At 69.6% G+C, this 98,399-nt stretch carries 86 protein-coding genes, 1 tRNA gene, 1 other RNA gene and 2 pseudogenes (1 of these 90 running past the window's edge); 26 read left to right on the top strand and 64 right to left on the bottom strand.

Features of this window, described 5'->3' with window-relative positions:
- The 3 genes from QZ607_RS07280 to QZ607_RS07270 form a co-directional block, all read right to left on the bottom strand.
- Positions 1–1,072: hypothetical protein (locus QZ607_RS07280; protein WP_295881309.1), on the bottom strand; the 1,072-nt coding region annotated here is incomplete at its 3' end.
- 98 nt (positions 1,073–1,170) lie between these two features.
- The gene (locus QZ607_RS07275; protein ID WP_295881306.1) at positions 1,171–2,526 is read right to left on the bottom strand and encodes a hypothetical protein; all 1,356 of its coding nucleotides are present in this window, start codon (positions 2,524–2,526) and stop codon (positions 1,171–1,173) included.
- A gap of 262 nt (positions 2,527–2,788) precedes the next feature.
- A complete protein-coding gene (locus QZ607_RS07270; RefSeq protein WP_295881304.1) occupies positions 2,789–5,473 on the bottom strand; it encodes a hypothetical protein in 2,685 nt (894 codons plus the stop codon).
- Positions 5,474–6,085: 612 nt separating this feature from the next.
- Between QZ607_RS07270 and QZ607_RS07265 the strand changes: the two genes are divergently transcribed.
- From QZ607_RS07265 to ilvD, 3 genes are all read left to right on the top strand, one after another.
- A complete protein-coding gene (locus QZ607_RS07265) occupies positions 6,086–6,736 on the top strand; it encodes a helix-turn-helix domain-containing protein (protein ID WP_295881303.1) in 651 nt (216 codons plus the stop codon).
- A 161-nt stretch (positions 6,737–6,897) separates the two neighbouring features.
- Positions 6,898–7,368: a DUF29 domain-containing protein gene (locus QZ607_RS07260; protein ID WP_295881300.1), complete on the top strand. Its 471-nt coding sequence runs from the start codon at positions 6,898–6,900 to the stop codon at positions 7,366–7,368.
- A gap of 221 nt (positions 7,369–7,589) precedes the next feature.
- Complete coding sequence (gene ilvD, locus QZ607_RS07255) at positions 7,590–9,494, top strand: dihydroxy-acid dehydratase (RefSeq protein ID WP_295881298.1); 1,905 nt, start codon at positions 7,590–7,592, stop codon at positions 9,492–9,494.
- Here ilvD and QZ607_RS25830 read toward each other — a convergent pair.
- From QZ607_RS25830 to QZ607_RS07230, 6 genes and pseudogenes are all read right to left on the bottom strand, one after another.
- Positions 9,431–9,802, bottom strand: coding sequence for a DUF433 domain-containing protein (locus tag QZ607_RS25830; RefSeq protein WP_367268164.1), 372 nt, complete (start codon positions 9,800–9,802; stop codon positions 9,431–9,433). The two genes, ilvD and QZ607_RS25830, sit on opposite strands and share 64 nt — an antisense overlap.
- A 66-nt stretch (positions 9,803–9,868) precedes the next feature.
- The gene (locus tag QZ607_RS07250; RefSeq protein WP_295881297.1) at positions 9,869–10,210 is read right to left on the bottom strand and encodes a hypothetical protein; all 342 of its coding nucleotides are present in this window, start codon (positions 10,208–10,210) and stop codon (positions 9,869–9,871) included.
- A gap of 3 nt (positions 10,211–10,213) precedes the next feature.
- Complete coding sequence (locus tag QZ607_RS07245) at positions 10,214–10,357, bottom strand: hypothetical protein (RefSeq protein ID WP_295881294.1); 144 nt, start codon at positions 10,355–10,357, stop codon at positions 10,214–10,216.
- A 78-nt stretch (positions 10,358–10,435) separates the two neighbouring features.
- Positions 10,436–10,663: a DUF5615 family PIN-like protein gene (locus QZ607_RS07240; RefSeq protein ID WP_295881292.1), complete on the bottom strand. Its 228-nt coding sequence runs from the start codon at positions 10,661–10,663 to the stop codon at positions 10,436–10,438.
- Between the two features lie 114 nt (positions 10,664–10,777).
- Positions 10,778–11,107, bottom strand: a complete 330-nt coding sequence (locus QZ607_RS07235) for a DUF433 domain-containing protein (protein ID WP_295881290.1) — start codon at positions 11,105–11,107, stop codon at positions 10,778–10,780.
- A 189-nt stretch (positions 11,108–11,296) separates the two neighbouring features.
- Positions 11,297–11,998 (bottom strand): annotated as a pseudogene (locus QZ607_RS07230) (FAD-dependent oxidoreductase); the annotation flags it as partial.
- 375 nt (positions 11,999–12,373) lie between these two features.
- Between QZ607_RS07230 and QZ607_RS07225 the strand changes: the two are divergent.
- From QZ607_RS07225 to QZ607_RS07215, 3 genes and pseudogenes are all read left to right on the top strand, one after another.
- Positions 12,374–12,583 (top strand): hypothetical protein, encoded by a 210-nt coding sequence (locus tag QZ607_RS07225; RefSeq protein ID WP_295881287.1) that lies wholly within the window; start codon positions 12,374–12,376, stop codon positions 12,581–12,583.
- Between the two features lie 65 nt (positions 12,584–12,648).
- Positions 12,649–13,449: pseudogene (locus QZ607_RS07220) on the top strand (IS481 family transposase); the annotation flags it as partial.
- Positions 13,450–13,576: 127 nt separating this feature from the next.
- On the top strand, positions 13,577–14,527 hold the full coding sequence (locus QZ607_RS07215) for a DNA-primase RepB domain-containing protein (RefSeq protein WP_295881284.1): 951 nt from the start codon (positions 13,577–13,579) through the stop codon (positions 14,525–14,527).
- On the opposite strand, the gene QZ607_RS07210 is transcribed toward QZ607_RS07215, so the two are convergent.
- From QZ607_RS07210 to QZ607_RS07160, 11 genes are all read right to left on the bottom strand, one after another.
- Positions 14,472–14,759: an XRE family transcriptional regulator gene (locus QZ607_RS07210; RefSeq protein WP_295881281.1), complete on the bottom strand. Its 288-nt coding sequence runs from the start codon at positions 14,757–14,759 to the stop codon at positions 14,472–14,474. The two genes, QZ607_RS07215 and QZ607_RS07210, sit on opposite strands and share 56 nt — an antisense overlap.
- Positions 14,756–15,082: a type II toxin-antitoxin system RelE/ParE family toxin gene (locus QZ607_RS07205; RefSeq protein WP_295881280.1), complete on the bottom strand. Its 327-nt coding sequence runs from the start codon at positions 15,080–15,082 to the stop codon at positions 14,756–14,758. Before QZ607_RS07205 ends, QZ607_RS07210 begins: the two co-directional genes overlap by 4 nt.
- Before the next feature lie 294 nt (positions 15,083–15,376).
- The gene (locus QZ607_RS07200; RefSeq protein ID WP_295881279.1) at positions 15,377–16,843 is read right to left on the bottom strand and encodes a glutamate synthase subunit beta; all 1,467 of its coding nucleotides are present in this window, start codon (positions 16,841–16,843) and stop codon (positions 15,377–15,379) included.
- A 15-nt stretch (positions 16,844–16,858) separates the two neighbouring features.
- Positions 16,859–21,526 carry a glutamate synthase large subunit gene (gltB, locus tag QZ607_RS07195; RefSeq protein WP_295881278.1) on the bottom strand — a complete coding sequence of 1,556 codons (4,668 nt, stop codon included), beginning with the start codon at positions 21,524–21,526 and terminating at the stop codon, positions 16,859–16,861.
- A gap of 481 nt (positions 21,527–22,007) precedes the next feature.
- Positions 22,008–23,081, bottom strand: a complete 1,074-nt coding sequence (aroB, locus tag QZ607_RS07190) for a 3-dehydroquinate synthase (RefSeq protein ID WP_295881323.1) — start codon at positions 23,079–23,081, stop codon at positions 22,008–22,010.
- 88 nt (positions 23,082–23,169) lie between these two features.
- Positions 23,170–23,694, bottom strand: a complete 525-nt coding sequence (gene aroK / locus QZ607_RS07185) for a shikimate kinase AroK (RefSeq protein ID WP_295881276.1) — start codon at positions 23,692–23,694, stop codon at positions 23,170–23,172.
- Between the two features lie 130 nt (positions 23,695–23,824).
- Positions 23,825–25,978: a type IV pilus secretin PilQ gene (gene pilQ, locus QZ607_RS07180; protein WP_295881274.1), complete on the bottom strand. Its 2,154-nt coding sequence runs from the start codon at positions 25,976–25,978 to the stop codon at positions 23,825–23,827.
- Between the two features lie 129 nt (positions 25,979–26,107).
- Positions 26,108–26,644, bottom strand: coding sequence for a pilus assembly protein PilP (locus tag QZ607_RS07175; protein WP_295881272.1), 537 nt, complete (start codon positions 26,642–26,644; stop codon positions 26,108–26,110).
- Positions 26,641–27,252, bottom strand: a complete 612-nt coding sequence (locus QZ607_RS07170; RefSeq protein ID WP_295881270.1) for a type 4a pilus biogenesis protein PilO — start codon at positions 27,250–27,252, stop codon at positions 26,641–26,643. The genes QZ607_RS07175 and QZ607_RS07170 overlap by 4 nt, the downstream gene beginning before the upstream one ends.
- 33 nt (positions 27,253–27,285) lie before the next feature.
- Positions 27,286–27,909: a PilN domain-containing protein gene (locus QZ607_RS07165; RefSeq protein ID WP_295881268.1), complete on the bottom strand. Its 624-nt coding sequence runs from the start codon at positions 27,907–27,909 to the stop codon at positions 27,286–27,288.
- Positions 27,910–27,926: 17 nt separating this feature from the next.
- Complete coding sequence (locus QZ607_RS07160; protein ID WP_295881267.1) at positions 27,927–29,000, bottom strand: pilus assembly protein PilM; 1,074 nt, start codon at positions 28,998–29,000, stop codon at positions 27,927–27,929.
- Between the two features lie 213 nt (positions 29,001–29,213).
- Between QZ607_RS07160 and QZ607_RS07155 the strand changes: the two genes are divergently transcribed.
- On the top strand, positions 29,214–29,930 hold the full coding sequence (locus QZ607_RS07155) for a hypothetical protein (RefSeq protein WP_295881266.1): 717 nt from the start codon (positions 29,214–29,216) through the stop codon (positions 29,928–29,930).
- 93 nt (positions 29,931–30,023) lie between these two features.
- Here the strand turns inward: QZ607_RS07155 and QZ607_RS07150 are convergent, their stop codons facing one another.
- The 9 genes from QZ607_RS07150 to uvrD all read right to left on the bottom strand — a co-directional run bounded on the left by QZ607_RS07150 (position 30,024) and on the right by uvrD (position 40,162).
- On the bottom strand, positions 30,024–31,319 hold the full coding sequence (locus tag QZ607_RS07150; RefSeq protein WP_295881262.1) for a citrate synthase: 1,296 nt from the start codon (positions 31,317–31,319) through the stop codon (positions 30,024–30,026).
- 289 nt (positions 31,320–31,608) lie between these two features.
- Positions 31,609–32,556, bottom strand: a complete 948-nt coding sequence (gene mdh / locus QZ607_RS07145) for a malate dehydrogenase (RefSeq protein ID WP_295881260.1) — start codon at positions 32,554–32,556, stop codon at positions 31,609–31,611.
- A 111-nt stretch (positions 32,557–32,667) separates the two neighbouring features.
- A complete protein-coding gene (locus tag QZ607_RS07140) occupies positions 32,668–33,942 on the bottom strand; it encodes a malic enzyme-like NAD(P)-binding protein (protein WP_295881258.1) in 1,275 nt (424 codons plus the stop codon).
- Between the two features lie 534 nt (positions 33,943–34,476).
- Positions 34,477–34,677 carry a 50S ribosomal protein L31 gene (gene rpmE, locus QZ607_RS07135; RefSeq protein WP_295881256.1) on the bottom strand — a complete coding sequence of 67 codons (201 nt, stop codon included), beginning with the start codon at positions 34,675–34,677 and terminating at the stop codon, positions 34,477–34,479.
- Between the two features lie 173 nt (positions 34,678–34,850).
- Positions 34,851–36,017 carry a radical SAM family heme chaperone HemW gene (gene hemW / locus QZ607_RS07130; protein ID WP_295881253.1) on the bottom strand — a complete coding sequence of 389 codons (1,167 nt, stop codon included), beginning with the start codon at positions 36,015–36,017 and terminating at the stop codon, positions 34,851–34,853.
- A 59-nt stretch (positions 36,018–36,076) separates the two neighbouring features.
- Positions 36,077–37,156: a TRAP transporter substrate-binding protein gene (locus QZ607_RS07125; RefSeq protein WP_295881251.1), complete on the bottom strand. Its 1,080-nt coding sequence runs from the start codon at positions 37,154–37,156 to the stop codon at positions 36,077–36,079.
- A gap of 78 nt (positions 37,157–37,234) precedes the next feature.
- Positions 37,235–37,546 carry a hypothetical protein gene (locus QZ607_RS07120; protein ID WP_295881248.1) on the bottom strand — a complete coding sequence of 104 codons (312 nt, stop codon included), beginning with the start codon at positions 37,544–37,546 and terminating at the stop codon, positions 37,235–37,237.
- A gap of 46 nt (positions 37,547–37,592) precedes the next feature.
- Positions 37,593–37,946: a hypothetical protein gene (locus QZ607_RS07115; protein WP_295881245.1), complete on the bottom strand. Its 354-nt coding sequence runs from the start codon at positions 37,944–37,946 to the stop codon at positions 37,593–37,595.
- Positions 37,947–37,996: 50 nt separating this feature from the next.
- Positions 37,997–40,162 (bottom strand): DNA helicase II, encoded by a 2,166-nt coding sequence (gene uvrD / locus QZ607_RS07110; protein ID WP_295881243.1) that lies wholly within the window; start codon positions 40,160–40,162, stop codon positions 37,997–37,999.
- A 284-nt stretch (positions 40,163–40,446) separates the two neighbouring features.
- On the opposite strand from uvrD, the gene hemE reads away from it, so the two are divergent.
- Positions 40,447–41,517, top strand: a complete 1,071-nt coding sequence (hemE, locus tag QZ607_RS07105; RefSeq protein WP_295881241.1) for a uroporphyrinogen decarboxylase — start codon at positions 40,447–40,449, stop codon at positions 41,515–41,517.
- Between the two features lie 167 nt (positions 41,518–41,684).
- The gene (locus QZ607_RS07100; protein ID WP_295881239.1) at positions 41,685–43,715 is read left to right on the top strand and encodes a hypothetical protein; all 2,031 of its coding nucleotides are present in this window, start codon (positions 41,685–41,687) and stop codon (positions 43,713–43,715) included.
- Between the two features lie 50 nt (positions 43,716–43,765).
- On the opposite strand, the gene ptsP is transcribed toward QZ607_RS07100, so the two are convergent.
- A complete protein-coding gene (gene ptsP, locus QZ607_RS07095; protein WP_295881236.1) occupies positions 43,766–46,030 on the bottom strand; it encodes a phosphoenolpyruvate--protein phosphotransferase in 2,265 nt (754 codons plus the stop codon).
- Positions 46,031–46,081: 51 nt separating this feature from the next.
- Positions 46,082–46,723: an RNA pyrophosphohydrolase gene (locus tag QZ607_RS07090; protein ID WP_295881232.1), complete on the bottom strand. Its 642-nt coding sequence runs from the start codon at positions 46,721–46,723 to the stop codon at positions 46,082–46,084.
- Positions 46,724–46,860: 137 nt separating this feature from the next.
- Between QZ607_RS07090 and QZ607_RS07085 the strand changes: the two genes are divergently transcribed.
- The 4 genes from QZ607_RS07085 (at position 46,861) to QZ607_RS07070 (ending at position 50,521) form a co-directional block, all read left to right on the top strand.
- The gene (locus QZ607_RS07085) at positions 46,861–47,526 is read left to right on the top strand and encodes an HAD family phosphatase (protein ID WP_295881229.1); all 666 of its coding nucleotides are present in this window, start codon (positions 46,861–46,863) and stop codon (positions 47,524–47,526) included.
- A gap of 158 nt (positions 47,527–47,684) precedes the next feature.
- The gene (locus QZ607_RS07080; RefSeq protein WP_295881227.1) at positions 47,685–48,452 is read left to right on the top strand and encodes a GNAT family N-acyltransferase; all 768 of its coding nucleotides are present in this window, start codon (positions 47,685–47,687) and stop codon (positions 48,450–48,452) included.
- Between the two features lie 11 nt (positions 48,453–48,463).
- Positions 48,464–49,261, top strand: a complete 798-nt coding sequence (locus tag QZ607_RS07075) for a lysophospholipid acyltransferase family protein (RefSeq protein WP_295881225.1) — start codon at positions 48,464–48,466, stop codon at positions 49,259–49,261.
- A gap of 72 nt (positions 49,262–49,333) precedes the next feature.
- Positions 49,334–50,521, top strand: a complete 1,188-nt coding sequence (locus QZ607_RS07070; RefSeq protein ID WP_295881222.1) for a glycosyltransferase family 1 protein — start codon at positions 49,334–49,336, stop codon at positions 50,519–50,521.
- A gap of 359 nt (positions 50,522–50,880) precedes the next feature.
- Here the strand turns inward: QZ607_RS07070 and QZ607_RS07065 are convergent, their stop codons facing one another.
- From QZ607_RS07065 to QZ607_RS07055, 3 genes are all read right to left on the bottom strand, one after another.
- Positions 50,881–51,261 (bottom strand): sulfur globule family protein, encoded by a 381-nt coding sequence (locus tag QZ607_RS07065; RefSeq protein ID WP_295881220.1) that lies wholly within the window; start codon positions 51,259–51,261, stop codon positions 50,881–50,883.
- Between the two features lie 121 nt (positions 51,262–51,382).
- Positions 51,383–52,219 carry a carboxylating nicotinate-nucleotide diphosphorylase gene (nadC, locus tag QZ607_RS07060; RefSeq protein ID WP_295881219.1) on the bottom strand — a complete coding sequence of 279 codons (837 nt, stop codon included), beginning with the start codon at positions 52,217–52,219 and terminating at the stop codon, positions 51,383–51,385.
- Between the two features lie 119 nt (positions 52,220–52,338).
- Positions 52,339–54,669: a DUF1631 family protein gene (locus QZ607_RS07055; RefSeq protein ID WP_295881217.1), complete on the bottom strand. Its 2,331-nt coding sequence runs from the start codon at positions 54,667–54,669 to the stop codon at positions 52,339–52,341.
- A gap of 167 nt (positions 54,670–54,836) precedes the next feature.
- Between QZ607_RS07055 and QZ607_RS07050 the strand changes: the two genes are divergently transcribed.
- The 3 genes from QZ607_RS07050 (at position 54,837) to ampD (ending at position 56,528) form a co-directional block, all read left to right on the top strand.
- On the top strand, positions 54,837–55,583 hold the full coding sequence (locus QZ607_RS07050; protein ID WP_295881215.1) for a DUF1538 domain-containing protein: 747 nt from the start codon (positions 54,837–54,839) through the stop codon (positions 55,581–55,583).
- A 221-nt stretch (positions 55,584–55,804) separates the two neighbouring features.
- On the top strand, positions 55,805–55,942 hold the full coding sequence (locus QZ607_RS07045) for a CBS domain-containing protein (RefSeq protein WP_295881213.1): 138 nt from the start codon (positions 55,805–55,807) through the stop codon (positions 55,940–55,942).
- A 7-nt stretch (positions 55,943–55,949) separates the two neighbouring features.
- Positions 55,950–56,528, top strand: coding sequence for a 1,6-anhydro-N-acetylmuramyl-L-alanine amidase AmpD (ampD, locus tag QZ607_RS07040; RefSeq protein WP_295881211.1), 579 nt, complete (start codon positions 55,950–55,952; stop codon positions 56,526–56,528).
- An 85-nt stretch (positions 56,529–56,613) separates the two neighbouring features.
- Here the strand turns inward: ampD and QZ607_RS07035 are convergent, their stop codons facing one another.
- From QZ607_RS07035 to QZ607_RS07015, 5 genes are all read right to left on the bottom strand, one after another.
- Positions 56,614–57,459 carry a UDP-2,3-diacylglucosamine diphosphatase gene (locus tag QZ607_RS07035; RefSeq protein ID WP_295881209.1) on the bottom strand — a complete coding sequence of 282 codons (846 nt, stop codon included), beginning with the start codon at positions 57,457–57,459 and terminating at the stop codon, positions 56,614–56,616.
- Between the two features lie 324 nt (positions 57,460–57,783).
- Positions 57,784–58,776 carry a Nudix family hydrolase gene (locus QZ607_RS07030; RefSeq protein WP_295881206.1) on the bottom strand — a complete coding sequence of 331 codons (993 nt, stop codon included), beginning with the start codon at positions 58,774–58,776 and terminating at the stop codon, positions 57,784–57,786.
- Entirely contained in the window at positions 58,745–59,965 is a 1,221-nt protein-coding gene (argJ, locus tag QZ607_RS07025; RefSeq protein ID WP_295881203.1) for a bifunctional glutamate N-acetyltransferase/amino-acid acetyltransferase ArgJ, read from the bottom strand. Before argJ ends, QZ607_RS07030 begins: the two co-directional genes overlap by 32 nt.
- Positions 59,944–62,808 (bottom strand): preprotein translocase subunit SecA, encoded by a 2,865-nt coding sequence (gene secA / locus QZ607_RS07020; protein ID WP_295881200.1) that lies wholly within the window; start codon positions 62,806–62,808, stop codon positions 59,944–59,946. The genes argJ and secA overlap by 22 nt, the downstream gene beginning before the upstream one ends.
- Positions 62,809–63,029: 221 nt before the next feature.
- Positions 63,030–63,938, bottom strand: a complete 909-nt coding sequence (locus tag QZ607_RS07015; RefSeq protein WP_295881198.1) for a M23 family metallopeptidase — start codon at positions 63,936–63,938, stop codon at positions 63,030–63,032.
- 119 nt (positions 63,939–64,057) lie between these two features.
- On the opposite strand from QZ607_RS07015, the gene QZ607_RS07010 reads away from it, so the two are divergent.
- Positions 64,058–64,540, top strand: a complete 483-nt coding sequence (locus QZ607_RS07010) for a DUF721 domain-containing protein (protein ID WP_295881195.1) — start codon at positions 64,058–64,060, stop codon at positions 64,538–64,540.
- A gap of 19 nt (positions 64,541–64,559) precedes the next feature.
- Here QZ607_RS07010 and lpxC read toward each other — a convergent pair whose 3' ends face one another.
- From lpxC to rsmI, 19 genes are all read right to left on the bottom strand, one after another.
- The gene (gene lpxC, locus QZ607_RS07005; protein WP_295881194.1) at positions 64,560–65,471 is read right to left on the bottom strand and encodes a UDP-3-O-acyl-N-acetylglucosamine deacetylase; all 912 of its coding nucleotides are present in this window, start codon (positions 65,469–65,471) and stop codon (positions 64,560–64,562) included.
- A 314-nt stretch (positions 65,472–65,785) separates the two neighbouring features.
- The gene (gene ftsZ / locus QZ607_RS07000) at positions 65,786–66,943 is read right to left on the bottom strand and encodes a cell division protein FtsZ (RefSeq protein ID WP_295881193.1); all 1,158 of its coding nucleotides are present in this window, start codon (positions 66,941–66,943) and stop codon (positions 65,786–65,788) included.
- A 236-nt stretch (positions 66,944–67,179) separates the two neighbouring features.
- On the bottom strand, positions 67,180–68,397 hold the full coding sequence (gene ftsA, locus QZ607_RS06995) for a cell division protein FtsA (protein WP_295881191.1): 1,218 nt from the start codon (positions 68,395–68,397) through the stop codon (positions 67,180–67,182).
- Between the two features lie 4 nt (positions 68,398–68,401).
- Entirely contained in the window at positions 68,402–69,208 is an 807-nt protein-coding gene (locus tag QZ607_RS06990; protein ID WP_295881188.1) for a cell division protein FtsQ/DivIB, read from the bottom strand.
- On the bottom strand, positions 69,205–70,134 hold the full coding sequence (locus QZ607_RS06985) for a D-alanine--D-alanine ligase (RefSeq protein ID WP_295881187.1): 930 nt from the start codon (positions 70,132–70,134) through the stop codon (positions 69,205–69,207). The genes QZ607_RS06990 and QZ607_RS06985 overlap by 4 nt, the downstream gene beginning before the upstream one ends.
- Positions 70,131–71,042 carry a UDP-N-acetylmuramate dehydrogenase gene (murB, locus tag QZ607_RS06980; protein ID WP_295881186.1) on the bottom strand — a complete coding sequence of 304 codons (912 nt, stop codon included), beginning with the start codon at positions 71,040–71,042 and terminating at the stop codon, positions 70,131–70,133. The genes QZ607_RS06985 and murB overlap by 4 nt, the downstream gene beginning before the upstream one ends.
- Entirely contained in the window at positions 71,039–71,218 is a 180-nt protein-coding gene (locus QZ607_RS06975) for a hypothetical protein (RefSeq protein WP_295881184.1), read from the bottom strand. The genes murB and QZ607_RS06975 overlap by 4 nt, the downstream gene beginning before the upstream one ends.
- Entirely contained in the window at positions 71,208–72,644 is a 1,437-nt protein-coding gene (gene murC, locus QZ607_RS06970) for a UDP-N-acetylmuramate--L-alanine ligase (protein WP_295881182.1), read from the bottom strand. Before murC ends, QZ607_RS06975 begins: the two co-directional genes overlap by 11 nt.
- Positions 72,641–73,714: an undecaprenyldiphospho-muramoylpentapeptide beta-N-acetylglucosaminyltransferase gene (murG, locus tag QZ607_RS06965; RefSeq protein ID WP_295881322.1), complete on the bottom strand. Its 1,074-nt coding sequence runs from the start codon at positions 73,712–73,714 to the stop codon at positions 72,641–72,643. The genes murC and murG overlap by 4 nt, the downstream gene beginning before the upstream one ends.
- Before the next feature lie 95 nt (positions 73,715–73,809).
- Entirely contained in the window at positions 73,810–75,099 is a 1,290-nt protein-coding gene (ftsW, locus tag QZ607_RS06960; protein WP_367268163.1) for a putative lipid II flippase FtsW, read from the bottom strand.
- Positions 75,096–76,484, bottom strand: a complete 1,389-nt coding sequence (gene murD, locus QZ607_RS06955) for a UDP-N-acetylmuramoyl-L-alanine--D-glutamate ligase (protein WP_295881180.1) — start codon at positions 76,482–76,484, stop codon at positions 75,096–75,098. The genes ftsW and murD overlap by 4 nt, the downstream gene beginning before the upstream one ends.
- Complete coding sequence (mraY, locus tag QZ607_RS06950; RefSeq protein WP_295881178.1) at positions 76,481–77,563, bottom strand: phospho-N-acetylmuramoyl-pentapeptide-transferase; 1,083 nt, start codon at positions 77,561–77,563, stop codon at positions 76,481–76,483. The genes murD and mraY overlap by 4 nt, the downstream gene beginning before the upstream one ends.
- Positions 77,564–77,891: 328 nt before the next feature.
- Positions 77,892–79,469, bottom strand: a complete 1,578-nt coding sequence (locus tag QZ607_RS06945; protein ID WP_295881176.1) for a Mur ligase family protein — start codon at positions 79,467–79,469, stop codon at positions 77,892–77,894.
- Entirely contained in the window at positions 79,466–81,256 is a 1,791-nt protein-coding gene (locus QZ607_RS06940; protein ID WP_295881175.1) for a penicillin-binding protein 2, read from the bottom strand. Before QZ607_RS06940 ends, QZ607_RS06945 begins: the two co-directional genes overlap by 4 nt.
- The gene (gene ftsL, locus QZ607_RS06935) at positions 81,246–81,569 is read right to left on the bottom strand and encodes a cell division protein FtsL (RefSeq protein WP_295881173.1); all 324 of its coding nucleotides are present in this window, start codon (positions 81,567–81,569) and stop codon (positions 81,246–81,248) included. The genes QZ607_RS06940 and ftsL overlap by 11 nt, the downstream gene beginning before the upstream one ends.
- The gene (gene rsmH, locus QZ607_RS06930) at positions 81,566–82,498 is read right to left on the bottom strand and encodes a 16S rRNA (cytosine(1402)-N(4))-methyltransferase RsmH (protein WP_295881171.1); all 933 of its coding nucleotides are present in this window, start codon (positions 82,496–82,498) and stop codon (positions 81,566–81,568) included. Before rsmH ends, ftsL begins: the two co-directional genes overlap by 4 nt.
- A 105-nt stretch (positions 82,499–82,603) precedes the next feature.
- Positions 82,604–83,059, bottom strand: a complete 456-nt coding sequence (mraZ, locus tag QZ607_RS06925; RefSeq protein ID WP_295881169.1) for a division/cell wall cluster transcriptional repressor MraZ — start codon at positions 83,057–83,059, stop codon at positions 82,604–82,606.
- Between the two features lie 595 nt (positions 83,060–83,654).
- Positions 83,655–84,064, bottom strand: an RNA gene (rnpB, locus tag QZ607_RS06920) — RNase P RNA component class A.
- 38 nt (positions 84,065–84,102) lie between these two features.
- Entirely contained in the window at positions 84,103–84,948 is an 846-nt protein-coding gene (gene rsmI / locus QZ607_RS06915; protein WP_295881167.1) for a 16S rRNA (cytidine(1402)-2'-O)-methyltransferase, read from the bottom strand.
- Positions 84,949–85,149: 201 nt separating this feature from the next.
- Here rsmI and QZ607_RS06910 point away from each other — a divergent pair, with 201 nt between their 5' ends.
- The 7 genes from QZ607_RS06910 to lspA all read left to right on the top strand — a co-directional run bounded on the left by QZ607_RS06910 (position 85,150) and on the right by lspA (position 91,170).
- Positions 85,150–85,554, top strand: coding sequence for a YraN family protein (locus QZ607_RS06910; protein ID WP_295881165.1), 405 nt, complete (start codon positions 85,150–85,152; stop codon positions 85,552–85,554).
- A gap of 68 nt (positions 85,555–85,622) precedes the next feature.
- Positions 85,623–86,225, top strand: a complete 603-nt coding sequence (locus QZ607_RS06905) for a BON domain-containing protein (RefSeq protein ID WP_295881163.1) — start codon at positions 85,623–85,625, stop codon at positions 86,223–86,225.
- Positions 86,218–87,597, top strand: coding sequence for an FAD-linked oxidase C-terminal domain-containing protein (locus QZ607_RS06900; RefSeq protein ID WP_295881318.1), 1,380 nt, complete (start codon positions 86,218–86,220; stop codon positions 87,595–87,597). Before QZ607_RS06905 ends, QZ607_RS06900 begins: the two co-directional genes overlap by 8 nt.
- 174 nt (positions 87,598–87,771) lie before the next feature.
- On the top strand, positions 87,772–88,890 hold the full coding sequence (locus QZ607_RS06895; protein ID WP_295881162.1) for a PHB depolymerase family esterase: 1,119 nt from the start codon (positions 87,772–87,774) through the stop codon (positions 88,888–88,890).
- 228 nt (positions 88,891–89,118) lie between these two features.
- Positions 89,119–89,406, top strand: a complete 288-nt coding sequence (locus QZ607_RS06890) for a hypothetical protein (protein ID WP_295881161.1) — start codon at positions 89,119–89,121, stop codon at positions 89,404–89,406.
- Between the two features lie 180 nt (positions 89,407–89,586).
- Positions 89,587–90,453 (top strand): sirohydrochlorin chelatase, encoded by an 867-nt coding sequence (locus QZ607_RS06885; RefSeq protein WP_295881159.1) that lies wholly within the window; start codon positions 89,587–89,589, stop codon positions 90,451–90,453.
- A gap of 213 nt (positions 90,454–90,666) precedes the next feature.
- The gene (gene lspA / locus QZ607_RS06880; protein WP_295881156.1) at positions 90,667–91,170 is read left to right on the top strand and encodes a signal peptidase II; all 504 of its coding nucleotides are present in this window, start codon (positions 90,667–90,669) and stop codon (positions 91,168–91,170) included.
- A gap of 49 nt (positions 91,171–91,219) precedes the next feature.
- Here the strand turns inward: lspA and QZ607_RS06875 are convergent, their stop codons facing one another.
- From QZ607_RS06875 to QZ607_RS06850, 6 genes are all read right to left on the bottom strand, one after another.
- The gene (locus tag QZ607_RS06875; RefSeq protein WP_295881153.1) at positions 91,220–91,498 is read right to left on the bottom strand and encodes an oxidative damage protection protein; all 279 of its coding nucleotides are present in this window, start codon (positions 91,496–91,498) and stop codon (positions 91,220–91,222) included.
- A complete protein-coding gene (mutY, locus tag QZ607_RS06870; RefSeq protein WP_295881152.1) occupies positions 91,495–92,667 on the bottom strand; it encodes an A/G-specific adenine glycosylase in 1,173 nt (390 codons plus the stop codon). The genes QZ607_RS06875 and mutY overlap by 4 nt, the downstream gene beginning before the upstream one ends.
- A gap of 18 nt (positions 92,668–92,685) precedes the next feature.
- Positions 92,686–94,836 (bottom strand): AsmA-like C-terminal region-containing protein, encoded by a 2,151-nt coding sequence (locus tag QZ607_RS06865; protein ID WP_295881151.1) that lies wholly within the window; start codon positions 94,834–94,836, stop codon positions 92,686–92,688.
- Positions 94,833–95,144 (bottom strand): DUF2007 domain-containing protein, encoded by a 312-nt coding sequence (locus QZ607_RS06860; protein WP_295881150.1) that lies wholly within the window; start codon positions 95,142–95,144, stop codon positions 94,833–94,835. Before QZ607_RS06860 ends, QZ607_RS06865 begins: the two co-directional genes overlap by 4 nt.
- A gap of 14 nt (positions 95,145–95,158) precedes the next feature.
- A tRNA-Gly gene (locus QZ607_RS06855) sits at positions 95,159–95,232 on the bottom strand.
- Positions 95,233–95,527: 295 nt separating this feature from the next.
- Complete coding sequence (locus QZ607_RS06850) at positions 95,528–97,363, bottom strand: long-chain fatty acid--CoA ligase (protein ID WP_295881148.1); 1,836 nt, start codon at positions 97,361–97,363, stop codon at positions 95,528–95,530.
- Positions 97,364–97,502: 139 nt separating this feature from the next.
- On the opposite strand from QZ607_RS06850, the gene thiS reads away from it, so the two are divergent.
- Both thiS and QZ607_RS06840 read left to right on the top strand, forming a co-directional pair.
- Complete coding sequence (gene thiS, locus QZ607_RS06845; RefSeq protein ID WP_295881146.1) at positions 97,503–97,703, top strand: sulfur carrier protein ThiS; 201 nt, start codon at positions 97,503–97,505, stop codon at positions 97,701–97,703.
- 198 nt (positions 97,704–97,901) lie between these two features.
- Positions 97,902–98,399, top strand: partial view of a thiazole synthase gene (locus QZ607_RS06840; protein WP_295881144.1) — the 5' portion only. The gene runs 315 nt beyond the window's last position; 498 of the gene's 813 nt are visible here — the first part of the coding sequence; its start codon is at positions 97,902–97,904; its stop codon lies beyond the right edge, outside the window.

Genomic DNA, 98,399 nt, shown 5'->3' with positions numbered 1-98,399 from the left:
CGCCGGTGTAATCGCTAAAGCTCATCAGCGTCATGGCAAGGGTGCCGGTGCCGGTCTGGGTGAAGTCGCCGCTGATGCCGGACTGGCTGCTCTGCAGGTCGATGTCGCCGCTGTTGGTCACATCGATACCGCCGCCCGCGCCGTCGCTGCCGAAGATCTGCAGAGGGCCGGTGAGGCTGCCGCTGTTGGTGATGCCGCCCGTGACCTGCGCCGGGGTGCTGATGGAAATGCTGCCGGTCCAGGCAAAGCCGTCCTCGTCGTCGCCCTGGATGCTGCCGCTGTTGGTGATGCCGCCAGTGATCACCGCGCTCCCATAGACACCCAAACCGCCGTATACGACTTCGCCGGAGTCCAAATCTTCCCCGCCCTGGATGCTGCCGGTGTTGGTGATGCCGCCGTTGATCTCCGCGCTGGAGATGTATATCGCGTCCATAAACCCCCCGGTGATGCTGCCGGCATTGCTGATGCCGTTGGACACCGAACTGAGGTATAGATCGATGCCGGAGAAGCCGAAGGCGTCGATGCTCTCGATGCTCCCGCCGGCCTCGTTCTGGATGGCACCCGCAATGGCGGACCACCAGGCGGAGATACCGTAGAACTCGCCCTCGAGGCTGCCGCTGTTGGCGATGTTGCCGTTGACGGTTGCGCTGGCGAGGCTGATGGCCTCAATGGCGACGATGCTGCCGCTGTTGGTGATGTCGCCCTCGACGGTGGCCTCAACGACGCCGATGCCGGCACCGTCGGTGTCGTAACCGGCCTCGATGCTGCCGGCGTTGCTGATGCTGCCGATGCTGGCGCCGCGCGTGGACTCGCGCACGCCGTCGTTGCCGAGGCCCGGCGCGCTGATGCTGCCGTCGGCGGTGATGACCAGGTCATCGCCGCCGCCGATGAACTGGGTGCCGTTCACGGCGGTGTTGATGGTGACGGTGGCGGCCGGCGCGGGCGCGGCGATGGCGCCGAGCGCCACGGCGCCGCCGACGGCGGCGGCGCGCAATTGCCGCGCGCGCAGGCGCAGCTCGGCCCGGGCGCGGCGGGCTTGATGCTGACGATGGATCAGGTGCTGGTGCGTCATGGGTTGTCCTCCGCGTCGGGTCGTTGGGTTGTTTGGCAGGCGCCGGCTTCGGCCGCGCCTGTGGTGATGCGCCGGTCGCGTCGGCGCAGGGGCGCCGCTCAGCCGCGCGCCCGCCGCGCGCGCGCCCCGGCCCAGGCGAAGAGCCCGAGCCCGATCAGCAGCGGCGTGCCGGGGATGGGTGTGGTGTACAGGTCCACGCCGTCGGCGGTGTAGTCCAGATACATGCGCCGGCGGCTGTCGAAGGCGTACACCAGGTCGCCGTCGGCGTAGTTGCTGAAGGTGCCGGTGCGGGTGCCGCCGGCGCCGATGAGCGTCAGGCGGTCGAGCGCGGAAAAGGCAAAGCCCGGGTCCAGGTCCAGCAGCAGGTCGCCGTCGATGCTCGCATCGCCGACGATGCCGAGCGGCGCGGCGGTGTAGTCGCCGAAGGCGAGCAGCGTGATGGCAAGGGTGCCGGTGCCGGTCTGGGTGAAGTCGCCGCTGATGTTGGATTCGCTGTCCAGCAGGTCGATGTCGCCGCTGTTGGTCACATCGATACCGCCGCCCGCGCCGTCGCTACCGAAGATCTGCAGAAGGCCGGTGAGGCTGCCGGTGTTGCTGATGCCGCCCGTCACTTGCGCCGGGCTGGAGATGAAAATGCTGCCGTCCTCCGAGACTCGGTTGTCGCCCTCGATGCTGCCGCTGTTGGTGATGCCGCCAGTGATCACCGCGCTCGAATAAACCCCCAAGCCGCCGCCGATGATTCTGTCAGTGATGTACCCGCCCTGGATGCTGCCGGTGTTGGTGATGCCGCCGTTGATCTCCGCGCTGAAGATGCTTATCGCGTCGAAACCCGTGATGCTGCCGGCGTTGCTGATGCCGTTGGACACCGAGCCGCCGGAGACCTGAATCCCGGAGAAGAACGAGCCGCTGACGGTGCCGCCGGCCTGATTCTGGATGGCGCCGTCGATGGTGGACGACCCGGCGGCACTGATGCCGACGAAGAAGCCCTCGATGCTGCCGCTGTTGGTGATGTTGCCGTTCGCCGTTGCGGCGAAGAGGCCGATGCCGAGGCCGGCGCTGATGCTGCCGCTGTTGCTGATGTCGCCGACGGTGGCGCCGGTGGAGGCGCCGATGCCGGAATCGGTCGCGGTGATGCTGCCGGCGTTGTTGATGCTGCCGATGCTGGCGCCGGGCGCGGACTCGCGCACGCCGTCGTCGCCGCTGCCGCTGCCCGGCGCGGTGATGCTGCCGCCGGCGGTGATCTCCAGGTCATTGCCGCCGCCGATGAACTGGGTGCCGTTGACGGCGGTGTTGATGGTGACGGTGGCCGCTTGCGTCGGCCCGGGCACGGCAATGGCGCCGAGCGCCACGGCGCCGCCGACGGTGGCGGCGCGCAATTGCCGCGCGCGCAGCCGCAGCGCCGTTTTGGCGCGGCGGGACTGATGGCAGCGGTGAAGCAGATGGCTTGGCGTCATGGGGTGTGCCTCTTGGTGGTGTGGGGCGGGACTGCGGATATTCACCGATGAAAGGCTAAGGGACTCCCTCAGCACGTTCAGCTTCTAAAGACTTCTAAAAGGGCCTGGGGCCGGGCGATGAGGCCCGCGACTCGGCCAGGGGCCACCGGCGTGGGGGGTGGGGGGCGCCGTCCGGCCCGCGCGCAGGGCGCCCCAGTCGCGCGGCCGGCGGTCTCTGCTGCCGGCGGCACGCGCGCGGGCCATGGGCCGGCAGCGCCTTGCCTCAGGACCTGCGCCGGCGCAGCAAACGCAGGCTGCCGAGGCCCGCGAGGAGCAGCGGCAGGCTGCCGGGCAGCGGCAGGCTGCCGGGCAGCGGCAGGGCGGGCAGGTCGCTCTCGGAGAGGTGTTGGCCGTCGATGGTGAACACCTCGAAGCCGGCGTAGACCAGCGTGCTCGGGGAGCTGTCGCCGTTGCGGAAGGTCAGGCCGTAAACGCCCTCGTCTGCCCAGGTGCCGAGCCACTGCCGCGAGACCAGGCCCGCAACGCTGACGCCGGCGTCGAAGGCGATGGTGTCGGTGCCCGCGCCGCCGTAGAACAGCGGCAGGCCGACGGCAACCGCCTCGGCCATCGAGAGGCCGGTGTAGTCGGCCAGTGTGCTGCTGCTGCCGACGAGCTCCGCCATGATCCCGTCGAAGGTCAGCAGATCGTCGTTGGCGCCGAAGTCCACGAGGCCTTCGAGAATGCCGGTGGTGGTGAGGGTCAGGCGCTCGCTGCCGGTGGAGAAGTCCACGCCGGCGATGGTGCCGGCATTGGTGATACGCGCCCCGGCGCCCGTCACCACGCCCGCGCCGGCATCGGCCCCGATGTCGCCGCCCATGGCGTTGGTGAGCACCAGGTCCGCGTCGGCCAGCACGCCGTTGGCGCCGCCCGAGATGCTGCCTTGGTTGGCGATGGTCACGCCATCCGGGGCACGGATGCCGGCGCCGGACGCGCCGCGCACATCCCCGGTGACGGTGACAGTCCTGGAAGCCGCGTTGGGGGCAGCATCGATCATGATGCCGTTGGCGCCGGCGGTGATGTCCGCGCTCTGGATGTCGAGCGCGCCGCCGCCGCCGAAGTATGCGTAGAGCCCGTCGTCGTGCGCGCTCACCGGACCGGCGCTGTGCACCGACAGGTCCGCATCCGCTCCGAAGCGTGCGTAGGCGAAGATGCCGCGACCGGCGGTGCTCGTGACGCCCGCGGCGGACACCGCCACCGAGCCGCCGCCAAAGTTGAGGCCCTGGATACCGGTGCCGGTGGCGCTCACCGGCCCCGTCGCGTTGACAGCAAGGTCGCCGCCGAGGCCGTTCTGGCTTGCGTACACGCCGAAGCTGCCGCCGGTGACCGCCGCCTGCATCGTCACCGACAGGTTGCTGGCCGAGCCGCTGTTGTTCGCGCTGATGCCCCAATCAGTGCCGCTCACCGTGCCGGCCGCGTTGATGACGGCATCGCCGCTGCCGCGGTGATCGACGAGGATGCCGTAGTTGCCGCCGCTCACCGCGTCCGTGGTGGCGAGGTTGAAGGTCGAGGAGCCGAAGTCGGACCTGGCCTCGATGCCGTGCTCCGCCGTACCGGTGACCGCAGCGGCGCTGATGCTGAGCCCCCCGGTGCCGGTGTTGTTGACCTGGATGCCGTAGTCCGAGCCGGTGACCGGGGCGCTTGCCGTGACGGTGACATCGCCGCTGCCCGCGTGCGCGGCCGAGATCCCTGCCTGTGCGCCCGCGATGGCCCCGGTGGAGTTGATGGACAGCGCAGTCGTGTCCGCGCCGCCCTCAGCCGAGATACCGAACCCTGTTGCGCCCTGCACGGCATCGGTGGAGATGGCCATGGCGCCTTGCCCGTCGTTCTCGGCAAGCAGGCCGGTGGTGCCGCCGCTCACCGGGCAGCCGGTGGTGATGGTCGCGTCCTGCTCGCCCCAATGCACTGCGTCGAGCCCAATATCGCCGCCCTCGAGGGTGCCGGTGATGTTGACGTCCAGTGTTGTCGAGGATTGGTTCGTCAGTGCGTACACGCCCTTCTCGCCGCCGGTGACGTCCGCAGCGGACAAAGCCAGCCCACCCTCATAGGGCTTGTAGACGAAGATGCCGTCCGTGCCCCCGCTCACCGGACCCGTGGCGGTGATGGTTGCGGCGGCGCCTCCCTGGTGCCAGATATTCATGCCGCTCGCCGCGGCGCTGTCGACGGTGCCGGTGGTCTCCAGGGTCAGCGTCGTACTTGACGTCCCGGTATAAACGCTGATCGCATCGCCCTGGCTGCTTACGTCCCGGGCGCTGAGTGACATCGCGCCATCGCCGAGGTGTGACGCGGCGATGCCGGCGTCGCCCGCCGTCACCGTACCGGTGGCGCTGATCGACATGTCTCCACCGCCCCACCAGTTCATGGCGTCGATGCCGCTGCCGGTGGTGCCCGTCACATCGGTTACCGACAGGCTCACGGCACCGCCGGCAGTGTCGCGATCGCGCAGGTACACCCCTGTGGTATCGCCACTGATGGCGCCCTCGCTGACGATGACCAGATCGCCGCCTGCGGCGCTCTCGGTGGAATTGACATCGAGGCCGCGCTGGCTGCCGCTGACGCTCGAGGCCGGGTTCAGGATCGACAGGCTGCGGCCTTGTGGTCCGACCGTGCCCGACAACGAAACGCCGACGCAGCCACCGGATACGGTGACCGGGTTGGCCGCACCGCCGACGACGATGCTGAGATCCTCCACCGCGCCTTCGATGGGGCCGGTCACGTTGGGCGCGAGGCAAGTGACCGTGTCGCCCGCCTGTGCTTCGGCAGGGTTGGTGCCGTCGCTGGTGCACCCTGCCGGCAGCACCTGCGCTCCGGCCGACCCGGCGCCGGCGAGCGCCAGCACACCGACGGCGACCGCGAGCCACAGGCTGCTCGCGTGCCGGCGGATGCCCGCGGGCGGCATGACCGCGTGCATGGGCGCCGCGGGGAGCGGATCTGCGTCGACCCGTCGGGTTTTGGTCCGGGTGCCGGCGCCAATGCCGGTTCGGATACCGGCCCGGATGCCGCCCCGCGGAGCGGGCGACTCGCCTGGACCTGCCCCTGACGAGCGTGCGCGGGGCGCCGACGTTGTGGGTCGAGAGGCCTTAGGGCGCGTGGACAGGCGCGGATGGAGCAGCTGACTGTGCGTCATGGTGTGTGCCTTTTGGTGCTGTGGGGCGGGGCTCTTAGGACATGCACCGGACGCACCCTAGGTGAGTCCCCGAGGCTGCTCATCTTCTAAAGACTTCTAGAAGCCGCGGCATGGCGGCGTTCATGCGGACTGCATCAGCGGCGTGGAGGCACCCCGTGGGCGCCTCGGAGGATGGGCCGGCAGCGGGCGCGGCGCCAAACGCGCCATGGCTGACGGGTCAAGCGCCCGCCGGTCTGCGCGCTTGCAAGACCGTTAGGCGAAGCTACAATGTCAGATCACACAATGAGTTGCGCTTGTCTGTGGCGCCCCGCCCGAGGCGCGTTCGGCCGCTCGTCCGCCACTGCTTCGGGCGCGCGGCAGGCTAGGGCGACCCGAATCGCATAGGCGGAGAGCACCATGATCGGCAGCCTGCTCAGAACCTGGCGGCGCACGGCGCAGCTCACGCAGACCCAGCTCGCGCAGGCGCTGGGCGTGAGTCAAAGCCTGGTGTCGCGCTGGGAGCGCGGGGTGGAGGCGCCGAGCCCCGCACTGAGCCGACGCCTGCATGAGCTGATGACCGGCAGCCGCAACCTGTCCGAGCTGGCGCGCGAAGCCGTGGCCCTGCGCGCGCTGCCCGTCGGCCGGGCGCTCTACGACGTGGACGGCGTACGCCTCCTGGCCTACTCGCAGGGCTTCGCGCGCACCTGGCCGCCGAACCACGGCGGCAAGCCGCTGGAGAGCATCTCCGGGCGCTTTCTGCTGGACCTGCTCGTCGGCGAGGTCGCCTCGCTGCTGCAAAACGACGAGATCCGCTACCAGATCCAGACCCGCGAGATCATCCAGCTCTCCTGCGTCACCGAGCGCAGCACCACGCTGGAGGTCGACCATGGCCTTCGCTACCGCAAGCACGGCAGCTTGCGGAACATCGGCGGCCGGCTCGTCTTCGACGTGTCCTACGAGGTCTGCGACCGCTCCGTGCCGCTCGGCTGCAGCCGCCCGCTGACCGTGGAGGACGTGCTGAGCGGGCGCCTGGACGGTTTGGTGCTGCCGGACGTTGGGGGCCACTGAGCCCGGCACCGCGCCTGCGCGCCGGTCCAACGCGGCGGCGTGCTGGTGGGGGCATGACCTTGCGGACTGCTGGAAGGGGCGGCGGTGTGGCTCTGTCTGAAGTCGCCTCAGCCGTGCGCGGCGCTGGAATGACCGCAAACCCCATGGCAGAGCCCACGCACATGAGCACGCCACTGCACGATTCCGATTTCTACAGCTGGACCCGCCAGCAGGCGGCCCTGCTGAGCGAGCGTCGCCTGGATGAGCTCGACACGGAGCACCTGATCGAGGAGCTGACGGACATGGGCGCAAGTCAGGAGCGCGAGCGCGAGGGCCGCTTGGCCGTGCTCATTGCGCACCGATTGAGATGGCGCCACCAGCCCGAGCGGCAAGGCAAGCGCTGGCACGCGACGATCAAGGAACAGCGCTGCCGCATCGCCCGCCTGCTGCGCAAGAGCTCCGGGCTCAAGTCACAGCTTGATGAGGCATTCGGGGCCAGTTGGTTCAGCGCCGTACAGCAGGCTGTGAAGGAGACGCCGCTGGACGACAACGCCTTGCCGGAGCGATGTCCCTTCACGCAGAGCCAAGTGCTCGCGCCGGAGTGCTGGACCGAGCCCGCCGAGGCCGGTTGCGCAACCGATCCTGACGGCTGACCTGGTTTCGGCGCGCCGCGGCGAGCCGGCATCAGAACCAGGTTCTCGGACTCCGCGCGGACCTTGCGCCTTGTCGATGCTGCCGCGCGGGAGGGCGCCAGCCGAGCGGGCACCCGCGGCGTCGCTTGCGCCGCAGCGCATCCCATCCCCAGACTGGCACACCGCCCCGCTTTCCCGGATCATTCCCGGTCTGATCGACCAGCCAGGCAGCAGAGGCCGCCATGCCCCAGTACCGCTCCCGCACCACCACCCATGGCCGCAACATGGCCGGCGCCCGCGCCCTGTGGCGCGCCACCGGCATGACCGATGGGGACTTCGACAAGCCCATCATCGCGGTGGCCAACTCGTTTACCCAGTTCGTGCCCGGGCATGTGCACCTGAAGGACCTGGGCCAGCTGGTGGCGCGCGAAATCGAGGCCGCCGGCGGCGTGGCCAAGGAATTCAACACCATCGCCGTGGACGACGGCATCGCCATGGGCCACGGCGGCATGCTCTATTCCCTGCCGAGCCGCGAGATCATCGCCGACTCCGTGGAGTACATGGTCAACGCCCACTGCGCCGACGCCCTGGTGTGCATCTCCAACTGCGACAAGATCACCCCCGGCATGCTGATGGCGGCCCTGCGGCTCAACATCCCCGCCGTGTTCGTCTCCGGCGGACCCATGGAGGCGGGCAAGGTGCGGCTCGACTCCAAGGGCGAGCTCAAGCTCGACCTGGTCGACGCCATGGTCACCGCCGCCAACCCCAACGAGAGCGACGCCGACGTCGCCGCCATCGAGCGCTCCGCCTGCCCCACCTGCGGCTCCTGCTCCGGCATGTTCACCGCCAACTCCATGAACTGCCTCACCGAGGCCTTGGGGCTCAGCCTGCCCGGCAACGGCTCCCTGCTCGCCACCCACGCGGGGCGCAAGCAGTTGTTCCTCGAGGCCGGGCGGCTCGCGGTGGAGCTGGCCCGGCGCTGGTACGAGCAGGACGACGCCACCGCCCTGCCGCGCTCCATCGCGAGCTTTGCCGCGTTCGAGAACGCCATGAGCCTCGACATCGCCATGGGCGGCTCCACCAACACGGTGCTGCATCTGCTGGCCGCCGCCCAGGAGGCCGGCGTGCCCTTCACCATGGCGGACATCGACCGCCTCAGCCGCAAGGTGCCGAACCTCTGCAAGGTGGCCCCCGCCACCCAGACCTATCACATGGAGGACGTGCACCGGGCCGGCGGGGTGATCGGCATCCTGGGTGAGCTCGACCGCGGCGGGCTGATCCATCGCGACGTGCCCACGGTGCACTCGGCCAGCCTGGGCGAGGCCCTGGAGCGCTGGGATGTGATGCGCGCCGGCGCCCACCCCGGCGCCCGCGAGCGCTTCCTGGCCGCCCCCGGCGGGGTGCCCACCCAGGAGGCCTTCAGCCAGTCCCGCCAGTGGCCGGCGCTCGACACCGACCGCGCCGCCGGGTGCATCCGCGACATGGCGCACGCCTACTCCCGCGACGGCGGGCTCGCCGTGCTCTACGGCAACATCGCCCCCGAGGGCTGCATCGTGAAGACCGCCGGCATCGATGCGTCCATGTTCGAGGCCGAGGCGCTGCGCTACACCACCAGCGTGCCCACCTCGACGCTGCGGGTCTTCACCGGCCCCGCGCGCATCTGCGAGAGCCAGGAGGCGGCGGTCAGCGCCATCCTCACCGACCAGATCCAGCCCGGGGACGTGGTGCTGATCCGCTACGAGGGCCCCAAGGGCGGCCCCGGGATGCAGGAGATGCTCTACCCCACCAGCTATCTGAAGTCCAAGGGTCTCGGCAAGGCCTGCGCCCTGATCACCGACGGGCGCTTCTCCGGCGGCACCTCGGGGCTGTCCATCGGCCACTGCTCGCCGGAGGCCGCCGAGGGTGGCCCCATCGGCCTGGTGGAGGAAGGCGATCTGATCGAAATCGACATCCCCAACCGGGCCATCAACGTCAAGGTGGACGATGAGGTGCTCACCGCCCGCCGCGCCGCCATGGAGGCTCAGGGCGGGCAGGCCTGGAAGCCGGTGGACCGCGATCGCCCAGTGTCCCAGGCGCTGCGCGCCTATGCCGCCATGACCACCAGCGCCGCCCGCGGCGCGGTGCGGGACATCTCCCAGCTCGGTTGAGGCCCAAAGATGTGATCGCTCGAAGCGGGCCTGCGCCGGCGGGTGACGGGCCTTGGACGCGGGGCCCCTGTCGACTGCTGATGCAGCCGAATGAAGTCCTTGCGATTCAGGGTCAGGACTGCACGCTGTTCTGCCGTTGGGTAGCACCGAAGGATGTCCGCTTCGCTGGTTCCCAACCGACGTGCCTGTTCCAGGACCCACACCGGAATACGTGTACGCAGGATGCGTGCGGCGCCGCCGCAGACGCCGGTTGTCTTCTCGATCCCGGGCGTGGTGGCCCCGCCGAGGTCCTGGGCGAGCCATTGCAAGGAGCTGCGCCTTGTCGCCTGGGGAGAGCTCGGGGAGCAGTGCTTCAATCGTCCGGAGCTCCGGGCTCATGGCGGGTCCTCCCGGAGACTGGCATCGATGATGGTCAACAGCTCGTCCCGCCCGATGTCTGCCTGATCGACCTTGGAGTAGATCGCCACCAGCACGACTTCGCCGGGCGTGCACAAAAAGTCAATGATCCTGTATCCGCCGCGCTTGCCCCGGCTGCTGTCGCTGTTCGGCGCGCGGACCTTGTACAGGACATGCTCGATACCCTGAATTCGCGCCCCCGGCGTGTCACCGGCCGCCAACTGGTCGATGATCGGCTGCACATCCCTCCAAATCCCCCGATAGCGCCGGCTCAGGCGCTTGAGCTGTCGTTTGAAGGCATCCGTGTAACCAACCTTCATTGCTCATTCGGCGTCAATGCCATGCCAAAGGGTGTCGACATCGCGCACGCGACCGGCCTGCGCGTCCTGCCAGCCCTCGCGCAGGGACTCCGCAGCCGTCGGCCAGCGCTCTTCTTCCTCGACGCCCTCGCGAAAAGAGTGCACCAAGCGCAGCAGGTCTCGCGCGGTTCAGTGGACGTACCCTTTCTTGCTCTACGGACGGATTCGTCGTGCCTGTCCGTGGCGTTACCGAGGCCGATTGACGCGCAGGAGCTTGCCCACCAAATCACCAGCGGCTGCTATCGCCTGGTGGATGCGCTCGGCCTGGGCCGGGAAATCCGGGTCGAAGGTGCACACGATGATGCCAGCGTGGATCGGCGACTGCTGATGCAGGCGAATGAAGTCCTTTCGGTTCAGGGTCAGGACGGTGCGGTTTTCTGCCGTCGCGAAGCGCAGAACCTCGGTGTCGGGCAAAGCGCCCCCGCGTTGCCCGTTTCCTGAATCGTTAGGACATCGTGCCCTCGCTTGCGCAGCGCCTGGACAACCGGCAGCGGGAAGTTTCCGTTGCCGTAACGCCGCGCCACTGGGTCAGGCCTCGTTGTCGGCGATATCTCGCTCGATTTCCGTGCGTCGTCTTCTGACGTAGCTCCAGGCGTTAGCGAGATCCTCGGCCGTCAACGTCGGGTAGCACCGAAGGATGTCCGCATCGCTGGTTCCCAATCGACGCGCCTGCTCCAGTATCCACACCGGAATACGTGTGCGCACAATGCGTGCTGCTCCGCCGCAGACAGCGGGCGTTTTCTCGATGCCGGGCGTGGTTCCGCCGAGATCCTGGGCAAGCCATTGCAGCAACTGCGCCTTGTCACCTGGGGAGAGTCCGGGGAGCAACGCTTCGATAGTCCGCAGTTCTGAGCTCATGGCGGGTTCTCTGGGAGATCGGTTCGATGCTGCCTTGCTTGTTCGGACGTTTCGCAACAAGATCTTCCCACTTACCAGGCAGGACGTTCATGTCAAGCGGCTCGACGATCATGGAGAGTGGGCTACACAAACAAAGCGGCCCTCCGGCCGCTTTCTCAGTCGTCCCCGGCCTCCCTGCCGCGCCCCCCGTCACCGCGGCAGGTCACTGCTCCCCATCAACCATTCATCCACCGCCCGCGCACACTGGCGCCCCTCGCGGATGGCCCAGACCACCAGCGACTGGCCGCGGCGCATGTCGCCGGCGGCGAAGACGCCGTCGACGTTGGTGTAGTAGGCCTTGGGGCCTTCGGTGCTGCCCTTGACGTTGCCGCGGGCGTCGAGCTCCAGGCCCTTGGCCTCCTTGAGCTCGGCGAGCATGCCCTCGTGCACGGGATGCACGAAGCCCATGGCGAGCAGCACCAGGTCGGCCTTGAACTGGGCCTCGGAGCCCGGGACCTCGGACATCTGCCAGCGGCCGTCCTCGTCCTTGTCCCAGCGCACGAGGACATAGTTCAGCGCGCTGACGTTGCCCTCGCCGTCGTGCTCGAAGGATTTGGTCAGCACGTTCCAGTGGCGGTCGCAGCCTTCCTCCTGGGAGGAGGAGGTGCGCAGCTTGTTGGGCCAGTTGGGCCAGGTGAGGCCCTTGTCTTCCTTCTCCGGCGGCTTGTCCAGGATCTCGATCTGGGTGATGGACTTGGCGCCGTGGCGGTTGCTGGTGCCGATGCAGTCGGAGCCGGTGTCGCCGCCGCCGATGACGATGACGTGCTTGTCGTGGGCGCTGATGAAGTCCTCGTCCGGCACGCTCACGCCCTGCACGCGCTTGGAGTTGGCGCGCAGAAAGTCCATGGCGAAGGTGAGCGCAGAGGCATCCAGCTCGGCGAGGCGCACATGCTCCTGCTGCTCCTGGAAGAGAAATTCGGCCCAGTTTCGGATGAGGTCCGGACACAAGTTCAAAACGCGGACCCGGATTCACTGCTGCGCTGGTTTCGGCAGAGTTTGAAAGCAGACAACATCGACGAAGTGCTGCGGTAACCGACACCGCCAGCCAAGCCGCCGGTGCCGATCCCGACCCTGCACATCGCCGACGAGGCACTCGGGCAGTGAGAGTGAGCAGACTTTCTGAGGGGATCTGCCGGGATTCTGATCAGATTCGGTGAGGGAGAACGAAAAACCCCCGCAAACAACTTGACGAAAGTCGTGCGAGGGGGCTGTCTCCAAGTTACGCAAATGACGAGAGAGATCGATCCAGTGTGTCACGCCTTTCTCATCGACACCAGTTTCTACCAGTTGTTGACGCGGATCGACGAGTCGCTCGCCGAGGAGGTCCGTGCCCGCGGCTGTGGCTGCGGCGGTCGGCTGCACAGCGCGCTGTTGATCTCCCCGGTCACGACAGCGACCGGCTCGTTGAGGGTGAGCGCCGACCCGCAGAAGATGTGATCGCCCCCGCCCGGGCGGCTCCTTAGGCTTCTGGTCTTGTTGTTCAGCACCAGGGGGAGACGCGAATGCCCGGGGAGAAACGTGACTCGGACCCTGATGGCTGGGCGCGGCTGCGCTTTGCCATCATCGGCCCGTTGTTGGCCGATCCACCGCCGCCGGGAGACTTGGGGGTGCGGCTGAAGGCGCTGGCGGCCAAGGACTGGCGCCATCCGGTGACGGGCCTGCCGCTGCGGTTCGGCTTTGCCACCTCGGAGCGCTGGTACTACCTCGCCCGCGACGCGCAGGATCCGGTGGCGGCGCTGCGCCGGCGGCGGCGGCGTGATGCCGGGCAGCAACGCGGCCTCACCGCGCAGCTGATCGAGGTGGTGTGCGCCCAGTACCGGTAACACCCTGGCTGGACGGTGCAGCTGCACTACGACAACCTCGCCGCCTTGGCGGCCGAGGACGACAGCCTGGGGCCGTTACCCTCCTACGCCACCGTGCGCCGCTTCATGAAGCGCACCGGACTGCACCGGCGTCGTGTCAATCCGCGCCGCACCCGCGGTGCCGAGCAGGCCGCCCGGCGCCTGGAGGCCTGCGAGGTGCGCAGCTACGAGGCCGAGCATGTCCATGCCCTATGGTATCTGGACTTCCACCATGGGTCGCGCAAGGTGCGGACCCGCGCCGGGATCTGGGCCACACCGCTGCTGCTGGCGCTCATCGACGCTCACTCCCGCCTGATCTGCCATCTGCAGTGGTATCTGGATGAAACCGCCGAGACCCTGGTGCATGGCCTCGGGCAGGCGTTGCAGAAGCGTGGGCTGCCCCGGGCAGTGATGAGCGATAACGGCGCGGCGATGCAGACCCAGGAATTCACCGCTGGACTGCATGCTGGAGCACGTGCACGTCGCCTATGCCCGCTGGGACTTGCGCAGCGTGGAGTTGGTCGATCCCCACACCGCCACCATGCTCGACGCCTGACACCAAGCCGGCATCAAGCGGGCCGACCTGGCGGTGCGCACGCTCAACGGGGCGATGCTGTGGACCGCCGACCGCCCCCTCGATCAGCTCCCCCTCGCGTTCGCCAGAGTCCACAACGTTCAACAGGCCGATATCTACGTGCGCCCCGCACGAGACCTTCCCTGGCCAAAGGTGTTTCTCGACGATGTCCCTGTCCCTATGGCGCAACGTATTGCCAGGAAATATGCCACCCTGGTGGTGCACACGTCCGTGCTCGGCGGCTGCCATCAGTGGTTGCACCTGACCTGCGCCCTCGACGAGCAGCAGCGCTGCCACGTCCAGCGCTGGCTCATCCCCCGCATCGGCGCCGCCCCCGGCTCAGGCTCCGGCGAGCACCTCGGACGCCTCGCCGGAATGAAAAATTGGAAGCGCGGCGGCGAGTGGGTCAACGTCCTCCAGCGGCCAAGCCCGCACGCCTGTGCCTGGGACCCGACACCCGTTCTGCAATCCGCCGCTCACGCCAAGCCGACGGCCAACATCGCGTGCGCACCAGCACCCGCACCCGGCGTCGATCGCTCCGAATCCACCCGCGAATGGGGATGGGTCTGCGCTGCACGCGAAACCGGCCTCAACCCGGCGCTCGTCTACCAACGACTGCTTGCGCCTGCCGCCCCGCGCCGCGGACACGATGCCGAGCGCTACGCCAGGCATACCATCGCGCGCGCCATCCGACATACCTCCACACGCCGCCGATCCGCTCCGTCTCTCCCCCCTTGGGGGCGCGCGTGGCTCACAACTTCCCTACCTCCCGCATCCCTGTTCCAGGACTTCGATTCCCAAGAACCCGTCTATTTCCCTCAATCTTCCTGCAAACCGGGGGGGCCTTCAATTACCGTGTTCACGCTCAGTCGCCCGCCATCGCAGATGAAGCGGGTGCAGACCACGGGGATCAAGCAGCATCAAGTTGCACCCGCACTCTGGTCCCGAGTGCGGCAGCGATGTTGACGAGTGCATCGAGGGAGAAGCGGGAGATGCGTCCTCGCAGCAGGTCATTGATCCTCGGCTGAGATACGCCGCAGTGTTCGGCGGCCTCTCGCTGAGTCCAGCCGCGCTCGTCGATGACGGCGCTGATCTGGGTTATCAGGTCGGCGCGCAGTCTCAGATTGGCCGCTTCCGACGGTGTCTGGGAGATGGCATCCCAGACGCTGTCGAAGGTTTCGATCTCGGTGTCGCTCATGATTTCTCTTGCGCTAGGCGTTCGAATCGGCCTCGGGCCAGCTCGATGTCGCTCTTGGCCGTTGTCTGGGTCTTCTTCTGGAACGCATGCAGTACGTAGATGGCGTCGCGCAATCGGGCCGTGTAGATGACCCGAAAGCTGCCTGATCGGTCTCGAATGCGGATCTCTTCGACGCCGCGACCGATACTGGGCATCGGCTTGAAATCGACCGGTTGATCTCCGCGTTGGACCCGCTCGATCTGGTAACCGGCGTCCTGTCGTGCGTCCTTTGGAAATTCGCGCAGGCGTTTGAGGGAGTCGCCGACAAATCTGACGGGCTTCATGGAGGATGAATATATCGGTGTGGATATACTCTGGCAAGCCGTTTCGAACACTCTGGCCCTAGCAACATCAATGGCGGGATGCGCCGTGAGCGTTTCCACCTGGTGGTCTGCACCGGCAAGCATATCGCGCCAAGTGATTGGCCGGGGTAAGCCCGACAAAGGGTTCGCGTCGGGCAGCGCACCGTACCTCTTGTCCGTTGCGAGATTCGACTTGCGCCAGCAACACACCAAAAAAAGCGGCCGTTGGGCCGCTTTCCAGTTTCGTCGCTCAAGGCTCCGTGCCGCTAGCCGCCCTCACCGCGGCAGATCGGTCGTCCCCATCAGCCACTCATCCACCGCCCGCGCACACTGGCGCCCCTCGCGGATGGCCCAGACCACCAGCGACTGGCCGCGGCGCATGTCGCCGGCGGCGAAGACGCCGTCGACGTTGGTGTAGTAGGCCTTGGGGCCTTCGGTGCTGCCCTTGACGTTGCCGCGGGCGTCGAGCTCCAGGCCCTTGGCCTCCTTGAGCTCGGCGAGCATGCCCTCGTGCACGGGATGCACGAAGCCCATGGCGAGCAGCACCAGGTCGGCCTTGAACTGGGCCTCGGAGCCCGGGACCTCGGACATCTGCCAGCGGCCGTCCTCGTCCTTGTCCCAGCGCACGAGGACATAGTTCAGCGCGCTGACGTTGCCCTCGCCGTCGTGCTCGAAGGATTTGGTCAGCACGTTCCAGTGGCGGTCGCAGCCTTCCTCCTGGGAGGAGGAGGTGCGCAGCTTGTTGGGCCAGTTGGGCCAGGTGAGGCCCTTGTCTTCCTTCTCCGGCGGCTTGTCCAGGATCTCGATCTGGGTGATGGACTTGGCGCCGTGGCGGTTGCTGGTGCCGATGCAGTCGGAGCCGGTGTCGCCGCCGCCGATGACGATGACGTGCTTGTCGTGGGCGCTGATGAAGTCCTCGTCCGGCACGCTCACGCCCTGCACGCGCTTGGAGTTGGCGCGCAAAAAGTCCATGGCGAAGTGGATGCCGGCGTAGCTGCGCCCGGGCACATCCAGGTCGCGGGGCTTCTCGCTGCCACCGGCGAGGACCACGGCGTCGTGATCGTCCATCAGATCGGCCATGGGGATGTCCACGCCGATGTGGCAATGGGTGTGGAACTCCACGCCCTCGGTGCGCATCTGCGCCATGCGCCGGTCGATCATCTTCTTGGCAAGCTTGAAGTCCGGGATGCCGTAGCGCAGCAGGCCGCCGATGCGGTCTTCTTTCTCGTAGAGCGACACGGCATGGCCGGCGCGGGCGAGCTGCTGCGCACAGGCGAGCCCGGCGGGGCCGGAGCCCACCACGGCGATGTGCTTGCCGGTGCGGTGCTCGGGCACCTGCGGGCGCACCCAGCCCTCTTCCCAGGCCTTGTCGGCGATGGCGCGCTCGATGGCCTTGATGGCCACGGGCTTGTCGTCGATGTTGAGCGTGCAGGCGGCCTCGCAGGGCGCCGGGCAGATGCGCCCGGTGAACTCCGGGAAGTTGTTGGTGCTGTGCAGCACCTCGATGGCCGACTCCCAGTCCTGCTGATACACCAGGTCGTTCCAGTCCGGGATGATGTTGTTCACCGGACAGCCCTGATGGCAGTAGGGGATGCCGCAGTCCATGCAGCGCGCGCCCTGCACCGCCATCTCTTCGTCGGACGGCGGCAGCACGAACTCGTTGTAGTGCACGACGCGGTCCGCCGCCGGCTCATAGGCCATCTCGGCGCGGTCGTATTCCATGAATCCGGTTGGCTTACCCATGACTTGCGTCCTCCGTCAGGACCGAAGGGTCGGCTTGGATCGATTCGGCGTGGTGGCGCCCGGCGGGCGGCTCTGCTGGGCCTGCATACTCTCCAGCGCGCGGCGGTAGTCCACGGGCATGACCTTGACGAACTTGGGCCGGTTGGCGTCCCAGTCGTCGAGGATGGCCCGGGCCACGTCCGAATTGGTGTAGTGCTTGTGCTTGAGGATCAACTGCTTCAGGCGGATCTCATCGAAGCGGGTCATGTCGTGGCTCACGTCCACGAAGCCGTGGGACTCCAGGTCGCCGCCCTGGTGGTCGAGGTGCTCCAGCGCGGCGTCCTCCGCGGCGATGGGCTCCAGCTCCACCATGGCCTGGTTGCAGTGATCGGCGAAGCTGCCGTCGGCGTCCAGCACATAGGCGACGCCGCCCGACATGCCGGCGGCGAAGTTGCGCCCGGTGGGGCCTAAGCAGACCATGACGCCGCCGGTCATGTACTCGCAGCCGTGGTCGCCGACGCCTTCCACCACTGCCATGGCACCGGAGTTGCGCACACAGAAGCGCTCGCCGGCGACGCCGCGGAAGTAGACCTCGCCGCTGATGGCGCCGTAGAGCACGGTGTTGCCGACGATGATGTTGTCCTCGGCCTTGTCGATGCCGGAATCCGACGGCGGGTAGATGATGAGCCGCCCGCCGGAGAGGCCCTTGCCGACGTAGTCGTTGGCCTCGCCTTCGAGCTCGATGGTGACGCCGTGGGCGAGCCAGGCGCCGAAGGACTGCCCGCCGATGCCGCGGGCCTTGACGTAGATGGTGTCGTCCGGCAGGCCCGCATGCCCATAGCGCTCGGCGACCCGCCCCGAGAGCATGGTGCCGACGGTGCGGTTGAAGTTCTTGACCTCGGTCTCGATGCGCACAGGCTCACCGCGCTCCAATGCGGGCTCCGCCTGCTGGCTCAGGCTGTGGTCGAGGGCCTTGTCGAGGCCGTGGTCCTGGGTCTCGCTGTTGTACAGCGCCACGGTGTCGGGCACGTCGGGCTTGGTCAGGATGCGCGAGAAGTCGAGCCCCTTGGCCTTCCAGTGCTCGATGGCGCGGCGCATCTCCAGGCGATCCATCTGGCCGACGGCCTCGTTCAGGCTGCGGAAGCCGAGCCTGGCCAGGATCTGGCGGACTTCTTCGGCGATGAAGAAGAAGAAGTTCACCACATGCTCGGGCTGGCCGGTGAATTTCTTGCGCAGCTCCGGGTCCTGCGTGGCCACGCCGACGGGGCAGGTGTTGAGGTGGCACTTGCGCATCATGATGCAGCCCTCGACGATGAGCGGCGCCGTCGCAAAGCCGAACTCGTCGGCACCTAAGAGCGCGCCGATGACCACGTCGCGCCCGGTGCGCATGCCGCCGTCCACCTGCACCGCGATGCGCCCGCGCAGGCGATTCAGCACCAGGGTCTGGTGGGTCTCGGCGAGGCCGATCTCCCACGGCGAGCCCGCGTGCTTGATGGAGGTGAGCGGGCTCGCGCCGGTGCCGCCGTCGTAGCCGGCGATGGTCACGTGGTCCGCATGGGCCTTGGAGACGCCCGCGGCGACGGTGCCGACGCCGACTTCCGAAACCAGCTTCACCGAGATCCGCGCCATGGGGTTGGCGTTCTTCAGGTCGTGGATGAGCTGCGCCAGGTCCTCGATGGAGTAGATGTCATGGTGCGGCGGCGGCGAGATGAGCCCCACGCCGGGCGTGGAGTGCCGCACCCGCGCGATCTGCGCATTGACCTTGTGACCCGGCAGCTGGCCGCCCTCGCCGGGCTTGGCGCCCTGGGCGATCTTGATCTGGATGTCGTCGGCGTTGACGAGATACTCCACGGTCACGCCGAAGCGCCCGGAGGCCACCTGCTTGATGGCGGAGCGCTCCGGGTTGCGGCTGCCGTCCGGCAGCGGCAGGAAGCGCTCCGGCTCCTCGCCGCCCTCGCCGGTGTTGGACTTGCCGCCGATCCGGTTCATGGCTTTGGCCAGCGTCGAGTGCGCCTCATAGCTGATGGAGCCGAAGGACATGGCGCCGGTGGCGAAGCGCTTGACGATGTCCGCCGCGGGCTCGACTTCGTCCAGCGGCACCGGCTCATCCGCCCACTTCAGCTCCATCAGACCGCGGAAGGTGAGCAGCTTCTCGTTCTGCTCGTTGATGAGCTTGGAGTACTCGGCGTAGGTCTTGGCGTCGTTGGCGCGGGTGGCGTGCTGGAGCTTCGAGATGGTCTCCGGCGACCACACGTGATCCTCACCGCGCAGCCGGTACGCATAGTCGCCGCCCACATCCAGGTGCTTGCGCAGGATCTGCTCATTGCCATAGCCGCGCTTGTGCCAGCGTACCGCCTCTTCGGCCACCTCGGCGAGACCGATGCCCTCCACCATGCTGGCGGTGCCGGTGAAGTACTTGGCGACGAATGAGTGGTTCAGGCCTACGGCGTCGAAGATCTGCGCGCCGCAATAGCTCTGGAAGGTGCTGATGCCCATCTTGGACATGACCTTCTTCAGGCCCTTGCCGACGGCCTTGATGTAGCGGGACTGGGCCTCCTCGAAGTCCAGCTTGCCGCCGTCGTGCGGCAGCCTGTCCAGCAGGGAGGCGATGGTGTCGAAGGCCAGATAGGGGTTGATGGCCTCGGCGCCGTAGCCCGCGAGCGTCGCGAAATGGTGCACCTCCAGCGCCGCGCCCGTCTCCACCACGAGCCCCGAGCTGGTGCGCAGGCCGCGGCGGATCAGATGGTGATGCACGGCGGAGGTCGCCAGCAGCGCCGGAATCGGGATGTAGTCGGCGTTGGTGTGGCGGTCCGACAGAATCAGGATGTTGTGCCCCTCCAGCACCGCCTGCTCGGCCTCCTGGCACAGCCGGTCCAGCGCCGGGGCCATGCCTTCGGCGCCTTCCCCGGCCGGATAGACCATGTGCAGGGTCTCGGTGCGGAAGGCGCCACCGGAGTTGTCCTCGATGTGGCGGATGCGCTCCAGGTCCTCATTCGTCAGGATGGGCTGGTTCACCTCCAGGCGCCAGTGCTGGCCGGCCTCGTCCAGGCCCAGCAGATTCGGCCGCGGGCCGATGAGCGACACCAGCGACATCACCAGCTCTTCGCGAATGGGGTCGATGGGCGGGTTCGTGACCTGGGCGAAGTTCTGCTTGAAGTAGGTGGACAGGTGCTTGGAGCGCGAGGACAGCACTGAAGGCGGGTTGTCCGCACCCATGGAGCCCACGGCCTCCTGCCCGGAGACGACCATGGGGGTGAGCAGGAACTTGATGTCCTCCTGGCTGTAGCCGAAGGCCTGCTGGGCATCCAGCAGCACGCTGGCCTCCGGGGCCATTGGGGCGACGTCGGTGGGCAGCGAATCCAGATGGATCTGGGTGCGGCCCAGCCATTCGCGGTACGGCTGGGCATCGGCGAGCTCGGCCTTGACCTCGGCGTCGTCGATGATGCGCCCCTGCTCCAGGTCAATCAGGAACATGCGCCCGGGCTGCAGGCGCCACTTCTTGGCGATGCGCTCGTCGGGGATGTCCAGCACGCCCATCTCTGAGCCCATGACCACCATGTCGTCATGGGTCACCAGATAGCGGGCGGGGCGCAGGCCGTTGCGGTCCAGCGTGGCGCCGATCTGCCGACCGTCGGTGAAGGCCACCGCCGCCGGGCCGTCCCAGGGCTCCATCAGCGCCGCATGGTACTCGTAGAAGGCGCGGCGCTTCTCGTCCATGAGCTTGTTGCCGGACCAGGCCTCCGGAATCAGCAGCATCATGGCGTGGGCCAGTGAATAGCCGCCCATCACCAGCAGCTCCAGCGCATTGTCGAAGCAGGCGGAGTCCGACTGGCCCTCGGGGATCAGCGGCCAGATGCTGTCCAGGTCCTCCCCCAGCACCTCCGAGCGCATGGTGTGCCGGCGTGCAGCCATCCAGTTGACGTTGCCGCGCAGGGTGTTGATCTCGCCGTTGTGGCAGATCATGCGGAACGGCTGCGCAAGGTCCCAGGTGGGGAAGGTGTTGGTGGAGAAGCGCTGGTGCACAAGGGCCAGCGCGGAGGCGAAGCGCTCGTCCTTCAGGTCCAGGTAGTAGTTGCCCACCTGGCCCGCGAGCAGCATGCCCTTGTAGTTGATGGTGCGCGAGGACATGGACGCGACGTAGTAGGCCGTCTTGTCATAGCCGGCGGCGCGGATCTCGTTGTCCATGCGCTTGCGGATGACGAAGAGCTTGCGCTCGAAGGCGTCCTGATCCGGGCAGTTGTCGCCGCAGGCGACGAACACCTGGCGCACCACGGGCTCGGTGGGCAGCACGCTCGCGCCGAGGTCCGCGTTGTCCACCGGCACGTCGCGCCAGCCGAGGATGGTCTGGCCGCCCTCTTCCAGCCGGCGCTGCACTGTCGCTTCCATGTCGGCGCGGGCGGCGGCGTCCTTCGGCAGAAAGACCATGCCGACACCATAGTGGCCGGCCGCCGGCAGATCGAAGTCCACCTTGGCGCGGAAGAAGTCGTCCGGGATCTGCACCAGGATGCCGGCACCGTCACCGGCCTTGGGATCGGCGCCCACGGCACCGCGGTGGGTGAGGCGCTCCAGGATCTCGAGGCCCTGCTGCACGATGCGGTGGCTTTTGCGATTCTTGATGTCGCAGACGAAGCCGACACCGCAGGCGTCGCGCTCGTGGGCGGGGTCGTAGAGCCCCTGCGCCGCTGGATAGGCACGAAGGTTCATGGCTTGGGACCTCGTAGTCGCCTGGTGGTCAGTTACCGGACCGGCTTGGGTGGATTGTGATTCCGTGATCAGTCGCCTTCCACCCCAGGAAGTTCCGATTTCGATTGAGATGCCGTCCGGGAATACATGGTTTCGACGGTCGGCCGCGGTGCGCCGCCGGCACCGCGGGGGCAACCGCCCGGCGCACCGGGCGCATCGGTGGGGCCGGACTCGGGGAGCGGACCACGCGGGGCCTGCGGGTGACGCGGTGGTGCGATGAACCGCACGCCGGGCCGGCCATCATAGCGGCTTAGCAGATGCTGTGCCAGCAAGGAAGCGGCGCAAGGGGCAGTTGCCCGACGCGGAGAGTACCAGACTGGCGCAGCGGATCTGCGGCGTGCACAGCTTTGGTGCCGAGCTTGGCGGACAGGCACAGTGGGGTCCGCGTCCGGCATGCCACCGGGGCCACCACACCAGCGACAACCCGGCGTCGCAGGCGAGCTCAGGCCCCTGCCCCGGCGCCGGCGATGTCCGCCAACAACGCCCGCAGCACGGCCGGGTCGAAATCCGCCGTCACCACCGCCCTTCCGATGCCGTGCAGCAGCACCAGTCGCAGGCGCCCGCCCTGGACCTTCTTGTCCACGGCCATGAGCGCGAGCCAGCGCTCGACGGACAGCGCCGCCGGCGGGTCCACCGGCAGGCCGAAGCCCGCGAGCAGCGCCCGAGCCCGGGACACGTCGGCAGCGTCCAGCCAGCCGAGGCGGGCGGACAGCTCGGCCGCCAGCACCATGCCGGCGGCAACCGCCTCGCCGTGCAGCCAGACGCCGTAGCCCATGCCCGCCTCGATGGCGTGGCCGAAGGTGTGACCCAGATTCAGCAGCGCCCGCTGGCCCGCCTCGCGCTCGTCGGCGGCCACCACCGCCGCCTTGTTGCGGCAGGAGCGCTCGATGGCCTCCGCCAGCGCATCCGCGTCACGGGCGAGCAGGTGCTCGCGGTGCGCCTCCAGCCAGTCGAAGAAGGCCGGGTCGCGGATGAGCCCGTACTTGACCACCTCCGCCAGGCCGGCGGCGAGCTCGCGCTCCGGCAGGGTGCGCAGCGTATCGGTATCGGCGATGACGGCCCGGGGCTGGTGGAAGGCGCCGATCATGTTCTTGCCCAGCGGATGGTTGACGCCCGTCTTGCCGCCCACGGAGGAGTCCACCTGTGCGAGCAGCGTGGTGGGCACCTGGATGAAGGCCACCCCACGCTGGTAGCAGGCGGCGGCGAAGCCCGCCATGTCGCCCACCACGCCGCCGCCCAGGGCCACCAGGATGACGTCCCGGCCGAGGCGGGCTTCGAGCAGCGCGTCGAAGATGCGGTTCAGGGTGTCGAGATCCTTGTACTGCTCGCCGTCCGGCAGGATCACCCGATGCAGATCGAAGCCGGCAAGGGCCGCCTCCACGGCCTCGAGATAGAGCGGCGCGACGGTGTCGTTGCTCACCACCAGCACCTGCCGGCCGCGCACATGGGGTTGCCAGCAAGCGGGCTGCGCAAGGAGTCCGGGGCCGATCAGGATCGGATAGCTGCGCTCGCCCAGATCGACCTCAAGGCGCCGGGCGCCCGTCGGCGCCCGGCCGCTGTCGCTGGGTACAGCCGAGTCAGGGCTTGAGTCTGGAGTCGCCACGTCAGAGGTCTTCCTCTTCCAGGCGCCGGCGAATCTCCTTCACCACCGACGAGGTGCCGCGGCGCTCGGTGGACACCACCATGTCCGCCACCTGCCGATACACGGGCTCGCGCTCGGCCATCAGGTCCCTGAGCTTCTGCTGCGGGTCATCCGTGTCCAGCAGCGGGCGGCTGCGGTCCCGGGCGGTGCGGGCGTACTGCTGCTCCGGGCTGCAATGCAGGTAGATGACCAGGCCCCGGGCGGCAAGCTGCTGGCGGTTCTCCGCCACCATCACGGCGCCGCCGCCGGTGGCCAGCACGATGTTGTCCTGCTGTGCCAGCTCCTCGATGACGGTGCGCTCGCGGTTGCGGAAGCCTTCTTCGCCCTCGAACTCGAAAATGGTGGCGATGTCCACGCCGGTGCGGCGCTGGATCTCCTGGTCGCTGTCCTGGAACTCGTAGCCCAGAGACTGTGCGAGCTGGCGGCCGATGGTGCTTTTGCCGGCCCCCATGGGGCCGACGAGAAAGATGTTCTGCGGTCGTATCATGGCCGGCAGGTATGCCAGATTTGGCGGCCACGGGCAAGGGCAGCGGCCATTGTCCGGCGGCAGCTCCGGGCCGCGGCGGGTGACCCGATGCGTGCCGCGGCGGGCGCGCCGGACACGCCGGCCGGCCGCCTCAGCGCGTGGCGAGGTCGCTCTTCAGGATCTTCGGCGTGACGAAGATCAGGAGCTCGGAGTTGTTGTCCTGGCGCTGCTCGTTCTTGAACAGGCGCCCGAACACGGGCACGTCTCCGAGCCAGGGAACCTGCTCTTTGGAGAAGCTCTTGTCACGCTCGTAAACACCACCGAGGACCACGGTCTCGCCATTGTCCACCAGCACAGAGGTGGTCACGGAGCGCGTGTCCACGGGCGGCACCCCCAGCACCGTGTTGGCGAAATTCGGCTGGTCCTTGTTCACGGCCAGGTCCATGATCACGCGGTCGTCAGGGGTGATGTGCGGCGTCACCTCCAGCTTCAGCACCGCCTCCTTGAAGGCCACCGCCGTGCCGCCGCCGGCGCCGCCGGTCTGCTCCTGGTACGGAATCTCGGTGCCGACTTTGATGACGGCCTCGTTCTGGTCCGAGGTCACCACCCGTGGTGAGGACACCACCTCGCCGCGACCTTCCCGCTGCATGGCCGAGAGCTCCAGCTGGATCAGGTGCGAGCCCACCTTGCCGAGCATGAAGTTGAAGGCGCCCGCGGGGTTGGCGTTGGCGGGCAGGTTCACCATGAGGGCCGGGTAGTTGCTGCCCTCCGGGAACTCGACGATGGAGTTGAAGCGCGGAAAGACGGGATTCCCTTCGGCGTCCGTTTCTTCCTCAATGCTCTGGCCGAAGGGCCCCGCATTGAAATCCGCCGGGGGCTGATAACCCGGCCGTCCACCGCCGATGAGCAGCTCGTTGTCCCGGAACCGCCCCATGGAGGTGGAGAGCCCGAAGCGCACGCCGAGGTCGCGCGCGAAATCGTCGTTGGCGATCACCACCCGCGACTCGATCATGACCTGCCGTACCGGCACGTCGAGGCGGTTCACCAGCCGGCGGACTTCTTCCAGCTTGGCCGCCGTGTCCTGCACCAGCAGGGTGTTGGTGCGCTCGTCCACCGTGACGCTGCCGCGCTCCGCCGTCAGCAGGTTGTTCTCCTCGGACTTGAGCAGGGCCGCGAAGTCCGCCGCCTTGGCATAGTTCACCTGGATGAACTCCGAGCGCAGCGGCGCCAGCTCCTGGATCTGCTGCCGGGACTCGAGCTCCAGCTTCTCTTGGGCTGCGATCTCCTGTGTCGGCGCCACCATGATCACGTTGCCGGTCTGGCGCATGGACAGGCCCTTGGTCTTGAGAATGATGTCGAGCGCCTGATCCCAGGGCACGTTCTTGAGCCTGAGTGTGATGTTGCCGCGCACGGTATCGCTCGCCACCAGGTTCAGCCCGGTGAAGTCCGCCAGCAGCTGCAGCACGGCGCGGACCTCGATGTCCTGGAAGTTGAGCGAGAGCCTGTCGCCGTCGTAGACGATCTTCTCGCGCTCGCGCTGCTCCCGTTCCGCCGGCGTCAGGGCGCGGAATTCCAGCGTAAACAGATTATCTGTCTGGTAGGCGAGATACTCGAACTGATCCGCCGTCTTCACATCCACGCGCACGTCGCCGCTGATGCCGCGCGACTCCACCGCGGTGACCGGTGTGGCGAAGTCCACCACGTCCAGGCGACGGAACAGGCGCTGCGGCAGGTCCGTGTTGGGAATGTCGACGATCACGTCCTGGCCCTCCTGGCGCACGCTCACCTGGGTGTCGGCGGACGGCAGGGTGATGAGCACCCGCCCCTCACCGCCGGCGCCGCGGCGGAAGTCGATGTCCTTAACGCTGCCCCGCTGCGCCTGGCGCTGGACCGGCCGCGCCCCGGCGGTTGCGGCGACGCGCCGCGCCTGGGTGGGCACCGGCGCCGGGCGGTCCGGGTTCAGCGACACCGTCACCCGGTTGCCGCGGGTCTCAAGCTCATAGGGCACCGAGTCGTTCAGGTTGATGACCACCCGGGTGCGGTCGCTGGCCTCCACGGCGACGATGCTGTGAGCAACGCCGAGACCGATGGGGATGGACCCACGATCCAGCCCGCTGTTGGCGCCGGGGAAATCGATGGCGATGCGCGCCGGATTCTCGGTGGCGAAATCCTGGGGCGTCGGCACACTGCCGGAGAAGACCAGGTCGATCTCCACCTGATTGCCGGGCAGGGACGCGAACTCCACGTCCTGGAGCACGGCGCCGCCCGCCGGGGGGAGCCAGCAGGCGCCGACAAGTGCCAGCATGCCGGCGATGCGGCGGCCGGTCGCCCGGCGCACCCGCGGCAGGGGAAACAGGCGTCCAAGCCCGCGGCTGGGCGGAGAAGGGCTGGAGGGAAGTGTCGGACACATGCTGTCTGGGTGCCTCCGCGGCGGTTATTGCTGCCTGAGGGAGATGCTGGCCTCGCGCTCCCGCCAGCTGCCCGGGCCTTCGCCGACGATCTCCGTCAGTGCAATGCCCTCGGGGCTGATCTGGGTGATCTGCCCGTTGTTCTGTCCGAGGTAATTGCCCACGCGCACGCGATGCAGCACCCCGTCCGGTGACATGATGAGCCCCCAGCGGGTGTCGTTCTGCTCCAGCGTGCCCACCATGCGCAGGGCGTCCAATGAATACTGCTCCAGCTCTTCGCGGCGGCGCAGCGGATCGGGGGCGACACCGGTGCTCTGCTGCGGCATGGTGGCCTGGGCGGTGCGGTCGTCCATCACGAAGGGGTCGCGCCGGTTGCCGGGCTCGTAGACGAAGGTGTCCACCTGCGGCACTTCCGGAATGGGCTCCAGGGGCTGCGGCGGACGCGCCTTGACCCGCTCCACGTAACCCTGAAGCTCGTCCAGATTCGGCTGACCGCAGCCGGCGAGCGTCGCCGCCAGCAGCGCTGGAAGCAGCGGGGCGCCGGAGCGGGGCGCGCTGCTCATTGCACCGCCGCCTCCTCGAGGTAACGATAGGTCTTGACGGTGGCCTCCATGCTGAGGCGGGCATCGGCACCGAGATCATCGCCGCGCTGGCCCGGCGACGTGATCCTCACGTCATGGATGGTGACGATGCGCGGCAGTGCCGCGAGCCCGCTGATGAAACGGCCGAACTCGTGGTAGCGGCCGTTGACGCGCATGCGGATGGGCAGCTCCGCATAGAAGTCCTTGTTCTGCTCGCCGGCGGGCTGGAACAGCTCGAACTCCAGCCCCGCCGCGAGCCCCGTCTGCGACACGTCCACCAGGAGCCCGGCCACCTCGGTGCGGTCCGGCAGCTGGCGCACCATGGCGCCGAAGGATTCTTCCATCTCGGCGAGCTGCTGCTCGTAGGCCTCCAGGTTGGCGGCCTTGTCCTGCTTGTCCTCGAAGGTCTCGCGCAGCTTGAGCTCTTCCGCCTCGACGCGCTCCAGCCGCGCGATCTGATCCTTGGTGATGAAGTAGTACCAGGCCCAGCCGATGGCGGCACAGAGCACCAGCACCACGACCACCTTGGCCGGGGTCGGCCACTCGCCGATGGTGCTGAGCTCAAGCTCGCTGAGGTCGCTGAGGTCCACGGTCGGTCTCCGGTGCGTTGCGGCGTTGGACCGTCAGCCGGCGCCCGCGGCGCCCCGGGAGGCACCCCGTGCGGCCGCGGGCGGCAGCCCGGCACGCCGCTCACCCGCTTCCGGCTCCAGGCGCTGCTGCTTGAAGCTGAGCCGGAAGTGACTGAAGCCGGTGCCGGTCTGATCCTTATTCTCGATCACCAGCAGCTCGGCATTGGCAATCCAGGCGCTCGCATTGATGTTGCGCATGAAGGCGGAGACGCGGGCATTGGACTGCGCACGCCCTTCCACCTCGACCCGGTTGCCGCTCTGGTTGATGCCGGTGAGGAACACACCGTCGGGAATGGCTGCCACCAGCTCATCGAACAGGTGCACCACCTCCGGTCGGCTTTCCTGGAGCTGCTGGATGACGTTCATGCGCGCGAGCAGGTCGGCCTTGGTCTCTTCCAGCCGCTCGATCTGCTTGATGCGCTGGTTGAGCCGGCCGATCTCCTGCTCCAACAGCTGGTTGCGGGTCTGTTGCGCATCGATCATGCTCTCGAACTGCATCCGCACGCCCAGGGCCGCCAGCAGGACCACGCCCACGGCGGCGCCGGTGGCGAGGAAAAAATTGCGTTGCCGCCGACGGCGCTCGGCGTCGCGCCAGGGGAGTAGGTTGATGCGTGCCATATCAGTCGAATGCGCGGTCAGTCGAATGCGCGTAGGGCGAGCCCGGTGGCGATCATCATCGACGGCGCGGCCTTGGCCAGGGCCTCCGGGTCCACGCCTGGTCCCACGGCCATGGGCGCGAAGGGGTTGGCCACGGACACCGGAAAGCCGAGCCGCTCCTCCACCAGCTCGTCGAGCTTCTCGATGCGGGCGGCGCCGCCGGCGAGCACGACCTGGTCGGTGCGGTTGAAGGCGCTGGCGGAGTAGAAGAACTGCAGCGCCCGGGCGATCTGCTGCGCCAGCGCCTCTTTGAAGGGGCCCAGCACCTCGGTGGCGAAGTTCTCGGGGAGGCGGTTCTCCTCCAGCCGCTCCAGCGCCTGCGGCCGGGCGAGGCCATAGCGGCGCTCCACCTCGTCAAGCAGCTGGTTGCCGCCGAAGTTCTGCTCGCGCGTGTAGACCGTCTTGCCGTCGTGCAGCACGTGCAGGGTCGTGGTGGTGGCGCCGACGTCGGCCACGGCGACGGTCTGGTCCTGGCGCTCGTCGTCGAAGCGACCGAGGAGGAGCGCACAGGCGTTCTCCATGGCGTAGGCCTCGACATCGACGATCTCGGCGGTGAGGCCCGCCACCTCCAGCACGGCCACCCGGTCATCGACGTTCTCGCGCCGGGACGCCGCCAGCAGCACGTCCACCATGTCCGGGTTGTTCGGCGACGGCCCGATGAGGTCGAAGTCGATGTTGACCTCTTCCAGCGGATAGGGAATGTACTGATCCGCCTCCAGTTGGATCTGGGTCTCCATTTCTGCGTCCGACAGAGCGGCGGCCATGGAAATGACCTTGGTGATCACCGCCGAGCCGGCCACCGCACAGGCGGCGCGCTTGGTCTTGGTGCCGGACTTGGCCACGGCGCGCTGGATGGTCTGACCGACGGCATCCACGTCGGAGATCTTCTTCTCGACCACCGCGTTCACCGGCAGCGGCTCCACGGTGAAGGCGTCCACGCGATAGAGCTCCGCCGCCGTGCCGGCGGTCTGCGACAGCTCGATGAGCTTCACCGCCGTGGAGCTGATATCCACGCCGACGAGCGCGCGTTGCTTACGTCCAAAACCGAACATGCTTGCTGCGGAGACCGGTACCGCCCCGTGGACACCTGATAAAAGGCTTGCGTTTTTCCCGATAACTATATCAGACGAAACCTGTTTTGTACGTTGAAGGCTACCCTGAAGTTGACGCAAGGCGCGCTTCTGCGCAGACCACCCCCACGCCCGACAGCCAGTGCCACAGCGGTTATCATTGACGGGCCAGCTGCAACTGCGAGCGAGACACTCATGCCCAGGCGATCGGGATCCAAGGCCGCCGCCGCGGCCACTACGCGCCGGCCGAAGCGCCGCAGCCCGGCAGCCGAGCCGGCGGGCGGCCGCCACCGCTGCCTGGATCAGCGCCGGCGGCTGGCCTACGAATCCGCCCGCATCCTGGCCGAGCACGGCCCAACGGAGTTCGACCGCGCGCGGCGCAAGGCCGCGGCGCGGCTCGGTATCACCGACAAGCGCTGCTGGCCGGACAACGGCGAGATCAACGACGCCCTCATCGAGCAGCAGCGCCTGTTCGCCCCCGACGAGCATGCCGAGGGCCTCGATGCGCTGCGCCGCCACGCGCTCGAGGCCATGCGGACCTTCGCGGAGTTCCGCCCACGGCTCATCGGGCCTGCGCTGCGCGGCACGGCTACGCGCGAGCACGGCATTGAGCTGCGCCTCTTCGCGGACAGCCCGGAGGAGGTGCTGATGGCACTGATGGAGCGACACATCCCCTGGCGGCAGCGCGAGGCGGCGCAGCGCTACGCCAGCGGCACCGTTCAGAACGCGCCGGTGTTCGAGTTCGTGGCGGGCGGCATCCCGGTGCACCTGCAGGTGCTGCCCTGGCAGGCGCTGCGGCAGCCGCCGCTGGACCCGGTGTCCGAGCGCCCGGAGCGTGGCATCGATGCGGAAGAGCTGAGCGTCCTGCTGGCTGCGGGCGACCCGCCGGACGCCGTGCCGGCGCTGCGCTGATCCTGCACCACATCGCCGGCGCCGTGGGCCGCCGCCGCATCAGCGGCGGTGGATGAACGGCGGCGGGCGGCCGCGCCCGCCGCCGCAGCCAGCTCAGCGCTTGGAGATGGGCACGTATTCGCGCGGCTCGGGGCCGCAGTAGATCTGGCGCGGGCGGCCGATGCGGTTGGCCGGGTCGCTCATCATCTCCATCCAGTGCGAGACCCAGCCCACGGTGCGTGCGAGCGCGAACATGACGGTGAACATGTTGCGCGGGATGCCGAGCGCGCTGTAGATGATGCCGGAGTAGAAGTCCACGTTCGGATAGAGCTTGCGCTCGACGAAGTATTCGTCATTCAGCGCAATGTCCTCCAGCTTCAGCGCCAGCTCGAACAACGGACTGTCCGCACCCGGCATCTCCTCCAGTACCTGGTGACAGACCTCGCGGATGATCTTCGCCCGCGGGTCGTAGTTCTTGTAGACCCGATGGCCGAAGCCCATGAGGCGGAAGGGGTCGTCCTTGTCTTTTGCTTTGTCGATGAATTTGGGCACATTGGCGACGTCGCCGATCTCGGTCAGCATATCCAGCACCGCCTCATTGGCGCCGCCGTGCGCCGGGCCCCACAGGGAGGCGATGCCCGCCGCGATGCACGCGAAGGGGTTGGCACCGGAGCTGCCGGCGAGCCGCACCGTGGAGGTGCTCGCGTTCTGCTCGTGGTCGGCGTGCAGAATGAACAGCAGGTTGAGCGCCTTCTCCGCCAGCAGCTCGGGCTCATAGTCCGAGCAGGGGGTCGCGAACATCATATGCAGGAAGTTCGCGCCATAGCGCAGGTCGTTGCGCGGGTACATGATGGGCTCGCCGACGTTGTGCTTGTAGGCGGCGGCGGCGATGGTGGGAACCTTGGCGATGAGGCGGTGCGCCGAGACCTCGCGGTAGTGCGGGTCGTTGACGTCGATGGACTCGTGGTAGAAGGCCGAGAGTGAGCCGACGACACCACAGAGGATGGCCATCGGGTGCGCGTCGTAGTGGAACCCGTCGAGGAAGTTCTTCAGGTTCTCGTTCAGCATGGTGTGGGTGGTGATCACCCGCTCGAACTCCACCAGATCGTGCTCGTTGGGCAGCTCGGAGTAGAGCAGCAGGTAGGCCACCTCCAGAAAGCTCGCCTTGGTGGCCAGCTGCTCGATGGGATAGCCGCGGTAGAGCAGCACGCCTTTTTCACCGTCGATGTAGGTGATGGCGCTGTGGCAGCTGGCCGTGGCCATGAAGCCCGGGTCGTAGGTGAAAAAGCCGGCATCGCGGTAGAGCGAGGAGATGTCCACCGCCGGCGGCCCCATGGTGCCCTCCCGCAATGCAAACTCGTGGCTTGCGCCATCCTCGTTATTGGTGATGGTGACGGTCTTCTCGCTCATGGACATGACTCCCGGCTTCGGAGTTGTATGCGTGCGCCGCCCAAGCCAGCTCGCAGCCGCCGCACCGCGGGCGCACCGAACTGCACCATCTTGGTGCAGGTAATTGCTGAGACGGGTCGCGAATGCCGCAGCCCGAACCCGCTGTCGCCGCCAGGCCGCATCAATGGCCCCGAGACGTGCCGGGACCAGCGCCTGTGGCGCGCCCGCGGGGTGGCCGCGGACGGCGCCCGACCCGTGGGCCGTTACCGCCCATGCAGAAAGGATGCCGGCTGGGCAGGATGCGTGCCGGTCAGCCGCCTGCACCCATGCCAAGCTCCGCAAGGCGCTGGATGTCCGCACGTACGGCGGCCACAGAGTGCTCGAAATCCTCCTGCTCCTGATCGTTCAGATCCAGCTCCACCACCTGCGCCAGGCCGGTTTCGTCCAGCACGCAGGGCACGCCCATGGCGATGTCGCGCTCGCCGTATTCGCCATCCAGCAGCGCCACGCAGGGCATCAGCCGCCGCCGGTTGTGGCTCATGGCATCCACCATGGCCGCCACTGCCGCAGCCGGCGCATCGTAGGCGCTGGAGTTCTTGCGCAGGGCCAGGATCTCTGCCCCGCCCTTGCGGGTGCGCTCGATGATGGCCTCCAGCCGATCCGGTGCGATGAAGTGGCTCACCGGCACGCCGTTGATGGTGCAGTAGCGCGGCACGGGCACCATGGTGTCGCCGTGGCCGCCCAGCACGATGGTGGTGATGTCGAGCGCCGAGAAGCCCGTCTCCTCGGCGATGAACGCCGCCATGCGCGAGGCGTCCAGCACGCCGGCCTGCCCGAACACCCGCGAGCGCGCCCAGCCGGTGCGCTGGGCGACCCGATAGGTCAGGGTGTCCACCGGGTTCGAGACCACCAGCACCTTGGCATGCGGGGCATGGGCGACGATGTGGTCCGTCACCTCGTCGATGATCTTGACGTTGGCCGCCAGCACGTCGGAGCGCGACATGCCGGGCTTGCGCGGGAAGCCCGCGGTGACGATCACCAGGTCCGAGCCCGCCATCACCGCCGGGTCGTTACTGCCGCAGAGGCGGCAGTCGAATTCGAAGAAGGGCGCGGTCTGGAAGATGTCCAGGGCGACACCCTCCGGCACGTCCTCCCGCACGTCATAGAGCGCGATCTCGCGGCACAGCTCCTCTTCGGCGAGGATCTGCGCGGTGGTCTCGCCGACACGCCCGGCCCCTACGATACTGATCTTCTGCACTTGAGCTCCTCCGGTTTGACGGCCCGGCGGCCCATACGGGCCGGGCCTTGGCTTTGGTGGACCGGGGGTCTGCGCCCCCTTGCATGACTGCCCGCGCTCGGACCGCGCCGCTCAGTTCGTGGGGTGAGCCGGTGCCGCACCGCTCTTGACCGCGGCGGCCGCCACCGCCGGCGCGACCCGCTCGCGCAGGCGCGGATCAAAGGGCTTGGGGATGATGTAGTCCGGGCCGTGTGTCAGGGACTTGAGCCCATAGGCGTCCAGCACGGACTGCGGCACGGGCTCATGCGTCAAGTCCTTGAGCGCGTGCACGGCCGCGATCTGCATCTCTTCGTTGATGCGCGAGGCGCGGGCGTCCAGGGCACCGCGGAAAATGAACGGGAAGCCCAGCACGTTGTTCACCTGGTTCGGATAATCCGAGCGGCCGGTGGCCATGATCAGGTCGTCGCGCACCCTCCAGGCCACCTCGGGCCGGATTTCCGGTACCGGGTTCGACAGCGCAAAGACAATGGGCCGCGGCGCCATGGTCGCAAGCATGTCCGGCGGCAGCAGGTCGGGCCCGGAGACGCCGATGAAGACATCGGCGTCGACCAGCGCGTCGCGCATGGTGCGCTTGTCCGTGTCCGCGGCGATGCCGAACTTGAACGGGTTCAGATCCCTGCGGCCGGTGTGGATCACGCCCTGGCGGTCGATGGCGAAGATGTTGTTGCGATGCGCGCCCAGGGTCATCAAGAGCCGAATGGAGGCGATGCCCGCGGCGCCGGCGCCGAGCACCACGATGCGTACATCCTCCAGGCGCTTTTCCTGCAGCTCCAGCGCATTCAGGAGCCCGGCCGCGATGATGATGGCCGTGCCGTGCTGATCGTCGTGGAACACCGGGATGTCCAACTCGTTCATCAGAATCTGCTCGATCTCGAAGCAGTGCGGCGCGGCGATGTCCTCCAGGTTGATACCGCCGAAGGTGGGTGCGATGCGCCGGACCGTCTCGATGAACTCCTGCGGATGGCGGGCATGGACCTCGATGTCGAACACGTCGATGTCCGCGAAGTGCTTGAACAGCACCGCCTTGCCTTCCATCACGGGCTTGCTGGCGAGCGGCCCGACGCCGCCCAAGCCGAGCACGGCACTGCCGTCGGTGATCACTGCCACCAGGTTGCCCTTGTTGGTGTAGCGATAGGCCGCGGAGGGCTCGGCTGCGATGCGGCGCACCGGCTCGGCGACGCCGGGGGTGTAGGCCAGCGACAGATCGCGCTGGGTTGTGGCGGGCTTCTTGATCTCGACCGCCGTCTTGCCGGGGGTCGGCTCGGCGTGGTAACGCAGCGCCGCCCGGTTCAGGTCGGCATCGTTCAGGTCGGCATCGTTTTTGGCGAAGCTCTCGGCGTTCGACATGACGGACTCTCGATTCGGGCACAGCAGTCGGGGCTTGCGGGGCCGGGGTTGGGGGCGCCGGGCTTAGCGGCGCCGGGCCGCGCCGGGCGCAGGACAGGCAACGGGACAATGTCGGGCTGCCGCGGGCCGCGCGCGGCGGGGCCGGAGGCGAGCAAGCGTCAAGCATGTGCCGATCACCCCGGGATCGCAAGGCGATGCAGGCAATTGGAAGTATTGCGGGGGCCGATAACTTGACCGGCAGCAAGGGGGCGGTGTCCGGCGGGTCGCCGGCGCGCGCTGGAAGCGGGTGCGCTGAGCAGGCGGCCCCTGAGCGGGACAGGTGCAGGGCAGGTGCCGGTTGGCCGCCGGCGCTCACAGCCTGCGGAGGCGGTCGACAGAGGCGACAAGTACTTGAAGTCGGCCGCGCATTGCACGCGGCCGGAGGCGGCAGCGCCGGACGCGCGCTGCCGGGATGGACGGCGTTTGGGATGGACGGCGTCTGGGTTGGACGGCGTCTGGGTTGGACGGCGTCTGGCGCTGCGGGAAAGAGGTCCGTCAGCGGCCGTAGCGGCGGCGGAACTTGTCCACACGACCGCCGGTGTCGAGGATTTTCTGCTTGCCGGTGTAGAACGGGTGGCAGGCGGAGCAGACCTCGACATGCAGCTCCTGGCCGAGTGTCGAGCGGGTCGTGAAGCTGTTGCCGCAGCTGCAGATGACCTTGATGTCCTGGTAATTGGGATGGATGTCGGCTTTCATGGCCTTACGCCCTGGAGGTTGTCTGCCGTGCAGCCCGGCGGGCGGCACGGCCTGGAACTGGAGGAACCGGCGGTCGCGACATATGGCATCGGACCCGTAGTAAACCGGGCAGGATACGCTCCAGATGCCGATCCTGCAACAGCACCAAAGCCGAGCGCAGTCGGGCCAGGGCGTCAATCCGCCGCGAAACCGGCCACGACATCGTTCAGGAAACGCTGCCCGAGCGGCGTCGCCGCCAGACGCTCGGGCGCGGGCGCGAGCAGCCCGGCGCGCGCGAGCCGCCGTCGCGGCGCCGCGAGCCGGGCCGCCGGCAGGCCGGTGTGGGCGCTGAACAGGGCCGTCTCGACGCCGTCTGTCAGGCGCAGGGCGTTCAGCGTGAACTCCAGCACCAGGTCGGCGTCATCCAGCAGCCGGCGATGAGCAAGCTTGTGCTGCGCCGCGAGATACGCCGTCGGCGAGCGCTTTGCACTGCGCCGCTCCACCAGAGCCGTCGCCACATCCGTCAGCTTGCCGTGGGCGCCGGCGCCGATGCCGAGATAATCGCCGAAGCGCCAGTAGTTCAGATTGTGCCGGCAATGCTGCCCGTCCCGGGCGTAAGCCGAGACCTCGTAGCGTGCGAAGCCCGCGGCGGCCAGGCGCGCCATGCCGGCTTCATGCATGGCATCCAGGGTGTCGTGATCCGGCAGCGGCGGCGGGGCATGCGCGAAGGCGGTGTTCGGCTCCAGTGTGAGCTGATAGTAGGAGATGTGCTCGGGCGCGAGGGCAATCAGCGCCTCCAGGTCGGCCGCGGCCTCGGCCAGGGTCTGCTCCGGCAAACCGAACATCAGGTCCAGGTTGATGTTCCCGAAGCCCGCGGCCCGCGCGGCATCCACGGCGGCGCGGGCCTGCGCCGGGTCGTGGATGCGCCCGAGCGCCCGCAGGTGACGCGCCGACAGCGACTGCACGCCGATGGAGAGGCGATTGACCCCCGCCTGCCGGTATGCGCGGAAATGGCCCGCGTCCACGGCGCCGGGGTTGGCTTCCAGGGTGACTTCCGCATCCGCTGCGAGCACGCAGCGCTCGCGCACGCCGTCCAGCAGCCGGGCGACAGCGCCCCCGGAGAACAGGCTCGGGGTACCGCCGCCGATGAAGACCGAGATCAACGGCCGCGCCGCCACCGCTACCGCGCACTGGGCACTGAGGTCCGCCAGCAGGGCATCCACGTAAGCCCGCTCCGGCAGCGCATCGCCCAGCCGGTGCGAGTTGAAGTCGCAGTACGGGCACTTGCGCACGCACCAGGGCAGGTGGACGTAGAGGGCAAGCGGCGGCGGGCCGGCCGGAAACCGCCGCCCCGTCTGCATCGCAGCCCGATCGGCGGCAGCCGAGGCGCTGCCCGCGTCGGCGTCCGCGCCGGCGGCGCTCAGGCCTGATCCCGCGCCTTGAGGTAGGTCAGCTCCGAGATGGCGCTCCATTCCTTCGCCTGTTTCAGAAATTTCTGGTAGGACGCGAAGGTCTTCTGCGAGAAGGCGTCCTGCTCGGCGATCTCCGCCACCACCTCGCCGGACAGCTCGCGGAGCTTCGCGATGACGTCATCCGGATACCTGCGCAGGTCGACCTTGTGCTCCGTGAGCAGGGTCTGAAGCGCGGCGGGATTGCGCGCCGTGTACTCGGCGAGCATGTCCTGGTTCACCACCTTGCAGGCGTTCAGCACGATGGATTGCAGATCCTTCGGCAGCGCGTCGAAGACCTCCTTGTTGATCATCGCCTCCAGCACCGTGCCGGGCTCGTGCCAGCCGGGGTAGTAGTAGTATTTCGCCGCCTTGTAGAGGCCGAAGGCGAGGTCGTTATAGGGCCCCACCCACTCGGTGGCGTCGATGGCGCCGGACTGAAGCGACGTGAAGAGCTCCCCACCCGGCAGGTTCACGGGCGTGCCGCCGGCGCGCTTCAGCACCTCGCCGCCGAGCCCGGGGATGCGCATCTTGAGCCCGTCCAGGTCGGCGACGGAGTTGATCTCCTTGTTGAACCAACCGCCCATCTGCACGCCCGTGTTGCCGGCCGGCGCCGGCACCAGGCCGAAGCCTGCGTACAGCTCGCTCCACAGCTCCAGGCCGCCGCCGTGGTACATCCAGCCGTTCATCTCCTGCGCCGTCAGCCCGAAGGGCACGGTGGAGAAGAACTGCGCCGCCTCGCTCTTGCCCTTCCAGTAATAAGCCGAGCCGTGGCCCATCTCGGCGGTGCCGCGGGAGACGGCGTCGAACACCTCGAACGCCGGCACCAGCTCACCCGCGCCGTAGACTTTCACCTCGATGCGCCCGCCGCTCATCTCGCCGATGAGGGCGGCCAGGTTGTTGGCACCGGTGCCGAGGCCCGGGAAGTTCTTGGGCCAGGTGGTGACCATCTTCCACTTGTGCTCGGGCTTGGCCCAGGCGCTGCGGCTGCCGAGGGCGGCGCCGGCGGCGGTTGCACCGGCGGCCCCGGCGATGAAGGTGCGGCGTTGCATGGTTGCTTGCTCCTCGTCGTTTATCGTTGCCAGGCAGGCGCGGTGCTGCGGCCGGACGCGACCGGGTAAGCGCTTTTCTCAACCGCCGCGCCAGCGACGCATGATCCATCGGACGCCCGCCGTCAGCAACACGGCATTCAGCGCCGTGCCGCCGGTGAAGACCAGCAGATAGCCGAGGTCCCGCAGGACCTGCGCGAGCGGCGACCCGGCGGCACGAAAGAAGCCAAGCGCCGCGAGCGACCAGGGCAGCGAGGTGAGCGTCAGGGTGATGCCGGCGAAGTCGAGCACGGCCGGTGCCGCGTCCAGCGCCGCCCGCAGCTCGCGCTCCAGCAAGGTGTAGCCGAGCAGCAGCGCCAGCAGCAGCAGGAACAGCCGCAGATAGCCGGTCATGGCAGGCTGGACCCGGCGAGGTCGTTTGTCGCGGTCGCGGCGGCTGTCAGCCCCGCCGGCGCCAGGCCGCGGCGACGTTGCGCCGCAGCGCGTGCTCGACCGCGATGCGCCGGGCGGCGCCCGCCAGCAGCGCATTCAGGATGGCGGCGTTGACGGCGATGCCGAGGCCGAGCAGCAGCAGGAACAGGCTGTCGCGCACGGCGGCGCCCACCGCGGAGGTGGTCGGCGCATGGAAGTCCAGCGCCAGCAGCGCCCAGGGCATGGCGGCGGCGATCAGGAAAAACCCCTCCTGCTCGTAGGCCTGCGGCCAAACGCCGAGCCAGCGCGAGAACACCAGCCCGGCCAGAAAGTACCAGAGCACCAGCAACAGCGTGATCTGGAAAATGCGCAGCGCGGACATGGCTCACGCGGCCGGGTCCGCACGGTCCGCCGTCGCCGGGCATGGGCGCATCAGCCGGCAGCATCGAGCCGCGCATAGGCCAGCACCAGCCATTTGGCGCCGACGGATTCGAAGTTGACCTGGATGCGGGCCTGGTTGCCCGTACCCTCGGTACTCAGCACCACGCCGGTGCCGAACTTGGGGTGCACCACCTGCTGGCCGAGCCGGAAGCCGCCGGCGGCGGACCCGGCCGCCGGCGCCGCGGGCTGGGCGACGCCGCCGCCGCGGACCTCCTCCAGCAGCTCCACCGGCACCTCGCGCAGAAAGCGCGAGGGCATGGGGTATTCCTCGCGGCCGTGCAGCCGCCGGCTCTCGGCGTGGGTCAGGTACAGCCGCTGCATGGCGCGGGTCATGCCGACGTAGCAGAGTCGGCGCTCTTCTTCGAGCCGCGCGGGGTCATCCGCGGACATGGCATGCGGGAACAGGCCCTCTTCGACGCCGGTGACGAAGACCACCGGAAACTCGAGCCCCTTGGCACTGTGCAGGGTCATGAGCTGCACCGCGTCCTGCACGTCGTCGGCCTGGGCATCGCCCGCCTCCAGTGCCGCGTGCGCGAGGAAGCTGCCGAGCAGATCCCCTTCGTCATCCGCCGCCTCGGCGGCGAATCGCCGCGTGGCCTCGGCCAGCTGCTCCAGGTTCTCGATGCGGTCCACACCGCGGCCGTCGCGCTCCTTCTTGTAGTGCTCGGGCAGCCCCGCCGCCTCCACCGTCTCCTGGATGAGGGTCGGCAAGTCCGCCGGCGCCCGGTCGGCGTCGGCGCGGGCACGCAGGCCCTCCATCAGGTCCAGGAAGCGGCGGACGGCGCCCAGGGCCCGCGGCGGCAGCGCATTGGCCCGCACCACCTCCTGCGCCGCCGCCCACAGCGAGCCGCCCTGGGCGCGCGCCTGCTCGCGCAGCAGGTCCAGGGTGCGCGGCCCGATGCCGCGCGGCGGCAGGTTCACCACCCGCTCGAAGGCAGCGTCGTCCTGGATGTTCACCAGCAGCCTGAGGTAGGCCAGCGCGTCCTTGATCTCGGCCCGCTCGAAGAAGCGCTGGCCGCCGTAGACGCGGTAGGGAAGACCGGCCTGGAGCAGGGCCTCTTCGAACAGCCGGGACTGGGCCGTGGTGCGGTAGAGGATGGCGCATTCCGAGCGCGCCATGCCCTCGTCCACGCAGTACCTGCGGATGCGCTCGACCACGAAGCGCGCCTCGTCCACCTCGTTGAAGGCGGCATAGCGGCGGATGGGCTCCCCCGCGCCGTCCTCCGTCCAGAGGTTCTTGCCGAGGCGGGTCGGGTTGTTGGCGATGAGCGCGTTGGCGGCGCCCAGGATGTTGCCGGTGGAGCGGTAGTTCTGCTCCAGGCGCACGACCTCGGTGTTCGGATAGTCAGCCTTGAAGCGCTGGATGTGCTCGACTTTCGCGCCGCGCCAGCCATAGATGGACTGGTCGTCGTCACCCACCAGAAACAGGTTGTCCCGATCCCCGGCGAGGAGCCGCAGCCAGGCATACTGGATGGCGTTGGTGTCCTGGAACTCGTCCACCAGGATGTGGCGGAAGCGCTCGCGGTAGTGGTGCAGAATTTCCGGGCGCTCCCGCAGCACCTCGTGCGCGCGCAGCAGCAGCTCGGCGAAATCCACCGTGCCGGCGCCCGCGCAGGCGTCCTGGTAGCGCTTGTAGATGTCGATCATCTGGTGCTGGTAGAAGTCGCCACCACCGTCCACATGCTGCGCGCGACGGCCTTCGTCCTTGTGGCGATTGATGAAGCCCTGCACCTGCCGCGGCGGCCAGCGGGCCTCGTCCAGCTCCATCTCCTTCAGGAGGCGCCGCACCAGACGGTATTGATCGTCGGCGTCCAGGATCTGGAATTGCTGCGGCAGCCCGGCGTCCTGCCAGTGCGCGCGCAGAAAGCGATGCGCCAGACCGTGGAAGGTGCCCACCCACATGCCGCCCACGGGCGCGCCCAGCATCTGCTCGATGCGCTGCTTCATCTCGCGGGCGGCCTTGTTGGTGAAGGTCACCGCCAGCAGCGACCAGGGCGGCACCTGCTCCACCTGGATCAGCCAGGCGATGCGGTGCACCAGCACCCGGGTCTTGCCGGAGCCGGCCCCGGCGAGCACCAGGCGGTTGCCCACGCCCGCGGCAACGGCGGTACGCTGGGCCTCGTTCAGGGTATCGAGAATCGCGGAGACATCATCCATGGGCGCATTGTACCGGCAGCGCGCCGGCACGCAGCCACGATGCATTGACGCAGGCCGCACGCCGTGCGCCCATTGCTCGCGGCAAGGTGCCCTGTAGTATGCTGCGCAGCATCGCCGGCGCAGCCGACGAGAGGGCAGTCTCCGCCGACATCGACACCTGCTCGGCGCCGCCGCTGCCACCGACGCGTTCGACTGGACCGCACGCTGGTCCGCACGACAACGACAGTCCATCGGCGCTCGCCGAGCGCCTCCCTGACCACCGAAGCCGCCGGAAACACCCGCCCGTGACTGAGCTCGCCAACGACACCCTGCTGCGCGCCCTGCTGCGCGAACCCGTCGCCTACACACCCGTCTGGATGATGCGCCAGGCCGGACGCTATCTGCCCGAGTACCGTGACACCCGCGCCCGCGCCGGCAGCTTCATGGATCTGTGCCGCAACCCCGAGCTCGCCTGCGAAGTGACCATCCAGCCGCTGGAGCGCTTCCCGCTGGACGCGGCCATCCTGTTCTCGGACATCCTGACGGTGCCCGACGCCATGGGGCTCGGACTCTATTTCGCTGAAGGCGAAGGCCCGCACTTCGAGCACCCGGTGCGCTCGGCGGCGGACGTGGAGCGCATCCGCGTGCCGGACCCGGAAGACGACCTGGGCTACGTCATGGCCGCCGTGCGCACCATCCGCCGCGAGCTCGCCGGCCGGGTCCCGCTCATCGGCTTCTCGGGCAGCCCCTGGACGCTGGCCACCTACATGATCGAAGGCGGCACCACCAAGCACTTCGCGCAGAGCAAGGCCATGATGTTCGACCGCCCGGACCTCATGCACGCGCTGCTCGCCAAGGTGGCGGAAGCCGTGACGCAGTATCTCAACGCCCAGGTCGCCGCCGGCGCTCAAGTGGCCATGGTGTTCGATACCTGGGGCGGCGTGCTGACACCCGGCGACTTCCGCGAGTTCTCCCTGCGGTACATGGAGCGCATCGTGGAGGGCCTGACCCGCGAGGCCGACGGCCGCCGCGTGCCCGTGGTGCTCTTCTCCAAAGGCGCCGGGCAGTGGCTCGACCGCATGGCGGAGACCGGCTGCGAGGCCCTGGGCGTGGACTGGACCACCGATCTTTCCGACGCACGCCGCCTGGTGCAGGATAAGGTCGCCTTGCAGGGCAACCTGGACCCCTGCACGCTGTATGCTTCGCCGGAGCGCATCCGGCGCGAGGTGGGCCGGGTGCTGGCAAGCTACGGCGCCGGCAACGGTCATGTCTTCAATCTGGGCCACGGCATTCATCCGGACACCAATCCGGAGCATGCTGCGGCCATGGTGGAAGCGGTACACGAGCTGAGCCGTCCCTATCACGCCGCGGCCTGAGGGGACCCCGCAGCGCAGTCCGGTCCGGGGGGGCCGAGAGCCGGGGGAGACCGGGCCGGGAGACGCAGGCCCGGCCCGTTCCGGCCCGTCGCGGCATGGCCGGGCGGCAACCGCACTGATGCGATAAGCCGCTGGTGATCCCATGGTAAGCCCCTCGTGAGCCCCTCGTGAGTCAAGCACAACAGCTGCGCAGCCCGGAGCCGCACACAGCCCTGCCCGGTATGTCGGGCGGCGGCGGGCCGCACATCGAGGTGGTCACCGGAGCGGATGCGCCGGAGGAGACCACCGTGTCGCCGGGCCGCAGCGCGCTGTCGATGCTCCTCTGGTTCCTCGCCGTCTTCGCGGTGGTGGCGGCGCCCCTGACGCTGTGGAATTTCAGCCGCCCGCCGGTGTATCGGGCCACCGCCACCGTGCTCACCACGGTGCCGGCCGAGCGCAACGGCGCCGGGCGCAGCGAGGCCGACCTGCAGCACGTCGCCATCCAGCGACAGCTGCTGCTGGGCCGCCAGCTGCTCACCGACACCATCGCCCAGGTGGAAGCAGCGGGCGCCACGCCGCCGCCGACACCGGACGACCTGCGCCCCCTGCTCACCGTGGACGCCGTGCCCGGCACCAACCTGGTGGAGCTGAGCGCGGAGGGCGGCGCGCCCCTGCTCCTCGCCGACATCGTCAATGCCTGGCTGGACGCCTACGAGGAGCTGCGCCAGCGTGAGATACAGGCTCGGGTCGGCGCCCAGCTGACCCAGCTCGCCGATCAGGGCGACTCCCTGGAAGCCAAGATCGCCGCCAAGCGCGCGGCACTGAGACGCTTTCGCGAGCAGCACGACATCGTCACGCTGGAGCGCGACAGCAATCGCGCGCTGAAGCGCCTGAACAGCCTCCAGGACACCCTGGCCGATGCCGAGGACGCCCAGATCAAGGCCAGGGCGAAGCTCGCCGCCATCGAGGCCGCCGCCGCCCGCGGCGAGCCGGTGCTGGCCAAGGAGCAGGCGGCGACGCTGGCGCGGCTTGAGGAGCAGGAGTCCGAGCTCGTCGTCAAGGTGAATCAGCTGCAAAAGCGCTACACGGAGATGTTCATCCAGAACGACCCGGACAAGCGTGCCCTGCCGGAAGCCCTGCAGCGCCTGCGGGCGCGCATGGACACCGTCAGGCGCCAGGGTGCCGAGGCGGCGCTCACGGCGGCGCAGCGGGAGGTGGAAACGGCCACGGACCGGCTGTTCCGGCTGCAGCGCGAGCTCGCCGAGCAGAAACGCGTCGCCTCAGGCTTCAGCGCCGACTTCGAGACCTACCAGGATCTGGAAACGGACCTCGCGGCGCTGGACGAGCTGCAGCGGCAGAAGGAGCGCGAGCGCGTGGCCGTGGAGACCCGCGCCATCGACGACTATCCGCAGATTGAGATCATCGAGCCCGCGCACCCGCCGCGTGACCCGGTGCGCCCGGACTATCTGCGCGACCTCGGCGTCACCACGGCGCTCGCCGGCGGCGCCGGCCTGCTGACGCTCTTCGGGCTCGCCCTGGTGGATGCGGCGCGCCGCCCGCGCCGGCGGACGCCCATGACCGGGGTGCGCATCTGGGGACCGGGGGGGGCCGAGCAACCCCAGGGCCGGCAGCTGCCGCGCGCCGCGCCCGGCGCGGAGCTCGGCCATGCGCCCCAGGCCCGCGAGCCACAGCCGGCCCTGCCGGATGCCGCACCGCGGCAGCTCATGGGCGGCGAGGTGGAGGCCCTGTGGGAGCTCGCCGACGACGGCGAGCGCCAGCTCATGGGCCTGTTGTTGTGCGGCCTGGACCTGACGGACATCGCGGCCATGACGCCTGCGGACTTCGCGCTCGACAGTCGCGAGGTCACCGCACCCGGCGACGGCCGGCGCATCGCGTTGCCGGCGGCGCTGGCGGATCTGTTCGCGGACGCTGACCCTCTGCCCGCCTGGCAGCGCCCGGAGGAAGCAGAAGAGCTGGCGCGACGCATTCCGCTGCTGGCGCTGGATGCGGGCCTGGCACACGCAGCGGAGGTGACTCCCGAAGTGCTGCGGCACACCTACCTCGCCTACCTGGTGCGCCAGGGTGCGCGCCTGACGGAGCTGCACCGCATCGCGGGCCGCATGGACGCCGCGGCGGTCCAGCGCTATGCGCCGCTCTCGCCCGCCGGCGCCGCGCGGCCGCTGGCGCAGCTCGACCTCGCCTACCCCGTGCTGGCCTGAGCATGCCGGCCGCCGCGTGCCCCGGCTGCGGCGGAGCGACGACGCCGGGCTCAGCGCCCGGGGCGCACCAGCCCGCCGAGGCCGATCTCCTCCAGCGCGTCCATCAGCAGGGCCCGCACGCAGGCCCCGCGCTCACAGAGCAGGGCGCGGGCCAGGAGCTCCCGCGCCCGGGTCCGGCTGATGCTGCGCACCACGCCCTTGACGCGCAACAGGCTGCCGGCCCCCATGCTGAGGCTGTGGACACCGAGCCCGAGCAACAGCGGCGTGGCGCGCGGATCGCCGGCAAGCTCGCCGCAGACAGTGACCTCCCGGCCATGGCCGCGTGCGGCCTCCGCCACCTGCATCAGGGCCCGGAGCACCGCGGGATGGAATTCGTCATAGAGGGCCGCAACCCGGGCGTTGTTGCGGTCCACGGCCAGCAGATACTGCGTCAGGTCGTTGGTCCCCACCGACAGGAAGGACACCCGCCGCGCCAGCACATCCGCCTGGTACACGGCCGCCGGCACCTCGATCATCACCCCCACCGGTGGCAGCCGCACCGCGTGGCCCTCTTCCTGAAGCTCGTCGCAGGCGCGCTGGATGAGCGCCAGGGCGTCGTCCAGCTCGTCCACAGTGGTGATCATCGGCAGCAGCAGCTGCAGGTTGTCGAGCCCCACCGCCGCGCGCAGCATGGCCCGCACCTGGGTCATGAAGATCTCCGGGTGGTCGCGGGTGATGCGGATGCCGCGCCAGCCGAGAAAGGGATTGGACTCGTGCACCGGGAAGTAGGGCAGCGGCTTGTCGCCCCCGACGTCCAGGGTGCGGATGGTCACCGGCCGCGGCGCGAAGGTCGTGAGCACCTGGCGATAGTGCCGCTGCTGCGCCTCCTCGCCCGGAAAGCGGTCGCGCACCATGAAGGGCAGCTCGGTGCGGTAGAGCCCGACGCCGGCGGACTCGTCGATGCCCAGCGGCCGCTGCTCCAGCACCAGGCCGGTGTTCAGATACAGCGGCAGCGCGAAGCCGTCCGTGGTTTCTGAGGGCTGCCCGCGCAGGGCTTCCAGCTCGGCGGAGAAGGCGCGCTCCTCCACGGCGAGCCGCCGATACTCGGCGGCCACCGTGGCGGACGGCTCCACGTACACCCGCCCGCGGTAGCCATCGACGATCATGGCGCGCCCCTCGAGCCGGCTCACCGGCAGCTCCAGCACGCCCACCGCCGCCGGCACCCCCATGCCCCGGGCCAGGATCGCCAGATGCGACGACGCCGAGCCGCGCCGGCTGATGATGCCGGCGAGGGACTCCCGCGGCACCGCGGCGATCTGCATGGCGCTGATCTCGTCCCCCACCAGCAGCGTCTGCGATGGATAGCTCGCCGCCTGCTGCGTGGCACCGTGCTGGAGGCGCACCAACACCTGGCGGCCGAGGTCGCGCACGTCTGAGCCGCGCTCGCGCAGATAGGGATCGTCCACGCGGTCGAACTCCGCCAGCAGCTCCGCGACAGTGGCCCGCAGCGCGCCCTGCGCCCAATTGCCGGCGCGGATGCGCGCGATGGTGTCGGCGACGAGGCTCTCGCTCTCCAGCATCAGCCGCCAGGCATCGAACAACGCCTGGTCCTCGTCGCGCAACGTGCCCCCCATGCGCTCGGCGAGCCGGCCGATGTCCGCGGCGACGCCGGCCACCGCGGCGCGGAAGCGCTTGATCTCCGCATCCGGGTCCGACGCAGGCTTGTCCGGCACCGCATCCAGGTCCGCCGGGGCGTAGACCACGTAGGCCGTGCCGATGCCCACGCCGGGCGCCGCCGCAATGCCCTCCAGAAAGTGATTCGGCAGCCCCGGCTGCTGGAGACGCATCAGCTCGCCGCTGCCGCGCGCGAGCGCGATGGCGGCGGCGAGCTGCATCGCCAGGGTCATGACGAAGGTCACCTCGTCGTCGGCGAAGCGTTGCGCCGCCCGCCGCCGCAGCACCAGCACCCCGAGCACCCGGCGGTGTTGGATGATGGGCACGCCGAGGAAGCCGTGGAAGGGCTCCTCGCCGCTGTCGGTGATGGCGAGATAGCAGGCGTGCGTGTGGGCATCGTCCAGATTGACGATGTCGGCGCGCTCGGCGGCACGGCCGATGAGCCCCCGATGCAGGGGGATGCGTATCCGGCCGACGGACGCCGGCGGCAAACCGTCGGTGGCCATCAGCACATGCTCGCGGCGGGCGGTGTCGGTGAGGTAGACGGAGCAGACATCGGCGCCGATGGCCTGCTTCACGTCACGCACCACCACGGCCAGCGCTGCATCCAGCGCGGGCGCACGGTCAACGGCGTCGATGATGCGTCTTAATGTCGCCAGCATGGCCGAAGAACTGCGCGGCCGGCGCCCGTGGCGCTGTTGCGCGAGCGCCGGTCAGCGACGACGCGGGCGCAGATGCCCGGCAGCGCGGACAGCGGCAGCCTGTTCCCGCGCGCCGTGCCGGGCGGGCGCGACGCGCTGGGCGGAAGGCTGGGCGGAAGAGGGCCCCTCGGCCTCGCCGACGGCAGTCCCGACCGGCGGCAGGTCCGGGCGTGGCGTACCCTCGGGATAGAGCAGCGGCGCCAGCTCTTCCAGCGCCTGGGCGTAGACGTGCCGCTTGAAGTAGACCACTTCCCGCAGCGGGTGCCAGTAGCGCACCCAGCGCCAGGCATCGAATTCCGGCTTGGCGGAGCGGTCCAGGCAGAAGGCACTCTCGCCGCAGTCCACCCGGAGCATGAACCAGACCTGCTTCTGGCCGATGCAGGTGGGTCCGCAACGACGGCGGATGAACCGGCGCGGGAGCCGGTAGCGCAGCCAGCCCTGGGTGCAGCCGAGCACGGTGACCTGCCCGGGGTTGAGGCCCACCTCCTCTTCCAGCTCCCGGTACATGGCCTCCAGCGGGGTCTCGTCGGACTTGATGCCGCCCTGCGGAAACTGCCACGCGTTCTGGCCGACACGCCGGCCCCAGAAGAGTCGGCGCTGCTCGTTGCTCAGAATGATGCCGACGTTGGGGCGAAAACCGTCCGGGTCGATCAAGGTGGCGTACCTCGTTGAGCTCACCTGCATTTTTCCACATCCCCACGCAAGCGGGCAAATCCACAAGCATTTCAGTCTTTGCTGATGCGTCGATATTCCGTTAGCTTTGGAAGTCAGCCCGGTCAGACACCGCTGCCATGCCGCTCGCCATCTTCGATCTGGACAACACGCTGCTCGCCGGCGACTCGGACTACCTCTGGGGCCAGCACCTGGTGGCGCAGGGTGTCGTGGACGGCGCGGAATATGCCGCGGCGAACGCCCGTTTCTATGCCGACTACAAGGCCGGCCGGCTCGACATCGACGCCTTCCTCGCCTTCGCGCTGCGTCCGCTGCGCGACCATCCGGAGCCGGCGCTGCTCGCCTGGCGGCAGGCATTCCTGGACCAGCACATCGCCCCGCTGATCCGGCAGCCGGCGCTGGACCTGGTGGAGCAGCACCGCCGCGCCGGCGACACCCTGCTGGTGATCACGGCCACCAATGCCTTCGTTACCGCGCCCATCGTGGCGCGCTTCGGCATTCCCCACCTCATCGCCACCGAGCCCGAGCACGACGGCAGCGGCTACACCGGCCGTGTGGCCGGCGTACCCGCCTTCCGCGAGGGCAAGGTCACCCGGCTCATGGCCTGGCTCGCCGACCAGAACGAGTGCCTCACGGACAGCCATTTCTACAGCGATTCCATCAACGACCTGCCGCTGCTGGAACGGGTGGACAACCCCGTCGCCGTGGACCCGGACCCGCTGCTGGCAGAGGTGGCGCGCAAGCGCCGGTGGCCCGTGATTTCGCTGCATGGCGATGCCCACTGAACAGGCCGCGGCGGCGCACGATGGCCGCTGGATGGCCGGCAGCCACGCGGACCGGGCCGCGGTCATCTGTCCGTCACCATTCCCTCATCAGCCTGCAACCCTGTTCGGCTACGCTGGGCCATTGGCCGGTGGTTCAGTGTTTCGCCGAGGTGAGCTCGATGGGGGTCAATGCATCTGCGCTTCCGGTGCGTCGGGGGGAGCGGCTCTACGTGGAGCTGGCGGCTGGTCCAGAGGCCATTCGCCAGGCCCAGGCGCTGCGCTATCGGGTCTTCGGCGAAGAGCTCGGCGCGCGCCTGAAGCACGGCCACGCGGGGCTCGATATCGACGCCTTCGACGCGTACTGCCATCATTTGCTGGTGCGCGAGACCAAGTCCGACGCCGTCGTGGGCTGCACGCGGCTGCTGCACGGGGACGTCGCCCGGCGCATCGGCGGCTTCTACTCGGAAAACGAGTTCCACCTGGGCGCCATTGCGGACCTGCCGGGCAGGCTTCTGGAAGTCGGGCGCACCTGTATCTCGCCGGATTGTCGCCAGGGCGCCGCCATCGCGGTGCTCTGGTCGGGCATTGCAGGCTATATTCAGCTGCACGGGATCGACTATCTGTTCGGCTGCGCGTCGGTCCCCCTCGGCGAGGGCGACGTGCAGGCGGCGGCCATCATGAACCGCCTGCGCCGACAGGCCATGGCGCCGGCGGCCCTGCGGGTGACGCCCAAGGCGCCGCTGCTGCGCACCGACGTCCCCGCCGAGGTCCTGGATGCACCCCTGCCGGCCCTGCTCAAGGCCTATGTGCGCCTCGGCGCGCGCGCCTGCGGCGAGGCCTGCCGGGACCCTGACTTCGCGGTGGGCGATGTGTTGATGCTGCTGGACCTTGCGGATCTGAATCCGACCTACGCCCGCCACTTTCTGGAGCGTGTCGGCGAGCATTGAGCACACGGCGATTGCTGATTCCCGCCTGGCGGGCACTGCGTCTGGGCGAGCATCTCTGCACGGGTGCGCTGCTCGGCGGCGGCGTCGCGCTGCTCGGGCATTTGGGCACGCCGCGTCCCTGGCTGCCCGCGCTGGTGGCTTGGTGGCACCGCCGCCTGGCCCGCGCTCTGGGCGTTCGGGTGGTCTGTCGCGGCGGCGCGGCGCCTGGTGCGCTGTTGGCGGTGAACCACGTCTCCTGGCTGGACATCCCCGTGCTCGGCGGCGCCACACCCGTGCACTTCCTGTCCAAGGCGGAGGTGCGCCAATGGCCGTTGGTGGGCTGGCTCGCAGAGCTCGCCGGCACGGTGTTCATGCGCCGCGGCGCCCACGAAGCCCCGCGGGTGGCGCAGGAGATCGCGCGCCGCTTGCGTTCCGGCGCCCGCGTCGCGATCTTCCCGGAGGGCACCACCAGCGACGGCCGCGGGCTGCTGCGCTTCCACGCAAGGCTGTTTTCCGCGGCGGAGGACGGCACAGTGCCGGTGCAGCCCGTGGCGATCCGCTACGGTAACGGCCATATGCCGGACCACATCGCGCCCTTCGTCGGCGAGGACACGCTGCTCGCCCACCTCGGGCGCGTGCTGCGCCACCCGGGTCTGACGGTCACACTGACCTTCCTGCCACCGGTGGCGGCGCAGGCAGCCTCCCGCCGCGAGCTGGCGGAGACCGCGCGCGCTGCGGTCGCGGCCGAGCTGTGCCGCCTCGCGGACGTGAGCGCGGCTGTACCGGCAGATGCGGCTCACATGAGCGCCGCCGATGGCGCAGCCGCCTGAAGCCGGCGAGGGGATGAGTGTCGGCCTGAGCCGGCTGCGGACGACACGAGGCTGAGACCCCGGTAACCAGCAATGCGCATCGCCGTCGTCACCGAAACCTACCCGCCGGAGATCAACGGCGTCGCCAACACCATGCGCCAGCTGGTGGACGGTCTGTCGCGTCGGGGCCACCAGGTGCTGCTGGTGCGCCCGCGCCAGGCGGCGGACCGCCGCGGAGGCACACCGCGCGGGCACTTCCTGGTGCCGGGTCTGCCCATCCCGGGCTATCGCGGCCTGCGCTTCGGGCTGCCGGTGTACTGGCGCCTGCGCCATCTCTGGCTGCGCCTGCGACCGGACGTGCTCTACGTCGCCACCCAGGGCCCCCTCGGGCATGCGGCGCTGAACGCAGCGGTGCGGGCGTCCATCCCGGTGATCACCGGCTTTCACACCCAGTTCCACCAGTACAGCCGGCATTACGGCCTGGGCCTGCTGACCCGGCCCATCGTCAACACGCTGAAGAATTTTCACAATCGCTCGGATGCGACTCTGGTACCCACGGCGGCGCTCCGCAGCCAGCTAAGCGAGGTCGGCTTCCGCAACGTGCAGCTGTTCAGCCGCGGCGTTGACACCGATCTCTTCACACCCACGCGCCGCAGCGACGCCCTGCGGCGGGAATGGGGCTGTGGGCCGGACGACATCGTCGCCCTCTACGTCGGTCGTATTGCCGCGGAGAAGAACATCGACCTGGCGCTCGCCACCATGGAAGCGCTCACGGCGCGGATCGGCCATGTCCAGTGTGTGCTGGTGGGAGACGGACCGGAGCGCGCGCGCCTGGCACGCTCACACCCCGGCTGCCGTTTCGTCGGCGCCCGCGTGGGGGAAGCCTTGGCCACGCACTATGCCAGCGGCGATCTGTTCCTGTTCCCGAGCCTCACCGAGACCTTCGGCAACGTGGTCACCGAGGCGATGGCGAGCGGTCTCGCCGTGAGCGCCTTCGACTATGCCGCCGCCCACGAGCACATCCGCCACGGCAGCAACGGCCTGCTCGCACCTTGCGGAGACCGCCCGGCCTTCATCAACGAAGCAGTGGCTGCCGCCGCAGCGCCCGACCGACTGCGTACCATCGGCACCGCCGCGCGGCGAACCGCGGAGTCCTTGAGCTGGCCACAGGTGATCGCCGGCGTCGAAGACCGGCTCATGGACGTGATCCGACAGCATCAGCGTGCCGGGCGAGCCGCGGTGGAGCAGGCGAGGCCGACACCCTCTGGGAACGGGCTCTGATGGTGCGAGGGCCATCGCGGCTCGGTGCACGGGCCCAAGCCATGCAAGCATTGCAGAGCCTCGGCGGTGATCCGCCGATGCTGTTCATGTAACTGTCTTTGAGCTGGGGTTTTTACGGCACGCCAGACGGCGCGTGTGCAGGACGGCATCGCTCGGGCAACCCTGCATCGGTCGCACACGGATAACGGCCAAAGCGGCACGGACGCGGGGCATCGGTCAGACTGCGGCAGGGCAGCCCATGAAAACCGACGGTGAGCGGAACGGGGGGAAGGTGCGCATCCGTGCGGCGCGTGAGCTCCTGCACCGCCACCGGCCTGCCCGCGGGCAGGACCGGTGCGCGGGCGGTCATTGCAGCGACCTTACTTGGCTTCAGGCTGCGCCGGCTGGGCCGGAGCCGCGGGGGCCGCCGGCATGCCGTAGGGCGCTGCGTAGGGAGCGTAGCCCGGGTAGCCGCCGTACGGATAGCCGTAGCCGCCGTAGTACGGATTGCCGTAACCGTACCCGTAGCCGCGACCATAGCCGTAGCCGCGACCACGACCCCAGCCACGACCGCCGCCGGACATGCTCATGTTGAAGTCGCCGTAGCCGTCACCGAACATGTCGCCGAGCATGTCGCCGACGCCGTCGCCCCAACCGGAGCCATAGCCGGGACCACCCCAGCCCGGGCCCCACCAGGCGCTGGCGGAAGCGGAAACACCGAGCAGAGCGGCGACGGCGGCGGCGGTAGCAAGCTTTTTCATCTGTATTCTCCGAAGATTCTGGGTTAGCAAGCGCTGCGCGTTTTGCGCGTCAGCGGGGTAGATAATATTAGAATTTTCTAAAATTCAAAATCTTTATTCTTGATTAGCTTGATTCTTTCGATTAATTTCCTCTATCGGCGAGCAGACGCATGGAGAGGTCCACCGCCCGCACGCTCTTGGTGAGGTCTCCCACGGAGATGTCATCGACGCCGGTCTCGGCGATGGCCCGCAACTGGTCCAGACCCACGCCGCCGGAGGCCTCGAGGCGCGCGCGCCCCTGGCTCAGCGCCACGGCCCGACGCAGATCGGCGAGCTCGAAGTTGTCCAGCAGCACGCGCTCGACGCCGGCGGCCAAGGCCGCCTCCAGCTGGGCCAGCGACTCCACCTCGATCTCCACGGGGACCCCCGCGGGCACCTGCGTCCGTGCGGCCGCCACCGCGGCGCCGATGGAGCCGGCGGCGGTGATGTGGTTCTCCTTGATCAGCACGGCGTCGTAGAGCCCCATACGGTGGTTGTGGCAGCCGCCGCAACAGACGGCGTACTTCTGCTCGCGTCTCAACCCGGGCAAGGTCTTGCGCGTGTCCAGGATGCGCACCGACAAGCCGGCGACGGCGTCGGCGTAGCGCCGCACGCGGGTGGCCGTCCCGGAGAGCGTCTGCAGGTAGTTGAGCGCCGTGCGCTCGGCGGTGAGCAGGGCGCGCATCGGCCCTTCGATGCGACACAGACAATCGCCCGGCTGGATGCGCTCCCCATCAGCCACCAGCCAGTCCACTGCGACCCGGTCGTCGATGAGGGTGAAGGCGAGCTCGAGCCAGGCCTGCCCACAGAGCACTGCTGACTCGCGCGTCACCACCTCGGCCCGGGCACGCTGATCCGCCGGCAGCAGGGCTGCCGTGAGATCACCGCTGCCGACGTCCTCGTCCAGTGCGCGACGCACGTGGGCGCGAATGTGCTCCATGGGGGGCAGACAGGCGGCAAGCGCCGGCGAAGCTGACGCAGCTGACATGGGAGACCTACCTGGCTTGCGTTTTGGGTTGACTGCGCGCGTGCGGTAAGCTCAACGCGCCGGGGGACAGCTCAGTGCACACTGAGCGACTGGCGGATCGCTTCCATGGCGCGGTCCACCAGCGGCGGGTCGCCGGTGCCGATGACGGTGGCGAGGTCCTGCGCCAGCAGGGCCTCCAGCTCCGGCTTCGGCAGCTCGAAGCCCTTTCGACCCAGGCGGTCCACGAACAGCACCGGATCGCCCGCCTCGCCCCGCCAGGCGAGCTTGAAGCGCTGGATACTGCCATCGTCGCGGGCAACGCCGAGCCAGCATCCGATGGGCAGCGCGTCCGCATCGCCGGTCGGCACGGTAGCGGTGTCTTCACCGACACCGAGCCGGGGCGGCCGCTGTGCGCCGGCGGCGAGACCGCCGTCCGGCTGACCTCTGAGGGCGGCGATATGAACGGTCTGGAGCTCCTTCAGCCACCGCGCCAGCAGTTGCTGATCCGCGATGACAGTGCCGAGGCAGGCACGCAGGTCACGCAGCAGTTCTGGGATACGTCGCAGCAGCTCACGGCGTTCGGCCGCATCACGCTTGGGCTCCACACTCCACAGGAGATCATCCAGCACCCGCTCACCGCTGCGCCACGCCCGACCCTGCTCGCCGCCGTCGGCGTAGGCCTGGACCATGGCCTCGACCCAGCCGTCGTCGAGGACGGTACGCACCACCGGCGGCAGCCGCTCCGGGGCCGGTACGCGGGCGGCGATGCACGCCAATGCCTGGCGCCGGGCATTCTGCCGGCTGCTGCGGGCGACCGCCTGGCGCACCACCCGTTCCTCCGCGCTCGCCACCCGCACGCGCTGGCCTGCAAGGTAGTCGGCGAGCTCCCGATCCAGCGTCTCGAACAGCTGTGGCTCGCTGCGGGGGGCCGTGACCACCCGCTGCACGAGCTGGTCGATGCGCGCATAGAGACCGTCGCCCTGGTCGCGGTCGCCGTCGTTCCAGCCGATGCTCGCCTCGGCGATGCGGTTCAGAAGCCGGCGGGCCGGATGCTCCGGATCATCGAAGAAGCGGCGGTCCACCAGCGCGACCTTGACGTAGGGGATCTGCAGCCGGCTCACAAGCACCTTGATGGCATCCGGCATGTCCGCACCGGCCAGCAACTGCTCGAAGAGCAGGAACACCAGATCCATGGTGTCTTCATCGCTCGGCGCCAGACGACGCGGCGCTGAAGGGTCCATGCTCGCCCGCAGCCGATTGCCGACGGCGTGCCTCAGGGTGCTCGGTGCGAGCGCCCTATCGGCGGCCTGCTGGGTCGCCTCCGGCTGCACCCGCGACAGCACGGCGAGGAGCTCCTGCGTGGCGAGCGTCGCGAGCGACTCCTCCGCAGCACTCGGCTGCCGGGCGCCGGCGAGCATCTGCCGCAGGGCCTCGAACATGCTCGCAGCGCCCGGCTGCTCAGCACACGCCGGTGGCCGGTCACCCCCAGCTCCGGCGCCGACCGCCGGCTGTGCTGCCGCACCCTCCGCGGCATGCTGACCGGCGCCGTCCACGGACTGGGCGGCGGCGCCGGCATAGCCGCTCGCCGGCGGGCGCAGGTCTGACGCCGAGGCGGGGACGGGGTCGAACGGCATCGCCGGCGCCGGTGGCGACGCCGGGCCGCGGCCCGCACTGGGGCTGGACTGAGCCCCGCCGGCCGCCGGCGTGTCTCCGTCTTCGTTCTTGACGATCTCGTGCTTGCGCGCCGGCGGCGACAACCCCTGGGCACGCGCGAAGTCGACACACCCCGAGTAGAAGCCTTCCAAGCGGTCCATCACCTGCTGATCAAAGATCTTGTGCACCACCAGCACCGTGGAGACGTCCAGGTCCTCCAGGGAGCGGACCGCGGCGGCGAAGGCGTTGGCGATGGCCGTGGGACTCACCGGCACATCCCGCTGACGCAGCGCCGGCCGGCCCAGGAGCTGCGCGAAGTGGCGCGTCAGATCCCGCAGCGGGCGCAGGTAGCGGGTATCTGCTTTGGAGATCATGTTGGTGAGGACCAGGGACTCTTCGAGGTCCCGCTCGCCCAGGATCTGGAGCTCGTCGGAATCGAAGCTGTGGTCCACGGCCAGATCGAGGCTCTGCGCCGCGTCCTGGAACAGCGTCACTGTATCTGTCAGATTACGCAGGAAGCGCCGCTTGAGGTTGCCGCGCTGGTGGCGCAGACACCGCTGTGCTTCGAAGTAGCTGGCGTAGCTGCGATCGCTCTCGGCCTTGTCCGCGAGATCGTACAGCGCGTCGTCCACGCGTTGCAGCGCGGCGTCCATCAGCGGCGGCAGCTCCCGTTGCAGCAGCTCGGTGCATTGGCCCAGCATACGCTGCAGGGCCAGGCTGCGGGTGCCGCCACGGCGTGCGTCGGTTAGAGCGGGTCGATCAGGCTCCATGGGACCATCACGGCGGTGGGCGCAGGCGCCGCACGCGCGTTCTCATTATTGGTCCCTAGTTTAGTACCATTTGTCCGCGAAGGCGCAGCCTGAGACCCTGGTTTTTGCAGGTCTTGGGGTCTCTGCCCACCACCGCAACCCGCAGCCGTACACCGCCCCCCCTTTGCATGTCCCAATCCGCGCGTACCATCGTCGCCCAAGCTGCCGGCGCCCGGGCCGGCAGCCTGCGGGACCTGGCGCCCATCGTCACCGTCATTGCGGTGTTCCAACCGCTGCTGCTGCGCGAGCCGTTGGCGAATTTGGGCCAGATCGCAATGGGCGTGGTCCTGGTGGTGCTCGGTTTCACCTTGTTCGTACAGGGGCTGAAGCTCGGACTGTTTCCCCCCGGCGAGGGCATGGCTCTGGGCCTTGCGCGCAGGGGCAGCCTGTTCTGGCTCCTGGCGTTCGCCTTCGGCCTCGGTTTCGGCACCACGGTGGCGGAGCCGGCGCTCATCGCCGTCGCCGCCGAGGCCGCCGCGGTGGCCGCCGCCGACGGCGTCATCGCGGCCGACATGGCTGCCCGGGCAGACTATGCATATGGCCTTCGCATCACGGTGGCCGTCGCCGTCGGCTTCGCGCTGGTGCTGGGCGTGGTGCGCATCCTGCGCGGCTGGCCCATCCAGACGCTCATCATCGGCGGCTATGCGGGTGTGGTGCTGATGACCATGATCGCGCCCGCGGAGATCGTCGGCATTGCCTATGATTCCGGCGGCGTCACCACCTCCACCATCACCGTACCGCTGGTGACGGCGCTCGGGGTCGGCATCGCCACCAGCATCGAGGGCCGTAATCCACTGGTGGACGGCTTCGGCCTCATCGCCTTCGCGTCCCTGACACCCATGATCTTCGTCATGGGCTACGGCATGCTGGTCTGAGCCGCTGCCAACCCCGTGAGCACGCCCTGCGCCCTCGACGCCATCGCGCCCCTCTGCACGACCCCGCGGCGAGGGGGCCGAGCAGCAGAAGACGTTCTTTGGCCTGACGCTGGAGACGCAGCGCGACGTGGTGCTCCTGCTGGTGGAAGAGCACCTGGCACGCAGTATTCTGGAGACCATCGCGGAGGTGGGGCACTTCGAGGAGCGCACCGGCTGCGGACATGGACATCCGCTACTGCGCACGCCTGTTTGCGCGCTTCAACCTGTCACGGGCGCCGGTGGTGGCGGACGCTGAAGTGGTGGGCATCGTGAGCCTCACGGATCTCGTCATCAAAGGCATGGCGGCGCAACACCGCTGAGGCAGGCATGGTGCAACAGCCCGACCAAGCGCACAGCGGCTGGCTCGATGGTGTCCGCCCGCTGCCCTCTCCCCACTGCGGTGCGCGCCCGCCCGGGGTCTGCATCGACCTGCTGGTGATCCACAACATCTCGTTGCCGCCCGGGGAGCTCGGCGGCCCCTGGGTGGAGCAGCTCTTTTGCGGACAGCTGGACCCGGCCGCACACCCCTATTTCGCGACCATCGCCCACAACCCGGTGTCGGCGCACCTCTTCATCCGCCGTGACGGTGAGACCATCCAGTTCGTCGATCTGTGGCAGCGCGCCTGGCATGCCGGCCGCTCCAGCTGGCAGGGCCAGCCGGAATGCAACGACTACAGCATCGGCATCGAGCTTGAGGGCACGGACCACACGCCCTTCAGCGATGCGCAGTACACGCGGCTCGCCCTGGTGACCCGAGAGATCATGCGGCGCTTTCCCGCCATCACCGCCGAGCGCATCGTCGGGCACAGCGATGTGGCGCCCGGGCGCAAGACGGACCCGGGGCCCGCGTTCGATTGGAAGCGCTATCGCTGCCTGCTCGCGGCCCAGGCGCCCTCCGACGCTTGAGCCGGCAGCGATCAGCCGGGTTGGGCAGCGCGGTGGCGCACAACGCCCGGGCGGCGCTGAGCGCGTGGCTGGCCGACCGGTTGGCTCAGCCGGCCTTGGCCATGGCTGCGGCCGGTGTGGTGGTGGACAGGGGCCATTCGGTGGTGAGCACTTTCTGCTCCTCGGTCCAGCGCAGCAGCTCCATGCTGCCGTCGTGGTGCTCCACCAGCGCGGTGCAGCTCTCCACCCAGTCACCGCAATTGCAGTAGGTGACGCCGTCGATGTCGCGGATCTCGGCATGATGGATATGCCCGCAGATCATGCCGTCCACGTCGCGCGCCTTGGCCTCGTCGGCCACCGCCTGCTCGAAATCGCCGATGTAGTTGACGGCATTCTTGACCCGGTGCTTGAGATAGGCCGCCAGCGACCAATAGCCCATGCCGAGCCGCTTGCGCACCCAATTCAGGCGGTGATTCACGGCCAGCAGCAGATCATAGAGCCGCGAGCCGAGCACGGCGAGCCAGCGCTCGTGCTGGACCACGTGATCGAACTTGTCCCCGTGCAGGATCAGAAAGCGGCGCCCGTCCACGGTGGTATGCACGATCTCGTCGCGCACCGCCACGTTGCCGAAGTCGCTGCCGATGTGCGGACGCAGCACCTCGTCATGGTTACCGGGCACATACACCACTTCGGTGCCGCTGCGTGCCTTGTCCAGAATGGCGCGCACCACGTTGTTGTGCGATTGCGGCCAGTGGATGCCGTTCTTCATCGCCCAGACATCGATGATGTCGCCCACCAGGTAGAGCTGCCGGCATTCGGTCGCCTGAAGAAAATCCAGCAGGAAGTCCGCCTGGCAGCCGCGGAAGCCGAGGTGAATGTCCGAGATCCAGATGCTGCGGTATTTGAGGGGATGGAGACGCTCCACCTTGCCGGAGCTGAATGCTGCACGCATAGCAAATACAACCGCCTGTGGTCATTCGCTGTATGGTGACCTGCAATTGTTGCGACGCCGTTGACAGTGTATGAAGATCAGATGAAGGCAACGCATCGTGACAATGCATTGACCTCGCCATGACGAAACCGCGTCTGTTTCGCGTCCACTTCATGTCGGCCTGCTCCGATTCGCCCCACCGCCGTGGACATGGATTGCGCGAGCGGCGCTCCGGGCGGCAAGCAGGCCAAAAGACAGGGTGGCGGTCGCCGGCTGGTCTGGACGCGCAGGAGGTTGGTGCTGCCCGCGGCAGCAACGCTGACCGATGACGCTGTCCCTGCGCCCTCAGGACCCGCGCCAGAAGCCGGAGATGGCGGCGACGCCCTGGGCGCCATGCGCAAAGCTCAGGGTCAGGTGGGCCTCGCCGAGGCCACCCAACGCATACACGGGCACCCGGGCGGGATCGGCGAGCGCGGCGAAACCGGACCAACCGAGGGTCTGGGCGCCGGGATGGGTCGCGGTGGGGAGCACCGGCCCCAGGAGGGCATAGTCGAGGCCAAGCTCGGCAGCTCGCCGGAGGTCCGCGGCGTCATGGCAGGAGGCACCCACCAAGCCCACCCCCGCCGGCCGGGCGGTAAGCTGCCACAGCGTCGCCGCGCGCAGGTGCAGGCCATCCGCGGCGATGCCGGCGCCGGCGGTCGGATCGCGGTTCAGCACCAGGCCCGCACCCGCCGCGCGACACAGCGGCAGCGCGGCACGAGCGAGCCTGGCGTAGGCGGTGTCATCGAGGCCGTGGGCGCGCAGCTGCACCAGCCCGATGCCGGCGCGCAGCGAGTCCCGGAGCCTGCGCAGAAACTGGTCAGGGTCCTGCGGGTCGGCGCCGGTGATCAGGTACCGCGCCGGCAGCCGCAGGGCATCGATGATGGGCTTGTCGGCGGCTGGAAAGCGGGCTGCGTCCATGGCCTGCGGCGCCACCCAGTCGAGCGGCTGGCCCTCAAGACCCTGAGGCGTGCCGGTGAATGCGGTCACCAGGAACACCTCCAGCAGCACATGGCGGTCGCCATAGTCGTGGTGGACGCGGATCAGCGGGCGCGCCGCACGCACCTCGATGCCGAGCTCCTCGCGCAGCTCCCGCGCCAGGGCCCTGTGCGCGGGCTCACCGGGCTCCAGCTTGCCGCCGGGGAACTCCCAGAGCCCGCCCTGGTGCACGCCCGCGGGGCGCTGCGCCACCAGCACCCGGCCCCGGTCGTCCAACAAGGCGCCCGCGGCGACGTGAATGAGACGCTGCTGCGGCTTGGCGGCACCCTCAGGTCCGGTACTCGGCGTTGATCCGGACATAGTCGTAGCTCAAATCGCAGGTGAGCACCCGTGCGCAGTCCCGCCCGCGTCCGAGGGCGACACCGATGCGGAAGGCATCCCGGGCCATGACGGCCCGCCCCGCGGATTCGGTGTAGGCCGGGTCGCGACCGCCGCCGCTGACGATGAGGCAGTCGTCGAGCCAAATGCGCACGCGCTCGATGTCGAGCCCGGGCACACCGGCGCGGCCGACGGCGGCCAGGATGCGGCCCCAGTTGGGGTCTGCAGCGAAGAGCGCCGTCTTCACCAGCGGTGAATGGGCGATGGTGTCGGCGACGGCACGGGCCTCGGTGGCGCTTTGCGCCTCCGTGATCTCGATGCTGACGAGCTTGCTGGCCCCCTCGCCGTCGCTGACGATGTCTGTCGCCAGCGTGTCGCAGACGGCGTGCACCGCCGCGCCCAGGGCGGCCGCAGCGGGGGAGCCCTTCGCCACCGGCGCACCGGGCAGGGTGCCGGCGGCGCAGAGCACGCAGGCATCGTTGGTGGAGGTATCACCATCGATGCTGATGGCGTTGAAGGTGTCGGCCACCGCGTCGCGCAGAATTGACGCCAGCAGGTCACGCGGCACCGCTGCGTCCGTCGCCAGGAAGGCGAGCATGGTGGCCATGTCCGGGCGGATCATGCCGGCACCCTTGGCCATACCGACCACCGTCGCCTCGCGCCCGCCCAGGTCGCAGCGCGCGCTGGCGGTCTTGGGCCGGGTGTCGGTGGTCATGATGGCGCGGGCGGCGGCCTCCCAGCCGTCCTCGCGCAGGCTCGTGACCAGCTGCGGCAGGGCGGCTGCGATACGCTCCACGGGCAGGTATTCGCCGATGACGCCGGTGGAGAAGGGCAGCACCTGCTCCGGTGCACAGTCGCCGGCGGCCGCCAGCGCCGTGCAGGACATCTCGGCGTCGGCGAGACCGCGGTCCCCGGTGCCCGCGTTGGCGTTGCCGGCGTTGATCAGCAGCCAGCGCGGCGCCGTCTGCGCCAGGTGCCGGCGCGCGATCTGCACCGGCGCCGCGCAGAAGGCATTGGTGGTGAAGACCGCCGCGGTCTGCGCGCCCGCCGGCAGCGCCAACAGAACCAGGTCGTCACGCCCCTGGTAGCGGATGCCGGCGGCGCCCGCGGCGAGCCGCACCCCGGCAATGCGCAGCGGCGCCACCTGCGTCAGGCCATCTTGCCGTGGCACTGCTTGTACTTCTTGCCGGAGCCGCAGGGGCAGGGCTCGTTGCGGCCGACTTTGCGCTCGCCGCGCACATAGGGCTGCTGCTCGTCCGCGGCCGCCGCCTGGCGAGCGCCCGCGGGCGCGGGCTGGCGCCGGGCAGCGCCGGACGGCTGCTCGCCGGCGCCGACGGCGGCGGGCTCTGCGGGCGCACCGAGGCCGGTGAAGGATTCGTGCTTGAACTGGAAGTCCTGCTCCCGGGGCGGCGCCGGAGCCACCTCCTCGGGCGAGCGTATCTGCATGCGCGAGAGCGTGCGCACCACCTCCTCCTTGATGGTCGCGAGCATGGCCGAGAACATCTCGAAGGCCTCGCGCTTATACTCCTGCTTGGGGTTCTTCTGCGCGTAACCCCGCAGGTGGATGCCCTGGCGCAGGTAGTCCATCTGCGCCAGATGGTCCTTCCACTGGCTGTCCAGGGTCTGCAGCATCACGGCCTTCTCGATCTGGCGCATGGTGTCGGCGCCGACGAGCTTCTCTTTCTCCGCATAATGCCCGGCGACGGTGTCGATGATGCGCCGGCGCAGGGTCTCCTCGTGCAGGTCATGGTCGGCGTCGAGCCACTGCTGGATCGGCCAGTCACCGCCGAAGAAGTCCGTCAGCGCCTGCGACAGGCCCGGCACGTCCCATTGCTCTTCGAGGCTCTGCGGCGGGATGTAGCCGCTGATGAGGTTGTTCAGCACATCCTCGCGCATGGCGACGACGGTCTGGGAGATGTCCTCGCCGTCCATCAGCTCGCGGCGCTGCTCGTAGATGACCTTGCGCTGGTCGTTGGCGACGTCGTCGTACTCCAGGAGCTGCTTGCGAATGTCGAAGTTGCGCCCCTCCACCTTGCGCTGGGCGTTCTCGATGGCCTTGGTCACCCAGGGGTGCTCGATGGCCTCGCCCTCCTGCATACCGAGCCGTTGCATCATGTTGCCGACCTTGTCGGAGGCAAAGATGCGCATCAGGTTATCCTTCAGCGACAGGTAGAAGCGGGAGCTGCCCGGGTCGCCCTGGCGCCCGGAGCGCCCGCGGAGCTGGTTGTCGATACGCCGGGACTCGTGCCGCTCGGTGCCGATGACGTGCAGGCCGCCGGCGGCGATGACGCGTTGGTGGCGGGCCTGCCAGTCCGTCTTGATGCGCTCGCGCTCCGTGGCGTCGTCCACAGCCTCCAGCTCGGCGTCGAGGTTGCCGCCGAGCACGATGTCGGTGCCGCGGCCGGCCATGTTGGTGGCGATGGTGACGGCAGCCGGCTCGCCGGCGCGGGCGACGATGCCCGCCTCGCGCTCGTGCTGCTTGGCGTTCAGCACCTCGTGCGCGATCTTGTCCGCATTCAGGAGCTTCGACACCAGCTCGGACGTCTCGATGGACGCCGTGCCCACCAGCACGGGCTGCCCGCGCTCGACGCAGTCCTTCACATCCTCGATGATGGCGCGGTACTTCTCCTCCTGGGTGAGATAGACCAGATCGCCGCGGTCCTCCCGCACCATGGGCATGTGCGTGGGGATGACCACCACCTCCAGCCCGTAGATGCTCTGGAACTCGTAGGCCTCGGTGTCCGCCGTGCCGGTCATGCCCGCGAGCTTGGGGTAGAGCCGGAACAGGTTCTGGAAGGTGATGGAGGCCATCGTCTGGTTCTCGGGCTGGATGGGCACGCCCTCCTTGGCCTCCACGGCCTGGTGCAGGCCCTCTGACCAGCGCCGGCCGGGCATGGTGCGGCCGGTGAACTCGTCGACGATGATGATCTGGCCGTCGCGGACGATGTAGTCCACGTTCTTCTGGAACAGCGCGTTGGCGCGCAGCGCCGCATAGACATGGTGCATGAGCACGATGTTGCCGGCGTCGTAGAGGCTCTCGCCCTCGCCGAGCAGCCCCATGTCCGTGAGCATGGCCTCGACCTTCTCGTGGCCCTCCTCGCTCAGGTACACCTGACGGGATTTCTCGTCCACGGAGAAGTCGCCGGGGCCGAAGTCCGGCTGACCCTCTTCGTTCTTGATGGGCTCCTGGCGGGTCAGCGACGGGATGATGGTGTCGATCTGCTTGTACAGATCCGTGCTGCCTTCGGACGGGCCCGAGATGATGAGCGGCGTGCGGGCCTCGTCGATGAGGATGGAGTCCACCTCGTCGACGATGGCGTAGAAGGGATCCCGCTGCACGCGCTGCTCCGGCGTGAAGGCCATGTTGTCGCGCAGGTAGTCGAAGCCGAACTCGTTGTTGGTGCCGTAGGTGATGTCGGCGGCGTAGGCCTCGCGACGGGTGCAGGGGCGCAGGTGGCGGTAGCCGTGCTCACCGGCGGCGGGCTCGAAGCTCGGGTCGTAGCGGTAGGAGGCGGTGTCCGGGCCGCTGCCGCCGGAGCTGTTGATGACACCAACGGTGAGGCCCAGGAAGTCGTAGATCTGCCCCATCCAAGCGGCGTCACGCCGGGCGAGGTAGTCATTGACGGTGACCACGTGCACGCCCTTGGCCGGCAGGGCGTTGAGACAGGCGGCGAGGGTGGCCACCAGCGTCTTGCCCTCACCGGTGCGCATCTCGGCGATCTTGCCGTCGTGCAGGACCATGCCGCCCACGAGCTGCACATCGAAGTGGCGCATGCCGAGCACGCGCTTGCCCGCCTCACGCACCACGGCGAAGGTCTCCGCCAGCAGGTCGTCGAGCGGTGTCTCGGCCGCCGCCTGCTCGCGGAAGCGCTCGATGCGCCCGCGCAGCTCGGCATCGCTCAGGCGCCCGACCTCGTCCTCCAGCGCGTTGATGGTCTCGGCTGTCTTGAGCAGCCGCTTCACCAGGCGGTCGTTGCGGCTGCCGAAGATCTTCTTGAAGACGTTGATACCCATGACTTGCCCGCGACGGGACCTCAGCGGCGTGAAGAAATCTCTACAGGATACCGGAAGGTGCCACCCGGCGCTGCCGGCAACAGGTTACGGAGAAGCAACAACGCCGCACCCGCCGGGTAGGGCGGGGCGGCGTTACGCCGGGCGCGGCGGGTCCTGTCGGAACCGGCCCGCGCCGGGATTCGCTCTGGGGTCAGCGCTGAAGCCAGCGTTTGGGCCGACGATCAGAGCCGTGCGACGCGGGATTTCTTGCTCAGATCCAGATACTGCATCGGGTTGACCGCCTCGCCGTTGCGCCGCACCTCGAAGTGGATGTGCGGGCCCGTGGAGCGACCGGTGGAGCCGAGCTTGGCAATGACCTGCCCCTTGCGCACCATGTCGCCCTCGCTCACGAGGTTGGCGCTGTTGTGGGCGTAGCGGGTCTCGAGCCCATTGGCGTGACGCACCTCGACGATCTTGCCGTAGCCGCCCTTCCAGCCGGAGAAAATGACGATGCCGTCGGCCATGGCAACGATATCGGTGCCGTGCTTGGCAGCGATATCGATGCCCTTGTGCATACTGCGACGACCCGTGATGGGATGGCGGCGGTAACCGAACTTGGACGTGACCACGCCGCCGACCCGCAGCGGCCAGCCCTCGGGGCTGGTGTGGCGCTTGAGATCCCGCTCCATGATGAGGGTCTCCAGCAATCCGAGCTTGCGCTTGCGGTCGTCCAGCTCGGAGAGCACCTTGGCCAGGTCCTGGGCCACGTCGTCCACGCTGCTGCGGCGCAGCACGGCATCATCGGGGCCGCCGGCGGGCGCCGGGTTGGCGAAGTCGAACTCCTCGTCGTCGAGGCCGGCCATCTCCACCAGGCGCTGGCCCAGCGCGTTGATGCGCATGATCTCCGCCTGCAGGACGCCGACGCGGGCGGCGACGGCATCGATGTCTGCGGCGGCACGCTCCGCGGTGTCGGCGACAACAGGGGCAGGCGCGGTGCGCTCGACGGCGGCGAGGTCCGTGTCGGTGATGCGGTATTTACCGAGCCAGAAGCCGACGCCCCCGGCCGCGAGGGCTGTGGACATGATCACCAATAGGTGCACCGAGGTGCGGCCGGCGGCCCCCACCCGGCCATGAATCGTTGGGTATTGCATCTGCTGTCACGCTCTTCGTGTAGATTGTTCGTGCGCGGGTCAGGCCGTCGCGGCCTCTCCCGCCCCCCAAGGCTCAGTCTTTCGGTGCCGTCCGGCGCCTGCGTGCGAGGAAGCGCTCCATGTCACCTCCGCAAGCCCCCGCGAAGCCCCCCCGAGCACGGCACATTCGTCGTTTCCTGCACGGCAGCGATGCCGTCTCGGCATTGCTTCTGGAGCTCGAGCGCCGCGAGGCGCTGCTCGCCCGGGTGCGCGCCCTGCTGCCGACATCCGTCGCCGGACACTGCACGCAGGCCACCCTCGACGATGGGCGGCTGACGCTGATCTGCGATTCCCCCGCTTGGGTGGATCGACTGAGGTTTCTCTCGCCTCAGTTCCTGTCTGCCCTCGCCGGGCAGGGCGAGGCGGTGTCGGAGTGTCGGGTCCGCGCGCAGCCCGCGGCGCCCATGTCCGGGCATGCGCCGGCGGTCCGGACCGCCCCGCCCCGCAGCGGGGCCGACGATGCCGCCGCACGCAGCCTGGAGCAGACCGCGGCGGCCCTCGGCGATACGCCCCTCGCCGGGAGCCTGCATCGACTCGCTGCAACCCTGCGCCGCGGCGCCTGAGTCGCCCCCACCCGGCCGGTCAGCCCGCGAGGGCCGGCTGGCCGAAGCGGATGGGCACCTGCGCCGGATCCTCGAACGTGACCTCGTCCCAGGCGTCCTGCTCGGCGAGCAGGGCGCGCAGCAGCCGGTTGTTCAGCGCATGCCCGGACTTGTGGCCGATGAACGCGCCGATGAGCGGACGGCCCAACAGATAGAGATCGCCGATGGCGTCGAGGATTTTGTGCTTGACGAACTCGTCCTCGTAGCGCAGACCGTCGTCGTTGAGCACGCGGTAGTCGTCCACCACCACGGCGTTGTCGAGGCTGCCGCCGAGGGCCAGGTTCTGCTCCCGCAGAGCCTCGATGTCGCGCAGGAAGCCGAAGGTCCGCGCCCGGCTCACCTCTTTGACGAAGGAGGTGCTGGAGAAATCCACCACCGCGGACTGGGCGCGGGAGGTGAACGCCGGATGCTCGAAATCGATGGAAAAGCCGACACGGAAGCCGTTGTAGGGCTCGAAGCGGGCATATTTGTCGCCGTCTTCCACGGTCACCGGCCGCTTGATGCGGATGAACCGTTTGGGACGGTTCTGCTCTTCGATACCGGCCGATTGCAGCAGAAACACGAAGGGACCGGCGCTGCCGTCCATGATGGGCACTTCGGGTGCGCTCACGTCCACATAGGCGTTGTCGATGCCCAGCCCCGCGAAGGCGGACAGCAGGTGCTCGACGGTGGACACCCGGGCGCCGTCGGCCTCAAGCGTGGTGGAGAGACGGGTGTCACCCACCCGCGCCGGACATGCGGTAATATCGACGGGTGGGTCCAGATCGACCCGCCGAAACACGATGCCCGTGTCAGGCGCTGCCGGCCGCAGGGTGAGATACACCTTGGTGCCGGTGTGCAATCCGACGCCGGTGGCGCGGATCACGTTCTTCAACGTGCGTTGACGGATCACTGTCGTTCCCCCTTGCCGCTTGGCCCCAGGTCCCGCGCGGGGCCGTCCAGGTGGAGCCGCCCGGAGAACATCCGGGTGGTGCTTTGTTCTAGGGCAGCGGCGCCTTCGCAGACCAGGGCTAAACGTCAGGGCCGAAGGTCAGCGCCGCAGCACCCATGCTTGATGCATAGGTTAGGGTTTTCCCGGATTATTATCAAGCACCAAATGCGACATCAAGGAAACTGTTTGTTTATTTTGGGTTTATTGGGCTAGGGATTGTCCTAGATCAGTCTGTCTGACGGGGCGACGGCGGCGCCGTCACCCCGCAAGCCCCCTCAATCCGCCTGCCGGCGCAGGAAGGCCGGGATGTCCAGGTAGTCCAGGTCGGAGCCCTGATCGCCACCGCCGCCGGCCGCCACCCGCTTGTTGCGGATGTACGCCGGCTGGTCCATGTCACGGTAGTCCGGCGTCATGCCGTCGCTGTCGCGGCTGTTCACCAGGCGCATCTTCGGCTCGTCCGCCGACACACCCGCATGGCGGCCACCGAGACCCGTGGCCACCACGGTCACCCGCAGCTCGTCCTCCAGCTCAGGGTCGATGACCGTTCCCACCACCACCGTGGCTTCGTCGTCGGCGAAGTCGCGCACCGTGTTGCCCACCTCGTCGAACTCGCCGATGGACAGGCTCAGGCCGGCGGTGATGTTCACCAGGATGCCGCGGGCACCGGCCAGGTCGATGTCCTCCAGCAAGGGACTGTTGATGGCGGCCTCGGCGGCCTCGCGGGCGCGGTTCTCGCCGCTGGCGGCGCCCGTGCCCATCATGGACACGCCCATCTCGGACATGACGGTCTTGACATCGGCGAAGTCGACGTTGATGAGCCCCGGGCGGGTGATGAGCTCAGCGATGCCCTGGGTGGCGTTCAGCAGCACGTCGTTGGCGGCGCTGAAGGCGCTGAGCAGGGTCATCTCCTTGCCGAGCACCTGCAGGAGCTTCTCGTTGGGGATGGTGATGAGGGAGTCGACATGCTTGCCCAGCTCCTCGATGCCGGTGTTGGCCGTCTTGCCGCGCTTGCCGCCCTCGAACGGGAAGGGCTTGGTGACCACCGCGACGGTCAGGATGCCGAGCTCCCGAGCCACCTCGGCCACCACGGGCGCCGCGCCGGTACCCGTTCCACCGCCCATGCCGGCGGTGATGAAGACCATGTCGGCGCCCTCCAGGGCGTCCTTGATGCGGTCGCGATCCTCTTCCGCGGCCTTGCGGCCGATGTCCGGGTCGGCACCGGCGCCCAGGCCCTTGGTGATGCCGGCGCCGAGCTGAAGGATGGTCTTGACGTTGGCGTTCTCCAGCGCCTGGGCGTCGGTGTTGGCGCAGATGAAATCCACGCCCTCGATGTTGGCCGCGGCCATGTGGTTGACCGCATTGCCGCCGCCGCCGCCGACGCCGATGACCTTGATGACTGCGGTCTGGGTCTGGGTATCCATGAGCTCGAACATGATGCGTTGCCTCTCGTATCGCTTACTGTTGCCTGCCTGACTAACCGTCCCCTCGGGCCGCGGGGTGGGTACGCCCGACTCCTGTCGCCTCCGCGCGGGGCCGCCGCACGGGGTACGCTTTGCCATCCTGCGGCCGGCGGGGCAGGAGACCCCGCACTTGTGCTGTTCCCCCTTTTTCGATGCCGGCCGGTCCCGCGCTGGGCGGGTCCTGACCGGCGGCGGTTCTCGATGCCGCCTCAACCTCCAAACCAACGCCGCAGCCGCCCCCAGAACCCCGCCGACTCCGCGTACTCGGAGCCCGCGGCGAAGCGGTGCTGCTGGGCGTAGATGAGCAGTCCGACGCCGGTGGCATAGACCGCGTCGGCGATGGTGTCCTCAAGGCCCGTGACGTACTGGGGCACGCCCAAACGCACTGGCATGTGGAAGACGTCCTCGGCCAGCTCCATGAGCCCGTCCATCTTCGCGGCGCCGCCGGTGAGCACGACGCCGCCGGCCACCAGGTCTTCGAAGCCGCTGCGGCGCAGCTCCCCCTGAAGCAGGTTCAGGAGCTCCTCGTAGCGGGGCTCCACCACCTCGGCCAGGGTCTGGCGGGAGAGCTGGCGGGCCGGGCGCTCGCCGATGCTCGGCACCTCGATGTCCTCGCTGACGCCGCGGGAGGACAGGGCGCAGCCGTGGCGCACCTTGATGTCCTCGGCGTGCTGGGTGGGTGTGCGCAGGGCCACTGCGATGTCGTTGGTGACCTGGTCCCCTGCGATGGGGATGCAGGCGGTGTGGCGAATGGCGCCGTCGGTGAACACCGCGAGGTCCGTGGTGCCGCCGCCCATGTCCACGAGACAGACGCCGAGCTCCTTCTCGTCCTCACCGAGCACGGCGTAGCTGGAGCTGAGCTGACCCAGGACGAGGTCGTCCACTTCCAGCCCGCAGCGGCGGATGCACTTGACGATGTTCTGCGCCGCGCTGACCGCGCCCGTCACCATGTGCACCCGGGCCTCCAGGCGCACACCGGACATGCCGATGGGCTCGCGGATGCCCTCCTGGTCGTCGATGATGAATTCCTGGGGCAGGATGTGCAGGATCTTCTGATCCGCCGGGATGGCCACAGCGCGGGCCGCGTCGATGACCCGGTCCACGTCCGCCTGCACCACCTCGTGGTCCTTGATGGCGGTGATGCCGTGGCTGTTCAGGCTGCGCACATGGCTACCGGCGATGCCGGCATGCACCGAGTGGATCTCGCAGCCGGCCATCAGCTCCGCCTCTTCGACGGCGCGCTGGATGGACTGCACGGTGGATTCGATGTCCACCACCACGCCTTTCTTCAGGCCATGGGAGGGATGGGTGCCGATACCGATGATCTCGATGGTGTCGTCGGCCTTCAGCTCGCCCACCAGCGCGGCCACCTTCGAGGTGCCGATGTCGAGCCCAACCAGGAGGTTCTTCTCACTACGTCTGGCCATGCGGTCAGCTCCGTTCCCGTGAAATGTTGGCGGCGACGCGCTCGGGGCGGGCATCGGCCCGCGGCAGCCAGCGCACCGCGAAGCCGTTGCTGTAGCGCAGGTCGATGCGGGTGGGGATGCCGATGGCCTCCACCTGCGGATAGGCGGCGAGGAGCCGCTCGAAGCGTGTCTCGATGTCGTCGGTGCCGAGATACAGCTCGGTGCCGCCGAGCAGGGTGAGCGTCCAGTCGCCGCGGGCGTTACGGACCACTGAATCGATGATGAGCCCCAGCTCGGCGAGCTTCGGATGCCAGCGCCGGTAGCGCGCCACCACGTCGGGCGCCATATCATCGGCCCCGTCGAGGCGCACCAGCCCCGCCGGCAGGCGCCCGTCGCGGGGGCGGAAGACGATGCCGTCCTCGGTCACCAGGCCGTTCTCGCCCCACTGGGCCATGGCCTCGTGCTCGCGCACGCTGAACACGAGCCGGTCCGGCCAGACGCGGCGGACGCTGGCACGATGAATCCAGGGCAGGTCCTGCACCCGCTGCTGGAGCGACACCAGGTCCTGGGTGAGGATGCCGCCGTCGATGTGCTCGACGATGGTCTGCTTCAGCGACTCCCGCGACAGCCCGTGCATCTCGCCGTCCACGGTGACCACGCGGATGGGCAGCAGCCGCGGCTCCCATTCCAGGGCCAGAAAGCCTGCCCCCGCCAGCGCGCCGATGATCGCCACCGCCGTCAGCAGCCGGGCCACCAGGGCGAGACTGCTCGGGGCCGGAGGCGTGGGCGCAGCCGCGCCGGAGGTTGCAGCATGGGCGTGGACCGTGCTCACTGCGCCCCCTCCACGAGGCTGCTGGCCAGAATGCGCAGGCAGAGCGCGTCGAAGTCGATGCCCGCCGCCTTGGCGGCCATGGGCACCAGGCTGTGGTCGGTCATGCCGGGCACCGTGTTGACCTCCAGGAGCTTGGGCTCGCCGGCGGCGTCGAGCATGAAATCCACCCGGCCCCAGCCCGCGGCGCCCACGGCGTCGAAGGCCCGCAGGCAGAGCGCTTGGAGCTCGGCTTCCTGCGCCACGGACAGGCCGCAGGGGCAGTGGTAGCGGGTGGTGTCGGAGAAGTACTTGGCCTGGTAGTCGTAGAAGGCGTTGGGCGTCTCCAGGCGGATCAGCGGCAGCGCCTCGCCGCCGAGGATGGCGCAGGTGTACTCGGCCCCGGGCAGCCAGCGCTCGGCGAGCACCGTGCGGTCGTACTCCGCGGCGGCCCGCCAGGCCACCGCCAGGGCGGTTGCGTTCTCGACCTTGGCCATGCCGAGGCTGGAGCCCTCCTGGGAGGGCTTGATCATGAGCGGGAAGCCGAGCTGCGCCGCGGCGGCGAGGTCATCTTCACCGTGCAGCAGCACGAAGTCCGCCGTCGGCACGCCCGCCCCCGCCCAGAGCAGCTTGGTGCGGTACTTGTCCATGCCGATGGCCGAGCCGAGCACGCCGGAGCCGGTGTAGGGCAGGCCGATGCACTCGAGCGCCCCCTGAATCTGGCCGTCTTCACCGCCGCGGCCGTGCAGGATGATGAACGCCCGGTCGAAGCCGCCCGCGCGCAGCACCTCCAGCACGTCCGGGCCCGGGTCGATGTCGTGCACATCCACGCCGGCACGCCTGAGCGCCGCGCCCACGGCGGCGCCGCTCTTGAGCGAGATCTCGCGCTCCGCCGCCTGCCCGCCGAGCAGCAGGGCCACTTTGCCGAATTGGGCCGGATCGAGCGTCATGATTGGAAATCCCCCACCCGACGCACCTCGGGTATCAGCCGGACGCCGTGGCGGCGCTCCACCTCCGCGCGCACGTGGTCGATGAGCCGCGCGATGTCCCGCGCGCTGGCGTCGCCGGTGTTGATGATGAAGTTGGCGTGCTTGGGCGAGACCTCGGCGCCGCCGAAACGCAGGCCCTTGAGCCCGCAGGCCTCGATGAGCCGGGCCGCGTGATCCCCCGGCGGATTGCGGAACACCGAGCCGCAGCTCGGCAGCCCGGTGGGCTGGGTGGCCGCGCGCCGGGCCAGCAGCTCCTTGATGCGGGCCTGGGCGGCTTGCGTGTCGCCGCGCTCCAGCACCAGCTCGGCCTCCAGAAACCACTCCCCCGCCGGCATGGCCACGTGCCGATAACCGACGTCGAAGTCCTCGGGGCCGCGCTCGCGCACCCGGCCGCCGCGGTCCAGGGTGCGCACCAGAGCCACGTGCGGCCAGGTCTCGCCGCCCCAGGCACCGGCGTTCATGGCCAGCGCACCGCCGACGGTGCCCGGGATGCCGGCGAAGAACTCAAGTCCCACCAGACCCGCCCGGGCGGCGAAGCGCGCCGCCTTGGCGCAGGAGACGCCCGCCTCCAGCCGCAGCCGTTCGGGAGCGAGCTGTTCCATCGCGGTGAGGCAGCCCTGGGTCTCGATGACGGTGCCGGGCCAGCCGCTGTCGTCGATGAGCAGATTGCTGCCGAGACCGAGCCAGAGCAGCGGCTCGTCCGCGGGCAGCGAGCGCAGGAAGGCGATGAGATCGTCGCGGTCCGCGGGCCGGTACAGGCGCGCGGCCGGGCCGCCCACGCGCCAGCTGGTGTGCCGGGCGAGCGGCTCGTCCCGGCGCAGCTCGCCCCGCAGCGCACCATGCAGTCCCATGTCGCCGGTCTGCGTCATGTGCGCGACCCCTCCCGGCGCGGCGATGCGGCGAGCGCCGACGGCGGCGGGCGGTGCCCGGCCGGGTCATGGAGCTGCCCATGCAGCGGCTCCCCGCAGCCGAGGCGCAGGCTGAGACAGCCGAGCTGACGGCTGCGCAGCAGGGTCTTGGCGGCGGGCAGGCATTCAGTCCGCATCCTCGTCCTCCGCCAGCAGCAGCTTGGGCAGGCGCGCCGCGAGCCCGCCGATGTCCCCGGCACCCGAGACCAGCACCACGTCGCCGTCGGCAAGCGTGGCGTCCAGCAGCTCCACCACCTCGTCCAGGTCCTGCGCAAACAGCGGGTCCACCCGGCCGCGGGCGCGGATGGCCCGGGCCAGGCTGCGGCCGTCGGCACCCGCAATGGGCTGCTCGCCGGCGGCGTAGACTTCGCACAGCACCAGCCGATCAGGCTCCGAGAGCACGTGCACGAAGTCGTCGAACTGCTCCTGGGTGCGGGTGTAGCGATGCGGCTGGAACACCAGCACCAGACGCCGCTTCGGCCAGCTGCCGCGGGCGGCGGCCATGGTGGCGGCAAGCTCCGTCGGATGATGGCCGTAATCGTCGATGAGGGTGACGTCGCGGCCGCCGTGGATACCGCAGTGACTGACGACGAAGCGCCGGCCCACCCCCTGGAACGCGGCCAGCGCGCGGTGGATGGCGTCCGCGTCCACGCCGAGCTCCAGGCCCACGGCGATGGCGGCGAGCGCGTTCAGCATGTTGTGGCGCCCGGGCAGGTTCAGCTCCACCGGCAGCACCACGCCGTCCGGCAGGTGGGCATCGAAGAGCATGCGCGTGCCCTGCTGGCGGACGTTGTCGGCGCGCACGTCGGCGTCGGCCCGGGTGCCGTAGGTCATGACGGGTCGGGCCATGAGCGGCACCAGGGAGGCCACCTCGTCGTCGTCGATGCAGAGCACGGCCAGGCCGTAGAACGGCAGGTGGTGCACGAACTCGACGAAGGTGTTGCGCAGCCGATTGAAGTCGCCGCCGTAGGTGTGCATGTGGTCGGCGTCGATGTTGGTGACCACCGCCAGCATGGGCTGCAGGAACAGGAAGGACGCGTCGCTCTCGTCCGCCTCGGCCACCAGGTACTTGCTGCTGCCGAGCCGCGCGTTGGCACCGGCGCTGTTCAGCAGCCCGCCGATGACGAAGGTCGGGTCCAGACCCCCCTCCGCGAGCACACTCGCAATCAGGCTCGTGGTTGTGGTCTTGCCGTGGGTGCCGGCCACGGCCACGCCGTAGTGGAAGCGCATGAGCTCGGCGAGCATCTCGGCCCGGCGCACCACCGGGATGCGCGCCTCGCGGGCGGCCATGACCTCCGGGTTGGCGGGGTCGATGGCGGTGGACACCACCACGGCATCCACGTCGGCCACATGCGCCGCGTCGTGGCCGATGAAGACCTCCACCCCGAGCCCGCGCAGGCGGTCCGTCACCGCGCCCTCGCGCCGGTCGGAGCCCTGCACCGCGTAGCCCAGATTGGCCATGAGCTCGGCGATGCCGCTCATGCCGGCACCGCCGACACCGACGAAGTGCAGCCGCCGGATGCGGCCCATGCAGCTGGCGCTGTGCGTACGGTGTGGGCTCATGCGCGTGCCTCCGTCCGTTCAGCCAGCTCCAGGCAGGCATCCGCAATACGCTCGGCGGCGTCGATTCTGGCCTTGGCGCGGCCGGCCTCGGCCATGGCGAGGCGCTTGTCGGCGTCTGCCAGCAGCTCGCGCAGGTGCCCGGCCAGCAGCTCCGGCGTCAGGTCGCGCTGAATAACGAGCCGCGCTGCGCCGGCGTCGCTGAGCCAGCGGGCGTTGCCCACCTGGTGATCGTCCACCGCATAGGGGAAGGGGATGAAAATCGCCGGTACGCCCGCGGCGGCAACCTCCGCCACGGTCAGCGCCCCGGCGCGGCACACCAGCAGGTCCGCCCAGGCATAGGCCGCCGCCATGTCGTCGATGAAGGGGGTGACCTCGGCCTCCACGCCGGCGGCCGCGTAGGCGGTGCGGGCGATGTCCAGCGTCTTCTCGCCGGCTTGATGACGCACCAGGGGGCGGGCGTCCGGCGCCAGCAGCGCGAGTGCCGCCGGCACCGTCTCGTTCAGGGCCTTGGCACCCAGGGACCCGCCCACCACCAGCAGCCGCGGCGGGCCGCTGCGGCCGACGAGGCGCGCCGCCGGCGGCGGCAGCGCGGCGATGTCCGCACGCACCGGGTTGCCGCTGTCGATGGCGCGCCGGGCCCCCGGGAAGCTGCCGGGGAAGGCCTCGAACACCCGGTCCGCCACGCGCGAAAGCCACAGGTTGGTCATTCCGGGCACGCTGTTCTGCTCTTGGATCACCAGCGCCCGGCCCTGGAGCTTGGCGGCGAGCCCGCCGGGCCCGGCCACGAAGCCGCCCATGCCGAGCACCGTCTGCGCGCCGCGGCGCTTGAGGATACCGGCGGCCTCGCGCACGGCCGCCGCGAGCTTGAAGGGCGCCGTGAGCAGCGCCTTGAGGCCCTTGCCGCGCACGCCCTGGATGCCGACGTACTCCATCGCGAACCCGTGCGCCGGCACCAGCCGCGCCTCCAGGCCGGCGCGGGTGCCGATCCAGAACACCTCGGCACCGCGGGCGCGCAGCACCTCCGCCACCGCCAGCGCCGGAAACACGTGACCGCCGGTGCCGCCGGCCATGACGGCGACGGCAGGGCTGAGTGCCGAGGGCTGAGGGCCGGCGCGTTGCGCGCGCTCGGCGCCCAGCCCGGCGCCCGGCGCGGCCGGGCGCTGTGTCATCCACGTCGCCATGTCGCCCCCCGTTCACGCTTCTGCCGTTCCCGCGGTGGCTGCGCGGGCGGCGCCGGGCGCTCGCGGTGCAGGCCGCCCTCTGGGATGGACTCGACGGTCTTCCGGCGCAGCTCGAAGTCGATGCGCAGCACGACGCCCACGGCCATCAGCGCAACCATGAGCGCATTGCTGCCGTAGCTCATGAAGGGCAGGGGCAGGCCCTTGGTGGGCAGGAGCCCCGTGTTGACGCCGACATTGATGAAGGCCTGGAGTCCGATCAGGAGCCCAAAGCCGTGCGCGGCGTAGCAGCCGAACAGGTCCCCGCGTTGCCAGGCACGGGCGCCGATGGCGAAGGCGCGCCAGGTAATGACGGCGAACAGGGCCACCACCACCAGCACCCCCAGCAGGCCAAACTCCTCCCCCACCACGGCGAGCAGGAAATCCGTGTGCGCCTCCGGCAGGTAGAACTGCTTCTGGATGCCGTTGCCGAGCCCGACCCCCAGCCATTCGCCGCGGCCGAAGGCGATGAGCGCCTGGCTCAGCTGGTAGCCGGTGTCGAAAGGATCGTCGAACGGATTGACGAAAGACGTCACCCGCTGAAGCCGGTAGGGCTCGATGACGATCAGCACCGCGAGCCCGGCGGCCAGCAGCAGCCCCAACAGCACGAAGCTCAGCACGCTGACCCCGCCCAGGAACAAGAGCCCCATGCTGGTGGCCAGGATCACCGCCGTGGTGCCGAAGTCCGGCTGCAGCATGATCAGGGCGCCGGCGGCCCCCACCAGCAGCATGGGACGCAGGAAGCCCATCAGGCTGATGCGGACCTCAAGCTCCCGGCGCACCAGGTAGCCGCTGAGGTAGATCACGGCCGTGAACTTGATGAGCTCCGAGGGCTGAAGATTGATGAGCCCGAGCGGAATCCAGCGCGTGGCGCCGTTCACGGTGCGGCCGACCCCCGGCACCAGCAGCACCAGCAGGAGCCCGATGCCGAGCAGCATCAGCACCGGCCCCGCCTGCTCCCAGACCTTGAGCGGCACCGCAAAGCAGAGAGCGCCGCAGGTGAGCGCCAGCGCCAGTGCCACCCCATGGCGCAGCACGAAGAAGAAGGGATCATCGTAGTTGCGGTCCGCCATGGGCATGGAGGCCGAGGCCACCATGACGAAGCCGAGCCCGAGCAGGAACAGCACCGCCACCAGCAGCCCGCCGTCCAGCATCGGCGTCCGCCGCTCGTGTCGGCGCCGGCGGCGCAGGCCCCCGACCTGGCCCGCGGCGGCTTCGGCCGTCAGCGCATGATTCATGGCACCCACCTCGCCACCGCCTCGGCGAAGGCGCGCCCGCGGTGGCGGTAGTCGTCGAACATGTCGAAGCTGGCGCAGGCCGGCGACAGCAGCACGCAGTCGCCGGGTGCCGCCAGCACGGCGGCCTGCCGCACCGCATTGTCCATGTCCGCGGCCCGATGCAGCGGCACGGTGTCGGCGAGCACAGCGGCCAGGTCATCGGCGTCGCGGCCCATGAGCACCACCGCCCGCGCGGCGCGGCGGACGGCGGCGGGCAGCGGCGAGAAGTCCGCGTCCTTGCAGTCGCCGCCGAGGATGAGCACGGCCTTGCGGCGCTTCGGGTCCGGCACCAGCCCATCCAGGGCGGCCACGGTGGCGCCGGGGTTGGTGCCTTTGGAGTCGTTGATCCAGCGGATGTCGTTGTGGTCCGCCACCAGCTCACTGCGGTGGCTCAGGCCCCGGAAGCGGCGCAGCACGTCGCACATCGGCTCGCGGTCCAGGCCGCAGCGCTCGCCGAGGGCCAGTGCGGCCAGCGCATTGGCCAGGTTGTGCCGACCCGGCAGCACGAGATCGTCCACCGGCAGCACGGACTCGTCGCCGCGGCAGATCCACTCGGCGCCGCGGTGCACGCACAGCCCCCAGTCGTCCGGGCGGCTCGGCGCCCCCAGCGTGAAGCCGGCCTGCTCGGCGATGCCGGCGGCGAGCCGCACCGAGGCCTCGTCGTCGCGGTTCACCACGGCGCTCGCGGCGTGGGCGAAGATGCGCTGCTTCGCGGCCGCATAGGCGGCCATGTCCGCATAGCGGTCCATGTGATCCGCAGACAGGTTGAGCACGGTGGCCGCCACCAGCGGCAGTGAATGCGTGGTCTCCAGTTGGAAGCTGGAGAGCTCGATCACGTACAGCTCGACCTCGTCCGCCAGCAGGTTCAGCACCGGCTCGCCGAGGTTGCCGCCGATGGCCGCGCGCTTGCCGGCCGCCAGGGCCATCTGCCCGAGCAGCGTGGTGACGGTGCTCTTGCCGTTGGTGCCGGTGATGCCGACGACGGGTGCCCGCACCGCCTGGGCGAAGAGCTCCACGTCCCCCAGCACCGGTGTGCCCGCGGCCTGCGCCCGGGCCACGGCGGGCGTGCTGAGCGGCAGGCCCGGCCCGACGATGATCACATCGGCCGCGGCGAAGGCGGCGTCATCGAAGCCACCGAGCATCACCGCCACGTCCGGCAGCGCCTCGCGCAGGGTTGCCAGCGCCGGCGGTGCATCGCGGCTGTCGGTGACGGCGACGGTGGCGCCGTGGCCGTGCAGGAAGCGCGCGCAGGAGAGCCCCGTGGGACCCAGGCCCACCACCAGCGCCTTGACGCCGGCGAGTGCCGCGGGGGACAGGTCAGGGATGGTCGGTGCCGGTACGCTCATCGGATCTTCAGGCTCGCGAGGCCGATCAGCACGAGCACGACGGTGACGATCCAGAAGCGCACGATGACGCGCGGCTCCGGCCAGCCCTTCAGCTCGTAGTGGTGGTGCAGCGGCGCCATGCGGAAGAGGCGCTTGCCGGTGAGCTTGTAGGAGAGCACCTGCAGCATCACCGAGACGGTCTCCAGCACGAAGATCCCGCCCATGATGAAGAGCACCAGCTCCTGCTTGGCGACCACCGCGATGGCACCGAGGGCCGCGCCCAGCGCCAGCGCGCCGACATCGCCCATGAAGACCTGGGCCGGATAGGTGTTGAACCAGAGAAAGCCCAGGCCGGCGCCGGCGATGGCGCCGCAGATCACCACCACCTCGCCCACATCCGGCACATAGGGGATGCGCAGGTAGTCGGCGATCTCCGTGTGGCCGGCGGCATAGACCATGATGCCCAGACCACCGGCCACCATGGCCGTGGGGACCACGGCGAGGCCGTCCAGCCCGTCGGTGAGATTCACGGCATTGCTGGCGCCGACGATGACGAAATAGGCGAACAGGATGAACAGCGGCCCGAGCTGGATGCTGACATCCTTGAGATAGGGCACCAGCAGCGCCGTCTCGCCCGGCGTCGTGGCGCTGAAGAACAGATAGCCGGCCGCCGACAGCCCCACCACCGTCTGCCAGAAGTACTTCCAGCGTCCGGGCAGTCCCTTGGGGTCCTTCAGCACCAGCTTGCGGTAATCGTCCACGAAGCCGATGGCACCGAAGCCGAGGGTGGTGAGGAGCACCACCCAGACAAAGCGGTTGGTCAGGTCTGCCCACAGCAGGGTGCTGACGCCGATGGCCACCAGCATCAGGGTACCGCCCATGGTGGGGGTGCCGGCCTTCGAGAAGTGGCTCTCGGGACCGTCGTTGCGCACCACCTGACCGACCTTGTAGCTGCTGAGCCAACGGATCAGCGGGCGCCCCACCAGCAGCGAGATGCCGAGCGCCGTCAGCACGCCGAGGATGGTCCGAAGCGTCAGATAGCGGAACACGTAGAAGCCGCTGTCGAGCTGGCCGAGCCAGTCGGTGAGCCAGAGCAGCATCAGCCGGCACTCCTTTGGGGGAGGGCTGAGGGCTGAGGGCTGAGGGTGGCCTGAGCCCGGCCAGCCGCCCGGCGGATGGCGGAATGGCCTGGACGCGATGTCCGGCGCAGACGCCGCTCGCGCCTGGAGCCACGCCACCCGCCCCTGCTGTCTTCCCTGGCAATCGGGCCGTGGCCGTCACAGCGCTCCCCCCGACGCACCGCGAACCGCCGGCCACGACCGTCGCCACGGCGGTCGGCAACCGATGCGGCAGGACCCGCGCCGGCCGCCGACAGCCTCCCCCCGAGAAACCTGCCCATCGCACCGTGCAACCGCGGCAGCCAAGCGCTCATGAGCGTCGCCCCTCCCATTCGCCGAGCGCCTGCACCACCTGCGCGCGGTCGCTGAACTGCACCTTGAGCTCGCCCATGTCCTGGACGGTCTCACTGCCCTTGCCCGCCACCAGCACGGCATCATCGCGGCCGGCGCGGGCCAGCGCGGCGCGGATGGCGAGCGCGCGCTGATGCTCGACGATGGCGGCCTGCGGACGCGCCATGCCGGCGAGGATCTGCGCATTGATGCGCTCGGCGTCTTCGAAGCGCGGGTTGTCCTCGGTGACGATGACGACGTCCGCCAGTCGCTCGGCAACCGCACCCATGGCCGGGCGCTTGCCGGCGTCCCGACCGCCGCCACAGCCGAACACCAGCAGCAGCCGGCCCCGGCAGTGTCTGCGCAGCTCCGTCAGCGCCTGCTCCAGGGCCGCCGGCGCGTGGGCGTTGTCCACCACCACCAGCGGGCGTCCACCCCCACCGAAACGCTCCATGCGCCCGGGCAGGCTCCGGAGCGTGCCGAGCCGGGCCAGCGCCGTCGGCAGCGCCTCGCCCCGGCTCAGCAGCACGGCGAGCACCGCCAGCAGATTCGCCACCTGGGAGCGGCCGATGACGGGTGCGGTGAAGCTGCCGGCGCCGATGGAGGTCTGCACCTGCACCTGCAGGCCGTCCGCAACGGGCGTCACGACCGGCGCCCAGATCCAGAGGTCCGAGTCCGAATCCGGCGGCGTCGCGCCCTGGCCATACCGGGCCACGCTGACGCCCGGCTCCAGCGCGGCGGCCATGCCGGCGCTGGCGGGGTCGTCGGCGTTCAGCACCGCCCAGCGCAGCACCGGCGTGCGGAACAGGCGGCGCATGGCAGCGGCGTAGCTCGCCATGTCGCCGTGGTAGTCCAGGTGGTCGCGGCTCAGGTTGGTGAACACCGCGTGGCTGAGCCAAACAGCACCGATGCGCCGTTGATCCAGGGCGTGAGACGAGGCCTCCAGCGCCACGGCTTCGGCGCCCTGCGCTCGCAGCGTCGCCAGTTGACGTTGCAAGGACACCGGATCCGGCGTGCTGAGGTCATCGCCGGCTGCCAGTCCATCGTGCGGAAAGCCATGCCCCAGGGAGCCGATGACAGCGCAGCGCAGGGCCGGTTGGGGCACTGCCGCGGCGAGCGCCCCGGCAAGGTAGTGGGTCACACAGGTCTTGCCGCTGGTGCCGGTGACACCGAAGACTTCCAGCCCCTTTGCAGGGTGCCCAAAGAAACGCGCCGCAATGTCTGCGGCGCGCTTTCCGAGGTTCGGTACCGGGATCACCGGCAGCGACAGTTCCACGGCGAGGCGCCCCAGCTCCGCCTCGCCCCAGTCCGCGTCCGGCTCCGCGGCGATGGCAACACAGCCGCGCTCGGCGGCCTCCTCCGCATGCGCGAGGCCGTGGGTGCCGCGCCCGCGGCAGGCCAGGAACAGGCAGCCGGGCATGACCCGCCGACTGTCGAGCGCCAGCTCCGTCACCCTCGGCCCGGACTCGAAGGGCAGCACCGCGAAGCCCGCCAGCAGCTCTGCCAGCGGCCAATTGGTGACGCCCGCGGGGCGCGTCACAGGGCCGGCCATGCTCATCGCTTTGCCTCCCGCTTCAGGCCCGCGAGCAGCAGCTCGGCCTGCGGGTCGTCCGGGGCCACGTTATACAGGCGCAGTGCCGCCTGCATGACCTTGGCGAACGTGGGCGCAGCAACGATGCCGCCGTAATAGGACTCGCCCCGCGGCTCGTCCACCATCACCACCATCACGAAGCGCGGCTGCGAGATGGGCGCCATGCCGGCGAACACGGATTGGTACTTGCCCTCGGCATAGCCGCGTCCCGTGGCCTTCTTTGCGGTGCCCGTCTTGCCGCCGACCCGGTAGCCCGGAATCTTGGCCCGACGCGCCGTGCCCTTGTCGGAAACCACGGTCTCCATCATGGCGCGCACGGCACGCGCCGTGTCGGCGGAGAACACGCGCTCGCCGGCCGGCAGGGCATCCCGGCGCTGCAGGGAGACGGGCAGGCGCACGCCGTCGTTGGCGATGACGGCATAGGCCTGGGCCAGCTGCAGGGAGGTGACATTGAGCCCGTAGCCGAAGGCAAGCGTGGCGTGCTCGAAGCGCGACCAGCCCTCGTAATGCGGCAGGAAGCCGGTGCGCTCGCCGGGGAACTCGACGCCGGTGATGCGACCGAAGCCGAGCCGCCCGTAGCTCTGCCACAGCACGGCGCGGTCCATGCTGTGCGCGATCTTCACGACGCCCACGTTGCTCGATTTGGTGATGACGCTGGTGGTGTTCAGCAGGCCATAGTTGCGGATGTCCCGGACCCGGTTGCGGCCCACCTGGAGCACCCCCGGCGCGGTGTTGACGGGGGTGCGGGCATTGATGATCCCGGCCTCCAGCGCGGTGGCCACCACCAGGGGCTTCATGGTGGAGCCAGGCTCGAAGACATCCGTCAGCGCGCGGTTGCGGCGATGCTCCACGGGCTCGCTGCGCGCGGCATTGGGATTGAACGCCGGCTGATTCACCATCGCCAGGACCTCGCCCGTGGTGACGTCCAGCAGCACGGCGGTGCCGGACTTGGCGCGGTGCTCGGCGACGGCGCGCTTGAGCTCACGGTAGGCGAGGAACTGCAGGCGCCGATCCAGACTCAGGGTCACGTCCTCGCCATGGGCGGGCGGCTTGATCTGCTCGACCTCTTCCACGACGCGACCGCGCCCGTCCTGGATGACGCGACGCCGGCCCGGGTCCGCACGCAGGCGGTCCTCGAACACCAGCTCGACGCCCTCCTGGCCCACGTCGTCCACGTTGGTGAAGCCCACCACCTGGCCGAACATCTCGCCGCCCGGGTAGAAGCGGCGATACTCGGTGTCGGTGCCGACACCGGCGAGGCGATAGCCGTCGGTGACCTGGCGCACGGCGTCCGCGCTGTTGGGCTCCACGCGCCGGCGCAGGTACATGAAGCGGCGCCCCTGCTCGACATAGGCATCGAGCCGTGCACCGAGGTCCGCCGGGGGCAGCTCGAGCGCGGCGGCCAGCGCCGGCAGGGCCTCGCGGCGCCCGGCGAGCAGCTGCGGGTCCGCCCAGATGGTGGACATGGAGGTGCTGATGGCCAGCGGCTCGCCGTTGCGGTCCGTGACCATGCCGCGGCGGGCGGCGATCTCGCGCTCGCGCAGGAAGCGCTTTTCGCCCTCGTCGCGCAGGAACTCGTGCTCCAGCACCTGCCGGTGGAAGGCGGCCCCCACCACGGACAGGCAGGCGGCCGTCAGCATCAGGCCCAGCACCGCGCGGCGCGCAGTGAAGTTCGGCGGGCGGCGCCGTGCGAGCTCGGCCCGACGCAGGCGCGCCTTCATGCGCTCGCGGGTGCGGTTGGGCTCAAAGCGCATCGTCGTCCTCCGGGGCGGCCACTTCCACCACCCGCACCTCGCCACCCGCGGGCATGATCATGTCGAGCTGGGTGCGGGCGTTGTCCTCGATGCGGGTGTGGGTCGTCAGTGCGGCCTCCTGAATCTGCAAGCGGCCCCACTCCACGTCCAGCGCATCGCGTTGCGCGCGCACCTGCTGCAAGGTGCCGAACTCCTCGCGAGTGAGGTATTTGACGTTGATCACGGCGACGCCGGACGCGAGCACGGCGGCGCCGAGCAGCAGTGCCACCACCAGTGCGGCCTGGTCGGTGCCGCCCTCGTGCCGTGCGCTCATGCCAGCCGCTCCGCCGCGCGCAGCACGGCGCTGCGGGCCCTGGGGTTGGCGCGGACCTCGCCCTCGGCGGCGCGTACGGCGCCGTCGATGGGCTTCAGGCGCCGCGGCACCTGGTCATCGGTGACGGGCAGACCCTTGGGCAGGGCAGCCCCGCGCGACTCGTCCCGAATGAAGCGCTTGACGATGCGGTCTTCCAGCGAATGGAAGCTGATCACCACCAGCCGGCCGCCGGCGGCAAGCAGGTCGCAGGCGCCGGCGAGCAGGGCCTTGAGCTCCTCCAGCTCCGCGTTCACCTGGATACGCAGCGCCTGAAAAGTGCGCGTGGCGGGGTGCTTGCCGGGCTCCCGGGTGGGCACCGCGCGCTCGCACAGGGCCGCGAGCTGACGGGTGGTGGTGAGCGGCTCCTGCTCACGGGCGGTGCAGATGGCGCGGGCGATGCGCTTGGCGAAGCGCTCCTCGCCGTACACCTTGAGCACCCGGGCGATGTCGCGCTCCGCGGCGTCGGCGAGCCAGTCCGCGGCGCTCACGCCGACGTCCGGGTCCATACGCATGTCGAGCGGGCCATCGGCACTGAAGGAGAAGCCCCGCGCCGGACTGTCCAGCTGCGGCGACGACACGCCCAGGTCCGCCAGCAGCCCGTTTACCCGCCCCGCGAGCCCGGCCTGCTGCACCAGCGCGGGCAGCTCGCCGAAGCGGGCGCGACGCAGCGTCAGGCGCGGGTCGGCAGCCGCGAGCGCCGCACCGGCGGCCACCGCATCCGGATCACGATCCACGGCGAGCAGACGGCCGCCGGCGCCCAGGCGCCCAAGGATGGCACGCGCATGGCCGCCGCGACCGAAGGTGGCGTCCACATAGACGCCGTCTGCTCTTACCCCCAAGGCCTGCATGCTTTCCCCCAACAGGACCGGAATGTGCTCTCGCGGGTCCATGCGGTTGTTGTGATCTAGTGTTTGCGGCTGCCGCCTGCCCCCGCAGGCCACAGCCCATGTCTCTTTGTGCCGGCGCCGATCCAGCGCCGGCGTGGGTCGGCAGCGTCAGAGACGGAAGTCCGAAAGCTCGGGCTCCTGCGCCAGGGCCGCCGCGGCCAGCTCGCGGTCGCGCTTCTGCTGCTCCGCCCAGGCGTCCTTGCGCCAAAGCTGGTAGCGATTGCCCACCCCAATGAGCACCGCCTCCTTCTCCAGCCCCGCCAGCGCCCGTTGCGCCGGCGTCAGCAGCACCCGCCCCTGGGCATCGAGCTTGGCGTGGCTCGCGTAGCCGAGGAGCGTGCGCTGCAGGGCCTCCGTGGTGGGCTTGAGGCTGGGCAGCTGGTTCAGCCGCTCTGCCAGCTCGTCGAAATAGGGCTCCGGGTACACCAGCAGGCTGTCGCCCAGGTCTGCGGTGACGACAACGCGCGAGCAGCACAGCTCCTCCAACTTGGCGCGCTCAGTGGCCGGTATGGCGATGCGCCCCTTGGCGTCGAGGGTCAGAAAGAATGTCCCGTAGAACTTCATGGCCCTCGACCGCGGCGGTTGTGCACCGACACCCTACGCTGCCCCAGATTTCCCCACTTCTCCCCACATGGGCGGCAGTTTAGGAGAGGCCCCACGGAGGGTCAAGTGCTTGGGAGCGCCTTTTTCGTTGCTGCGTCAAAAACTTAAACAAATAAGCTAAAGCTGATACTGACTGCAACAATACATCGGTTTATCAGTCACATACCACCTTAACTTAATGCTCAGCCACAGCTTGCTGGGCGCCATCCACCGGCAATGCGGGTGGGGTGGACGGTGGCGTTGGGGGGAGAAGTGGGGAGAGCGGGCGAGGACCACCCGCAGAGCATCTGACGGGCGGTAGAAGCGGGCATTCTGGGGTGAATCCACCGGTTACGGTGGCATCACCTGCAGTCTCAGGCCCGGCAGGAGGGCGGTCTGGGCCGTGGTCCGGACTGGCATCGCCACTGCGGGCGTGCTCGGCCTGATCCAGACCCGCTGCGGTCAGCGCAAGGCGCCGCGGTGGCGCCGATCCGCCCACCGCCCGCCGCGGCCTTGGCCGCCTGTCGCGCCCCCAGCGGCGGGCGACAGCGACCCACAAACGCGCCGGAGGAATAAAAGCGGGAGCCGGCCGATAAGCCGGGTTCTGTCGTGGACAGTCATTCATCTGGGGCGTGCGTCGCCGCACGCCTCTTGCGACCTACCCGGGAGCGCCTGCGGGCCGCAGGCTGCGGCACCGGTTGTGACACCGGGCCGCGTGCCCCCCTATTTGGTCTTGCTCCGGGTGGGGTTTACCGTGCCGCCGCGTGTTGCCACCGGCGCGGTGCGCTCTTACCACACCTTTTCACCCTTACCGCCCGCCCCGGGCACATGTCCCGCGGCGGGTTAGGCGGTCTGTTTTCTGTGGCACTTTCCGTGGGCTCGCGCCCCCCAGGCGTTACCTGGCACCCTGCCCTGTGGAGCCCGGACTTTCCTCCCTCCCACGCCCGGCTGAGCCGAACGCGGGAGCGCGACTGCCTGGCCGACTCCCGCCTTGATTTTACGCCATTGGGCGCGCCCCGGCGGCTTCAGGACTTCTGTGCGGCCAGCGCCCGGCGGTAGAGCGCGTTGCGGTTGCCGCCGGTGATGCGCGCGGTCAGCGCCACCGCCTGCTTCAGGGGCAGCTCGGCGGCAAGAATGTCCAGCACGCGCTGCTGCTCGGCGGCGTCGGCGTCCTGCGGCATGTCGCCGGCGCCGGCCACCAGGATCACAACCTCGCCCAACTGCTGCTCGGGGTCGGCCGCCACCTGCTCCGCAAGGGCCGGCAGCGGCGCGTCCAGCAGGGTCTCGAAGCGCTTGGTGAGCTCGCGCGCCAGCACCGCCGGCCTGGGCCCCAGCACGGCGGCCAGGGACGCGAGGGTCGCCGCGGCGCGGCGCCCCGCCTCGAACAGGATGAGGGTGCCGGGCTCCCGGGCATTGGCCTCGATCCAGGCCCGTCGCGCTGCCTCGCCCCGCGGCGGGAAACCGAGGAACAGAAACCGATCGCTCGGCAGGCCGGCGGCCGACAAGGCGCAGATGGGCGCGCTCGGCCCGGGCACCGGCACCACGCGAATGGCCGCGGCGCGGGCATCCCGCACCAGGACATAGCCAGGGTCGCTCACCAGCGGCGTCCCGGCGTCGCTGATCAGCGCGATGGAGGCACCGGCGGCGAGCCGGTCGAGCAGCTTCGGCGACTGCACGGATTCATTGTGCTCGTGGTAGGCGGTGACGGGCGTCGCGATGCCGAAATGCTGCAGCAGCGGGCGACTGTGGCGGGTGTCCTCGCAGGCGATCAGGTCCACCTCGGTCAGGATCTGACAGGCCCGCGGGCTCATATCGCCCAAATTGCCGATGGGTGTCGCCACCACGTATAGTATGCCCGTCTGTCCGCTCACCTGAGCCCCTCGCCGCGTCGTCCGCCCGCCCCAAGGAGACGGTCATGGCCCGGATGATCCGCGCACTGCCGCCCGCATCACCCACCCCGCCCCACCGGCGCGCCTGCGCGCTCCGGGCGGCGTTGCACCGCCGGCTCAGCGCCGCCGACATGGCCAGTGTGCTTACCGCCACGGACGAGGGCAAGCCGACGGCCGCCGTCCATGTCTGCGGCGCTATGCCCCACTCCCGCCGGCACCCCGATGTTCGGCCGCGGCGCTGACAGGCGCGCCACCGGCACCAGGCAGGAGGCCCGCGCCCGCCGGCACCTGGAGGCGCAGGGGCTGAAGCTCGTCGCCGCCAACGTCGCCTGCCGCCAGGGCGAGGTGGACCTCGTGATGCGCGACGGCGGCACCCTGGTGTTCGTTGAAGTGCGCTACCGCGCCGGCACGGGCTACGGCGGCGCCGCCGCCAGCGTCGACCGGCGCAAGCAGCGGCGGCTGGTGGCCGCGGCGGGGTATTATCTGAGCCGTCATCCCACCGATCTCCCCTGCCGCTTCGATGTCGTCGCCATCGGCGCCGATGACCGGGTGCAGTGGATTCGACACGCCTTCGACGGAGCCCCTTAAGGAGTCCAGGTATGCATGGAGTACCAAGACCCCACAGTTCTGCAACGGCCTCGGCCCTCGCCGGGCTCATGGCAGTGCTCGCCCCAGCCCTCACCGCCACGGCGCTCTCCGGCTGCGGCCCCATGGTGGTCGCAGGCGCCACTTACAGCGCCGCGGTGGTCTACGACCGGCGCAGTGCCGGGGTCGTCATCGACGACGAGGTCATCGAGCTCCAGGCCCGCGACGCCTATTTCAAGAACCCGGACATCAGCGAGCGCAGCCAGCTCAAGGCCACCAGCTACAACCACACCGTGCTCATCACCGGCCAGGCGGAAACGGCGCAGATCGCCGACCGCTACGCACGGTTGGTGGCGCAACTGCCGAAGGTGAAGCAGGTCTACAACGAGGCCGAGGTCGGCCCCATGATCGGCGTCGGCCAGATGGGCAAAGACGCCATGCTGACCTCCCGCGCCAAGCTGGCCATCCAATCCATCAAGCTCCCCGGCTTCGACGCCCTGCGGGTCAAGGTGGTCACCGAGAACGGCGTCGTCTACCTCATGGGGCTGGTGACGCCGGAGGAGGCCGACGCCACCGCCGAGAAGGTGCGCCGCATCCCGGGCGTGCAGCGCGTGGTAAAGATCTTTGAGTACATCGACCCCCAACGTCCCAACGCCGCCGCCGACACTGCCTGACGCCGCGCGCCGCGCGCTGGCGCAGGCCGTCGGCGCCGACGCCCTGCTCACCGACCCCGCCGACTGCTGGCCCTACGGCTACGACAACAGCCGCCGGCAGTGTCTGCCCATGGCAGTCGCCTTCGTCACCAGCGCCGAGCAGGTGGTCGCCGTGGTGCGCATCTGCAACGAGCACCGGCTGCCCCTCACCGCCCGCGGGCTCGGCACCGGCACCACCGGCGCCACGGTGCCGGAGCCGGGCGGCGTGGTGCTGTCCTTCGAGCGCATGAACCGCATCCTCGCCATCGACCCGGCCAACCGCCTGGCCGTGGTGGAGCCCGGGGTGGTGAACGATGACCTCCAGCGCGCGGCGGCGGAGCACGGCTTCTTCTGGCCGCCGGACCCCACCAGCGCCGCCGTCTGCACCATCGGCGGCAACCTCGCCTACAACGCCGCCGGCCCCAAGGCCGTCAAGTATGGTACGCCGCGGGAGAACACCCTCGGGCTCAGCGCCGTCACCGGCGCCGGCGAGCGGCTTCGCACCGGTGTGATGACCACCAAGGGCGTGGTGGGCTACGACCTGACCCGGCTCATCATCGGCTCCGAGGGTACGCTTGCCCTGGTGACCCAGGCGACGCTCAAGCTGACCCCGCTGCCGGAGGCCAAGCGCACCCTGCGCGCCACCTACCGCGACATCCACAGCGCCGCCGCTGCGGTGGCCGCCATCATGGCCCAGCCCATCACCCCCTGTGCGCTGGAGTTCATGGACGCCGCTGCCATCGACATGGTGCGCCGCTTCTCGGACCTGGGCGTCCCGGACGGCACCGGTGCGCTCCTGATGATCGAGGTGGACGGCCCCGCCGACTGCGTGGACGCCGCCGCCGGGGACGTGGGCGCCGCCGCCCGCAACGACGGCCTCATCGAGCTCGCCGTCGCCGCCGACAAGGACGAGATCGCCGCCCTCTGGCGCACCCGTAAGGCCCTGTCGCCGGCGCTGCGCCATGTGGCGCCGAAGAAGATCAACGAGGATGTGGTGGTGCCCGTGGGCCGCATTGCCACCTTCATCGACGGCCTGGAGCACCTCTCGCGCGAGCACGCCATCACCATCGTCAACTTCGGCCACGCCGGCAACGGCAACATCCATGTGAACCTGCTGGTGAACCCGGACGACCCCGACGAAATGGCCCGCGCCGGCGTTGCCTTGAGCGCCGTGTTCGACCTGGTGGTGGAATTGGGCGGCACCCTCTCCGGCGAGCACGGCGTGGGCCTGGAGAAGCGCGACTTCGTGGACCGCGAGCTGGACCCGGTGGCCATGCAGCTGATGCGCGCCATTAAGCGCCAGTTCGACCCCAACGGCATCCTGAACCCGGGCAAGGGCTTGCCGCCGGCCTGAAGGCAGGCTTCAATCGGCAACGGGGAGTGCCGCGTGGCAGGAACCGGATCACGGAGATGTGAAGCGATGCCTTTCCAACGCTTGAGCGCCCGGTTCGAAACGCTGCTCCTGGCGGCCATTTGCACGCTCCCCCTGCACGCCCCGACCGCCATTGCCGACCCGGGAAGCTTACCGATGCTGGCCGTCGATCCGTCCGGGATCTCGGTCTCCGGCGTGTCCTCCGGCGCCTACATGGCGGTGCAGTTCCATGTCGCGTTCTCCGACGATGTCATGGGCGCCGGCGTCGTCGCGGGCGGCCCGTACTACTGCGCGCAGGGACTGGTCAGCTATGCGCTCAAGCGCTGTATGGACACCGCGCTGGGACGCCCCGACGGCGCCGCCCTCTTTCGCGAGGCGCAGCGCCTGGCAGATCAGGGACTCATCGACGCCACTGCCAATCTGGCGGATGACAGGGTCTACATCTTCGCGGGTCGCCGGGACCCCGTGGTCGAGCCCGCCGTTGTCGCGGAGACGGCGGATTTCTATCGGGCGGCGGGGCTCACGGCGGAGCACATCGCCTACATCGACGACATCGGCGCCGGGCACGCCTTCATTACCACCGACCATGGCCTCGCCTGCGCTGCGACGGACGCCCCGTTCATCAACGACTGCGACTACGACCAGGCCGGCGCCATCCTCCAGGCGATCTACGGCGAGCTCCGGCCACCGTCGGCCGACCTGAGTGGCCGCTTCCTGGGGTTCGATCAAAGCGCGTTCATCTCGCAACCGCGCCGGCACAGCATGGGCGACACGGGCTATGTCTATATCCCGGCCGCCTGCGAGCAGCCTGGCGCGGCGTGCCGGCTCCATATCGCCTTCCACGGCTGCAAGCAATCCACCGCAGACATCGGCGATCAGTTCTACAGGCGCGCCGGATACAACCCCTGGGCCGACGCCAACCGCATCGTCGTCCTCTACCCCCAGTCGGTGGCGGGTCCGGGCAATCCGAACAGCTGCTGGGATTGGTGGGGCTACGGCGATGCCGCCTACCACACCCGCGCCGGGCCGCAGATGGCGGCCGTGGCGGCGATGGTCGCGCGGCTCGCGGCCGCCCCGGAATCGCCGGCGGCGCCGCCGTTCTGCCGGGTCCATGCCGGCACGAACTACAGCCACTGGACCGCCGGACGCGCGCACCTCTGCAGCTTCTGGCTCATCTGTGCGAACGGATCAGACGAGCATCTCGGCTGGCCCTACAGCCGCACGACCCTGTTCGAGCAGCCGGAAGGACACTTCAGCACCACCGCATGCCCCTGACACACGCGACCCGGGCTGTGCGCACCCGTACGCAGACCAATGCCCCAAATCCTGCCGCGGAGGGCCACCAGCCCGTGCGCTGAAGTCGGTGCGCTGGACCGCTGCCAGCGAAGCATGGTCAAGGCGAGGGGCTGCACAGAGCGGTGACGTACTGCCGGAGCCAGCACCACCGGGCGTATAGTCACCCTCCACTCACCACTGCGCCGGAGCCGGCCGGAGGACCCGTTCATGCACATGCCATCCCGCTTTGCCGCTGCACCCCTGCTCCTGGCCGCGCTCCTGCTGCCGGGATGCGGCGACCAGTCCACCGATGCAACCGAAGGCCAGGCCGGCGAGCCCCTGGACCTGCCGGCGACCCCCGACCAGCTGGAGAAGCTGGACGCGGTGGTGGAGCGCTTTCCGGAGGTCAGACCCCTCGCCGAGCAGGCCCGGGCCGACGGCACCGTGACCGAGTTGGAGATCATCGAGGTGCTGAGCGAGGCGGAGAAGGTAAAGGCGGCCCGCGGCGGGGAGTGATGGGCGCCCGGCGTGGCGGCAGGTCGCGACGCTGCGGCGTCGCGTCTCGGGCAGCGCCGCGATGCAATCGGGGCGACGGGGGCAACGCGCCGACGCCATCTGAGTGTGCGCCCCTGCTGGCAAGATCCGGCCGCCGCCTCCATAACACGGGCATCGCCTAAGCTTCCTGTGCAGTTCACGATGCTCCTCCTGCTCGACAACGGCTCCCGCCGCGCCGCCGCCACCCTGAACCTCCGCCGCCTTGCGCGCCACCTGGGCGAGCGCCTGGGCAGCGACATCCAGCCCGTCTCCGCCCAGCACTCGTCGCGCATTCCGCCCGAGCAGCTGGACGGCGTGCCGGCGCAGACGCTGGAGCCCTTTCTGCGCGAGCAGGCGGCCGCCGGCGAGCGCAGCTTCGGCATCGTGCCGCTGTTCTTCGGGCCGAGCCGTGCCATCAGCGCCTTCGTGCCGGAGGTCGCCGGCCGTGTCGCGGCGGAGCATGGGCCCATCGAGGTCCGTGTGGCCGACCCTCTGTGCCCGCTGCCGGCGGGCGAGCCGCTGCTGGTGCAGATCCTCGCCGACAACGTCCGCTCGGCACGGGACGGGCTCGGCGCGGCGGCCACAGATGTGCTGCTGGTGGACCACGGCTCGCCGCTGCCGGCGGTGACGGCCGTGCGCCACTGGCTGGCCGAAGGTCTGGCGGCGGAGCTGAGCAACGGCGCGGGCGCCGACCTGCGGGTGGGCGAGGCCGTGATGGAGCGCCGCGAAGGCGCCGAATACGCCTTCAACGGCCGCCTGCTGGCGGAGGCGCTGGCGGACATCGGCGCGTCCGCGACGGGGCAGCAACCCCGGCATGTGGTGCTGGCGATGCAGTTCATTTCCCCGGGGCGGCACGCCGGGGCCGACGGCGACATCGCGGAGATCGTCGCCGCGGCCGAGGCCGCGCACCCGGGGCTCAGCGTGCGGATCAGCGGACTCATGGGCGAGCATCCGCGCTTTGTGGATGTGCTCGCCGCTCGTGCGGCGGGGCTCGGCACCCGCCAACCGATGGAGCTGCCGGCGGACTGAAGTGCGGCTCACCCAGGTGCCGACTGAGGTCGGCACACCCAGGTGCGGCCTCGCGGCTCCCGCAGGTGTGTGCCAGAGCCCGGCCCAAGCCACTGGTTCCAGACCACTGGTTCAGACCACTGGCCCAGACCACTGGCCCAGACCACTGGCCAAACCGATCACACGCCGCCACAATGCGCGGCCCATGTCCACGCCTGACCCCGAACCATCCCCGTGAAGCAGTGGCTCTGGCTTTCCGTCGTCGTGCTGGTCCTGGACCAGGCCAGCAAATGGCTGGTGCTGGCAACGCTGCAGCCCTATCAGGTCATCGAGCTGCTGCCGCATCTGAACCTGACGCTCATGTTCAACACCGGCGCCGCCTTCAGCCTGCTCTCGGACGCCGGCGGCTGGCAGCGCTGGCTGTTTGCGGCCTTCGCGCTCGCAGTGACACTGGTGCTGGTGCTGTGGCTGCTGCGGCTCAGGCCCGGCGAGGGCTGGCTTGCGGCGGGGCTCGCGCTCATCATCGGCGGCGCCGTCGGCAACCTCATCGACCGCATGCTGCTCGGGCACGTGGTGGACTTCATCCAGGTCTATCTGCCCTTTATTCCGCTGGCCCTGTTCAACCCCTGGCCGTCGTTCAATGTCGCCGACAGCGCCATCTCCGTCGGCGTCGTGCTGCTGATCATCGAGAGCCTGCGCGGCCAGCGCACGGACGGTGCCGCCGCCGAGGGGCGCTGAGGCCCCACCCGGCGGCGACGTCTATGCCTTCCGGCCGGGTGCAGCCCGGCTAGGACGACTCCTTCGGCGGCACGTAGCCTTCGGGCATCACGGCGCCCTCGCCGAAGAAGTACTTCTCCATCTGCTCTTCCAGGAACTTGCGCGCCTTTGGGTCCATGGGGCTCAGGCGGTTTTCGTTGATGAGCATGGTCTGGTGCTTGAGCCAGTCGCCCCAGGCCTGCTTTGAGACATGCTCGAACACGCGCTTGCCGATCTCGCCGGGGTAGGGCTGGCGCGCCAGTCCTTCGGCCTCGTGGCCGAGCTTCACGCAGTTGACCATTCGCGTCATTGGGGTTCTCCGTTGTCGTGGGATAGGTCGTCGGCACCGCGGCGCTGCAGCTGTCGACAGGCATCGGCGAGGAGCCGGGCGATGGGGGCCGGCAGCCCGAGGTCGCCGGGCTCGCCCGGGTCCACCCAGGCCGCGGTCGGCTCATCCCCGAGCCGCACCGGGGTCGCCGACAGGTGCAGCAGTGCCGCGTCGATGTCCAGGTGAAAGTGCGTGAAGGAATGCCTGCGCGGGGGCAGCATTTCAAGCCGCGCGAGGTCGGCCCCCAGGCGCTCGCGGCACCAGTCCGCGGCAGCCTCGGGCAGGGGGCGGTCCAGCGCCGCCAGCGCCGGCGGCACCCAGAGCCCACCCCAGACGCCGGCGGGCGGGCGGCGCTCCAGCAGCAGGCGCCCGTCCGGCGCCATCGCCAGCAGGAGCTGGGTGCGGCGGACCGGGTTCCGGCGCCTGGGCTTCGGCGCCGGGAAGTCCCGCTGGGCACCGCGGTGCAGGGCGATGCAGTGCGCCGCCAAGGGGCAGCGCCCGCAGGCGGGCTGCGCGCGGGTACAGAGCGTGGCGCCCAGGTCCATCATGGCCTGATTGTAGGCGGCCACACGCATGTGCGGGGTCAGCTGCTCTGCGAGCTGCCAGAGCGCCGCCAGCACATCGCTGCGCCCGGGCCAGCCCGGCACTGCGAAGCAGCGCGCCAGCACCCGCTTGCAGTTGCCGTCCAGGATGGGCTCGCGCTCGCCATGGGCCAGGGAGCGGATGGCGCCCGCGGTGGAGCGGCCGATGCCGGGCAACGCGGTGAGCGCGGTCATATCCCTTGGCAGCTCGCCGCCGTGGTCGTCCAGCACCAGGCGCGCGGCCTTGTGCAGGTTGCGGGCGCGGGCGTAGTAGCCGAGGCCGGACCACAGGTGCAGCACCGCATCCAGGTCGGCCTGCGCCAGCGCGGCGAGGTCCGGAAAGCGCGCCATGAAGCGCTCGAAGTAGGGGATGACCACGGCCACCTGGGTCTGCTGGAGCATGATTTCCGAGACCCAGACCCGATACGGCGTCGCCGGGCGCTGCCAGGGCAGGTCCTTGCGGCCGTGCAGGTCGAACCAGGCGAGCAGCGCCGCGGCGAAGTCGGCGGGCTGCCAGGGCGCCGCGGGCAGCCGCGCGAGCAGGTCCGTGGGTGCACTGCTGTCCGGCATCCGGCGAACCGCGTGGGCTCAGAGGCCGAACAGGCTGCGCAGGCCCTGCTCCAGCCCCTGGACGCCGGTGGCCTCTTCCAGCTGCTCCAGCACGTTGCCGTCCTTGTCCAGATGGCGGCGGGCGGCGCGCCGGGCGGCCTCAGCCACGGCCGGGCCGAGCTGTGCGTCCACCTTGGGTGCGGCGAGCGGGCCGGCGACGCGGATCGGCACCTGGATGCCGGCGAGGCCCTTGAGGTCCGGGCCGTCCGGCGGCTGCTCCAGGGTGGCGGCGAGATCCGCCGCCAGGCTGCCGTTGGCGACATCGAGCTCGCCCACCCCGGCGAGGCTGAAGAGCTGCGCCTGTCCCTGGATGTCGCGGCTCGCGAAGACACCCCCCTGGGCCTGCGCGCTCAGGCTGAGGCGGGAGACGGCGAGCAGGTCCGGCGTGACATCGAGCCCAACGGTGCCGAGCAGCGGCCCGAAGTCCGTCGCCGCCCGGTCCAGCGCCGCGACGCGGCCGTCGACCACGGCCAGGCGCAGGGTGCCGGAGAGGTCGCTGCGCAGGGCCGCCGCATCGCTGCCCGTCGCCGCCAGCTCCGCGGTCAGGTCCACAGTGCCCGTCATCTGCGGCTCACCCTGAAGATCCGCCAGCAGCGCGCCGAGGTCGGCACCGGAAATGCGCGCGCGCAGCGTCTGCCGCGGCGGGGCGCCGGCATACTGCATCCGCTCCAGGCGGGCATCGAGGCTGCCGCCGTAGAAGGCCCCGGCGGCCACATCCACAATGCCGTGGTCACCCTGCCGCTGGGCGGTTATGCCGAGATCCGCAAAGGCCAGGCCGGCGGCGCGCAGTTGTTCCGTCACCAGGTCCAGCGACAGGTCCGGGGCGGTGTCCGGCGGCGGTTGGATGGGTAGCTGGGGCTGGGGTAGCTGGGGCTGCGGTATCTGGGGCTGGGCAGGTCCGTCGGCTGCGGCCGTGGTGACCGGCGCACAGGATGCCGTGCCGGCGGCAGGCGCGCTCGGCGCCGGCGCCGCGAGGTAAGGGTCCAGGTCCAGGCTGTCCAGCCGCAGCGCCAGGGCGGTGCGCGGCGTCGGCCGGAAATAAAGGCTTGCAGCGGCGCGGGCGCGGCTGTCGTCCAGCCGCAGCGCGAAGGCGGCGATATCGAGGCGATCCGGCATCAGCCGGAAATCGCCGGCGGCGGCAACGCAACGCCACCGGTCGGCACGCCCCGGCAGCGGCTGGTCGGCGTGCCCGGCAAGCCAGCTGCGCAGGTCCAGCGGCGCCAGGCCCAGGCTGCCGTCCGCGGTGAGCCCTTGGGGTGTGAGCGCGGCTGAGGCATCTGCGGAAATGACCAGCCCGCCCTCCATCAGCGCGATGCCTTCGAGGCGCCAGGCGCCGTCGGCATCGCGGACCGCGCGCTCGATGCTCAGCACCGGTGCGAGGTCGCGCAGGGTGCCGAGATGCAACCCCTTACCGGTGATCCGCACCGGCGCCAGCGTCAGCACCGGCAGGGCGCTGGTCTCGGCAGTTGCCACCAGGGCCAGGGTAGCGCCGGAACGCGCTTGCGTGCCGGCCAGGGGCATCTCGGCGGCGATGTCCAGCGGCCCGGTCTGCGCCGCCTGCGGCGGGACGCCGGGCGCGGCGAACAGGGGCCAGGCGAGGCGGCGGGCGTCTGGGGGATAGCTCAGCGTCACCCGGGCGTCCTCAGCACCGAGGTCCGGCAGCGCGACCCCGGCGGGTCGCGGCGGCAACGCCGCGGCGTCCAGCGCCGCGAGGCTGAAGTCGATGCCCGTGGCTTGCAGCAGCACCGGCTCGGCGCGCCCCATCAGCAGCGCCGGCAGCGCAAGCTCCAGGCGCATGCGCTCGGCCGTGGCAAGGACGGGGGCGGCTTGGTCCGACGCGGACGCGGCAACAGGCGGCGGCGCGGGCGGCGGCCCCAGGACCCGCACCGGACCGAGCACGATGCGCGGGCGCGGCAGCAGGTGCAGGTCGGAGACCGTGTCGATGCGCACCGGCAGCCCGAGCGCGAGGGTCGCTTCCGCCTGGATGCGCGCGCGCAGCCCTTCCCGGTCCACCAGCAGCGGCGCCGCCGCCAGCAGGCCCACCAGGGCCAGCACCAGCAGCCCGGCGAGTGCCAGCGCCCAAGCGGCGGGTGACCGGAGCGCTTTGCGGCGCGGCGGCGCTGTGCTCATGGTCGCTCGCCGCCGCAGCGCCAGCAGAGGTCGAAGCTGCCGTCCACCAGCTCGCCGCAGCCGCGGCAGACCCAGGAGCGGGTGGGCTCGCGCTGCCGGTCGTCGAGGAAGCGCTGGAGCAGCTCCCGGGCGCGGTCCAGGTCCTCGTCGTGCACGATCCAGATGCTTGGGTAGATGTCCGCCGGCAGCTCGCCCATGGCGCCGGAGAGGTAGTCGCCCAGGATGGTGTTGTCGACCAGATGCCGGTCGAGGAAGTCGCTCAGCAGCTGGGCCTCGATGCGATTGCCGGCCTGGTAGAGTCGCTGCATGGCGCTGGGGAGACTGGAGCGGGTGATGGGAATCGAACCCACGTCATCAGCTTGGGAAGCTGAGGTTCTACCATTGAACTACACCCGCGTAGGGCCGGGATTGTAGGCACGCCGATGGGCAGACGGCAAGGGGGGAGCCTGTGGGGTGGCGGGATCGGGGTCGGGGTCGGGGTCGGGGTCGGGGTCGGGATCGACCGATCCGGTCCGCGTCGCCGACTGCAAGTCGGCGCCCCCAACGTGGCCGACTGCAAGTCGGCGCCCCCAGCGTGGCCGACTGGAAGTCGGCGTCCCCAGCGTGGCCGACTGGAAGTCGGCGTCCCCAGCGTCGCCGACTGCAAGTCGGCGCCCCCAGCGGGGCCGACTGGAAGTCGGCGCCCCCAGGCTCAAGCGCGCTCGCCCGCGTACATGCGCTCGACGGTGTCCCCGTAGCGCTCCAATACCTGGTTGCGCTTGATCTTCATGGTCGGGGTCTGGAGGCCGTTGTCGATGGTCCAGGGCTCCAGTGTCAGGCCCACGCGGCGGATCTTGGCGTAGCCCGGGAAGTCGGCCAGGGTCTCGCGCATGCGCCGCAGGATCTCCTTGTGCAGCGTGGCGTCGTCCAGGCTGGCGGGGTCGTCGGGCGCCAGGCCCAGCTCGCGGGCGAGCCCGGGCCAGAGGTCCGCGTTCAGCACCGCGAGTGCGCTCAAGTAGGAGTGGCCCTCGCCGATGACCATCACCTGCTCGAACAGCGGGTCCATGCCGAGCGCCATCTCCATGTCGCCGGGCGGGACCTTCTCGCCGTTGGAGAGCACCAGGATATCCTTGATGCGGCCGGTGATGTAGAGATAACCGTCCTCGATGCGGGCCTGGTCGCCGGTGCGCAGCCAGCCGTCGGCGCCGATGACCCGCGCCGTCGCCGCGTGGTTGTTCCAGTAGCCCAGCATGTTGCAGGGCCCCATCACCTGCAGCTCGTCGTCCGGGCCGATGCGGGCACGGATGCCGCGCAACAGCCGGCCGACGCTGCGCGGGCGGTTGTCCTCAAGCGGGTTCACGGAGATGACGGGGCTGGTTTCCGTGAGGCCATAGCCCTGCAACAGCGGCAGGCCGAGCCCGATGAAGACCCGCCCCACCTCGAACGGCAGCGCCGCGCCGCCGCTCACCGCCGCGCGCATGCGCCCGCCGAGCCGGGCCATGACGGGCGCCGCCACCTTGCGCTTGAGCAGTGGCCAGAGCAGCAGCTTGGGGTGCCAGCCGCGGCGGCCCTGGCTCACCTCGAAGCGCAGCCAGCCGATGTCCACGGCAAGCCGGAACAGGCGCTGCGCCAGCCCGGAACGCTGCTGGAGCTGGTCCTGGATGCGCTGGTGGACGCGCTCGAACACCCGCGGCACGGCGATGATCACCGTCGGGCGGATGACCTGGAGGTCCTCGCCGAGCTGGGTGACGGAGCGGGCATAGGCCACCTCTGAGCCCGCCATCATGGGCAGGAACAGGCTCGCCATGCGCTCCAGGGTGTGCGACAGGGGCAGGAAGGACAGGAACACGTCCTCCTGATAGACATCCACCACGGTGACGGCACCGTGGGCGTTGCTCAGGATGTTCCGGTGGCTCAGCATCACGCCCTTGGGCCGCCCGGTGGTGCCGGAGGTGTAGACGATGGTGGCGAGCGCGTCCGGGTCGCCGTCGCGCTGCTCCGCGGGCAGCCGGTGACCTGCCTCCGCCGCCGGCAGCCAGTCCGCGGCGGCCACGGCACGCCGGTCCTGGGCCGCCTGCTCGCGTGCGCCCTCGCGGCCGTCCACGATGACCACCAGCGCCGGCCAGGGGTCGTCGCCGATGACCTCGGCGAGGCGCCGCCAGCGGTTGGCGTCCTGGATGCAGAGCAGCTTCACCGCCGCATCCTGAAGAATATAGGCCGCGTTGTCGGCGCGGTCGTCGGTGTAGAGCGGTACCGTCACCAGGCCGAGCGACAGCGCCGCCTGGTCGATGATCACCCACTCCGGGCAGTTGCGCAGCAGGATGGCCACGCGGTCGCCGGGCTCCAGGCCCGCCGCCGCCATGGCCTCGCGCCAGCGCGCCACCTGCGCCGCAGTCTCGGCCCAGGTGAGGGCCTGCCAGTCGTCCGACCGGCGCTCGAACCAGCGATAGGCCACGCGCTCCGGCGAGCGGCGCACGCGGTGGTGAAACAGGCCGTCGAGCGTGCGTGCGCGCTCGACGGGGATCAGATCCTCAGACCAGGTGGCCAACTGTCCGTCCTCGTCATGCTGCGGTGGTCGCCAGGGGGCGGCGCGCCGACTCGGTGGTATTCTCGTACTGCTGCGAGTCGCGAAGTCTATTGTAAAATCCCACGCATCACACCTACGCCAGTGTCAGCGGATCGGCCCCATGCAGATCATCGTCAATGGTGAGGCCCGGGACATCCCGGACGACCTGGACATGGCCGGCCTCATCGAGCAGCTCGAGCTCGGCGGTCGCCGCATCGCCGTGGAAGTGAACCGGGAGCTCGTCCCACGCAGCACCTTCGCCGGCCACCGGCTGCGCGACGGCGACCGGGTGGAGATCATCCACGCCGTCGGCGGCGGCTGACCTGCCGGACGCGCCTTCAGCGCCGGGGCATGCGCCCACGCGACAGCAACAGGCAGGGTCGGCGCCTGGGTCCGGCGCAGGTGCCGCAACTGCGCCACCCAGCTTCAGCCCCTGTTTGCGGCAGGCGCCAAAAGTCACGCCGCTGCGGCCGGCAAGGCCGGCCGCCGGGGCCCCACAGCTTCAACACCAGAGACCGCGATGCCCCAAGACCAAGCGCTCACGCTCAATCCCGCCGCCGCCGGTTTCACCGTCGCCGGCCGCAGTTTCACCTCCAGGCTGCTGGTGGGCACCGGCAAATACAAGGACATGGACGAGACCGCCCAGGCCATCGCAGCCAGCGGTGCGGAGATCGTCACCGTCGCCGTGCGCCGCAGCAACATGGGCCAGAATCCGGACGAGCCGAACATCCTGGACGTGCTGCCGCCGGATCGCCACACCATCCTGCCGAACACCGCCGGCTGCTACGACGTGGACAGCGCCGTGCGCACCTGCCGCCTGGCGCGCGAGCTGCTGGACGGCCACAACCTGGTGAAGCTGGAGGTGCTGGGGGACCAGAAGACCCTGTTCCCGGATGTGCTCCAGACCATCGAGGCGGCCCGGGTGCTGGTGGCCGACGGCTTCGACGTCATGGTCTACACTAACGATGACCCGATCATCGCCAAGCAGCTCGAAGACATCGGCTGCTGCGCCGTCATG

The sequence above is a fragment of the uncultured Thiohalocapsa sp. genome, from assembly GCF_913063425.1.
Taxonomy (GTDB): domain Bacteria; phylum Pseudomonadota; class Gammaproteobacteria; order Chromatiales; family Chromatiaceae; genus Thiohalocapsa.
Note: the sequence above shows the minus strand (reverse complement) of the source record. Positions and strands in the feature narration are given on the sequence as shown.

Excerpts from the sequence above, each read along its gene's own strand:
- QZ607_RS07275 (WP_295881306.1), bottom strand. The coding sequence starts at position 2,526 with ATGACGCCAAGCCATCTGCTTCACCGCTGCCATCAGTCCCGCCGCGCC.
- QZ607_RS07270 (WP_295881304.1), bottom strand. The coding sequence starts at position 5,473 with ATGCACGCGGTCATGCCGCCCGCGGGCATCCGCCGGCACGCGAGCAGC.
- QZ607_RS07265 (WP_295881303.1), top strand. The coding sequence starts at position 6,086 with ATGATCGGCAGCCTGCTCAGAACCTGGCGGCGCACGGCGCAGCTCACG.
- QZ607_RS07260 (WP_295881300.1), top strand. The coding sequence starts at position 6,898 with ATGAGCACGCCACTGCACGATTCCGATTTCTACAGCTGGACCCGCCAG.
- ilvD (WP_295881298.1), top strand. The coding sequence starts at position 7,590 with ATGCCCCAGTACCGCTCCCGCACCACCACCCATGGCCGCAACATGGCC.
- QZ607_RS07250 (WP_295881297.1), bottom strand. The coding sequence starts at position 10,210 with ATGAAGGTTGGTTACACGGATGCCTTCAAACGACAGCTCAAGCGCCTG.
- QZ607_RS07235 (WP_295881290.1), bottom strand. The coding sequence starts at position 11,107 with ATGAGCTCAGAACTGCGGACTATCGAAGCGTTGCTCCCCGGACTCTCC.
- QZ607_RS07225 (WP_295881287.1), top strand. The coding sequence starts at position 12,374 with ATGACGAGAGAGATCGATCCAGTGTGTCACGCCTTTCTCATCGACACC.
- QZ607_RS07210 (WP_295881281.1), bottom strand. The coding sequence starts at position 14,759 with ATGAGCGACACCGAGATCGAAACCTTCGACAGCGTCTGGGATGCCATC.
- QZ607_RS07205 (WP_295881280.1), bottom strand. The coding sequence starts at position 15,082 with ATGAAGCCCGTCAGATTTGTCGGCGACTCCCTCAAACGCCTGCGCGAA.
- QZ607_RS07200 (WP_295881279.1), bottom strand. The coding sequence starts at position 16,843 with ATGGGTAAGCCAACCGGATTCATGGAATACGACCGCGCCGAGATGGCC.
- gltB (WP_295881278.1), bottom strand. The coding sequence starts at position 21,526 with ATGAACCTTCGTGCCTATCCAGCGGCGCAGGGGCTCTACGACCCCGCC.
- aroK (WP_295881276.1), bottom strand. The coding sequence starts at position 23,694 with ATGATACGACCGCAGAACATCTTTCTCGTCGGCCCCATGGGGGCCGGC.
- pilQ (WP_295881274.1), bottom strand. The coding sequence starts at position 25,978 with ATGCTGGCACTTGTCGGCGCCTGCTGGCTCCCCCCGGCGGGCGGCGCC.
- QZ607_RS07175 (WP_295881272.1), bottom strand. The coding sequence starts at position 26,644 with ATGAGCAGCGCGCCCCGCTCCGGCGCCCCGCTGCTTCCAGCGCTGCTG.
- QZ607_RS07165 (WP_295881268.1), bottom strand. The coding sequence starts at position 27,909 with ATGGCACGCATCAACCTACTCCCCTGGCGCGACGCCGAGCGCCGTCGG.
- QZ607_RS07160 (WP_295881267.1), bottom strand. The coding sequence starts at position 29,000 with ATGTTCGGTTTTGGACGTAAGCAACGCGCGCTCGTCGGCGTGGATATC.
- QZ607_RS07155 (WP_295881266.1), top strand. The coding sequence starts at position 29,214 with ATGCCCAGGCGATCGGGATCCAAGGCCGCCGCCGCGGCCACTACGCGC.
- QZ607_RS07150 (WP_295881262.1), bottom strand. The coding sequence starts at position 31,319 with ATGAGCGAGAAGACCGTCACCATCACCAATAACGAGGATGGCGCAAGC.
- QZ607_RS07140 (WP_295881258.1), bottom strand. The coding sequence starts at position 33,942 with ATGTCGAACGCCGAGAGCTTCGCCAAAAACGATGCCGACCTGAACGAT.
- rpmE (WP_295881256.1), bottom strand. The coding sequence starts at position 34,677 with ATGAAAGCCGACATCCATCCCAATTACCAGGACATCAAGGTCATCTGC.
- hemW (WP_295881253.1), bottom strand. The coding sequence starts at position 36,017 with ATGCAGACGGGGCGGCGGTTTCCGGCCGGCCCGCCGCCGCTTGCCCTC.
- QZ607_RS07125 (WP_295881251.1), bottom strand. The coding sequence starts at position 37,156 with ATGCAACGCCGCACCTTCATCGCCGGGGCCGCCGGTGCAACCGCCGCC.
- QZ607_RS07120 (WP_295881248.1), bottom strand. The coding sequence starts at position 37,546 with ATGACCGGCTATCTGCGGCTGTTCCTGCTGCTGCTGGCGCTGCTGCTC.
- QZ607_RS07115 (WP_295881245.1), bottom strand. The coding sequence starts at position 37,946 with ATGTCCGCGCTGCGCATTTTCCAGATCACGCTGTTGCTGGTGCTCTGG.
- uvrD (WP_295881243.1), bottom strand. The coding sequence starts at position 40,162 with ATGGATGATGTCTCCGCGATTCTCGATACCCTGAACGAGGCCCAGCGT.
- ptsP (WP_295881236.1), bottom strand. The coding sequence starts at position 46,030 with ATGCTGGCGACATTAAGACGCATCATCGACGCCGTTGACCGTGCGCCC.
- QZ607_RS07085 (WP_295881229.1), top strand. The coding sequence starts at position 46,861 with ATGCCGCTCGCCATCTTCGATCTGGACAACACGCTGCTCGCCGGCGAC.
- QZ607_RS07080 (WP_295881227.1), top strand. The coding sequence starts at position 47,685 with ATGGGGGTCAATGCATCTGCGCTTCCGGTGCGTCGGGGGGAGCGGCTC.
- QZ607_RS07070 (WP_295881222.1), top strand. The coding sequence starts at position 49,334 with ATGCGCATCGCCGTCGTCACCGAAACCTACCCGCCGGAGATCAACGGC.
- QZ607_RS07065 (WP_295881220.1), bottom strand. The coding sequence starts at position 51,261 with ATGAAAAAGCTTGCTACCGCCGCCGCCGTCGCCGCTCTGCTCGGTGTT.
- nadC (WP_295881219.1), bottom strand. The coding sequence starts at position 52,219 with ATGGAGCACATTCGCGCCCACGTGCGTCGCGCACTGGACGAGGACGTC.
- QZ607_RS07055 (WP_295881217.1), bottom strand. The coding sequence starts at position 54,669 with ATGGAGCCTGATCGACCCGCTCTAACCGACGCACGCCGTGGCGGCACC.
- QZ607_RS07050 (WP_295881215.1), top strand. The coding sequence starts at position 54,837 with ATGTCCCAATCCGCGCGTACCATCGTCGCCCAAGCTGCCGGCGCCCGG.
- QZ607_RS07045 (WP_295881213.1), top strand. The coding sequence starts at position 55,805 with ATGGACATCCGCTACTGCGCACGCCTGTTTGCGCGCTTCAACCTGTCA.
- ampD (WP_295881211.1), top strand. The coding sequence starts at position 55,950 with ATGGTGCAACAGCCCGACCAAGCGCACAGCGGCTGGCTCGATGGTGTC.
- QZ607_RS07035 (WP_295881209.1), bottom strand. The coding sequence starts at position 57,459 with ATGCGTGCAGCATTCAGCTCCGGCAAGGTGGAGCGTCTCCATCCCCTC.
- QZ607_RS07030 (WP_295881206.1), bottom strand. The coding sequence starts at position 58,776 with ATGTCCGGATCAACGCCGAGTACCGGACCTGAGGGTGCCGCCAAGCCG.
- secA (WP_295881200.1), bottom strand. The coding sequence starts at position 62,808 with ATGGGTATCAACGTCTTCAAGAAGATCTTCGGCAGCCGCAACGACCGC.
- QZ607_RS07015 (WP_295881198.1), bottom strand. The coding sequence starts at position 63,938 with ATGCAATACCCAACGATTCATGGCCGGGTGGGGGCCGCCGGCCGCACC.
- QZ607_RS07010 (WP_295881195.1), top strand. The coding sequence starts at position 64,058 with ATGTCACCTCCGCAAGCCCCCGCGAAGCCCCCCCGAGCACGGCACATT.
- ftsZ (WP_295881193.1), bottom strand. The coding sequence starts at position 66,943 with ATGTTCGAGCTCATGGATACCCAGACCCAGACCGCAGTCATCAAGGTC.
- ftsA (WP_295881191.1), bottom strand. The coding sequence starts at position 68,397 with ATGGCCAGACGTAGTGAGAAGAACCTCCTGGTTGGGCTCGACATCGGC.
- QZ607_RS06985 (WP_295881187.1), bottom strand. The coding sequence starts at position 70,134 with ATGACGCTCGATCCGGCCCAATTCGGCAAAGTGGCCCTGCTGCTCGGC.
- murB (WP_295881186.1), bottom strand. The coding sequence starts at position 71,042 with ATGACGCAGACCGGCGACATGGGACTGCATGGTGCGCTGCGGGGCGAG.
- QZ607_RS06975 (WP_295881184.1), bottom strand. The coding sequence starts at position 71,218 with ATGCGGACTGAATGCCTGCCCGCCGCCAAGACCCTGCTGCGCAGCCGT.
- murC (WP_295881182.1), bottom strand. The coding sequence starts at position 72,644 with ATGAGCCCACACCGTACGCACAGCGCCAGCTGCATGGGCCGCATCCGG.
- murG (WP_295881322.1), bottom strand. The coding sequence starts at position 73,714 with ATGGCCGGCGGCACCGGCGGTCACGTGTTTCCGGCGCTGGCGGTGGCG.
- ftsW (WP_367268163.1), bottom strand. The coding sequence starts at position 75,099 with ATGAATCATGCGCTGACGGCCGAAGCCGCCGCGGGCCAGGTCGGGGGC.
- murD (WP_295881180.1), bottom strand. The coding sequence starts at position 76,484 with ATGAGCGTACCGGCACCGACCATCCCTGACCTGTCCCCCGCGGCACTC.
- mraY (WP_295881178.1), bottom strand. The coding sequence starts at position 77,563 with ATGCTGCTCTGGCTCACCGACTGGCTCGGCCAGCTCGACAGCGGCTTC.
- QZ607_RS06945 (WP_295881176.1), bottom strand. The coding sequence starts at position 79,469 with ATGAGCATGGCCGGCCCTGTGACGCGCCCCGCGGGCGTCACCAATTGG.
- QZ607_RS06940 (WP_295881175.1), bottom strand. The coding sequence starts at position 81,256 with ATGCGCTTTGAGCCCAACCGCACCCGCGAGCGCATGAAGGCGCGCCTG.
- ftsL (WP_295881173.1), bottom strand. The coding sequence starts at position 81,569 with ATGAGCGCACGGCACGAGGGCGGCACCGACCAGGCCGCACTGGTGGTG.
- rsmH (WP_295881171.1), bottom strand. The coding sequence starts at position 82,498 with ATGGACCCGCGAGAGCACATTCCGGTCCTGTTGGGGGAAAGCATGCAG.
- mraZ (WP_295881169.1), bottom strand. The coding sequence starts at position 83,059 with ATGAAGTTCTACGGGACATTCTTTCTGACCCTCGACGCCAAGGGGCGC.
- QZ607_RS06910 (WP_295881165.1), top strand. The coding sequence starts at position 85,150 with ATGTCTGCGGCGCTATGCCCCACTCCCGCCGGCACCCCGATGTTCGGC.
- QZ607_RS06905 (WP_295881163.1), top strand. The coding sequence starts at position 85,623 with ATGGCAGTGCTCGCCCCAGCCCTCACCGCCACGGCGCTCTCCGGCTGC.
- QZ607_RS06895 (WP_295881162.1), top strand. The coding sequence starts at position 87,772 with ATGCTGGCCGTCGATCCGTCCGGGATCTCGGTCTCCGGCGTGTCCTCC.
- QZ607_RS06890 (WP_295881161.1), top strand. The coding sequence starts at position 89,119 with ATGCACATGCCATCCCGCTTTGCCGCTGCACCCCTGCTCCTGGCCGCG.
- QZ607_RS06885 (WP_295881159.1), top strand. The coding sequence starts at position 89,587 with ATGCTCCTCCTGCTCGACAACGGCTCCCGCCGCGCCGCCGCCACCCTG.
- QZ607_RS06875 (WP_295881153.1), bottom strand. The coding sequence starts at position 91,498 with ATGACGCGAATGGTCAACTGCGTGAAGCTCGGCCACGAGGCCGAAGGA.
- mutY (WP_295881152.1), bottom strand. The coding sequence starts at position 92,667 with ATGCCGGACAGCAGTGCACCCACGGACCTGCTCGCGCGGCTGCCCGCG.
- QZ607_RS06865 (WP_295881151.1), bottom strand. The coding sequence starts at position 94,836 with ATGAGCACAGCGCCGCCGCGCCGCAAAGCGCTCCGGTCACCCGCCGCT.
- QZ607_RS06860 (WP_295881150.1), bottom strand. The coding sequence starts at position 95,144 with ATGCAGCGACTCTACCAGGCCGGCAATCGCATCGAGGCCCAGCTGCTG.
- thiS (WP_295881146.1), top strand. The coding sequence starts at position 97,503 with ATGCAGATCATCGTCAATGGTGAGGCCCGGGACATCCCGGACGACCTG.